Raw genomic sequence first — 115,343 nt, 5'->3', positions numbered from 1 at the left:
CATCAAGCTCTGCCCCCGAACCACCAGGCGATCAATGATCTGCATTCCGGTTTTCAGGACTTGTTCGCGTGCATGGGCTTCACGCTTCATGTTGTGAAGTACGCCATTGATGTCGTTGGCGATCTTTTCGAGCTCATCGAGCGCATCGCCTTCGAAGATCAATATCGCGTCGTGGACCAGATCGGTTAGGGACCCCAACCGTTTCAACAGATCCCGAATCTTGTTCTGGGCGTCGTCCACCTCGTCCGCGAACTTGTCCAAGGTATCGGCCACCTTGTCGCATTGCTCGCCCAACTTGGCCATCGTGGCGGCGAGTAGGGCCAGATCGTGCTGGACCAACTCGCCTTCCGGTATCTGCTGCCCGGCGATTACCGACTTAGGGCCGTCGAGACCGGCTTGCACCCCGCTTAGCGTCGCGCCGAGTCCGCGCCAACAACCCGCGGCCGCGTGCATTCCCACCGCGTTGCCGTTCGGCCACACGTCGTCAAGCAGCGATTCAACGACGCCCCACAGCAGTGGTCGGGCCACGCCCAGACCCATCACGCCCGGCGCACTGGGAGGCGCGACTTTCGTGGGTGGCCCCGGCGATGGCAGGGCATGGCTGCCGCCACCTACTTTCGAGGCCGCCTCCGCCCGTGAGTAGTTTGACGCACAAAGTTGAATCTTGGCCCCAAGTTTCCGGCAAGCATTGATCCCGGCAGCTACCCCGGTCAACAATGACCGAGCCGCGTTCTGATAGTTCAGCGCAAATACCATTCCAGCGGAATCCTGGCCACTATTGATTCCGAATCCAGCCGACAATGGGCCCAGGGCAGTGGCAATGCCGTCGCTAGTGACGCTCACACCGGTGCCGGCGACAAACATCGCCTCCGGATCGACAGCCAAGGGAGCCACGTGCGGAATTTTCGCTCAGGTCCGCCCGTCGCCGCTATTCACCCAAAGATCGCTTCGCCAAGCTAGCCACGATCACCCAGCACGACAACTCATTCGCCAACATTCGCCGTCAACGTGATGCGATGCCGCCCAGGCGACACCGTGACGGTCGGCCCGGCCGGTTCCCCATCGAGCTGCACATCAACCGCCGCAGGCAAGCCACCGAGCGTGATCTGGGCGGCGACATCGGTGGACACCGTGATGGTCGACTTCGGCAACGAGGCCAGCCCGGCGCGCGCGATGTCGACCCTCAGACCGGCAACCCCCTTGAGGCGCAACGTCAGGTACGGCAGCGAGCCGACGGGGCGTCCCACTTGCCAGTCCAGCTCGCTGTACAGCCCGGGCGTTGGCTCAAACCCTGGTATGACGCCGCGATGGTGCCGAATGGTGTGCGCGGGATCCGGCCGCGCGTACGAGCGCGCGTCGACTTCGGCGACGGCCCCACGCCGCGCGGTCACCTCGGGATCGGCGCTCAGCTCCGACAACCACCACACCTGGTGGGGCCCGATACCCAGATCGGCGCGCACCAGTTGCGGATACCAAGCGAACGTGATGTGTCCCGGATCCGCTTGGCGCACAGCGGTTCCCATGTGCGAGATCGGATCCTCGAACTTGTCCTGGAACACCCAGGCGATGTGATCCTCCAGCGGGTAAACACTGAACCGGTGCCGGTAGCCCAGCCGGTCCAACTCGAGCACCTGCTCGGCGGCCGAGGCAAACGGCACCAGTTCGTCGAGCAGCCCGTGGGCGATGACGTACGGCAGCCATCGCGCGTTCCCCAGCAGCTTCCAGGTGTCGCCCTCCCGGGCACAGGGTGAGTCCAGATCAAGGTCGGCGGGAATGTCGACGTGGGGCAGCAGGCGCACGCCGCACGCCGGCGGCCCCGCCAGCACCACCGCCTGCGAGAACACCTGCGGGTAACTCAGCCCCAACTTGTAGGTCGCATACCCGCCCATCGAATAGCCGGAGATCACAGTGCGATTGGGATCGGTGCCCAGTTGTTCGGCAACCCGCGCCCATACTTCCCAGACGTCGAGTTCACCGGTGTCGAAGTACCAGGTGGACGGCCCCCGGGCCAACGGCGTGACCACCACCGAGTCGCGGCCCTCGCACACTTCGTGCAGCAGCCGCGGGTCGATCGCGGCGAACTGGCTCTGCCCGAGCGAAAGGGAGTGCAGCAGCAAGGTCAGCGGCAGCGAGCGACCCGGCGCATAGCTTGACGGCAGGCAGATCGAATACGGCTGCACCCGACCGAGGAATTGCGGTTTGGTGCTCAAGATGTCGTTGGCGGCCCAACCTTGTTCCAGGCCCTGGCCGAGTTCGACCGACGACACGTACCACCGGGTCGACGGGCCGGTGATCACCGGCTCGGGAGCGGTTTCGCGGGCCGCCAGCCGGGCCCACGGCACCGTCAGCGCGAACTCGGAGACGTCGCCATGTGTCAGGGCGCCGGCCTGGGCGGCATCCGACCAGAAGTTCAGGTGCGGCGGCTCCTGCTCATTGGTGCGAAAGGCCGCGTTGTAGACGTTGGGTTGCCCGGGTAGCGCACCGTGCAGGGCGGACACGTCGGCGAACCCGTCCCCCGCCGCGTTGGCCAACCCCGCGGCCAGGCGGACCGTCCAGCTCCCCGTCGGCTCCGCCAGCGACCGCGGGACCTGCGCCACGAACGACCGCGACTGCATGTCGACGCTGTGTTCGACCGGCGTCCTGACCTGAGTGGCCAGATCGATCAGCGAGGCACCGCTTCCCGTGACCAGCAAGGCCGTGTCGATGCCCTTCGAGCGCACGCCGGCTCCGGCGGGCCAGTCTTCGGGCGCGGTTCGGGTGGGGCCCGTGTCAAAGGTGAACAGCGCGACGGGAATTGCGGCATCCAGCAGGGTGTTCCAGTCGATCCGCCACCAGGTGTGGGTCTCAGTGAGCCCGATGGCGACGCGGAAGATGTCGGCGCCGTTGCCGGCCGCGGGCCCATCGGGATAGATGTAGGTTCCGCGCGGCGGCGCCTGAATTTTCAGGTCGCCGATCGGGATGCCGGTCGCGCCGTGGTCGTCGTAGAGGAAGTCGGTCCAAAACAGGGCACCGCCGGCCAAGCGTCCGGCGCCGCACGTGCGCGGGAACTCCTCACCGAACGGCCATCCCGCGGGCGCGGGAAGCTGCGGCTCGGGGCGCCGAGCGGCCGGCGGCACACCCTCGGGCATCCCGTCGACCACGATGAGCTCAGCCGGCGGCGCGGGCGTGGGTGCCGGAGCCGGTGCGGTGGGGTGCAAGACCGCGTGGGCGACGTGACGTGCAATGCGAATCGGGAGCAGCGAGAGATTCAGGATTGACACCATCCCCAACCTACGCGGAAGGAGGCTCGTGTCGATCAAGCCACCGGAACCACGATCAGTTCGTGTGGCCGGTTATTGACGGCCAGGGCGCCATCGGGCGTGACGATGACGATGTCCTCGATGCGCGCACCCCACCGCCCCGGGAAATAGATGCCCGGCTCGATGGAGAAGGCCATGCCTTCGGCCAGGGGCAGATCGTTTCCGGCGACGATGTAGGGCTCTTCGTGCACCGACAAGCCGATGCCGTGCCCGGTCCGGTGCACGAAATATTCGGCGAGCCCTTCGGCGGCCAACACGTCACGGGCGGCGGCGTCGACCTGCTCGGCCGTCACTCCCGGGCGCACCGCGTCATACGCCGCGCGCTGGGCGCGTTGCAGCACCGAATACTGTTCAGCAACTTCCGGGTTCGGGTCACCGATGCTGTAAGTGCGCGTCGAGTCGGAGTTGTAGCCGGGATCATAGGAGCCGCCGATATCGACGACGACGATGTCACCGACCCGAAGTTCGCGATCCGAATACCCGTGGTGCGGGTCGGCGCCGTGCGGCCCGGACCCGACGATGATGAAGGCCACCTCCGAATGCCCTTCGGCCACAATGGCATCCGCGATGTCGGCGGCCACGTCGGCCTCGGTGCGGCCCGGGACCAGAAACTCCGGCACCCGGGCGTGCACCCGATCGATGGCCGCCCCGGCTTTGCGGAGGGCGTCGACCTCGCATTCCTCCTTGACCATCCGCAGCGTGCGCAACACATCGGTGGCCAGAACCGGCAGCACGCCGAGCACTGCGGCCAGCGGCAGCAGGTGCAACGCCGGCATGGCATCGGTGACGGCGGTCGCGGCGCGGCCACCGCCCAGAGCGGCGCCCACCAGACCGTAGGGGCTGTCGCCGTCGACCCAATCCCGCACCGCCAGGCCGAGTTCGGCGATGGCAGACTCCTTGAGCGAGGCCAACTCCAGCCGCGGCACCACCACCGTCGGATCACCGGAAGCCGGCAGCACCAGCGCGGTGAGCCGTTCCAGGGTCTGGGCGCGCGACCCGACGAGGTAGCGCAGGTCGTACCCCGGTGTGATCACCAGCCCGGCCAGGCCTGCGTCGGCGGCCGCCGCGGCGGCCGCGGTCAGGCGGCGCTCATACACTGCTGCGTCGAAGCGGTGAGACTCCATGGCAGCCAGGCTAATGCTCGATCGCGCGTCGCCTCCCGGCGACGTGAGACCATAACCGGCATGCCAGCACCCCGATCACCGCTCGTGCTGCTCGATGGCGCCAGCATGTGGTTCCGCTCCTACTTCGGGGTGCCGTCCTCGATCACCGCACCCGACGGCCGGCCCGTCAACGCCGTCCGGGGATTCATCGACTCCGTGGCCGTAGTGATCAACCAGCAGCGGCCCCGTCGGCTGGCCGTCTGCCTGGACCTCGATTGGCGTCCCCAGTTCCGGGTGGATCTCGTCCCGTCGTACAAGGCCCATCGGGTGGCCGAGGAAGAGCCGCGGAACGAGCCGGACATCGAGGAAGTCCCGGACGACCTGACGCCCCAGATCGACATGATCGCCGAACTCCTTGACGCGTTCGGGATTCCGACGGCCGGGGCGGAGGGTTTCGAGGCCGACGACGTGCTCGGCACCCTGGCGGCGCAAGAACGCAAGGATCCGGTGGTGGTGGTCAGCGGTGACCGCGACCTGCTGCAGGTGGTGTCGGACGATCCCGTCCCGGTCCGGGTGCTCTACCTCGGCCGGGGGCTGAGCAAGGCCACACTGTTCGGGCCCGAGGAGGTCGCCGAACACTATGGCGTGCCGGTGGATAGGGCCGGCCCCGCCTATGCCGAGCTCGCCCTGCTGCGCGGCGATCCGTCCGACGGACTTCCCGGGGTCCCGGGCGTCGGCGAGAAGACCGCGGCCACCCTGCTGGCCCAGCACGGCTCGCTGGAACAGATCCTGGCCGTCGCTCACGACCCGAAGTCGAAGATGGCCAAGGGTATACGTGCGAAACTGCTGGGCGCGCTGGATTACATCGAGGCGGCCGGGAAAGTGGTGCGGGTGGCCACCGACGCGCCGGTCGCCTTCTCGACGCCCGACGACGAACTACCGCTGGTAGCCGCCGATCCACGACGCACCGCCGAACTGGCCACGGAGCTGGGTGTCGGCTCGTCGATCGGCCGCCTGCAGAAGGCCCTGGACGCGCTGCCGAACTGACGTGACCGACGGCTACTGCGGCCGGCCGACCTCGTAGGTGCCCTTGTTGTCCTGAAAGGTCACCGTGACGTGCTTGGGCGCGCCGTCGATGCTGACGTCGCAGTCGAACGTCCCGCCCTTTTTGACGGTGGGGTTCTGGCCGTGGTTGCACTTGACGTTCTGGACGTTCTTCGCGCCGTAGCCGTTGGTTTCGTCGCTGAGAACCTGCTGGACCCCCGCCTGCGCCTTGTTGACGTCCAGCTTGGTGGTGACGAAGAACCCGGGCTGCCAGAAGCCGAGCACCAGCACGACCGCGATGAGCAGAAAGGCGATCGCGCCGCCCACGCCGGCGATCAATCCGACCGGTCGCTTCTTGCCGGGCTGCTCGTAGCCGGGGTACTGCTGCGGATACTGGCCCGGCTGGCCGTACTGACCGGGCTGCGGGTACTGGCCCGGCTGGCCATACTGACCCGGCTGCGGGTACTGGCCCGGCTGGCCATACTGACCCGGCTGAGCGTATTGGCCCGGCTGGCCATATTGGCCGGGCTGACCGTACTGCCCGGGCTGCACGTAGCCCGGCTGCTGCTGGGGGTACTGCTGCGGGTACGCCTGTTCGGCTGGCTGCTGGTACTGCGGGTAGTCGGCGGGCGGCGTGTAGGCCGGAGCCTGCCACGACGTCTCCTGATTCGACTGCTCGTTCCAGGTCGGTGCGGCCTGGGTCGGGTCTGACGAGTGATCGCTACCTTGACCCTGACCAGGCGGTTTCCACTGCTGGTCCGATCCCTGCGGTCCGCTCATCTTTCTCCCTCAGCCCTTGTGTATCAACTATCGGCGCTTAACGGTAGCTCCGGCCTAGCCTACCCGGCGTCAACTGCGACGACGCCGCGCCGAATGTCATTGATGGCCCGCTTGGCGGTGGCCCGTAACTCCGCGTCCGGAGCGGCGTTGCGGACCTGGTCCAGCAGGTCGAGCACCTGACGGCACCACCGCACGAAATCCCCCGCGAGCAGCGGCGATCCGGTGCCGGCCGGGTCGGCGGCCGCCAGCGCCGAGGCCAGATCTCCGGTCCTGGCCCAGCGGTAGATGACGTTGACGAAGCCGTCGTCGGGTTCGCGGCTCGGGGCGATGTGGTGCGTTTGCTCATCGGCGCGCAGCGCCATCGACAGCCGCGACGTCTGCTGCAGCGCCTGCCGCACTTGCTGGGTCGGCGCGTCGGCCGCGAAACCCGCCCCAGGCCCCTCCCCACCCCGGGTTTCGTAGAGCACCGTCGAGACCACCGCCGCCAGCTCGGCCGGCTTCAACCCCGACCACGTGCCGGTGCGCAGGCATTCGGCGATTAACAGGTCGCTTTCGCTGTAGATGCGCGCGAGCAGCCGGCCGTCGTCGGTGACGCGAGGATCGCCGTCGCGCCCTTCGATGAAGCCGCGCTCGGTGAGCAACCCGACGATCCGGTCGAAGGTCCGGGCCAGTGAATTAGTGGCCGCCGCAACCTTTTTCTCCAATTGCGCGTTGTCCCGTTCGATCCGCAGATAGCGCTCGGCCTGCCGCACTTGTGCCTCCAGGCCGGGCGTGTTGTGCGACGGGTGCCGGCGCAGTTGTTCACGTAACGACGCCAGCTCGGGATCGTGGAATTCGCCGTCGGAGTCCCCGCTGCCGCCGCGGCGCCGGGCCGGGATGGTCAATCCGGCGGCGGCCGATCGCAGCGCCGACGCCAGATCGCGCCGGACCCGGGGTTGACGATGTTCGATCCGCTTGGGCAGTGACATCGAACCGACCGGTGCGGACGCGCCCGAGTAATCAGCCGTCGAAATCCTTCCCGCCCAACGGTTTTCGGTGAGCACCAACGGTCGCGGGTCGGAGCTGTCGCGGGCTGATTCCAGCACCACGGCCAAGCCGCCGCGGCGGCCGTGGGTGATGTTGATGATGTCGCCGCGGCGCAGTGCGGCCAGCGCGTCGCTCGCGGCCTGCCGTCGCTGCAGCCGGGACGCGCGCGACTGTGCGCGCTCCATCTCGCTGATGCGTGCCCGCATCCGCGCGTATTCGAGGATCGGCGCCCTGGGCCCGCCGAGCTCGGCGGCGATCTCGTCGAGCATCGCGGTGCCGCGCTCGATGCCGCGCACCAGCCCGACCACGGAGCGGTCGGCCTGATACTGCGCGAATGACTGCTCCAGCAACCGATGCGCCTGCTCGGGATCCATCTGCTGGACCAGGTTGATCGTCATGTTGTACGACGGGGCGAACGAGCTGCGCAGCGGGAAGGTGCGGGTGGAGGCCAGCCCGGCCACCGCCGACGGCTCGGTGGTTTCCTCGGTGGGATTCCACAGCACCACCGCGTGGCCCTCGACGTCGATGCCCCGCCGCCCGGCGCGGCCAGTGAGCTGCGTGTACTCCCCCGGTGTCAGCGGCACGTGCTGCTCGCCGTTGAACTTCACCAACCGCTCGAGCACCACCGTGCGGGCGGGCATGTTGATCCCGAGCGCCAACGTCTCGGTGGCGAACACGGCCCTGACCAGTCCGGCGGTGAACAGTTCCTCGACCGTGTGGCGGAAGACGGGCAGCATCCCGGCGTGGTGGGCCGCCAGACCGCGCAGCAGCCCCTCGCGCCACTCGTAGTAGCCCAACACGCCCAGGTCGGCGTCGGCCAGATCGCCGCATCGGTGCTCGATCACCTCGGCGATCTGTGCGCGCTCCTCCTGGGTGGTCAGCTGCAGGGGCGAGCGAAGGCACTGCTGGACGGCGGCGTCGCAACCGGCACGGGAGAACACGAACGTGATCGCCGGCAGCAGTCCCTCGGAGTCGAGGCCGGCGATCACGTCCGGCCGCGACGGCGTCCGGTAGAAGCGGGGACGTGACGGCCGCCCGGTGCCACGGCGCCGGGGTTGCCAGTCGGCCATGCGGTCCGCCTCGCGGCGGTGCGAAATATAGCGCAGCAGTTCGGGATTGACGCGCGGCTGACGATCCGCGGCCGGTTTTTCGTTGTCGTAATCGAACAGATCCAGCAGACGCTTGCCCACCAACACGTGTTGCCAAAGCGGCACCGGCCGGTGCTCGTCGACCACGACCGTCGTGTCGCCGCGTACGGTCTGGATCCAGCCGCCGAATTCCTCGGCGTTGCTGACCGTCGCCGAGAGGCTGACCACCCGCACCTCGTCGGGCAGGTGCAGGATCACCTCCTCCCACACCGGGCCGCGCATCCGGTCGGCGAGGAAATGCACCTCGTCCATCACCACATACGAAAGCCCGTGGAGCGCAGGCGAATCGGCGTAGAGCATGTTGCGCAGCACTTCGGTGGTCATGATCACCACGGGCGCATCGGCGTTCACCGACATGTCGCCGGTGAGCAGGCCGATGCGGTCGCGGCCGTAGCGCGCCGTGAGGTCGGTGTGCTTCTGGTTGCTCAGCGCTTTCAGCGGCGTGGTGTAGAAGCACTTGCCCCCGGACGCCAGCGCCAGGTGCACGGCGAATTCCCCCACCACCGTCTTGCCGGCACCGGTGGGCGCGCAGACCAGCACGCCGTGGCCTCGCTCGAGCGCCGCGCACGCCCGCCGCTGAAAGTTGTCGAGCGCGAAGGGTAATTCGGCGGTGAACCGGGCGAGCTCCACCAGCTCCGTCACGTCAGGGGGCGGCGAGGGATCAGGTGACATCGTCGTGTTGCCCGGCGGTGAACGACGGCTCCGGTATCGCGGTGGGCGGTTCGATGACCGAGGCTTCGTCGTCGGGAATCACGGCCTGGGCTTCACGTTTGGCCTTCCGTCTGTCATGCAGCCGGGAGATCTGGATGGCCAACTCCAGGAGGACGGACAGCGCCAAACCGAGCGCGGTCATCGAAAACGGGTCGGATCCGGGGGTGAAGATCGCCGCGAACGCGAACATCGCGAAGATCAGGCCGCGCCGCCACGCCTTGAGCCGCTCGTAGGGCAGCACGCCGATGGTGTTGAGCATGACGATCAGCAGCGGGAATTCGAAGCTGACGCCGAAGACCACCAGCAGGTTGATCAGAAAGCCGAAATACCGGTCGCCGGACAGCGCGGTCACCTGGACGTCGCTGCCGACGGTCAGGAGGAAGCCCAGCGCCTTGGCCAGTACGAAGTAGGCCAGCACCGCGCCGACGACGAACAGGACCACGGCGGGGATGACGAACGCGACCGCGAAGCGGCGTTCCTTCTGGTACAGGCCGGGCGTGATGAACGCCCACAGCTGGTAGAACCACACCGGGCAGGCCAGCACCACCCCGGCCGTCAGCCCCACCTTGAGCCGCAGCATGAACTGGTCGAACGGCGCGGTGGCCAGCAGCCGGCATTGCCCACCGGGGCTGATCTCCGCGCGCGCCGACCGCGGCAGCGAACAGTAGGGGTGCCGCAGCCACTCGCCCAGGCTTTCCAGCCCGAAGATCGAATGCGAGTACCAGACGAACCCGAAGATCGTGGTCACCAGGATCGCGGCCAGCGAGATCAGCAGCCGGGTGCGCAGCTCGGTCAGATGGTCGACCAGCGACATGGTCGCATCCGGGTTGGTTCGGCTGCGCCGGTTACGAGGGTTGAGGCGCCTCAGCAGGCCGGAAGTGCGCGCTGAAACCTTGAAGACTCTCACGATGCTCGGTCAGTGGCGCTCGGGCAGCGCGACGATGATGGCGGCTATGCCGGACGTGCTTCGCTGTGCCCCTGCTCGCTGGGCGTCGGCGCGTCGACCCGTTGCGACTGCACGGGAGTGGGGTTCGCCGAGGAGGCCTCGCCCTGGGTCCCCAAGGCCGACGTTTCCGCCTTGTTCTCCGTCTGCATTTCGCGGAGCTCGGACTTGAAGATCCGCATCGACTTACCCAACGAACGCGCCGCATCGGGGAGCTTCTTGGCACCGAACAGCAAGATCACCACAACCGCGAGGATCGCCCAGTGCCACGGACTAAGACTGCCCACTTTGATTACCTCCAGACATTCACCCGAATGCTACCGCAGTAGCGGCATGTGGCGGCGGGCCCGCGCCGCGCCGCGGTGGACCATGTCGCCTCGGCTTTTATCAGCTCAGGGCTTCGTAGGACGTCACGGCGGCCGCGGCGGCGTCCCGCACCCGCTGCGCCAGGGACGCGGGCTGCAGCACCTGCACGTCGGCCCCGAAGCCCAGCACCAGCCGCGTCATCCAGTCCTCGGAGGCGTAGGTCATCACCGCTTCGCACGATCCGTCCGGCAATTCGCGCACGTCACGCATGGGGTAGTACTCGAGCATCCAGGACGCCGCCGGTGCCACCCGCAGCTTGGCCGACGGCAGCGCGGGATCGCCGTCGAAGAGCGAGGTGTCCGGCGGGGCGTGCAGCGCCGGCTCGGGCGGCGCGGCGGGCTCGTCGAGCTCGCTGGCGTCGACGATCCGGTCGAAACGGAACAACCGAACGCCTTCCGCCTCGCGCGACCAGCCCTCTAGATAGCTTTGGCCGCCGATCAGCAGCACCCGGATGGGGTCGACGACCCGGCTGGTCAGGGTGTCGTGCGAGGCGGAGTAGTAGTCGATGGTCAGCGCGTGCCTGGACTGGACGGCCGCGCGCACCGCGGCAGTGGCGCGGTTCTCCACCGGCGCGGGCTCGTCGACGGCCGACGCCGCATGGGTGGCGTCGTGTCCGAGGGCTCCCGCAGCACCCTCGATCTTGGCGATGGCGCTGCGCGCAGCTTCCGGGTCGACGACGCCGGGGATGTCGGCCAGCGCACGCAACGCCACCAGCAGTCCGGTGGCCTCCGGCGAGGTGAGCCTTAGCGGGCGGTCGATGCCCGCGGAGAACGTCACCTCGATGGTGTCCCCGGAGAACTGGAAATCGATGAGGTCGCCGGGGAAATAGCCGGGCAGACCGCACATCCACAGCTGGTTGAGGTCTTCTTCCAGCTGCTTGGCCGAGACGCCGAGATCGGCGGCGGCCTTGGCCCGGGTGACCCGCGGATTGGCCTGGAAATACGGCACCATGTTGAGCAGCCGGATCAGGCGGGTGGAGATGGGGGTCATGCGGACACTCCCCCGCGGCCAGGCGGTTGCCCCGCACCGACGGCGTCCGCGCCCGCATGCGCGCGCAGCCGGGCGAGCACGTCGTCGCGCAGCGACTGCGGTTCGAGCACCAGGGCGTCGGCTCCGTAGCCGGCGATGTCACGGGCCAGCTGATCGGCGGACCTGATGTCGAGCTCGATCACCTCGCCGCCGCGACCGCCGAATTGGCGCGCTTCGACGGGCCTGCCGGCACGCCGTAGCGCGGTGGCCCGCCCGTCGGCCACCCATACCCGGGCCTGTCCGACGGTCGGCGCCGACACGTCGGTGACGGTCTGGGCCACGATCTTGCGCAGGTCAACGTCTTTCGGCACGGTGACGGTGCCCGGCGGGCCGATCGGTGTGACGTCCGGGCCGATCCGGGAGAGACGGAAGGTGCGGGTCGCGTCGCGGTCGCGGTCGTGGCCCACCAGGTACCAACGGCCCTTCTCGGTTACCACGCCCCAGGGCTCGACGGTGCGGGTGGCGTACGGCTCGGCCCGGGACGGCCGGTGCGGAAACTGCACGGCCTGGCGGGAATCGATGGCCGACAACAGGATTCCGAGGACCTCCTCCGACCCCCGCAGGCCCGGCACCCCGGCCGGCGACGCGATGGCGACCGGCGCGTCCGGATCGACGTCGACGCCGGCCGCGCGCAGTTTGAGCAGCGCGCCCTGGGTCGCGGTGATGAGTTCCGGTGACTCCCACAACTGGGTCGCCACGGCCACCGCCGCCGCCTCGTCGGGGGTCAGGTCGACCGGCGCGAGCGAGTAGGCGTCACGGTTGATCCGGTAGCCCTCGGTGGGGTCCCAGGCCGACGCCCGGCCGACCTCGAGCGGGATGCCGAGGTCGCGCAGCTCGTTCTTGTCCCGCTCGAACATGCGCGAGAACGCCTCGGCGCTGACGCTGTCCGAGTAACCCGCCACGCTCGACCTGATCTTCTCCGCCGATATGTAGCCGCGGGTGGATAGCAGGGCGATGACCAGATTGACCAACCGCTCGACTTTTGACGTCGCCATTGGCTCCAGATTATTCGATGGACCTCGTCCGGCGCTTCCGCGGCCGTTCGCGTCGCGGTATTCAATGCGGCCAGGTCCGTGCCGGCGGGCCGATGTGACGGTTGCCGAGCCGACGTGCGGCTACATGCTCGCGATCAGGCGCTTGACCCGCTCGTCGACCGCCCGGAAGGGGTCCTTGCACAGCACGGTGCGCTGGGCCTGGTCGTTGAGCTTGAGGTGCACCCAGTCGACGGTGAAGTCCCGGCCGGCGGCCTGGGCCGCGCTGATGAACTCGCCGCGCAGCCGCGCCCTGGTGGTCTGCGGCGGGTTGTCGACGGCTTCGGCAATCTCCTCGTCGGTGGTGACGCGCGTGGCCAGCCCCTTGCGCTGTAGCAGATCGAAGACGCCACGTCCGCGCTTGATGTCGTGGTAGGCGAGGTCCAGCTGCGCGATCTTCGGGTCGGACAGCTCCATGTTGTAGCGGTCCTGGTAGCGCTGGAAGAGCTTGCGCTTGATCACCCAATCGATCTCGGTGTCGACCTTGGCGAAGTCCTGGCTCTCGACCGCGTCGAGCTGGCGGCCCCACAGGTCGACGATCTGCTCGATCTGCGCGTTGGGCTCCCGGGTCTGCAGGTGCTCGACGGCCCGGCTGTAGTACTCGCGCTGGATGTCCAGCGCGCTGGCCTGCCGCCCGCCCGCCAGCCGCACGGGACGACGGCCGGTGACGTCGTGGCTGACCTCGCGGATGGCGCGGATGGGGTTGTCCAGCGAGAAGTCTCGGAACGGGACGCCGGCTTCAATCATCTCCAGCACCAACGCGGCCGTGCCCACCTTGAGCATGGTGGTGGTCTCACACATGTTGGAGTCCCCGACGATCACGTGCAGGCGCCGGTACTTCTCGGCGTCGGCGTGCGGCTCGTCGCGGGTGTTGATGATCGGCCTGCTGCGGGTGGTGGCCGAGGAGACGCCCTCCCAAATGTGCTCGGCGCGTTGGGAGAGGCAGAACGTCGCGGCCTTGGGGGTCTGCAATACCTTGCCGGCCCCGCAGATCAGTTGGCGGGTGACCAGAAACGGCAGCAGCACGTCGGAGATCCGGGAGAACTCGCCGGCCCGCACGATCAGGTAGTTCTCGTGGCACCCGTACGAGTTGCCCGCTGAATCGGTGTTGTTCTTGAATAGGTAGATGTCACCGCCGATGCCCTCGTCGGCGAGCCGCTGCTCGGCGTCGACCAGCAGGTCCTCCAGCACCCACTCGCCGGCGCGGTCGTGGGTGACCAGCTGTACCAGGCTGTCGCACTCGGCGGTGGCGTACTCGGGGTGGCTACCCACGTCGAGATACAGGCGGGCGCCGTTACGCAGGAAGACGTTGGAGCTGCGGCCCCAGGACACGACGCGACGGAACAGGTAGCGGGCGACCTCATCCGGGCTGAGCCGGCGGTGGCCGTGGAACGTGCACGTCACGCCGAACTCGGTCTCGATGCCCATGATTCGTCGCTGCACGTAATCGAGGGTACTTGCTGTCCGACCGGGACGGTGAGCAAGCCGCGCGTATCGGTTCGACGAAGTTTCCCGTCGAACGGTGAGCGGCCGCGCGGGGCGCGGTGAACCACCCGGCCGCCCGCACCGACGCCCTGGCCGCGAACTAGCTCACCCGCACCTTTCGCACCACCTGAGCCATCAGCACCGGTCGAATGTGGGCGGCGGTTGGGGTCTATGCGGAGGAGTCGCCGTCAGACTCGGACGGTTCGCCGCCGCCTTCCGAGCCGTTGGAATCCAGCTCGCGCAGCAAATTCTCCAGGGTCGCGCGATTGATCCGCCGGAAGGCCCGTCGCGGCCGGTTGACATCCAAGATGGCGACTTCCAGGCTGCCCACGTCGAGGGTGGACTGGTCGCCGTTGGACGCCTCGCTGCCGGCCCGCAGCGCCTTCACGGCGATGTGGGTCGCCTCCCGCAGATCGGCGTTCTCCGCATACGAATCCTTCAGCGCGGTGACGATCGGCTCGGTGGTACCACCCATCACGACGAAATGCGGCTCGTCCGCGATCGATCCGTCGTAGGTAATCCGGTACAGCTCAGGTGGTTTGCTCTCGCCGTAGTGCGCGACCTCGGCGACACACAATTCCACCTCGTAGGGCTTGGCCTGCTCGGTGAAAATGCTGCCCAGGGTCTGCGCGTAGACATAGGCCAGCTGGCGGCCCGTGACGTCGCGGCGGTCGTAGGCGTAGCCGCGGGTGTCGGCGAATTGGATTCCGCCACGGCGCAAGTTGTCGAATTCGTTGAACTTGCCGGCGGCCGCGAAGCCGACGCGGTCGTAGAGTTCGCTGATCTTCTGCAACGACCGTGACGGGTTCTCCGCGACGAAGAGCACACCACCGGCGTAGACCAGGGCAACCACGCTCTTGCCCCGGGCGATGCCTTTACGCGCGAGCTCGCTGCGCTCGCGCATCGCCTGCTCAGGTGAGATGAAATACGGGAAGCTCACTTCTCACCACCATCGGGGCCGAAAGTGTCAGCGCGCGAACGGCTTTGGATCACTTCGCGGGCCAATTCGGCGATGCGTGCCTCCGGTACTTCCAGCGCGCCTTCGGCGCCGATGGTGACCGCGGTGGGATAGATCCCGCGCACCAGATCCGGTCCGCCGGTGGCGGAATCGTCATCGGCCGCGTCGTAGAGCGCCTCGATCGCGACCCGCACCGCGGAGTCGGCGTCGGTGACCTGCGAGTACAACTTCTTCATCGACGACTTGGCGAAGATCGAGCCCGACCCCACCGACTGGTAGCCCTCCTCTTCCAGGTTCCAGCCGCCGGCGGCGTCGAAAGACACGATGCGGCCGGCGCCTTCGGGATCGGGCGCGTCGATGTCGTAGCCCGCCAGCAACGGCAACGCGATCAGGCCCTGCATTGCGGCCGCCAGGTTTCCGCGCACCATGATCGCCAGCCGGTTCACCTTGCCGGCGAACGTGAGCGGCACGCCTTCGAGCTTTTCGTAATGCTCGAGTTCCACCGCATAAAGGCGGGCGAACTCGACCGCGATGGCGGCGGTGCCGGCGATGCCGGTGGCGGTGTAGTCGTCGGTGATGTACACCTTCTTGACGTCACGCCCGGCGATCATGTTGCCCTGCGTCGAACGCCGGTCGCCGGCGAGCACGACGCCGCCGGGGTATTTCAGCGCGACGATGGTGGTGCCGTGCGGCAACTGCCCGGTGGCGGCATCCGATTGCGTGCCGGACAAGCTCGCCGGCAGCAATTCCGGCGCCTGGCGTCGCAGCAGCTCAGCAAATGACGAGAGGTCGATAGCGGGGTCTCTTGAGAGTGCGGAATTGGTGGACAGGCGATTAGAGAAAGGCCAGGTCACTGTCCGCCCTTTTGGACATACGCGCGAACGAAGTCCTCAGCGTTCTCCTCGAGCACGTCGTCGATCTCGTCGAGCAGATCGTCGGTGTCCTCGGCTAGCTTCTCCCGGCGCTCTTGGCCCGCGGCGGTGCTGCCGGCGACGTCGTCTTCGTCGTCGCCACCACCGCCACGCTTGGTCTGCTCCTGAGCCATCGCCGCCTCCTGCGTTGTGTGGGCCCTTTGAATGGCTTATTCACCGATCAAGCCACACTGCCCGTTGGTCTTTCCTAGCCTACCGGTCAACCCCGACGTTCCCGCGGTGAACCGGCACCTAGCTGGTGAGTTGCTCCACCAGCTCGGCGGCGCTGTTCACCGAGTCCAGCAGTGCCCCGACGTGCGCCTTGCTGCCGCGCAGCGGCTCCAGCGTCGGAATGCGGACTAGGGAGTCACCACCGAGATCGAAAATCACCGAGTCCCAGCTGGCCGCGGCGATGTCGGCGCCGAACCTGCGCAGGCATTCACCGCGGAAGTACGCGCGGGTGTCCGTCGGCGGTTTGTCCACCGCTTCGAGCACCTGGTGTTCGGTCACCAGGCGCTTCATCGAGCCGCGCGCGACCAGCCGGTTGTACAGGCCCTTGTCCAGCCGGACGTCGGAATATTGCAGGTCCACGAGGTGCAGTCGCGGCGCCGACCAGCTCAGGTTTTCGCGCTGCCGGAACCCTTCGAGCAGGCGCAGCTTGGCGGGCCAGTCCAGGATTTCCGCGCATTCCATCGGGTCGCGCTCGAGCTGGTCGAGCACGTGCGCCCAGGTTTCGACGATGTCGCACGCGCGCGGATCGGGGTCTCGGCTGTCGACCAGTTTGGCCACCCGATCGAGGTAAACCCGTTGCAGCGCAAGCCCGGTCAGCTCGCGACCGTCGGCCAGCGCCACGGCGGTGCGCAGCGAGGGATCGCGGCTGATCGCGTGGACCGCATGCACCGGCCGCGCCAGCGCCAGGTCGCTCAGGTCGATGCTGTGCGCCGGGCCCTCTTCGATCAGGTCAAGCACCAGCGCGGTGGTGCCCAGCTTCAGATACGTCGACGTCTCGGCGAGGTTGGCGTCGCCGATGATGACGTGCAGGCGCCGATAACGGTCGGCGTCGGCGTGCGGTTCGTCGCGGGTGTTGATGATGCCGCGCTTGAGCGTGGTCTCGAGGCCGACCTCGACCTCGATGTAGTCCGACCGCTGGGACAGCTGAAACCCGGGCTCGTCACCGGAGGGCCCGATGCCGACTCGTCCGGAACCGGTGACCACCTGCCGGGAGACCAGAAAGGGGGTCAGCCCGGCGATGATTGCCGAAAACGGCGTCTGCCGCGACATCAGATAGTTCTCGTGCGACCCGTAGGAGGCGCCCTTGCCGTCGACGTTGTTCTTGTAGAGCTGCAATTTCGCGGCCCCGGGCACGCTGGCGACGTGGCGTGCCGCGGCCTCCATCACGCGCTCGCCGGCCTTGTCCCAGATCACCGCGTCGAGCGGGTCGGTGCACTCGGGCGCGGAGTATTCGGGGTGTGCGTGGTCGACGTAGAGCCGCGCGCCGTTCGTGAGGATCATGTTGGCCGCGCCGACCTCGTCGGCGTCCACCACCGGGGGCGGGCCGGCCGACCGGCTCAGGTCGAAGCCGCGGGCATCCCGCAACGGCGATTCCACCTCGTAATCCCAGCGGGTGCGCTTGGCGCGCTGAATCCCCGCAGCGGCCGCATAAGCCAAAACGGCCTGCGTCGAGGTGAGGATCGGGTTGGCCGTCGGGTCCGATGGCGATGAAATGCCGTATTCGACCTCCGTCCCGATGATTCGTTGCATGACCTAAGCGTAGGCCGGACGACGAAGCGGCCCGTGCGGCGGGGCGCGCAGGAGCCGGCCAATCAGGTCCAGCCGGGCGACGAAGCGGCCCGTGCGGCGGGCGCACGCGAGCCGGCCGCGACTTTGGCGGCGCGTAACCGCTACCACGGCGCCGCCGGGTCACCGTCCGTCGTGTTGACGGCGCCGACACCAGTGACTAATTTCACCCTGTGTCCGCCCCTGGATCCGACCACGCCGTCGGTAAGCACGCACTCGACCTGTCCGGCAAGCGCTACGGCGAGGTACTCCTGGTAACACGGGGCGAGGCGGGTCCGCAGGCAACGGTGTACAACAGCTTCCCGCTCAACGACTGCCCCCAGGAGCTGTGGTCGGCGCTGGACACGCACGCCATCGCCACCGAACACGGGGCGGCCGCAGCCCTGCTCAACGGTCCCCGGTATTGGCTGATGAACGCCATCGAAAAACAAGCCCGGGGGCCGCAGATCACGAAATCCTTTGGCGGGATCGAAATGATCCAGCAAGCCACCGTCCTGCTGTCGTCGATGAACCCGGCGCCGTACATCCCCAACACGGTCAACCGCCACACGGTGTTCGTCTTCAACGCCGGCCAAGAGGTGTACGAACTCATCGATCCCCAAAGCCAGCGCTGGATCATGCAGACCTGGAGTCAGGTCGCCGACGCCACGCTGTCGCGCGCGGACCTACCGGGCCTTGCCGATCGTCTCGACCTGCCGGCGGGGTGGGCCTACCAACCGCGCGTGCTCAGCGACGAATTGCGCGTGGACACAACGCAGCGGCCGGCCCAGGTGCTGCAGGACAATCTGACGAACAGCTACTCGCTGGTGACCGACTGACCGCCGAGCCCTACAGGTACTGACCCAGGTTGGATTCGGTGTCGATTGCCCGCGACGCGCTCGAGCTCTTGCCGGTGACCAGGGTGCGGATGTAGACGATCCGCTCGCCCTTCTTGCCCGAAATCCGCGCCCAGTCATCGGGGTTGGTGGTGTTGGGCAGGTCCTCGTTCTCGGCGAACTCGTCGACGATCGAGTCCAGCAGATGCTGGATGCGCAGACCGGGCTGACCGGTCTCCAGCACTGACTTGATCGCGTTCTTCTTCGCGCGGTCGACGACGTTCTGGATCATCGCCCCGGAGTTGAAGTCCTTGAAGTACATGACTTCCTTGTCACCGTTCGCGTAGGTGACCTCCAGGAACCGGTTGTCGTCGATCTCGGAGTACATCCGGTCTACGACCTTTTCGATCATCGTCTTGATGCACAGCGCGCGGTCGCCGCCGAACTCGGCCAGGTCGTCGGCGTGCACCGGCAGCGTCTCGACCAAGTACTTCGAGAAGATGTCTTGCGCCGCTTCGGCATCCGGCCGCTCGATCTTGATCTTCACGTCGAGGCGCCCGGGCCGCAGGATCGCCGGGTCGATCATGTCCTCACGGTTGGAGGCGCCGATCACGATGACGTTCTCCAGCCCCTCCACGCCGTCGATCTCGGACAGCAGCTGCGGGACCACCGTGGTCTCGACGTCCGAGGAAACCCCGGTGCCACGGGTACGGAAGATCGAGTCCATCTCGTCGAAGAACACGATCACTGGTGTGCCTTCCGACGCCTTCTCGCGTGCCCTCTGGAAGATCAGTCGGATGTGCCGCTCGGTCTCGCCGACGAACTTGTTGAGAAGTTCGGGCCCCTTGATGTTCAAGAAGTAGGACTTGGCCTCGCGGGCGTCGTCGCCGCGCACCTCGGCCATCTTCTTGGCCAACGAGTTGGCCACGGCCTTAGCAATCAGCGTCTTACCGCAACCGGGCGGGCCGTAGAGCAGCACACCTTTGGGCGGACGCAGCGCGTACTCGCGGTACAGCTCCTTGTGCAGGAACGGCAGCTCCACGGCGTCGCGGATCTGCTCGATCTGGCGAGTGAGGCCACCGATGTCCAGGTAGCTGACGTCGGGCACCTCTTCCAGCACCAGGTCCTCGACCTCGGCCTTGGGGATGCGCTCGAAGGCGTAACCGGCCTTGGTGTCGACCAACAACGAGTCGCCGGGCCGCAGCTTGCGCGGCCGAGTGTCGTCGTTGAGCGCGTCGGGATGACCTTCCGGCAGGTTCTCGGCGACCAGCGGCTCGGCCAGCCAGACGATGCGCTCCTCGTCGGCGTGCCCGACGACGAGGGCGCGGTGCCCGTCGGCCAGCAGTTCACGCAACGTGGAAATCTCGCCGACCGATTCGTACGTACCGGCCTCGACGACGGTGAGGGCCTCGTTGAGGCGGACCGTCTGACCCTTGCGCAACAACGGGATTTCGATGTTCGGCGAGCAGGTCAGCCGCATCTTGCGACCGGAGGTGAACACGTCGACGGTGTCGTCCTCGTGGGTGGCGAGCAGGACGCCGTAACCGCTCGGCGGCTGCCCCAACCGATCGACTTCCTCACGCAGCGCCAGCAGTTGCTGGCGGGCCTCTTTGAGGGTCTCCATCAACTTGGAGTTCCGCGACGCAAGGGAGTCGATGCGCGCTTCCAGCTGATGCACATCGCGCGCGGAGCGGGCGCCGCCATGCGAGCCGGCCGCGTGGTCGAGCTGCTCACGCAACATCGCTGCCTCGCGGCGTAGTTGCTCCAACTCGGCCTCGTCGCCGCTGGACATGTCTGATTCGTGGGGGGTTCCGAATGCGTCAGAACGCTCTGAGCTATTCATCTTGCGCTCCTTTCCCACACCGAATTGGCGCGGCGGATACTTCAAAGCTACCGGCGATTGCCGATTGATGTGCGTAGTCAAATACCCACGAAAAGTTAAGATTTTCGTCACGCTGGTAATCTCGGCCACTAATCGTGATGATCGAAAGGGCCGCCGTGACCGCAAAAAGCCTCGCCACAGGCTCGACCCGCGTCGCCGTCGCAGCCCCCGCCGCCGGTGTGACTTCAGTTGCACCCATCGGCCCGACCTTAGCGACAGCCTTCCTTCGCGAAGCGGCCAGAGCCGCCTAGCCGGCCGACCGACTGGATGCACCGGCCACTGTTAGTAGCGCTGAGCGCCGCCACCGCGGCGGCGGCAGTTGGGCTCGCGGCGTGTTCGTCGCCGCACCTGAAGAGTGATTCATCGGCCGCCTCTTCGCTGCCGCCGGCCTCCTCGAGCGAGGTTGCTGCGCCGGTCACGGCTCCCCTGCCGCCACCCGAAGCGCTCACCGACGTGCTCGCCCGACTCACCGACCCGAACGTTCCGGGCGCCAGCAAGGTGAATCTGGTGGAAGGCGCGACGCCGGAGAGCGCGGCCACCCTGGATAAGTTCACCAACGCCTTGCGCGACAACGGCTACCTGCCCATGACGTTCAACGCGAACGACATCGCATGGTCGGACAAGAACCCGTCGAACGTGAAGACCACCATCGCTGTGCATACCGCCCAGGTCAACAACGCCAACTTCTCCTTCCCGATGGAGTTCACCCCCTTCCAGGGTGGTTGGCAGCTGTCCCGGCACACCGCCGAAATGCTGCTGGCCCTGGGGAAGTCGCCGGCGGCTCCGACTTCGGGGGCTCCCGCGCCTCCCCCGCCGCCGCCACCCGCGCCGCCCCCGGCGCCGCCACCCGCCGAACCCAGCCCCCGCACCAGCGCCCCCCGCCCGCGGCGCCACCGCCGCCACCGCCCGCGCCGCCACCGCCCGCGCCTCCGCCGCCCGCACCCGCGCCGGCCCCGGAACCTGCTCCTGCCCCCGCTCCGGAGCCCGCCCCCGAGCAGCAAAACCCGCCGGGTTGACCCGCGGCATGTGGATCGGCTGGCTCGAGTTCGACGTGTTGCTCGGCGACGTGCGGTCACTCAAACAGAAGCGGTCGGTCATTCGTCCCGTCGTCGCGGAGTTGCAGCGCAAGTTCAGCGTGTCGGCGGCTGAGACGGGTTCACATGAGCTTTATCGGCGGGCCAGCATCGGCGTCGCCACGGTGTCCGGCGACCGCGGTCATGCCGTCGACGTCCTGGACGCCGCCGAGCGACTGGTGGCCGCGCATCCCGAGTTCGAGCTGCTGTCGGTGCGACGCTCCCTGGTGCGCAGCGAGGACCTCGGGTAGCCGATGCGACCACCCGCTAGCCGTCCCGGCCTTCCCGCTTGCGGCCCAACGGCACGGGCGCGACGACGCCGGGTGCGAGCCGTCGCGTGAAGATCAGGAAGGCGGTGTGCCCACGCATCGAATGCTGCGGCCGTACCGCGAGACCGACGACGTTCCATCCGCGCTGCAATGTCTCCCAGGACCGCGGCTCGGTCCAGCACTGCTGCGCCCGCAGGGCCTCGACCGCGCGCGACAGCTGCGTGACGGTGGCCACGTAGATGATCAGCACGCCACCGGGGATCAGCAGTCGCGCGACCGATTCCAGCACCTCCCACGGCGCGAGCATGTCGAGCACGGCGCGGTCGAAGGATCCGTCCGGCAGCTCGGAGCCGGCGACGTCGCCGATGATCAGTTGCCAGTTGTCAGGTGCCTGGCCCCCGTGAAACACCGACACGTTGCGTTCGGCGTGCTCGGCGTGGTCGGCGCGCTGTTCGTAGGAGATCACCCGGCCTTCTGGCCCGACCGCCCGCAGCAGCGAGCAGGTCAGCGCGCCGGAGCCCGCGCCGGCCTCCAGCACACGCGCGCCCGGGAAGATGTCGCCCTCGTGCACGATCTGGGCGGCGTCCTTCGGGTAGATCACCTGGGGCCCGCGCGGCATCGACATGACGTAGTCGATCAACAGGGGCCGCATCGCCAGGTACACGGCGTTGTTGCTGGACTTGATCACGCTGCCCTGCTCGAGCCCGATCAGCGCGTCGTGCGAAATCGCCCCGCGATGCGTGTGAAACTCGGCGCCCGCGGTGAGCACAACCGTGTAGTGCCGGCCCTTGGCATCGGTGAGCTGGACGCGCTCGCCCTCAGTGAACGGGCCGGTTACGGACACGCGGTCTAGCGTGCCAGCCGACTCGCCGCCGCAGGTGTTTGGGGGTTGTCGGTGCCCAGTCCTAGGCTGCCGACATGATCGTCCAGCCGGAGGCGCCCCAGTCGGCGGAGCGCCCGGCAGGGCAGGTGTACCGCCCGGCCCTGTCGCCGTCGCGTGCCGCGGACTTCAAGCAATGCCCGCTGCTGTACCGGTTCCGCGCCATCGACCGGTTGCCCGAGGCGCCGTCGGCCGCGCAGCTGCGCGGATCGCTGGTCCATGCCGCCCTGCAACAGCTTTACGGCCTGCCCGCCGAGCAGCGCGGCCCCGACACCGCCATGTCGCTGGTGGAGCCCGCGTGGGACCAGATCATCGCCGCGACGCCGGAGATGACCGCCGACATGGATCCGGCGCAGCGCACGCAACTGCTGGCCGAGGCGCAGGCGTTGCTCGCCGGGTATTACCGGCTCGAGGACCCCACCCGGTTCGACCCGGAATGTTGCGAGCAGCGGGTGGAGGTCGAGCTTGCCGACGGCACCCTGCTGCGTGGCTTCATCGACCGGATCGACGTCGCGGCCACCGGCGAGCTTCGGGTGGTCGACTACAAGACCGGCAAGGCCCCGCCGGCCGCGCGAGCCCTGGCCGAGTTCAAGGCCATGTTCCAGATGAAGTTCTACGCGGTGGCACTGTTGCGTTCGCGCGGCGTGCAGCCCACCCGGCTGCGGCTCATCTATCTGGCCGACGGCCAGGTGCTGGACTACACACCCGATCGCGACGAGCTGCTGCGGTTCGAGAAGACGCTGATGGCGATCTGGCGGGCCATCCAATCCGCCGGGCAGACCGGCGATTTCCGTCCCACCCAGTCGCGGCTGTGCGACTGGTGTCCCCACCAGCAGCACTGCCCGCTGTTCGGGGGAACGCCGCCGGCCTACCCGGGATGGCCGGAATCCCTTGGCGCACAGGATGCTTCGCTTCCGACCCAACCGGCAGCCTAGTCGAGCGGCGAAAGCTCCTGCAGCATCGTAGGAATCAGCTCGCTGACCGTGGGATGGATGTGCATGGTCCGCGACAGCCTGGTGTAGGGCGCTTTCGCCGACATGACGTCCAGAATGCCGTGGATGGCCTCGTCGCCGCCGACCCCGAAGACGGCGGCCCCCAGGATCTGCTGGGTTTCGGCGTCCACCACGACTTTCATGAAACCCTGCGTCTCACCCTTTTCCACCGCCCGGCCGACTCGGGTCATCGGCCGCTTGCCGACCAACGCCTTGCGGCCCGACGCGCGGACCTGATCGACGGTCATGCCGGCACGCCCGAGCGGCGGATCGATGTAGAGCGCGTAGGTGGTGATCCGGTCGCTCACCCGGCGCGGGTCGTCGTCCAGCAGATTGGCGGCGACGATCTCGAAGTCGTTGTAGGAGGTGTGGGTGAACGCGCCCTTGCCGTTGCAGTCGCCCATCGCCCAGATGTGATCGACGCTGGTCTTGAGCTGGTCGTCGACCACGATGTAGCCGCGCGCGTCGGTCTGCACCCCGGCCGCTTGCAGACCGAGGTCGTCGGTGTTGGGGCGTCGACCCACCGCCAGCAACAGGTGGCTCCCCTCAACGGGGGCGGCGCCCGCACGAGGGGTTAGCTCGAATCCATTGCCGGTCTTGGCTATTCGCACATCGTCGGCACCGACGATGACGTCGATGCCTTCGGCTCGCAGGATTGCTTCGACGGCTGCCGAGACGTCCTCGTCTTCGCGCGACGCCAGTCGCGGTTCCCGTTCGACGATGGTCACCCGGGCCCCGAACCGCCGGTACATCTGCGCGAACTCCAGCGCGATGTAGCCGCCCCCGACGATGATGAGATGCGTTGGCACCGTGTGAAGTTCGAGAATCGACACGTTGGTGAGGAACTCGACGTCGGACAGGCCCGGGATGTCGGGCACCACCGCACGCCCACCGACGTTGAGAAAGATGCGGTCGGCGTGCAGCACATCGTCGCCGACGCGCAGCGTGTGCGGATCCTGAAAGACCGCGTGACCGCGAAACACGGTGCAGCCGTTCATTCCCTCGAGCCAATCCTCGACGCCCTTGCGGTTGCCGAGCATGATCTCGTCCTTGCGGGACTTGACCTTCGCCATGTCGACGCTGACCGGCCCGGTCCCGACGCCGTAGTCCGCGCCGCGGCGCGCCAGATGGGCTGCATGCGCGGAGGCCACCATCGTTTTGGTCGGGATGCATCCGGTGTTGACGCAGGTGCCACCGATCAGCTTGCGCTCGATCACCGCGACGCGCTGCCCGGCTGCGGTCAGCCGGCCTGCCAGCGGCGGGCCGGCCTGCCCCGCGCCGACGATGATCGCATCGAAATGCTCTGTCACTTAACCGCCGTCAGCAGGTATTCGGTCAGCACGTGACCCGTCGCCGCAAGGATGGCGAACCCGCCCACGATCGCGACGGCGTCCTCGAGCAAGGCGATCGGCAGGTCCTTGCCGCCCGTCGCGGCGACCAGCCGTTTGCGCGCGTGGTAGCCGCCGAGGGTGCCCAGCACCGCCCCGATGACGCCGGCGCCCAGCGCGGTGAACGTCCAGTGCGGCCACGCGCCAAGGGCCGCGCCCGCGAGCCCGCCCATGATGATCCGGGCCGCGAAGATCGGCGGCGCGGTGCGTGCCGGCGTCTTGGGCAGCTTGTCGTTGATCAGTTCGCCCACAGCGAGAACGGTGAAGATGATCACCGTGATAATGCTGGCCATCCAGCCCGCCCACGTGCCGTGCAGGTCGATCCAGCCAAGGACTGCGGGGTAAGCGGCCCAGGCGACGACGGCGGGCGCCGTCAGCGAGCGCAGCCCGGCCACGACACCAATCAATAAAGCCAGCAAGACAAGAAGTGCGTGTGTCACGGAAGACCCTCCTGGGAGACGAACGCCGGCGACCAATGCGGGGACGGCCCACACGCCAACCAGGGCAGTCCCCCGAGGCGGACGCTAACACAGCCGCGGGTTTTGCACCGCGTGCGCAATCAGAACCGGCAAAACCTGATGTCGGACGCCAGGATCGCCTTGGCGCCGATGGCGGCCAACTCGTCCATGATCTCGTTGACGCCCCGACGCGGCACCAGCGCGCGGATGGCCACCCAGTCCGGGTCGGCCAAGGGCGCGATGGTGGGCGACTCCAGCCCCGGCGTGATCGCCGTGGCCTTATCCTGCACCGAACGGGGGCAGTCGTAGTCGAGCATCAGATACTGCTGGCCGAAGACCACACCCTGGATCCGCGCCACTAGTTGATCGCGCGCCGTCTGCGTGCCGGACTTACTGCTGTGGTCGCTCTCGATCAGCACCGCTTCCGAATCGCACAGCGGTTCGCCGAAGGCCACGAGGTTGTGCAGGCTCAGGGTGCGCCCGGAACCCACCACGTCGGCGATGGCGTCGGCGACGCCGAGCTGGATCGAGATCTCCACCGCACCGTCGAGCCTGATGACTGTGGCCTCAATACCGCGCCCGGACAAGTCTTTTCGGACCAGATTGGGGTAGGCGGTCGCGATCCGTTTGCCGGCCAGATCGGCGATCTTCCAGTCGCGCCCGGCCGGGCCGGCGTAGCGAAAGCTCGACGAGCCGAATCCCAGCGCCAGCCGTTCGCGCACCGGTGCGTCGGAATCGCCCACCAGGTCCCGGCCGGTGATGCCGAAGTCCAGTTCTCCCGAACCCACATAGATGGCAATGTCTTTGGGCCGCAAGAAGAAGAACTCGACCTGGTTGGCCGGGTCGATGACGGTCAGGTCCTTGGAATCGGTGCGGCGCCGGTAGCCCGCCTCGGCGAGGATTTCGCTGGCCGGCTCGCTCAGCGTGCCCTTGTTGGGAACCGCAACCCGCAGCATGGTCATAGCTTCCGATAAACGTCGTCGAGGGTCAGCCCGCGCGCCACCATCAACACCTGCGTCCAGTAGAGCAACTGGCTGATCTCCCCGGCCAGCGCGTCATCGGATTCGTGTTCGGCGGCCAGCCACACTTCGCCGGCTTCCTCGAGGATCTTCTTGCCCAGCCCGTGGACGCCGCCGTCCAGCGCGGCGACCGTCGCGCTGCCGGCCGGCCGGGTACGGGCACGCTCGCCCAGTTCGGCGAACAGATCCTCGAAGGTCTTCACGGCCAGCGATTGTGTCACGCGGCGGCGAGCAAAGTCACGGCGGTTTAGCCCCGGCCCGGTTCTGAACCGCTTCGTCCTTCGAATCCGGCGAGCGTGATGCGCAGCGCTTCCTCCAACTGCACATGAAACGGTGGGCGCTCGTCGATGTTCGAGGTCAGCCATCCATCGAGCACGAATTGCACCGTGGCCAAACTGGTGTGGACCAACAGCGCGGGCCGAATATCAACCGCCGCATCGACATTCATCCGGTGGGCGACCTGCTCGATCAGCGTGCCGTGATCGGTTTCGCTGACCAATACGGATTTGCTCAACAAGTGGGGCGCGGTCGCGACCGCTTGACGCCAGGTGTCGAGGTTGTCAACGTCGCTGGCATCGCTGGCGCGCGTGACGAACAGCTGGATCAGCGCCTCGACCGGCGACTCGTGTGGCGGCCTGGCGCTGTACGAACCGACGATCTCGGCGGCGGCCTCCCGGACGGGATCGACCAGCAGGCCCTCCTTGGTGGGCGCATACCGGAAATACGTGCTGATGGAGATCCCGGCGGCCGCTGCGATGTCCTCAGTCGTCACCGCCTCGAAGCCCCGTTCGGCGAAGAGCTGATGGGCGGTCCGTTGGATCAGGGAAAGCAGCTCAGCACGGCGTCGGTCCCGCAACGATATGTTTGCTGAGGGCATGCCATCACCTTCGTCAATCCGACATTAGAACCCCACGGCGCCGTCCAGCGACGAACTCAGATGAGTGACTCTACACTATTGAAAGTCCCTATCAAGTAAGCTATTGTGATGCAGCACACACCGATGAGCTGCGGAGCCTTGGTGCTTGTTGACACTATTTTAATAAGGATAGGGTCCAACGGCTGCCCAAGGCCCTTCGCTCGGCACTCAGGATTTAGGGGTGGGATGAGGGCCGATGAAAGCGGTAGCTGGTACGCGATGACCTGTTCCACCGGTTTGCTAGATGGACCGCAGGTCATGCCGCTATGACGACGGCGGAGCTTGATGGCGTCACCGCCATCCGGAACTGGTCCGTCGGGTACGTCAAACGTCACCCGGTCGCCTCGCTGACGACGGTAGGTGAACAGTTCGTGCTGGTTGTGCGAACCGTTCAATACTTCTTCTACGACCTGGTGACCGGGCGATTCCAGTGGCAGGAGTTCGTCCGGCAGGGCGCATTCATGGCCGGCACCGCCGTGCTGCCGACGATCCTGGTGTCGCTGCCGATCAGCGTCACCCTGTCCATCCAGTTCGCGTTGCTGGCCGGCCAGGTCGGCGCCACGTCGCTGGCCGGGGCGGCCAGCGGGCTCGCGGTCATCCGGCAGGGGGCCTCGCTGGTGGCCGCGGTCCTCATGGCCTCGGCGGTCGGGTCGGCCATCACCGCCGACCTGGGTTCGCGGACGATGCGCGAAGAGACTGACGCGATGGAGGTGATGGGCGTCTCGGTGATCCGCCGCCTGGTCGTCCCCCGCTTCGCCGCCGCGGTGATGATCGGCGTGGCACTCACCGGCGTCGTGTGCTTCGCCGGGTTCTTCGCGAGCTACATGTTCAACGTGTACTTCCAGAACGGGGCGCCGGGCAGCTTCGTGTCGACGTTCGCGTCGTTCGCGACCACCGGTGACATGATCTTGGCGCTGATCAAGGCGATCGTGTTCGGCGCCATTGTGGCGATCGTGTCGAGCCAGAAAGGCTTGTCCACCAAGGGCGGACCGACCGGCGTCGCGAACTCGGTGAATGCCGCTGTGGTCGAGGCGATCCTGCTGTTGATGATCGTCAACGTCGCCATCAGCCAGCTCTACATCATGTTGTCGCCCAGGACGGGGCTCTGACGTGACGGCCTCGGCTTATCAGCCTTTCGCACCGATTTCGGTGCCGCTCGTCCGTCTCTACCGCCGCGGCACAGCGCCGATCGTCCGGCTCGGCCACCTGCTCGTCTTCTTCGTCCGGGCGCTGGTCGCCGTGCCACTCGCCTTGCGCCAGTACAGCGCCGAGTTCCTGCGGCTGCTGTCGAACATCACCTGGGGCAACGGTTCGATCGTGGTGGGTGGGGGCACCGCCGGCGTGGCCGTCGTGCTCGGCATGACCGTCGGCGCCCTCGTCGGCATCGAGGGTTACAACTTCCTGGACCTGCTCGGCCTGGGGCCCGCCACCGGGTTCGTGTCGTCGTTGGTCAATACCCGCGAGCTGGCTCCCCTGATGGCGTCCCTCGCATTCGCCATGCAGGGCGGCTGCCGCTTCACCGCCCAGCTGGGATCCATGCGCATCGCCGAGGAGATCGACGCGATGGAATCGATTGCCATCCGCCCGATTCCGTACCTGGTGACCACCCGGCTGATCGCGTCGGTGGTCGCGATCGTCCCGCTGTATGCCGCCTGCCTGGCGATCGGGTATCTGAGCACGCAGGTCGTGGTCGGCATCGGTAGCGGCGGCTCGACCGGCTCCTACCTGCACTACTTCACGCTGATGTTGGCCGGCCAGGACATCGTCTATTCGTTGATCAAGGCGGTCATCTTCGTGTGGATCGCGTCCACGATCCAGTGCTACTACGGGTATTACGCCAGCGGCGGCCCGGAGGGCGTCGGCGTTGCCGCGGGGCACGGCATGCGGGCCAGCATCACCGTCGTGATCATCGTGAACATGCTGCTCACCATGGCGCTGTGGGGCGTCGACTCCGGCGCGAGGTTCGGCGGGTAGGTCGGTGGAAGATGCCCAATTCCTTTGAGCTGGACGGCCGCGGCCCGTCGGACCGGCAGCTGTTCGGCATCGGCATTGCGGTTGTGGTGGTCAGCGCCCTGGTCACCACCGCGATGTTGGTCAAATCGACTGGGAGACTGGACGCTTACGTGCGGGTAGTGGCCGACCTGGTCAACGTGGGCGATGGCCTTCCGCAGAAGTCCGATGTCAAATATCACGGCGTGCTCGTCGGCCTGGTCAACGGTGTCGTGCCCGCGGCCCACGGCAAGCCCAACTATGTCCATATCGATCTCAAAGAGGACTACGCCAAGTCGATTCCGGCCAATGTGACCGCACGCGTGGTGCCCAGTAACGTCTTCGCCGTCTCGTCGGTGCAACTGGTGGGCAACGGCCCCGGTGCGAAAATCCGCAACGGTGCCCACATCCTGGAGGACAACCAGCTGCCGACCGTCCTGTTCCAGACGACCGTCAGTAAGCTGCGTGACCTGCTCGCCGCGGCGGGACGTGGCCGCGACGACAGGTCGGTGGGAATCCTGGCCGCCCTGGGTGCAGCCACCGACCACCGCCGCGTGAGCCTGCTGAACGCCGGCGCGCAACTGAATCACCTTCTCGATCAACTCAATTCGATCGTCAGCACCGATGCCGGCCCCTCGACGGTGTCGGCACTGCTGGACGCGACGACCGGGCTCGCCCAGACGGCGCCCGACCTTCTCGATGCGTTGCATCAGGCCGTCGAGCCGATGCGGACCTTCGCCGAGACCCGCGGGCAGTTGGCCTCGCTGCTGTCGGGCGCCGACTACACCGTCGGCACGACGCGCCAATCCTTCGACAACCACATCGACCAACTGATCCGGATCACCACTGATTTCACCCCGGTGTTCGGCATCCTGGCGCAGAAGTCGAACAACTTCGTGCCCGCCGTCGCCAAGCTGGACAACCTGGCCAACCAGTTCATGGAACAGGTGTGGAACCCCCGGACCAACCTCGGCAACATGCGCGCGATGCTCACCTTCACGCCGAGTTCCACTTACACACGCGCCGACTGCCCGCACTACGGCGAGCTCAAAGGGCCCAGTTGCTTTACCGCACCGCTGATTCCGGTGCGCCCCGATCTGCCCGAGGTGCTGCTGCCGCAGAACTATCAGCCACCCAAGGATCTGGCACCGCCGCCCGGCACGGTGATCGGCCCGGATGGAAACCTCGTCGCGGTGGGCCCCCCGCTGATCAACCCCACTCCCAATCTGACCGATCCCAATCCCCCGCTGGCCCCGGGGATTACGCCGTCGCCGCCGGTGCCCGGCAGCGCGAATCCCGACAACCCGTCGCCCGGGGCGCCGGCGACACCACAAGAGCACGAGCCGTGGGTCGCGCCGGTGGCACCCAAGGCGCCGTGGATTCCGCAGGCCGCTTTCGGGGGCAACGTGGGACCCGTTGGCAGCCAGTTTGAACGAAACATGCTGGGCGTCATCACCGGTGCGCCCGCCACCGACGCCACCGATCTGCTGCTGGGCCCGGTGGCCCGCGGCACCACGGTGTCACTGGCTCATCCACCCGGGGCGGCCAAATGAAATTTCGCGGCCCGCTCATCGCGCTGACCCTGTTCATGATCGTCTCGTTGACGCTGACCTGGCTGGTGTATGTGAGCCTGCGGCGGGACGTGGCCGGCGACACCGCCAGGTATTCGGCGGTGTTCACCGACGTGTACGGGCTTCGCGAGGGCGACGACGTTCGGATGGCCGGGGTGCGCGTGGGCCGGGTCGAAAAGGTGGAACTCGACGGGAACCTGGCGAAGGTCTCGTTCGTGGTGCAATCCGAACAGCGGCTGTTCGGGAACACCCTCGCGTCGGTGACCTACCAGAACATCGTCGGGCAGCGTTACCTCGGGCTGTCCCTGGGCAGGGAAGGCAGTCCGCAGCTGCTCCCCCCGGGCAGCACCATCCCGCTGGAACGCACCGAGCCCTCGTTCGACGTGACCACGCTGCTCAACGGCTACGAACCGCTGTTCAGCCTGCTGAACCCGCATGACGCCGACAACCTCACCAAGGGCATCATCCAGTCGCTGCAGGGTGACACGTCGTCGCTCACCACGCTCGTCGGCCAAACCTCCACGCTCACGGAGACATTCGCGGGCCGCGATCAGGCCCTCGGCACCGTGATCACCAACCTCAACAAGGTGGTCGGCAACCTCGCCCAGCAGAACGACAATCTCGACGAAGTCATCACGCAGACCCGCAGCGTCGTCGGTGAGCTCGATCGGCGCCGCCCGGACCTGGTGGCCTCGGTGGGTTCGCTGGCCCGGGTTACCAACCGGCTGTCGGCCTCTGCGATCGACGTCTACCCGGCGCTGCGCGAATTCATCGATCGTCAGCCCGGTGTCACCAAACACATCATGGATGTGGAACCGCAGGTGGCCTTCTTCGGCGACAACATTCCGCTGCTGCTGAAAGGCCTTGCCCGGGTGGGTAATCAGGGCGCCTACGGCAACGCCTACGTCTGCGACGTGAACTTCATGGGGTTCTTCCCCGGGCTCAACGATGTGGTGCCGATCATCATCAACGCCGCCACCCCGGGCAACCGGGCGTGGCACACCCCGCGCTGCAGGAGCACGGCCGATGGGTGACGCGTGGGTACGGCAGCGGCTTTCGCGAATCACGAAGCGTCCGCTCGAAAGCTACAACAAGACCTGGCTCGGCTTCATCGCCGTCGCGGTGGTCGCGGTGGTGATCGGCGTCATGCTGCTGGTGCACGCGATCGGCGCCGGTTATCGGCATTACACCGCCGAGTTTTTGCAGGCGGCCTCGCTGCGGGCCGGCAATCCGATCGTGGTCGCGGGCATCCCGGTGGGCAACGTCACCAGCATGAAACTCGTCGGCGACCACGTCGAGGCGGGCTTGAAGGTCCGCGACGACATCAAGCTGGGCAAGGACTCCCGGGCGCAGATCAGGGTCACCACCATCCTGGGTTCGCGCTACCTCGCGCTGGAACCCAACGGGCCGGCGCGTCTGCCCAACAACACCTTTGACCTCGCGCACACCGCGGTGCCCTACGACCTGCAGGCCGCGCTGCAGGACGCCACCACCACTTTCGAGCAGGTCGACTCCGACAGGTTCGCGCAGTCGCTGGCGGTGCTGGGCAAGCAGCTCGAGGGCCTGCCCGCGGTTGTGCCGCAGGCGATCACGAACATCAACACGTTGTCTTCGATCATCGCGGTACGGCGCGACCAGCTGGGACAGCTGCTCCGCAGCACCGAGCAGGTCACGAACACGCTGCGGCGCCAGCAGGCCGGCGTCGGTGCTCTGGTTGACCAAGGGCAAGACCTGCTGGGCCAATTCGTTGCGCGGCGCGCCGTTTTCCACGCGATGATGCAATCCCTGTCCAGCCTCGTCGACACCATGAGCCAGGTGGTGGTCAACGACCGCTCGGGCCTGGACGCGCTGATCAAAGACATGCGCGACTTCACCAGCCTGATGTCCCAACACGACGACCTGCTGCACAGCATGCTGCAGACCAGCCCGATCTTCTTCCGCGAGGCCGCCAACCTCACCGGTGACGGCAACGCGATCAACTTCAACGCCCCCAACGTCCCGGCTATCGACTCGTGGATGTGTGCAATCAGCGGCCGCGCCAAGCAGTTCGGCATGATCCAGTACTTCAAGGACTGCAAGTGACGGGGCGCGGCGCCAGGACGCTGGCCATCGTCGCCGCGATCGCGGTCATCGCCGCCGTGATCGGAATCGGGTGGTGGTCCTTGAGTTCCGATGAGGACACGATCACGGTGACCGCCCAATTCGACAGCGCCTCAGGCCTCTACGAGGGCAACGAGGTGGCGGTGCTGGGCATGCCGGTGGGCAAGATCACCAAGATCAACGCCAAGGGCGGCTACGTCGAGGTCGAGTTCACCATCGACCGTCACGTCAAAGTGCCCGCCACCGCGCAGGCCGTCACGGTGTCGACCTCCATCCTCACCGACCGGCAGATCGAGCTCACGCCGCCTTATCACGGCGGACCAATCCTGGAAAACCACGACACCATCGGCTTGCCCCGGACCAAGACACCCGTCGAATTCAGCAGCGTGCTCAACGTTTTGGACAAGGTCACCAAGTCGCTGGAGGGTGACGGCCACGGCGGAGGACCGATCGCCGACGTGCTCAACGGCGGGACCGAGGTGGTCAATGGGAACGGCGAAAATATCAAGGCCGCCCTCGGCGAGCTGTCCAAGGCGCTGCGGCTGTCCAGCGACGGCGGCGCGGCCACCCGCGAGCAGATCACCACGATCGTCAGAAACATCAGTACGCTGTTCGACGCGGTGGCCGCCAATGACACGAAACTGCGCGAATTCGCCTCCACCATCCACCAAGTCAGCCAGGTCATGGCCGACGAGGACCTCGGCAGCGGCAGCACCGGACACAAACTCGACCAGCTGATCCAACGGGCCGGCGACCTGCTGGACGAAAACCGGGACAACGTCAAACAGGCCGTCCTGCACGGCAATGACACGCTGAAGACGGTGACCGACCAGCGGCGCGACCTGGCCGAGCTGCTGGACCTGGCTCCCCTGGTGGCCGATAACGCCTACAACATGATCGACCGGGCGAACGGCAGCGTGCGGGCCCGCTTCCTCACGGATCGGTTGCTGTTCGACAGTCAGTACACCAAAGAGATCTGCAATCTCATGGGCCTTCGGCAGCTGGGCTGCAGCACGGGAACCATCCAGGACTTCGGTCCCGATTTCGGTTTGACGTATGTGCTCGACGGGTTGGCCGCCATGGGGCAGAAATGATGACGACGGGCGCGCGCAGCATGCTGGCGGCGGTGGCCGCGGCAATGGTCACCGCGGGATGCGCCACGAACGGCCTTGCCAGCCTGCCCCTTCCGGCCCCGGGGCTGGGCTCGGGCGGGTATTCGCTCAACGCTGTGTTCTCCAACGCGCTGAACCTGCCGATGAACGCCAAGGTCAAGCTCGCCGGCGCCGACGTCGGGCAGCTTGAATCGATGGTCGCGCACAACTACACCGCGGTCACCCGGCTGCGCATCCGGGACGGCGTGCAACTGCCGCGGGGCAGCACCGCCGAATTGCGGACCGCGACACCGTTGGGCGACGTGTTCGTCGCGCTGAAGCCACCCGCCGACGATCCCGCGGACACGCCGCTGCTGCGCAACGGCGACACCATCGGCCTGGATTCGACCGCGGCCGCCGCGACCGTCGAGTCGGTGCTGAGCTCGGCGGCGATTTTGATGAACGGCGGGGCGGTTCGCAATTTCACCAACATCATCAACGGTTTCGGTAAGGCGACCGGCGACCAGGGCCAGGCGTTCGGAGATATGATCCGCAAGTCCAACGAGCTGCTCGGGACTCTGGATGCCCGGTCCGATCAGATCTCGCGCGCGTTGACCCAATTGTCGCGCCTGGCCGATCAACTCGACGCCAAGAACCAGACCATCGGCGACCTCATGGCGGCCGCCAGCCCCGCCACTTCGACCCTGGCCGACAACACCAGTCAACTGTCCAACCTGGCCGTACAGGTGGGTGATATCTCCCGGTTGCTCGCCAGGTTCCCGTCGATCGGCGGGACCGACACCAGCGGCCGTAGCATGGTCCGCGACCTGAACACGATCGCCGGCGCCGCCAACGACGTTGCCATGAGCCCCGATACCAGCTGGCTGTCGATCAACCGGCTGATCCCCGCCCTGGTCAAATCCACTGCCGGGAACTCGATTTCGGTGAACGTGGGCGTGGACAAGATCATGCTGGGGTCGCTCCCCGATATCGGGTTCGCCGGTGACATCGGCCTGCACGGACCGCACCACTACAACGTGAACCTGCTCGTCGGCACCCTGAAGTACACGCTGTGGCGGCTGCAGGAACGCATCGTCGGCCGGGGGCCGAACTCGCCACAGGTTCCCGTCATCCCGGACCCCAACATTCCGGGCCAGATCGACGTCGCTCCCGGGCCCCCGCCGGCACCGGCACCCGGGGCGTCGCCACCGCCAGGACCGCAGCCATGATGCGCGCCGTCGCCAACTTCGCCGATGTCGTTGTCCGCGCGGTGCGCACGGGCCATCGGCAACAGGTCTGGCTGTCGGTGGCCGGCCTGGTGCTCATCCTGGTCGTGGCGACCGCCTATCTGCTCGCCGGCGCGTTGCGGGTGAAACCCTTCGCCTCGTCCTACCGGGTTACCGTGCAATTGGCGGAATCCGGTGGCCTGCTGCCCAATCAGGACGTCGCGCTGCGCGGAGTGCGCATCGGCCGAGTCGAGTCGCTACAGATCACCGACACCGGGGTGAACGCCGTCGCCAGCATCACGTCGAAAGTGCGGATCCCGGCCAACAGCGTCGTGCACGTGTCGGCGCTGTCGCCGGCCGGTGAGCAATACATCAACTTCGAAGCCGCGTCCGACACCGGCCCGTATCTGCATGACGGCAGCCTGATCGCCCTGGACCACACCACCGTCCCGGTCAGCCTGGCACAGTTGCTCGGCGACGCCGACGGGATGCTGGCCCAGGTGGACCCGCAGAAGATCGAGTTGATCAAGAAGGAGTTGAGCCTGAGCAAGGAGGGTCCGGCGAAGCTGACAGCCATCGTCGACGGCGGCACATTCCTACTTTCGACGCTCGATTCGGTGCTGCCCCAGACCACCAGCATCATCAAGACCAGCCGCGTCGTTCTCACCCTGGCCAGCGACAAGAACAGCGGATTAGCCGCTACCGCAACCGAACTCAACCAGACGCTGACCGGCGTGGCCAGGATGCAGGCCGGCTACCGCCGGTTGACTCAGCAGACGCCGCGCACCCTTTCGGCCATCGACAATCTATTCGCGGACAACTCCGACACCATGGTGCAGCTGCTGGGCAGCATGGCCACCATGTCGCAGCTGTTCTATCTGCGGGTCCCGGCGCTCAACGCGCTGTTCCCCGACTACCGCGGGTCGGTGCTGGACGCGGTGACGAGCGCATTCCACGACGGCGGAGTCTGGGCGACGGCCGACCTCTACCCCCGCTACGTGTGCGACTACGGGACACCGGCGCACGCGTCGTCCGCGGCCGACTACTACGAGCCGTTCATGTACACCTACTGTCGCGACGACGACCCTGCGGTCTCGATCCGCGGCGCCAAGAACGCGCCGCGGCCGGGCGGCGACGACACCGCAGGCCCACCGCCGGGCGCGAACCTCGGTCAGCGAACCGATCCGACCCCGCGGGGCCGCTACACCATTCCCACCCCCTACGGCGGTCCCCAGCTGCCGATCGAACCACCGCACTGAGCGCTGAATCCATCGACCTTTAGGAGATGATCGTGGTCGTGACTACCAAGAAGAACCCGAAAGCCGTCACGGAATCCGATGCCGAGACCGACGTGGAATCGGGTGCCGAAACACCGGACGTCGCAGGCGAAGACGCCGAGGAGAAACGCGCCGACGAATCCGCCGACGCGCTCGAGGATTCGGCCGACGTCGCGGCCGCTGATGAGGGTGACGAGCCGGGCGACGACGAAGACGGCGGTGCGTTGCTCAAACGCAAGCGTCCGGAGACCGAGCGCGCAAAGCGGCCCTGGCGAGACTACCTGCGGCGCAGCGTGCTGCCGGCGTTACTCATTGCCGCGCTTGCCGTTTCGGGGTTCCTCGGCTGGCGACAGTGGCAGGACCATCAGTTGAAGGTGGCGGGTGAACAGGCGCAACAGGCGGCCATCGGCTACGCGCAGGTGCTCACGAGCATCGACTCGAACAAGGTCGACGACAATTTCAAACAGGTGCTCGACGGCGCAACCGGCGAATTCAAGGACATGTACACCCAGTCCAGCGTCAAGCTCCGGCAGCTGCTGATCGACAACAAGGCGACCGCGCACGGCGTGGTGGTCGATTCGGCCATTCAGTCCGAATCCACCGACCGGGTCGTCGTGCTGCTCTTCATCGACCAGACCGTCACCAACACGGCAGCACCCGACCCGCGCGTCGACCGAAGCAGGATCAAGATGACCATGGAGAAGGTCGACGGTCGCTGGCGGGCGAGCAAAGTCCAACTCCTCTGACCCGAGCGGAATCTTTCATGCTCAAAAGACTGTCGGCGGCGCTCGTAATGGCCGCGGCCGCAACGATTCCCAGCACCGCCACCACGCACGCGTCGGCGCCGTCGTTCTGCGGCGAGCTCGGCGGCGACTGGGACGGCCAGTACTGCCACACCTCGGTGACGTCGGAACGCAACGCTGTGCGCGACATCAAGGTCGCCGTGCCCGACGACCTCGTCGACAATCCGACCACCGGCCCGGTGATCCGGGACTACCTGCACACCCTGGTCAACAACTGGCGAAGCGCCAACGGCAGCATGGCCGCCGACAGCTTCGGCGAAGAGAATTTCGAGGTTTTTCGGCGCGGCAATCTGCTCAGCGCGGTGTTCCACGAGGACTATCACGCCGACGGACCCAAACCCAACAACGCCTACCGGACGTTCACCTTCGACATGGCGGCCGGCAGGCGGGTACAGCTGGCGGACCTGACGACGTCGAATCCGCTGATCGCCATTCCCCCACTGGCCCAGCCGTTTATCGAAACCGCACTGAACCAGGCGCCGCCGCCGCACGACCCGGGCACCTACCCATTTATCGTCGACCGGTGGACTCCGGACAAGGTCTACTCGGGCGCGTACAAGGCGTGGGCGGTGACGCCGGACGAGTTGATCATCTACATGCCTGACTATCCGGTGGGCCACGACGAGCCGATCAACTTCTCCCCGGGCCTGCCGCAGTGGTTCATGGACGGCGGCACGGTGCAGGCGCGCATCCCGCTGTCCGCGCTGAGCCCGGTGCTGCGCATCTGAGTAGGGCTTGCCATCGTGCAGCGCTTGCGGCCCAGTACCGTTGGCGACGGCCCCGGCGCTCACGGCGATTCCGTGTAAGCCGACGCCGGCTGGGTACCTTCCAGAAGTGCGCCGACCTCTTCGCTGTGTAAGCACTTCCCGTGCTTGCGACGCCAACCTTTCACAGATTCGCCCCGCCGTGCCGCCATCGCTGACACTCTGATGGCGACGCCAAAGGCGGTGCCCGAAGACTTGCGCCAGCTGGCCGACGCCCACGGGGTGGCTACCTTCTACCGGAACGAACGACGCGAACCGGTCCAGGTGGACGCCGACGTGGTGGTCCGGGTGCTCGGGTTGCTCGAGGTCGAAGCCGGCAGCGATGCCGACCGGCGTCGCGAATTGGCCAGGTTGGCCGAGCACAAGCGTGCAGGAGCGCTGGCACCGACAGTCGCTGTGCGGGTGGATGGCCGGCCGCGGTCATTTCCCGGAGCTGTGGCGTTGGTTGGGGAAGACGGCAATCGCACCGATGTGCGCGACGAGCTACCCGGCGATTTGCCGTCGGGCTGGTACCGGTTGCACACCAGGGACGGCCAAGAAGTCACCCTGGTGGCCGCCCCGCCGCGCGTGCCTCAAACGCCGGTGACCTGGGGATGGATGCTGCAGCTGTATGCCCTGCGATCGAGGCGCTCATGGGGGATCGGTGATCTGGGCGACCTGCGAGACTTCATCGACTGGACCTCGGCGGCGCACGGCGCGGGCGCGGTGTTGCTCAACCCGCTGAATGCGCCCGGCCCGACGCATCCGGTTCAACCCTCCCCTTACACCCCGTCCAGTCGACGATTCGCCAACCCGCTGGCGCTGCGCATCGAGGACCTCGACGCCTACCGTCGGGCCGACCCACAAACCCGAACGGAAGTTGACGCACTGCGTGTCTCGCCCGGGACCGAGCGGATTGACCACGACCTTGTCTGGGCCGCCAAACGAGCGGCGCTCGAGTTGCTTTGGCGCGCGGAGAACCGGCCTTGGGTAATCGACGAGTCCCCCTCATCCAGGGCGCTGCGCGACTGGGCCACCTACTGCGCGCTGGCCGAGCGATACGGTGGCCGCTGGCCACAATGGCCCGAATCTTTGCGGGATGTCGACGGGCCGGGGGTCACCGCGGCTCGCAAAGAGCTGGCACCCAGGATCGCGTTTCACGCCTGGGTGCAGCAACGCTGCGCCGAACAGCTCGCCGAAGTACGCAGCGCCGCACGAAGAGCCGGTATGGCGCTGGGCGTCTTGCATGACCTCCCGGTCGGGGTCGACTCGGACGGCGCTGACGCGTGGGCCCTGGCCGACATGCTGGCCGCCGGAGTTCACGTCGGTGCTCCCCCGGACAATTTCACCCCGCGCGGCCAAGACTGGGGACTACCGCCCTGGCGCCCGGACCGACTCGCCGCCACCGGCTACACTGCGCTGCGAGAAATGTTGCGCGCCATTATCGTTCACGCCGACGGCCTACGGATCGACCACGTCGCCGGCTTATGGCGGCTGTGGTGGATACCTCCGGGCGACTCCCCCGATCGGGGCACCTACGTCCATTACGATGCCGACACCATGCTCGCCGTGCTCGCGCTCGAAGCCCAGCGCGCCGGCGCGATCGTGGTCGGGGAGGACCTGGGCACTGTCGAGCCGGAAGTCACGGAAGCATTGCGCGACAACGGAATGCTGGGCTGCGCGGTGTCGTGGTTCACCCGCGACGAGTCCGCGCCCGAACAACCCTTGCTCGCGTCGTCAAGCTGGCCGTCGCGCGCGGCTGCCAGCCTGTCCACCCACGACTTGCCCACTGCCGCAGGATTTTTGCGAGGCGAACACGTGCGGGTGCGCGCGGGGCTCGGCCTGCTCGACGACGTGCCCGCCGAACAGTCCTCAGCCGACCAGGAGAAAGCCGAGTGGCTGACGTTGCTGCGTTCCGAAGGGCTGCTGCCTACCGACCCGGACGAGAACGACATCATCGTCGCGATGCACCGCTTCTTGGCGGCGACCCCGAGCAGGTTGAAGTTGATCTCGCCCTACGACATCGTCGCCGAGCCGCGGCAGCCCAATTTGCCTGGGACCATTGACGAATACCCGAATTGGCGCCTGCCACTCCCGGAGACGCTCGAGCAGCTGCGCGAGGATCCACGAGTCGCCGAGATCACCGCCGTATTCCACGCCGCCGCCGAGGGCTGACTCACGATGCGGGCCGGCGAACCGAACCGACGTGAGGCTCAGTCCTCCGGGTTGTAACCGAGGTTGGGGGCGAGCCAGCGCTCGGCTTCGGCCAGGGTCCAGCCCTTGCGCTTGGCGTAGTCGGCGACCTGGTCCTGGGCCATCCGGCCGACCACGAAGTACTGCGACTGCGGGTGCGAGAAATACCAGCCGCTGACGGCGGCACCGGGCCACATCGCCATCGACTCGGTCAGCTCGATCCCGGTCCGCTTCTGGACGTCCATCAACTTCCAGAGCGTCGCCTTCTCGGTGTGCTCCGGGCAAGCCGGGTAGCCGGGGGCGGGGCGGATTCCGCGGTACTTCTCATCGATGAGTGCCTCATTGTCCAGCTGCTCGTCCGGCTGGAATCCCCAGAACTCCTTGCGAACCCGTTGGTGCATCCGTTCGGCGAAAGCCTCTGCCAGCCGGTCGGCGATCGACTCCAGCAGGATCGCGCTGTAGTCGTCGAGGGCCGCCTTGAACTCCGCGATCTTCTCCTGGCTGCCGAGCCCCGCGGTGACGGCGAAGGCGCCGATGTAGTCGGCCAGACCGGTGTCCTTGGGTGCGATGTAGTCGCCCAGCGACCGGTTCGGGATGCCGTCGCGGTGCTCGCCCTGCTGACGCAGGTGGTGCAACGTGGTCAGCGCCTCGCTGCGGGTGTCGTCGGTGTACACCTCGATATCGTCGCCGACCGCATTCGCCGGGAAGAAGCCGATCACGCCGTTGGCGGTCAGCCACTTCTCCTTGATCGCGGTGTCGAGCATCTCCTGGGCGTCGTCGTACAACTTGCGGGCGGCCTCGCCCGAGGCCGGGTTGTTGAGGATGTCGGGGAACCTGCCCTTCATCTCCCAGGCGTTGAAAAACGGCTGCCAGTCGATGAACTCGCGCAGTTCCGCGAGGTCGTAGTCGTGGAACTCCCGCACGCCCAGGCCCTGGGCGGGCACCGGCGGCGTGTAGCCGTCCCACTCGATCGGAGTCCGGTTGGCGCGGGCCTTCTCCAGCGTCACCATCGGCCGCTCGTTCTTCTGAGCGTGCCGTTCGCGCAGAGACGCGTAATCCTTCTCGGTGGCCTCCAGCAGCGCTGGACGCTGCCTGTCGTCGAGGAGCGCCGCAGCGACCGGCACCGAGCGGGAAGCGTCCTTGACCCAGACCACCGGACCGCTACGCCGCGGCGCCACCTTCACGGCGGTGTGGGCGCGGGAGGTGGTCGCGCCACCGATCAGCAGCGGAATCTCCAGCCCCTGGCGTTCCATCTCGGCGGCGAAGTTGACCATCTCGTCCAGGGACGGGGTGATCAGGCCGGACAGCCCGATGATGTCGGCGTCGTGCTCCTTCGCCGCGGCCAGGATCTTATCGGCGGGCACCATCACACCGAGGTCGATCACTTCAAAGTTGTTGCACTGCAGGACAACCCCGACGATGTTCTTGCCGATGTCGTGGACGTCGCCCTTCACGGTCGCCATGATGATCGTGCCGTTGGTGTCCTTACCGGCTGCGGCGCCGGACTCTTCCTTCTCCGCCTCGATGAACGGCAGCAGGTACGCGACGGCCTTTTTCATCACCCGGGCCGACTTCACGACCTGGGGCAGGAACATCTTGCCCGAGCCGAAGAGGTCACCGACAACGTTCATGCCGTCCATCAGCGGGCCCTCGATCACCTCGATCGGGCGACCACCCGCGTCGGCGATCTCGGCCCGCAACTCCTCGGTGTCGTCGTCGACGTGGGCGTCGATGCCCTTGACCAGGGCGTGCGTGATCCGCTCGCGGACCGGAAGACCGCGCCACTCGGCGGTCGCCGGGCCGTCGCTCTGCTCCGACTTGTTGAACCGTTCGGCGATCTCCAGCAACCGCTCGGCCGCGTCCTCGCGACGATTCAGGACGACGTCCTCGATCCGGTCCCGCAGCTCGGGGTCGATCGAGTCGTACGGCACCAGCGCGCCGGCGTTGACGATGCCCATGTCCAGGCCGGCCTTGATGGCGTGGTACAGGAACACCGCGTGGATCGCCTCGCGGACGGGGTTGTTGCCCCTAAACGAGAACGACACGTTCGAGATACCACCGGAGATGTGCACTTCCGGAAGGTTTTCCTTGATCCAGGCGCAGGCCTCGATGAAGTCGATCCCGTAGGTCGCGTGCTCCTCGATGCCGGTCGCCAGCGCGAAGCAGTTCGGGTCGAAGATGATGTCCTCGGGTGGGAAGCCGACCTCTTCGGTGAGGATCCGGTAGGCGCGTCCGCAGATCTGTTTGCGGCGTTCCAGGTTGTCGGCCTGGCCCTGTTCGTCGAAGGCCATCACGACGACGGCGGCGCCGTACTTGCGGCACAACCGAGCCTCGCGGATGAACTTCTCCTCGCCCTCCTTCATGGAGATCGAGTTGACGATCGGCTTGCCCTGCACGTTCTTCAGGCCCGCCTCGATGACCTCCCACTTGGAGGAGTCGATCATCACCGGGACGCGGCTGATATCCGGTTCGGCCGCGATGAGCTTGGTGAACCGGTCCATCGCGGCGACGCCGTCGATCATGCCTTCGTCCATGTTGATGTCGATGACCTGCGCACCGACCTCGACCTGCTGTAAGGCGACCGACAGCGCGGAGTCGTAGTCCTCGGCCTTGATCAGGTTGCGGAACCGGGCGGAGCCGGTGATGTTGGTGCGCTCACCGATGTTCACGAACAGGGAGTCGTCGGTGATGTTGAGCGGCTCCAGGCCCGAGAGTCGGGTGGCCACCTCGATCTTCGGCACCTCGCGCGGCGCTTTGCCCTCGACGACCTTCGCGATCTCGGCGATGTGCGGCGGCGCGGTTCCGCAGCAACCACCCACGAGGTTGACCAGGCCGGCCTCGGCGAAGTCGGCGATGTAGCCGGCCTGACGCTCCGGGGTCTCGTCGTACTCGCCAAAGGCGTTGGGCAGGCCCGCGTTCGGGTAGCAGGAAACGAAGGTGTCCGCGATCCGCGAGACCTCGGCGATGTAGGGCCGCATCTCCGGCGCGCCCAGCGCGCAGTTGAGGCCGACCGCGATCGGCTTCGCGTGCCGAATCGAGTTCCAGAACGCCTCGGTGACCTGACCGGACAACGTCCGCCCGGAAGCGTCGGTGATGGTGCCCGAGATGATGACCGGCCAGCGGCGGCCGCGCTCCTCGAACAGCGTCTCGACGGCGAACACCGCTGCCTTGGCATTCAGCGAATCGAAGATCGTCTCGATGATGAGCAGGTCGGCGCCACCGTCGACCAGGCCATTGGCGGCTTCAAGGTAGGCGGCGACCAGCTGGTCGTAGGAGACGTTGCGCGCCCCCGGGTCGTTGACGTCGGGCGAGATCGACGCGGTGCGCGTCGTCGGCCCGATGGCGCCGGCGACGTAACGGGGCTTGTCCGGGGTGCTGAATTCGTCGGCGGCCGCCCGCGCCAGGGCGGCGCCGGCATAGTTCAGCTCGTAGGCCAGCTCCGCCATGTCGTAGTCGGAGAGCGAGATCGCGTTCGCGTTGAACGTGTTGGTCTCCAGGATGTCGGCACCCGCCTCGAGGTACTCGCGGTGGATCCCCTCGATGATCTGCGGCTGCGTCAGGGTGAGCAGGTCGTTGTTGCCCTGCAGAGCGGTGGGCCACTCGGTGAACCGGTCGCCGCGGTAGCCGGCCTCGTCCGGCCGGTCCCGCTGAATCGCCGTGCCCATCGCGCCGTCGATCACCATGATTCGCTGGCGCAGGGCTGCCGTCAGTTCGTCGGTGCAGTCGGGGCGAAGATTAGGCTCAAAGGCGTTCACGTACGTTCCTTCCGTAGCGGAAGGCGTCCTTGACTCTGCCGAGCGTGGCGGATACCGGCGCAAGCCCGTATCCGTTGCAACGCCTCTCGACCGGGAAAGTCTACGTCGTCACCCGATCGACGTCTGGACGCCCAACTCATCGCCGCTATCGACAGCTCGTCGAGTCTGCCGGCGACGTGATAGTTACCAAGGTTAACGAAATCGCAGCCGAGCCTATTTCGTCTCGACCGCGTCGACGCCGGTTGTGGGGCTCGTCCGGGGTCACATCGCCAGCCTGCGACTGCGTAACCATCGCGTTGTCGCCGACGACGACCCGCTGCGCGAGAGTGTCGAGGACGTCGGTGTCGCAGCGGTGTTCGTTAGCGACAGTCACGCCATAAGAATAGTCGTCCTATGCAAAGCGCCCGGTTGAGCGTCAATCACCCGACAATCCTTGGCCACTGCGCCCCGAACATCGGGCCGTGAGGCCGTACGCTAATTCTGTGACCCCGCCCGACGGCCCTCCCTTTGGCAAAGCCGCATTGCCCGAACTGCACCACACCGTCGTCGTGGCTGCGTTCGAGGGCTGGAACGACGCCGGCGACGCCGCCAGCGACGCGCTCGAACACCTCGAGGCCATCTGGGAAGCCGACCCGATCTTGGAGATCGACGACGAGGCGTATTACGACTACCAGGTGAATCGCCCGGTGATCCGGCAGGTGGACGGGGTGACCCGGGAACTGGTGTGGCCGGCGATGCGGATCTCGCACTGCCGGCCTCCGGGCAGCGACCGCGATGTCGTGCTGATGCATGGGGTGGAACCCAACATGCGCTGGCGCACCTTCTGCGCCGAGCTGGTGGCCATCGCCGACAAGCTCAACGTGGACACCGTGGTGATCCTGGGCGCGCTGCTGGCCGACACCCCGCATACCCGGCCGGTCCCGGTGTCGGGCGCGGCCTACTCCCCCGAGTCGGCGAAACGCTTCGGCCTCGAGGAAAGCCGCTACGAGGGCCCGACCGGCATCGCCGGGGTGTTTCAGGACTCGTGCGTGGCCGCCGGGATCCCGGCGGTGACGTTCTGGGCGGCGGTGCCGCACTACGTCTCGCAGCCGCCGAACCCGAAGGCGACGGTGGCCCTGCTGCGCCGCGTCGAGGACGTCCTCGACATCGAGGTGCCGCTGGCCGACCTGCCGACGGACGCCGAGGACTGGGAGCAGGCGGTCACCGAGATGACCGCTGAGGACGAGGACCTCGCCGAGTACGTGCTGTCGCTCGAGCAACGCGGCGACGCCGAGGTCGACATGAACGACGCGCTGGGCAAGATCGACGGCGACGCGTTGGCCGCCGAGTTCGAGCGCTATCTGCGCCGCCGTCGTCCCGGCTTCGGGCGCTAGTGGTGGATCGCCGCGGTCGAAGCTGACGCTCACGGTCGGTGACGGCCGTCGCGGAATTTGCCGTCGACCGACCAAGTACGGAAGCATCGCTTCGCGACCTACCGATTGGACGTTTCATGGCCGCGTTGCCTGGTGATGGCAACCCAAATCCCGTAGCCGGCCCGACTCCTGTTGCCGGCGCGGTCGGCGAAGACGCCGGCTATCGCAAGGGACTCAAGCCTCGACAGGTGCAGATGATCGGCATCGGCGGCGCGATCGGCTCCGGGCTCTTCCTGGGCGCGGGCGGCCGGCTCGCCAAGGCGGGACCCGGGATGTTCCTGGTCTACGCCGTGTGCGGCGTCTTCGTGTTCCTGATTCTGCGTGCGCTGGGCGAGTTGGTCTTGCATCGCCCGTCGTCGGGCTCGTTCGTGTCTTATTCGCGGGAGTTCTTCGGCGAGAAGGCCGCCTACGCGATCGGCTGGATGTACTTCCTGGGCTGGTCGATGACGGCCATCGTCGACACCACCGCGATCGCCACCTACCTGCGACGGTGGACGGCCTTCGAATCGATCCCGCAGTGGATGTTGGCGCTGCTCGCCCTGATCGTCGTGCTGTCGATGAACCTGATCTCGGTGGAGTGGTTCGGTGAGCTGGAATTCTGGGCGGCATTGGTGAAGGTTCTGGCGCTGGTCGCCTTCCTGGTGGTCGGGATCGTCTTCCTGGCAGGTCGGTACCGCATCGACGGCCACAGCACCGGGCTAAGTCTGTGGACCGACCACGGCGGACTGTTTCCCTCCGGCGTGCTGGCGGTTCTGCTGACCACCTCGGGCGTGGTATTCGCCTACGCCGCCATCGAATTGGTGGGCACGGCCGCCGGCGAGACCGCCGAGCCGGAGAGGGTCATGCCCCGCGCGATCAATTCGGTGATCGCGCGCATCGCGATCTTTTACGTCGGGTCGGTCGCGCTGCTGGCGTTGCTGCTGCCCTACACGTCCTACAAGGCCACCGAAAGTCCTTTCGTCACTTTCTTTTCCAAGATCGGCTTCCACGGCGCCGGTGACCTGATGAACATCGTGGTGCTCACCGCCGCCCTGTCGAGCCTCAACGCGGGGCTGTATTCAACCGGCCGGATCATGCACTCGATGGCGTCCAGCGGCAGCGCACCCCGGTTCGCGACCCGGATGTCCAAGAACGGAGTGCCCTTCGTCGGCATCGCCATGGCGGCCGCGATCTGCCTGCTCGGCATCGCCCTGAATGCCGTCAACCCCGGCGAAGCCTTCGAGATCGTGCTCAACATCGTGGCGCCGGGCATCATCGCGTGTTGGGCGACCATCGTGCTGTGCCAGCTGCGCTTCTACCGGCTGGCCAAGGCCGGCCTCATCGAACGGCCGCGGTTCCGGATGCCGTGGGCCCCGTATTCGGGGTACCTCACCCTGGCGTTCCTGGCCGGCGTCCTGGTCATGATGGCGTTCGACAAGGAGACCGGCACCTGGACCATCGCGACGGTGGTATTCGTTGTCCCGGCGCTGAGCGCCGGATGGTTCCTGGTGCGCAACCGGGTGGCTGCCGTCGCGTCGCAGCGCGCGGCCAAGACCGGCTAGGACGTACCCAGGTCGCGGTTGTAGGCGCTGGTGGAGCGTCCCAGCGCGGCGACCTGGGCGTCCAGCTGGGGCAGCAGCTCGGCGGTGGATTTGTGCAGCGGCATCTCGCCCACCGGGCTGGACAGCACCGGCTTAACCCAACGGAACAGGGCCACCCAACGCGGGCAGTACACGCGGGTGCGCCGGCGCTCGATGCCCTTGACGAATGCGGTCGCGCACTTGTCGACGGTCGTCGTCTTGCTCAGTGGCCACGGGAAGCTGGCCAGCAACTGGTTGAACGCCGGCAGGTCGGACTGGGTGTCGCGGACCAGGGCGGTGTTGACCCACGACATATGCGCCGAGCCGACGGTGACGCCGTGGTGGGCCACCTCCAGCCGGAGCGCGTTGGCCAGCAGTTCGACGCCCGCCTTGGAGGCGTTGTACGGCGCCAGCCCGGGGCAGGCGGTGTAGGCGGCCAACGACGAGACGATGAGGACGTAGCCGCGGCGTTCGATCAGCGTGGGCAGCGTGGCGCGCACGGTGTGGAAGACGCCGAGCACGTTGATGTCGAGCACCCGCTTGAAGGCGTCGGGCTCCACCTGCAGCACCGAGCCGTAACTGGCGATGCCGGCGTTGGCCACCACCACGTCGATGCCGCCGAATCGCTCGACGGCGCGGGCGGCGGCGGCCTCCATAGCGTTCAGATCTCGCACATCGGCGACGGCCGTCAACACCCGTTCCTCGCCGAGTTCGGCGGCGAGGGCCTTGAGGTCCGTCTCATTGAGGTCGGTCAGCACGAGCCTGGCGCCCCTGGCGCTCAGCCGGCGAGCGGTCTCGGCCCCGATCCCCCGGGCACCTCCGGTGATGAAGACGACTTTGTCCTGCAGCGATGTCATGGCCGACAAGGTACTCCACACGTGCTCGGTGAGATACAGCAAATAGTCTGACTACCCATGCAGGATCCTGAAATTCCGACTTTGCCGGAGCATTCGGACATCGCCGACGGGTAATCGCGCGAGACCAGGAGGTCCTCAAGGGCACAGCAGTGCATCACCACGACGCCGGGCCGATTGCCGCGGGATAGGGACCGCGGGATGAACAGCCATCCGCAGAACACAAGACGCTTCGGGTGAATTCCTGGTTACCTGGTTCCCACTACCCCAAGCGGACGTACGCACTACTCTACTTGGCCCCTACCGCGCTCAAGAGCGGTCTACGCAACCATAAGCTCCCGCCATGACATGTAGTCGAGCATGTCGCTGGAGGGCCAGTCGATGACAAACGACAATTCGGCCCCATCGCCAGTCGAGGATTCCAGTGGCGCAGAGCAACGTAGCCAGCTCAGCTTTCAAGAGCTGGACACCACGGCGCGCGCGATCGCGTCCAAGATGCAACGGCAGCGCGCCGGGGGCGCACGGATCGCGGCCAGAGCCATCGGCATCCGCCGGAGCTCGACCGAGGGTCAGCCGGCTTCGGCCGCCGATTCCACTTCCCAAAGTGGAGGAGCGCCGCTGCACAAGAAACCAACTCCACCGGACCGTGCCGTGTGGAACTTTGTGACGCGCACCAGCTTGGGCGTTGTCGAGACCTACCTCTGGCACCGCCAGGGCAGCAATGAGTTCTGCTGGCGCCCAGTTGGAACGCATTGGGGCACAAAGGAAATGCCGACAGACGAACCCCAATAATGGGGGTTAATCGACATTTGACCGTCAAGCAAGGACGCGATCAACGGAAGACGAAGCCGTTTCAGGAGTTCCCGTAGGTCGCGCTGCGAGCGTCTCAACTTCGTCCAAGGCCGATGCCCCATCCACAAGACGCATGGTTCATGATGCACCCTGTGGTCACGGAGATCTTCGACATCGACAGCATTCCGCGCGGGTCGGCGGCTGCAGAACGCTCGTCCGAAATTCCTTGACCGCGACGACCTCGATCACCTGAAACGTAGGGTGGTGCGCTCTCTGGACCCGCGGTAACGCCTAACCGTGCAAGCGGGCGAATTGACCTTGCCGATACTGCTCGACGCACGTCGATCGCCGAACCTTGCCACTTGTGGTGATCGGGATCGAACCGGGTGCCACCACAACCAGATCCGCGACGCCGACACCGTGCGAGTTGGAGACCGCCGAGGTCACTTCGCGCTCGACGACGGCGAGCTTGTCCGCCCCGTCTTCGTGGGACGCTCCCCGGTTCTTGACTTCGATGATGACGACAAGCTTCTCCGTGCCGCCATGCGGAACCGCTATCGCTGCGCACCTACCCCGGGTGATCTCCTGGACCGTCGCTTCGATGTCGTCCGGTGAGTGGTTACGCCCGTAGACGATCAACAGATCCTTGATGCGGCCGATGATGAACAGCTCGTGTTCGAAGAAGAATCCCGAGTCCCCGGTGCGCAACCACGACGCTTCGGGTGTGCCGGCTGACGGAGCGACAAGCCGACCGCCGAAGGTGCGTTCGGTCTCTTCTGGCTTTTGCCAGTAGCCCATGGCGACGTTGCCACCGTGCACCCAGATTTCACCGACGGTCCCTTCCGGACACTCAATCCTGGTGTCGGGATCAACGACACGAATTATCGGTGACCGCGGTGCCCCGTAGCTGACCAACGTTGTAGCGGTTGGGCTTTCGCATCGCTCCGCGGTGCCAGTGGCTAGCTTCTCGGATTCGAAATGGACGATTTTGGGTGGTTGCGCCGGCGTGCGGGTCAACCCGTACACGGTTGCCTCTGCGAGCCCATAGCCTGGCCGCATCGCCTTGCCGGGCAAATTGAAGCGCGCGAACCGGTCGGTGAAGCGCCGCAACGTCGCGGGATGCACCCGTTCACTACCGCTGAGAATGACCAGCACATCCCCCAGATCCAGTCCGGCCATGTCCTCGTCTGATGTTTTGCGCGCCGCCAGTTCGAAAGCGAAGTTCGGTGCCGCGGAAATTGTGTGACTTCCCTTGGCCAGCAACTGCATCCACCGGGCCGGTCGCTGTAGGAACGACACCGGACTCGTCAGCACGGTGCGAAATCCGCCCAGGATGGGTATGCAGACTCCCAGTATCAAACCCATGTCGTGGTAGAACGGCAGCCACGACACAAGAGTCGTGTCTGGTGGAGCGACGCCTCCGTACTCCACACAAAAGTCTGATATGAGCTGCCCGAAATTGACCAGCAGGTTTTGATGCGAGACCATGACCCCGGCAGGCTGGCGTGTCGACCCGGACGTGTACTGCAAATACGCCAAATCTGAATGGTTCTCGTTCCCGGCGCCGGATCCGGTCCGGGCGTCCAGGTCCAGCAGGTCAACCTCCACGACCGATGGAACGGGTCCGCCGGACTCCGACTTGACGTACTCGGCAACGGTTCCCGCAGAGGGGGACGTGGTGAGAACGACAGTCGGCGACGCGTCGCGCAGCACGGAACTGACGCGCTCATCGCTGACGCCGCCCAGCGGAAGCGAAAGCGGAACCGCGACCTGTCCCGCCTGCAATGCGCCGAGAAACGCCACGATGTAATCGAGCCCCTGCGGTGCCATTACGACGGCGCGGTCGCCCGTCGACCCGCAATGCTGGAGTTCCCGCGCAACGTTCACCGTTCGCCGGTACAGCTGCGACCACGTCAGGCTTTCGGCAACGCCGTCCCAATCCTGCTCGTAATCAATAAAGGTGAACGCCGTGTCGTTGGGCTGCAAGCTGGCGCGCTCGCACAGCAGATCCGAGATGGACGTCTGAACCATAATCACTCCATTCCGGTTCGGCCGGGGGTCCAAAAGGGTTTGGTGCGTATCTGGCGTCGGTCCCAGCCACGTTCGGTGATCAATATTTTGCGTAGGGTTTGTATGGTGCGGGCCTCGCCGGCGAGATAGGCGATGCCGGGATGGTCCGGCAGCGCGAGGCCGCTCAGGGCGTCGGCGAGCACGGCAGAGTCCGCGGCTGAGGCGTCACCGCGCTCGACCCGGGTCAGGGGTCGAGCCAGGGGAAGGTGGTCGGGCTCGGTCGCGGCCTCGATCACTCCGTAAACGTCGGCGGTTGGGGGCATCGATCGAAGCATCGCGGCGAACGCGACCGACGCGGTTTCTTCGCCGGCGAACACGTGGTAGGGCGCGTCGTGGCGTACGACGAAATCGCCTTGGGGTCGGGTGAAATCGGCGTGATCCCCGATGGAGGTGGCCGTAGCCCAGCGTCTGGCGGATGTCGCCCCCTTCGGGTCACCGTCGTGGTCGAACATCACGATGTCGAGTGTGCCGAGATAGGGGTCGGCGTCGTAGATGGAATAGGTGCGTAGCACGGGGTATGGGTGCCGCCTTGACCACGATTCACGCAGGCTCTCGACCTTCAGCCGCACCTGCTGACCTGGCGTCCAGGTCAGTCCCTGCAGTCGCGGGCCGCTGAACCGGATGCGGCGCATTCTTGGTGTCAGCGTTTGGATCTCGCTGACAGTTGCAGAGAGGAACACCGCGTCGCGCAGCGTGCTGATGAGCGGTAAAGCGCCGGTGAGTGTGGCCACGAAGAACTCCGGAAGGTTAGAGGTGGTCGAAGGTGGGTGCTGATCTGCTCAGTAGTTGTTGCAGGTGCTGAAGACCCGCAAGACAAGTCCGAACTGCTGGTCGGCCCCTGGCTGGCTCGCCAGCATCTGGGCCATCCGCTGGCGTTGACTCGGCGGCGAGGCGAGGAACTGACGCAAAAATGAGACGCTCTCCGGCGAAGAGTTGAATTGTGCGGCGGCTTGGGGATCCGCGGCCTGCAGCGCCGATTGGACCTGGTCGTAGTTACAGGTCGTATTGACAAACGGGCTTAGATCCCGATCGGCGGACGCGAGCCCGGCGCCTGCGGTCAATAACAATGCCAGGCCGCAAGCCCCGACAGCCAATCTAGTCAACGATCGTGTGGTCATTTTTGGATACCTCCTGAATGGGAGTGAACTCGAGGTGTAATTCCTTGAGGCGCCTGAACAGTAGGGTGCTGTCCCATTTGAGCCGACGAGCGCCCGCCGGGCCGTGCTTGGCCTCGGAAAGCCGAATGTCAGCCATCCGGTTGAGGATTCGTTCCAAGCTCACCCGCACTTCGGCGCGTGCAATCGGGGCGCCCGGGCAGGTGTGAATACCGCGGCCGAATGCCATGTGATGCAATATGTTCGGGCGGTCGAGCCGAAATTCGTTCGGCTCGTCGAACCGTCGTGGATCGCGGTTCGCCGCACCATTCATCACCAGTATGCTGGTACCGGCTGGCACATCGAGGTCGCCGATCCTGGTGGTGCGACGCGCCATGCGGAAATTCGACTTGATCGGGCTTTCGATACGCAGCATCTCCTCGATGAAGGCGGGGATCCTTGAATTGTCCTGGCGCAGCTGCTGTTGTAAGTCCGGTCGCTCCGCGAGCGTCAGCATCGAGAGACTCAGCAGGTCGATGGTCGTGCCGTGGCCGGCGGCGTACATGAAGGTGGCAACGCGGGCAACGTCGATCGCGTCGGGTGTCGTGCCATCGGGAAACTTTGCCAGCGCAAGCTCGGTGAGGACATCGTCGCGCGGATCGCGCCGCCGTTCTTCGATGTACTCTACGAACCACTCCTCTTTCACGCCAACAAAACCGCTGCGGTCGCCTTCGAGCCTACTGGCATACGCAGCGCGGCGGAATCGCTCCCGGTCGGCCTCGGGTACGTCCAGCAGGTCGGTAATCGCGTCGAGCGTGAACGGGAAATTATAGTCGATAAAGATCTCGCACTTGCCCTTTGCGATGAAGCGGTCGATTTGCTCGTCGGCGAGACGCCACAGGAAGTCCTCGTTGTTCTTGAGCTGCTTCGGCGTGAACAACCGGCTCAACAGCGCGCGGTGCGCGGTGTGCTTCGGAGGATCGAACGTGATGAAGTAGTCGCCGAACGTAACTTTCTTGCGGTAGCGCTCAATCACATCCGAGATGTCATCGCTGTCGGTCTTGGTCGGGATCCCCGACCATGGTCCGCTGACTATGTTGCATACCGAGAATGTCTTGTCGTGGTCCCGTTGCACGGCGACGGCCTCCTCGTACCCCGAAACCATCACCACGCCGTGTTTCGGCTCGCGCCACACTGGGCAACGACGGATCGCGTCGTAGTAGTCGTAGGGGTCATCGACGAGCGACTTCTCGGTGAAGAAGTCGAGGTTCTCGAGCCCGGTCATTTCGCCTCCCCTGTGCTGCAACACAATTCAGATCCCATAATTCAAATCCTCTCAGCCTCAGGCGGCGTCGGCGGGAGCCAGCTTTCCGAACAGCAGTTCCGCCAAACCGCGAATGGTGCCAATGGTGGCGATGTCGGCGGGCGTCACGCGTATGCCCGTTTCGGTCTGGATGCGGGTAAGTAGTTCGAGGCCACCCAGCGAGTCCAGGCCGTACTCGGAGAGCGGACGATCGGGATCGATGTTGCGGCGCAGGATCAGGCTGACCTGGTCGGAGATCAGCCGCCGCAGCCGGGTAGGCCACTCCTCCAGCGCCAGCTCATCGAGCTCGGCACGCAGTTTGCTTGTGCCCGTTGAGCTTTGCCCGTTAGAGCGGAACGCTTCGGCGAAGGGACTGCGCTGGGCGAAAGCGGTCAACCACGGTGCGCCCGTTATCGGGGCGTAGCCGGTGCAGGGGCGGTCGTGGCGCAGCAGCGCTTCGAATGCGTAAGCGCCTTCGTCGGGAGCTATGGCAACGTTGGCACCTTCGGCCAGGGCGGTGCCGCGTCCTATCTGCGCCCAGGCACCCCATGCGATGGCGGTGGCCGGCAGACCCCGAGCCCGGCGCCAGCGGGTGAAGGCGTCCAGCCAACTGTTGGCCGCGGCATAGGCACCCTGCCCGGGCGAGCCCACCAGCGCGGCGGCCGAGGAGAACGAGCAGAACCAGTCCAACGGTTGATCAGCCGTGGCGGTGTGCAAATTCCACGCACCGTAAACCTTTGGCGCCCAGTCATGCTCGATGAGCTCGTCGGTGATATTGGTCAGCGTCGCATCCTCGATCACCGCCGCCAGATGCAGCACACCGCGCACCGGAAGTCCCGTGGCCGTCGCTGTGGCCACCAACCGCTGGGCCGTACCGGCCTCGCTGATGTCGCCGCAGTCCACCACGACGTCGGCACCGATCGCGCGGATGCGCTCGATCGCCTCCAGCGCCTCGGGAGTTGGTTGCGAGCGCGAGGACAACACAATACGGCCGCAACCGGACCCCGAACCAGGAGAAGCCATCCTCTCGGCCAAGAACAGCCCCAGGCCCCCCAGCCCGCCAGTGATGATGTAAGCGCCGTCGCTGCGGAAGACCCCGACCTGCGCCGGCGGCACCACCACGCGGCTGCGGCCGGTGTGCGGGACATCGAGCACCAGTTTGCCGGTGTGCTGGGCGCCGCTCATCACGCGAATCGCGGTGGCGGCGTCGGCAAGCGGGTAGTGCGTGCTTTCCGGCATTGGCAACGAGCCGTCCGCCGTGAGCTGGTACACCGTGTTCAGCAAGTCTCGCAGCGTGTCCGGGTGGCTGAATGACATCAACGCCAGGTCGAGGGCGTAGAACGTCAGATTGCGCCGGAACGGGAAGAGCCCCAATCGGGTGTCGCCGTAGATGTCGCGTTTGCCGATCTCGACGAATCGTCCACCGAACGCCAGCAATTCGACCCCCGCGCGCTGGGCGGCGCCGATGACCGAGTTGAGCACGATGTCCACGCCATAGCCGTCGGTGTCGCGGCGTATCAGGTCGGCGAACTCCACGCTTCGCGAGTCGTAAACGTGCCCAATGCCCATGTCGCGCAATAATTGCCGGCGCTGCTCGCTGCCGGCGGTGGCGAAGATCTCGGCTCCCGCGGCCCGCGCGATGGCGATTGCCGCCTGTCCGACCCCACCGGTCGCGGAGTGGATCAGCACCCGGTCGCCGGCGCTGATTCGGGCCAGCTCATGCAGGCCGTAATAGGCGGTGGCATGCGCGGTCGTGACCGCCGCCGCCTGGTCGTCGGCCAGGCCGGCCGGCAGCGTGACAGCCAGGCGCGCATCGCAGGTGAGGAAGGTACCCCAACAACCGTTGGCGCTCAGGCCCCCGACATGATCACCCACCTTGTGGTCGGTCACCTCTGGTCCGACTGCGGTCACGACGCCGGCGAAGTCGGTGCCCAGCTGTGGGAGGCGCCCCTCGAAGGCGGGGTAACGGCCGAACGCGACGAGCACGTCGGCGAAGTTGATGCTGGACGCGCTGACCGCGACCTCGATCTGTCCCGGTCCGGGTGGAACGCGGTCGCAGGCAACGAGTTCGAGTGACTCCAGATCACCGGGCGTACGGATCCGCAGGCGCATCCCGTCGCACTCGTGGTCGGCGACGGCGGTTTGCCGCTCCTCGGGGAGCAGTGGAGCAGGGCACAGCCGCGCGTTGTACCAGGCGCCATTTCGCCAGGCGGTCTCGTCCTCGTCCGACCCGGCGAGCAGTTGCCGTGCCAGCTGTTCGGCGTCGGTGGATTCGTCCACGTCGATCTGGCTGGCGTCCAGATGCGGGTGTTCCATGCCGATTACCCGGACCAGGCCCCGAAGCCCGGCCTGCTCGAGGTTGGGCACGTCGTTGGACACCACGCTTTGGGCGTTGCGGGTCACAACATACAAGCGCGGCGATTCGCCGGGCAGGTCCGCCAACTCGCGGGCAATGCGCACCAGATGTTGCACATAGTCGCGGCCCAGAAGCGCACAGTGCTCGTCGGCGTCGCCGTTTTTCGGTCCGTTGAGGACCACCACACCGTTTAATCCACCGCCGCGCAAATGATGTCCAAGCTGTTCCACGATTGTGATGTGGTCGGTTTGCTGCGGCCAGGACATCGTGGTGCACTGCGCCCCAAGATTTTTCAGGGCGTCGGCCAGTGCGCTGGCCATCACATTCGCCGTGGTGGTAGTGCCGATCAGCAGCCAGCCTCCGGCGTCGGTGTGGTTCGGCTCGGGCAATTCCCGTTGCCGCCATTCGATGGTCAATAGCCGCTCGGCCATCACACGATCTTTGTTGCCGCTCTCGGATGCGCTGGTGCCCACTCGCAGCCCCTGCACGGTGAGCAGGACTGCCCCGTGCTCGTCGAGCACGTCGATGTCGGCCTCGACCCCGGAGGTATCGGCTTTCGTCACCCGCGTGTAGCAGTAGTGGGCGTTGCGGGCAGCGCTGTAGGAGCGGAGTCGACGGATGCCCAACACCAGCCCCAGCGCACCTTCGCCCAGGGCCTGAACTTCCGGATGAGCTTCAACGGACTGGAAACAGGCATCCAGCAGTGCGGGGTGCACGCCGTAAGCGGCTTGTTGCGAGCGGATTTGGCGCGGTAGCGCCACCTCGGCCAGGACGGTGGCGTCCTCACCGGTGTGCACATCGCCCAGACCGGCGAACGCGGGACCGTACTGAACGCCACGTTGGTCCATGCGCTCGCGCACCTCGTCGCCGTCCTCGCAACGCGCATGCGCGGCGAGTAGCGCGGACACGTCGTACGCGGGTGGCTGCTCATCTTCTGCGGCGCGGAGCACTGCGGCAGCATGCCGCATGTGTTCGCCACCCTGATTTGACTCCACGGCGAAGTCGACGACGCCGGGCGATGACAGCGACGCCGAGGCGTCGATCGTGGTCTGCTCATCCAGCAGGAGCGCCTGCTCGAAGCGGATGTCGCGAACCTCAGCCGTCTCACCCAGCACGGTACGCGAGGCCGCCAACGCCATCTCGCAGTAGGCGGCACCCGGAAGCACGACCACATTGCGGATCTGGTGGTCGCCGAGCCAGGGCTGGGCGGCGGTGCCGACCTCCGCCTGCCACAAGTGGCGCTCAGGTTCCTCCTGCAAGTGCACGTGCGAGCCCAGCAGCGGATGCACCGAAACGGTGCAACCGCCATGTGTTGGGGATTCCTGACCGCTGCCACTCAACCACAGCCGACGGTGCGTCCAGGTCGGCAGCGGCGCGTCCACCAGGCGTCCACTCGGGTAGAGCATGGAGAAATCGACCGCGGCGCCCGCACTGTGTAGATCCGCCACGAACCCACGCAACCCGTGGGGAAGAGCTTGTTCACGGCGCATACCGGCCAGAGCGGCCATCGGTATCTCGCGGCTGCGTGCGGTCTGCTCGAGAGCGCGAATGAGTAGCGGGTGTGGTGCCAGCTCGGCAAAGACCCGGTAGCCGTCCTCCAAAGCGGCCTGCACGGCCGTGGCGAACCGCACCATGCGGCGCATGTTGTTGGCCCAATAGCGGGCGTCGCACACTGGCTGCTCGCGCGGGTCGAACAGGGTCGCCGAGTAGAAGGGAACTTCCGGCGTCATCGGGCTGATCTCTGCGAGTGTCGCGGTCAGCTCGTCCATGATCGGATCGACTTGAGGCGAATGGAAGGCGACATCGGTGGGGACCTCGCGGGCCATCACATCACGCCGCTCCCAGGCCGCGACGAGGTGGCGAACCGTTTGCGCGGCGCCGGCAATCACCGTGGACTGCGGTGAGGCCACCACCGCCACCACGACGTCGTTGATACCGCGTGCCGTCAGCTCTGAAAGCACTTGCTGTGCAGGCAATTCCACCGATGCGGTGGCCCCGGCACCGGCGACGCGGAACATCAGCCGCGAGCGGCGGCAGATAACCCGTAGCCCGTCTTCCAGCGACAGTGCACCCGCGACGACGGCTGCGGCGGCCTCGCCGAGGGAGTGCCCGATGACCGCGCCCGGGCGGACTCCGTAGGACCTCATGGTGGCCGCCAGCGCGACCTGCATGGTGAACAGTGTCGGCTGGATCCGGTCTTGACCGGTCACGATCTGCGGCGCCGATATCGCCTCGGTCACTGAGAACCCGGACTCGTGGGCGATCACCGGCTCGGCCTGCGCGACGGTGGCGGCAAACACCGGTTCGGTCGCCAACAGGTCTGCGCCCATCGCGGCCCATTGCGAACCCTGCCCGGAAAACACCCAAACCGGTCCACGGTCGTCCTGTCCGACGGCGGCCGGATACGGAGTATCGCCGTCGGCAACCTCGCGCAGAGCCTCTTCGAGATCGGTCCGGTTTCCGGCGATGACGGCGGTGCGTACCGGGCGGTGCGCGCGCCGACGCGCCAGGGTGTAGGCCAGGTCAGGCAACGTCAGATCGTGATGCGCCCGCACCCAGTCGGCCAGCCGCCCGGCGGTGCGGCGCAGTTCCTCGGCCGAGGTGGACGACAGCGGGAACAGTAGTGGCGTCGTCGTCGACGATTCGGCTGAGATGCCCTCGGCCACAACGGCTCCGGAAGCCTGTTCGGGTGCTTGTTCCACGATGGCGTGCACGTTGGTTCCCGACAGCCCGTACGACGAGACCGCCGCCCGGCGTGGGTGGTGCCCGTTGGTGACCCACGGTGTAGTCTCTTGCGGCACAAAGAGTTTCGTATCGATCTTGGCAAGGTCATCGGGTAGCCGGGTGAAATGCAGGTTCCGGGGAACCACACCGTGCTGCAGCGCGAGGATCGCCTTCATCATCCCGAGCGCACCGGAGGCCGCCTGCGCATGGCCGAAGTTGGTCTTCACCGACGCCAGCGCGCACGGGCCGCCGATGCCGTAGACGTTGGCCAGGCTGGCGTATTCGATCGGGTCACCCACCGGGGTGCCGGGCCCGTGGGCCTCGACCATGCCGACCGTGCCGGCGTCCACACTCGCGGCGGCCAACGCCGCCCGATAGACCGCGGTCTGCGCGGTCTTCGACGGCGTGGCGATATTCACGGTGTGACCGTCCTGGTTGGCGGCCGTCCCGCGCACCACGGCCAGAATCCGATCACCATCTCGCAGCGCGTCGGACAGCCGCTTGAGTAGCAGCATCACGCTGCCCTCGCCGCCCACGAACCCGTCGGCCGCGGCGTCAAAGGCGTGGCAGCGTCCGGTCGGCGACAGCATGCCCTCGGCTGACCCCGCGGAGAACTTCCGCGGGTCCAGCGCCAGCGTGGCGCCGCCTGCCAGCGCAAGGTCACTCTCGCCCTCGTGCAGGCTGCGGCACGCGAGGTGTATCGCGGTCAGGCCGGAAGAACATGCGGTGTCCACCGTCAACGCGGGACCGTGGACCCCCAGCGCGTATGCGATGCGCCCGGAAGCCAGGCTGAAGTTGCTGCCGGAAAAGCCGTACGCCCCCTCCACGGAGTGCGCATCGGCGGCCAGCAACTGGTAGTCGCCATGCGTCAATCCCATGAACACGCCGGTGAGCGAGTCGGCGATTCGCTCCCGAGTGAGACCGGCGTGTTCCATGGCCTCCCATGAGGTCTCCAACAGCAGCCGATGTTGCGGATCCATCGCGGTGGCTTCCCGCTCGTTGATCCCGAAGAACTCGGGGTCGAAGCCGGCGACGTCGTCGATGAATGCGCCCCACCGCGATACCGACCGGCCCGGCACACCCGGCTCGGGATCGTAGTATTCGTCGGCGTCCCAGCGGTCGGGCGGAATCTCGGTAACCATGTCGTCGCCGCGTAACAACGCCTCCCACAACTGCTCCGGGGAGTCGATGCCTCCGGGTAACCGGCAAGCCATGCCGATCACGGCGACGGGAGTGACGGGTTTGGTACCGATCGGGAGCGGAGAATCGGTCGATCGCGGGTGCTGCATGACGTCGTCGATCTGGTGTGTGGTCATTTCGCCTCCTCGCAGCAACGACCAAGCAGCTTGTCCGTTGCGAGCGCGCATTCGGTTTCTAATAGGACTTTGAGTTGGTGGCCATACAAGATGAGCGAGTCGGCGCTCATCATTTCTTGATGCGTACAGTCGATCGGGTAGCTATTAATGCCGCCGGTGACATAAGGGCGCCAACACTGCGAGAGAGGCGAACTGCGATCGCTCGCATCCCGCACGGCAGTGAAAATGCTTATATTCCCAAAAAAGACACCGGGTTCGTGTGCTCGATACAACGCCCCGTTACTGGTGATGTTGCGAACACCCGAATCCAGAAGCTGTTTGTATTGAGGAAATTCGACGATTCCTCGTTTGCGAAGTAGTTCTTCTACCCGCTCATAGGTAAGCGGCTCATCCTGATCGGGAACATCGATACGACAGAACCGCAAGACGTCTTCTAGCACTTCGGCTTCGCCTACGTCTGGTAGAGCGACGCTACCGGCGGCACTTGGTTGAGCGTCGAGGAGGATAAGTTGTGTGACTACGTATCCGCGTCGCTGAAGCTCGATGGCAACTTCATGGGCGACGGCACCTCCGAAAGACCAGCCGAGAAGGTTGTAGGGCCCAATGGGATGAACCCTTTGGATCCTGTCGGCATAGTTCTTCGCCATATCGCGGATTGACGCAGGTTCAGCCTCGCCATTTTGCGGGGCTTGTTGAATTCCAATGATCGGGCAGTCCAAGTGATTACCCAGAGCCTGATACGGCCAACTCACCCCACCCGCAGGATGAATGCAGAACAGCGGAACACCCGTGCCCTCCTTGAGGAACTCAACGGGGACTACTTCCACCTCGCCGGCATCTTGGCCCAACTGCTGGCTCAAGCTACTAACGGACGGCGCGTGGAACAATGTGCGCACCGCAAGGTTTGCGTCCAGGCCTGTGTTGATCGCGGCGATCACGCGCATCGCCGACAGCGAATCACCACCCAAATCGAAGAATGAGTCGTCGACTCCGACCCGCTCGAGCCCCAGCACCTGGGCGTAGATGGCGGCCAGGGTCTCCTCGGTGGGCGTACTCGGGGCGCGGTAACGATCGACATCGGTGTATTCGGGAGCCGGCAGGGCGCGGGTGTCCAGTTTGCCGAGGGCCGTCAACGGCAGCGCCGCCATCACCACCACCGCGGCCGGCACCATGTAGGCCGGCAGCCGCTCAGCCAACGCCGCACGCATCTCGGCCGGATCGGCTGTCCCGGTCACATACCCCACCAGGCGCTTGTCGCCTGGGCGGTCCTCACGGGCAACCACGACCGCCTGCTCCACCCCATCCAGCGCCGTCAGTGCGGCCTGAATCTCACCGAGTTCGATGCGATACCCGCGGATCTTGACCTGCTCATCGCCGCGCCCCACATACCGCAGCTGCCCATCAGCACCCCACTGCACCAGATCCCCGGTGCGATACATCCGTGTGCCGGGCGCTCCCGCACCGGCGTACGGACAGGCCACAAACCGCGACCCGGTCAAAGCAGCCCGGCCCGCATACCCACACGCCACCCCGGCACCGGCCACATACAATTCACCGACCACCCCCACGGGCACCGGCCGCAACCAGCCGTCCAGCACAAAAAACGCCGCCCCCGGGACCGGCCTACCGATCGACACCACCCCCGACCCCGGTGTCAGCGGCGCGCTGAACGTCACAACAATCGTGGTCTCGGTCGGGCCGTAGGCGTTGACCATTACGCGCCCGGGCGCCCACCGATCCACCACCTCGGCCGGGCAGGCCTCGCCACCCACGACCAACGCCATCAACTCCAACCCCTCAGGGGAGAGCATCGCCGCCGCCGAGGGGGTCTGGGCAAGCACGCTGACGCGTTCACTGACCAGCAAGGCGTGGAAGTCCTCCGCCGAGCGTGTCACTGAGTCGGGCACCACCACCAACCGCCCACCGTGCAGCAGGGCCCCGCAGATCTCCCAGACCGACGTGTCGAATCCATAGGAATGACACAGCGCCCACACCCCCGGCACCGGCAGATGTGCCTGCAGCGCATTCAGTGAGGTCAGCAGCTGGGTGACGTTGTGGTGGGTGACCGCGACCCCCTTTGGGGTGCCAGTGGTGCCCGAGGTGTAGATGATGTAAGCAATGTCCTCGGGGGCCGCCGCCGCCAAGCCCGTGCACGGGTAGCTGGAGATCCGAGGGTCGTCGATGTCGATGACCAGCAGCGTGCCCCCGTCCAGCCGATCGGCTAACCCCGTGCTCGTGATCGCAGCCATGGGGGCTGCATCGGCAACGATTAACTCCATCCGGGCCGCCGGCAACGCCGGGTCGATCGGCAGATAGGCCGCCCCGGTCTTGAGCACCGCCAGGATCGCCACGATCGCCTCGGTGGAACGGTTGAACAGCAACGCCACACACTGTCCCGGGCCCGCCCCCTGGCCGGCCAGCAGATGCGCCAACCGATTGGACGCCTCATCGAGCTCTCTATAGGTCGTAGAGCGACCGTCGCAGCTGATCGCCACCGCCTGCGGCACGCGGGTGACCTGCGCGGCGAACAGCGCCGGAATCGACACCGGGGTGCCCACCGGCGCGCTCAACACCGCCCGGTTGCCAATCTCATCCAGCCGGGCATACTCCTCCGCTTCAAGCACATCCATCGACGAGAGCCGCCGGGACGGGTCGTCGGTGAACGCCATCAATACCCGCTGCAACCGTGCGATCAACGCCTCGATGCTGGCCGCGTCGAACACGTCGGTGCGGAACTCCACCGAGCCGCCGATCCCGGCGGGCTCCCCGGCCTGGTTCCAGCGTTCGCCCAACGAAAATGTCAGGTCCGTGCGGGCGACCTGGGTGTCCGCGGACAGCGGGGTGACCTGCAGATCACCCAGGGCCAACTCGGCGGGGGCGCCGTCTTCTTGAACGAAGTTCTGCCAGGTCAACGCCACCTGCACAAGCGGCTGATGGGCCAGGCTTCGGGTGGGGTTGAGCCGCTCCACCAGTACCTCGAAGGGCACGTCCTGGTGCTCGTAGGCGGCCAGGCTGCGCTGACGCACCTGAGCCAGCAGCTCAGCGACCGTCGGATCGCCGGCCACCTCCACCCGCAACACCAGGGTGTTGACGAAGACCCCCACCAACTCATCCAGCGCCGGGTCGCGCCGTCCGGCGATCGCGAACCCCACCGCCACGTCGGAGCTGGCGCTGAGCTTGGCCAACAACACCGCCAGGGCGGCCTGGATCACCATGAAGCTGGTCGCGTTGTGCGCGCGGGCCACCCGAGCCACCTGCTGCTGCAGCTCGGCCGGCCAGTCCACGACCACACTGGCGCCGCGGTAATCGGCCACCGGCGGGTAGGGCCGATCGGTGGGCAGCATCAGCCGCTCGGGCAGCCCGGCCAGCGCTTGCTCCCAGTAGGCCAGCTGGTCGGCGATGCGGCTCTCGGCATCGGCCACCTCACCGAGCTGCGCGCGTTGCCACAGCGTGTAATCGGCATATTGCACCGCCAACGGCGCCCAACGCGGGGCTTGCCCCGCACACCGGCTGGCATAGGCCACCCCCAGATCAGCAACCAGCGGGGCCATCGACAAGCCGTCGGCAGCGATATGGTGCACCACGGCCACCAGCACGTGCTCGTCGTCGCCGACGCGGAAAAGTGTTGCCCGCAACGGGATCTCGGTCGCAAGGTCAAACGGGTGACGCACCGTGGCGCCGATGGCCTCCTGCAGCCGGCTTTCCGGCCAGCCGGTGGCATCGATGACCTGCCAACCGAAGTCGGCCCGCTCGGCTGGGATCACCACCTGCTGCGGGATGCCCTCTACTGCCGGGAACAGGGTGCGCAGGCTCTCCTGGCGTGCCACCACATCGGCCAGCGCCGCCCCCAACGCCTCGGCATCCAGGCGCCCACCCAGCCGCAACGCCGCCGGCATGTTGTAGATAGGTGAGGGCCCCTGCAACTGGTCGATAAACCACAACCGCTGCTGGGCAAACGACAACGGCACCACCGCGGGCCGCTCAACCGCCACCAACGGCTCCAGCCCGGCCCCATCTTCGCCGATGCGGGGCGCCAATTGAGCCGCCGTTGGCGCGTCGAACAAGGTGCGCACCGCAAGGCCGGCATCCAAGGACTTGTTGATCGCGGCGATGACCCGCATCGCCGACAGCGAATCTCCGCCCAGGTCGAAGAATGAGTCGTCGACTCCGACAAGCTCGAGCCCGAGTACCTGGGCGTAGATGCCGGCCAGGATCTCCTCGACCGCGTTGGCCGGGGCCCGATACTGATCGGTGTCCTGATATTCGGGTGCCGGCAGGGCACGGGTGTCCAGTTTGCCGTTGACCGTCAGCGGCAGCGCGTCGATCACCACCACTGCGGCCGGGACCATGTAGGCCGGCAGGCGCTCGGCCAGTGCTGCACGGATCTCGGCCGGGTCCGCGGTGCCGGTGACATAGCCGACCAGGCGCTTTTCCTGGGGGCGGTCCTCGCGGGCGACGACCGCCGCCTGCTCCACCCCATCGAGTGTGGCCATCGCCGCGCGGATTTCCCCGAGCTCGATGCGATACCCGCGGATCTTGACCTGCTCATCGGCACGCCCCAGATACCGCAGCTGCCCATCGGGGCCCCAACTCACCAGGTCCCCGGTGCGATACATCCGCGCCCCGAACTCCCCAAACGGGCAGGCCACAAACCGCGACCCGGTCAACGCGGCCCGGCGCACATACCCACACGCCAGCTGACGACCGGCCACATACAACTCGCCGACCACGCCGGCGGGTACCGGTCGCAGCCACTGATCCAGCACGAAGAAGGCCGCACCCGCTACCGGCGAGCCGATCGGCACCACATCCGACCCCGCCGCCAGCGGCGCACTCAAGGCCACCCACATCGTCGTCTCGGTCGGACCGTATTCATTGATCATCACCCGCCCGGGTGCCCACCGCTCCACCAGCTCGGCCGGACACGGCTCACCACCGACCAGCAGGGTCAGCGACTCCAACCCCTGCGGCGACAACGTCCCCACCGCCGACGGGGTTTGGCATAAGACGCTGACCTGTTCGCCAACCAGCAACGCGTGGAAGTCGTCCGGGGAGGCCGCCACCGACTCGGGCACCACCACCAGGCGCCCACCGTGCAGCAGAGCGCCATAGATCTCCCAGCCCGAGATATCGAAACTGTAAGAGTGCCACTGCGACCACACCTGCCCGGGCGCGGCCAAACCCGGATCCAGAGACCCCATCAACTCGGTCACGTTGTGGTGGGTGATGGCCACACCCTTGGGCACCCCGGTGGTGCCCGAGGTGTAAATCAGGTAGGCGATGTCGTCGGGGGCCGGCGCCGGCAAACCCGTGCACGGATAGGTGTCAATCCGGGGGTCGTCGACGTCGATGACCGCCACGTCATGCCCGTCGAGCCGGTCGGCGAGCTCGGTGGTGGTGAGCGCGGCGACCGGCGCGGCATCGGCGAGCACGAACCCGATCCGGGTCGCTGGATGCGCGGGATCGATCGGCAGATAGGCCGCCCCGGTCTTGAGCACCGCCAGGATCGACGCTATGGCCTCGGCCGACCGCGAAAACAGCAGTGCCACAGTCTGTCCCGGACCCGCGCCCGCAGCCGCGAGACAATGCGCCAACCGATTCGAGGTTTCATCGAGCTCGCGGTAAGTCACCGACAGGCCCTCGCACACGAGCGCCAACGCGTCCGGGGTGCGGCTCACGTGGGTGGCGAACAATTCCGGAATCGACACCCGAGCGCTCGACGGGCTGGACAAAACCGCTTTATTACCAAGCTCTTCCAGCCGGACCTGCTCGGTTTCATCGAGCACATTGATCGACGACAACAACCGGGACGGCTCGGCGGTGATCGCCACCAACACCCGCTGCAACCGCGCGATCAATGCCTCGATGCTGGCCGCGTCGAAGACATCGGTGCGAAACTCCACCGACCCGCCGATCCCGACGGGCTCACCGGCCTGGCTGAAGCGTTCGCCCAGGGTAAACGTCACGTCCATGCGGGCGACCTGGGTGTCCGCCGATAACGGCGTGACCTGCAGATCACCCAAACCCAACCCGGCGGGGGCGCCGTCGTCGACGGCGAAGTTCTGCCAGGCGAACAACACCTGCACCAGCGGGTGATGATTCAGGGCTCGGGTGGGATTGAGCCGCTCCACCAGTACCTCGAAGGGCACGTCCTGGTGCTCGTAGGCGGCCAGGCTGCGCTGACGCACCTGAGCCAGCAGCTCAGCGACCGTGGAATCACCGGCCAGGTCGACCCGCAACACCAAGGTGTTCACGAAAAAACCCACCAGCCCATCGAGCGCGGGATCATCACGCCCGGCGATCGGGAACCCCACCGCCACATCCGAGCTCGCGCTGAGCTTGGCCAGCAGCACCGCTAAGGCGGCCTGGATCACCATGAAGCTGGTCGCATTGTGCTCGCGGGCCACCCGACGAATTTGCTGCTGCAGCTCGGCGGGCCAGTCCACCATCACACTGGCCCCGCGGTAATCGGCCACCGGCGGGTAGGGCCGGTCGGTGGGCAACGCCAGCCGCTCGGGCATCCCGGCCAGCTCCTGCTCCCAGTAAGCCAGCTGCGCAGCGATGCGGCTGTCGGCATCGGCCACCTCACCGAGCTGCGCGCGCTGCCACAGCGTGTAATCGGCATATTGCACCGCCAACGGCGCCCAACCCGGGGCATGGCCTGCACACCGACTGGCATAGGCGACCCCCAGATCAGCAACCAACGGGGCCATCGACAAGCCGTCGCCCGCGATATGGTGCATCACGGCCACCAGCACATGCTCGTGGTCGGCGACGCGGAAAAGCCGCGCCCGCAACGGGATCTCGGTGGCCAGATCAAACGCATGACGCACCGTGGCGCCGATGGCCTCCTGCAGCCGGCTTTCCGGCCAGCCGGTGGCATCGATGACCTGCCACCCGAAGTCGGCCCGCTCAGCCGGGATCACCACCTGCTGCGGGATGCCCTCGACTGCCGGGAACAGGGTGCGCAGGCTCTCCTGGCGTGCCACCACATCGGCCAGCGCCGCACCCAACGCCTCGGCATCCAGACGCCCACCCAGCCGCAACGCGGCCGCCATGTTGTAGATCGGTGAAGGCCCCAGCAACTGGTCGATAAACCACAACCGCTGCTGGGCAAACGACAACGGCACCACCGCGGGCCGCTCAACCGCCACCAACGGCTCGCGCCCACCCCCATCGGCACCGACACGCAGCGCCAACTGGGTAACCGTGGGCGCCTCGAACACGGTGCGCACCGACAGATCGGCATCCAGACCCATCTCGATCGCGGCGACCAGGCGCATCGCCAACAGCGAGTCCCCGCCCAAATCGAAGAACGAGTCGTCAACACCGACTTGGTCGATCCCCAGCACTTCGGCGAACACGCCGGCCAGGATCTCCTCGACCGGGCTAGCCGGAGCGCGATAACCGGCATTCTGGTACCCCGGTTCCGGCAGGGCGCGAGTATCGAGTTTGCCGTTGGGCGTCAGCGGCAGCGCATCGATCACCACCACCGCGGCCGGCACCATATATTCCGGGAGCCGCTCGGCCAGCGCACTTCGCACCCCGGCGGGGTCCGCGGTCCCGGTGACATAGCCCACCAGGCGCTTATCGCCCGGGCGGTCCTCACGGGCGATCACCACCGCCTGCTCCACCCCGTTCAGCCCGGCCAGCGCGGCCTGAATCTCCCCGAGTTCGATGCGATACCCACGGATCTTGACCTGCTCATCAGCACGCCCCACATACCGCAGCTGCCCATCAGCACCCCAACACACCAGATCCCCGGTGCGATACATCCGCGCCCCGAACTCCCCAAACGGGCAGGCCACAAACCGCGACCCGGTCAGCGAAGGCCGACCCACATACCCACACGCCAGCCCTCCACCGGCCACATACAACTCCCCGACCACCCCGGCGGGCACCGGGCGCAACCAGTCATCGAGCACAAACAACGCCGCGCCGGCCACCGGCGCACCGATCGGCACAGCACCGGACCCCGCCGCCAGCGGCGCGCTCATCGCCGCATATATCGTGACCTCGGTCGGGCCGTAGGCGTTGATCATCACCCGCCCCGGCGCCCACCGGTCCACCACCTCGGCCGAACACGCCTCACCACCCACCAGGAGTGCCACCGACTCCAACCCCTCGACCGGCAACGCCGCCACCGCCGACGGGGTCTGGGTCAACACGCTGACCTGCTCAGCAACCATCAAGGCGTGAAAGTCTTGCGGTGAGCCAGTCACCGACTCGCTCACCACCACCAGACGCCCGCCGTGCAACAACGCGCCCCAGATCTCCCACACCGAGAAGTCAAAGACATAGGGATGGCACTGCGTCCACACCCGTCCCGGCGGCAGTCCGGCATTCAATGATTCCAATTGCTGGGTGAGGTTGTGATGGGTGATCGCCACTCCCTTGGGCACCCCGGTGGTGCCCGAGGTGTAGATCAGGTAGGCGATATCGTCAGGGGCCGGCCCCGGCAAGCCCGTGCACGGCTGGGTGTCCATGCGGGGGTCATCGACATCGATGACCAGCAGCTCGCGCCCGTCCAGCCGCGCCCGAAGGTCCGCCGTGGTGATCGCGGCGATCGGCCCAGCATCGTCGAGCAGGAATCCGATCCGCTCCGCCGGCGCCGCCGGGTCGATCGGCAGATACGCCGCCCCGGCCTTGAGCACCGCCAACATCGCCACGATCGCCTCGATGGAACGGGAAAACAGCAGCGCCACACACGCTCCCGGGCCCACCCCCTGGTCGGCCAGCAGGTGCGCCAACCGATTCGACGCCTCATCGAGCTCGCGATACGTGATGGAGCGGCCTTCGCAGGTCACCGCCAACGCCTTCGGGGCGCGGGCCGTCTGCGCGGCGAACAGCACCGGAATCGACACCGGCGTGATCACCGACTCGGTCAACGCCGCCCGGTTGCCGATCTCATCGAGCCGGGCATGCTCACCCTCGTCGAGCAGGTCCACCGACGAGAGCCGCCGGGTTGGGTCGGTGGTCATCGCCACCAATACCCGCTCCAACCGCTCAACCAACGCCTGGATGGTGTCGGTGTCGAACACGTCGGTGCGGAATTCCACCGTCCCGCCGATCCCGGCGGGCGCACCGGCCTCCGTCCAGCATTCCTTGAGGAAAAAGACCACATCCATTTTCGCGGTCTGGGTATCCCCGCCCAGCGGGGTGATCTGCAGATCACCCAAGCTCAGCCCGGTCTCGGAGTCATCGACTTGCCCGGGGAAGTTGTTCCAGGCGAACACCACCTGGATCAGGGGGTGATGGGCCAACGATCGGGTGGGGTTGAGCCGCTCCACCAGCGCCTCGAAGGGAACATCTTGGTGTTCGTAGGCGGCCAGGCCGCGTGCTCGTACCTGGGCCAGCAGTTCGGCCACGGTGGGATCGCCGGTCAGATCGACGCGCAGCACCAAGGTGTTGACGAAGAACCCGACCAGCTCATCGAGTGCGGGATCGCGGCGCCCGGCGATCGGGAACCCCACCGCCACATCGGTGCTGGCGCTGAGCTTGGACAGCAACACCGCCAGCGCGGCCTGGGTCACCATGAAACCGGTCGCGTTGTGCTCGCGGCCCACCCGAGCAATCTGCTGTTGCAGGTGCGCCGGCCAGTCCACCGCCACCCGAGCGCCGCGGTGATCCGCCACCGGCGGGTAGGGCCGATCGGTGGGCAGCTGCGTCCGTTCGGGCATCCCGGCCAGCGTCTGCTCCCAGTAGGCCAGCTGCGCGGCGATGCGGCTGTCACTGTCGTCGAGATCACCAAACTGCGTGCGCTGCCACAGCGTGTAATCGACATACTGCACCGGCAATGGCGCCCAGCCCGGGGCCTGCCCCGCGCACCGGCTGGCATAGGCCACACCCAGGTCACGCACCAGCCGGGTCGTCGACCAGCCATCGGCGGCAATTTCGTGCACCACGGCCACCAGCACGTGTTCGTCGTCGGCGACGCGGAAAAGCCGTGCCCGCAACGGGATCTCGGTGGCTAGGTCAAAGCCGTGGTGCACCGCGGCGCCGACGGCTTCACCCAGCCGGTCTGCCGGCCACCCGGTGGCATCCACAACCTGCCAACCGAAGTCGGCTTGTTCGGCGCCCACCACCAGCTGGTGGGGCACGCCATCGATCGCAGGGAACAGGGTGCGCAGGCTCTCATGGCGGTCCACCACATCGGCCAGCGCCGCACCCAGCGCCTCGGCATCAAGACGTCCGTTGAGCCGCAACGGCACCACCACGTTGTAAAGCGGTGAAGGTCCCTGCAATTGGTGGATAAACCACATCCGGCTCTGGGCAAACGACAGCGGAATCACCGCCGGCCGCTCCACCGGCTTCAGCGGCTCCAGGCCCCCACCCTGACCGATACGAAGCGCCAACTGGGCAACCGTAGGCGCCTCGAACAGTGCACGCACCGAAAGATCGGCATCCAGACCGGTGTTGATCGCGGCGATTACCCGCATCGCCGACAGCGAATCCCCGCCCAGGTCGAAAAACGAGTCGTCGACGCCGACCTTGTCGATCCCCAGCACCTGGGCGTAGATGCCGGTCAGTGCCTCCTCGGTGGGGGTACACGGGGCGCGGTAACGATCCGCACCCTGGTACACGGGTGCCGGCAAGGCTTTACGGTCGATCTTGCCCGAGGACGTCATCGGGAACTCGTCGAGCACCACAATGTGGGTTGGCACCATGTATTCGGGCAACCACGCGCTCAACTGCTGACGCACCGCGGTGATTTTGGTGTTGGTCTGGGGGTCATTGGCGTGGGTGCTGCGTTGGTGGACCCCATCGGGTGGCATATATAGACCGGTCAGCGGTGGGGTGTGCTCAGCGTCAGCTGCCGAGATGAAGACGGCATCCAGGGTGCCGGGTTGAGCGCCCCAGGTGACCGCGACGTGATATCCGGCGGTCTCACCAAGGCCGTGCAGTTGTTCGGGGACAACGGCATCGGCGCCGTCGGCGTGGGCCAGCGCGTCGGCTAGGGGCAGCCCGGCGGCCAGGGCGTGTTCGATGTGGACGTCGCTGATCACTCCGGCGCGGGGAACGCCAGTGACACGAATGGCGCCCGGACGCTCAGACATCAACCGGGTATGCAACCCGTCCAGGCCTGCGCAGTGGGTCCACGCCCAGCTGTCTGCGCCGGCCAATGAGCGCACAGGTGCGGGGGATTTATAGACGACGACGTCGTAGCGGTACCGGTTGAGTTCGTTGTCGGCCATCCCGCGCTTGACTTCGATTTCCAGTCCGGCCGACGACGGGTGGTCGCCGGCCCAGGTGGTGAAAAACTCTGGGGCCAGCAGCAATTCGGGCTCGCCGAGCACGGCACGCTGAACTCGTTGGCGAATTTCGGCGGCGTCGGCGGTGTCGGTGCGGGCCAGGGCCACCCCGGTTTGAAACGCGCCCTGCAGGCTGTGGTTTCGGACGTCGCCGATGAACAATGCCCCACCCGGCGTCAGTAACCGCATCGCCACGGCCATCACGTCGCGCAGGTACCCCGCACTCGGGAAGTACTGGACCACCGAGTTGAGCACCACCACATCGAAATGGCCCTCGGGCAACCCGTCGGCCACGTCCGCCGGCTGCACCCGGAGCTGCACCCAGTTACCCCACAACTGCTCAGCCACCGCTGCCTGCAGCGTCTGGATCGTCGGCGCGGAAAAGTCTGTGCCCCAATACTCGACACAGTCCGGGGCGATCTGCGACAACAGCAGCCCCGAACCCACGCCGATCTCCAAAACCCGTTGCGGCCGCAGGGCGTTGATCCGGTTCACGGTGGCCGAACGCCACTCCACCATGTCCTCGAGCGGAATCGGCTCGTCGGTGTAGCTGCTGTTCCAGCCGCGGAAGTCCATCCCGAATCCCGGCACCTCGACCTCTGCGTCGTACAGGTCGTCGTACAGTTGTTGCCACTCTTCGACGATTTCGGCGTCGTCGTCGGCGGTACTGGTCTGCCCCAACGTGACGTAGCCGATCAAATGCGGACCGGTGTCGCTCTCGTGCACGCTGGCCGCGGCCTGGGTGACCTGCGGGCAGGCCAGCAGGGTGTTTTCGATCTCGCCCAACTCGATGCGCTGCCCGCGCAGTTTGATTTGACTATCAGCGCGACCTAAGTAATCCAGGGTGCCCTCAGCCGTCCAGCGGACCAGATCCCCGCTGCGATACATCCGCGCCCCGGGCTGCCCAAAACGATTCGCCACGAACCGTTCCGCGGTCAACCCGGCCCGGCCCACGTAACCGTGTGCCACCACCGGCCCGGCCAGGTACAACTCGCCTACCACGCCAGCCGGGGCCGGGTTCAGCTGCGCATCGAGCACCAGCGCACACACCCCGGCCAGCGGGGCACCGATGCGCACCGGCTGACCCGCGACCAGCTGCGCGCAGGTAACCCAGATGGTGGTCTCGCTGGGGCCGTAGCCGTTGTACATCCGCCGACCCGGCGCCCAGGCCGCCACCACCTCGTCGAGGCAGGCCTCCCCCACAGCGATCACCGTGTCCAGCCCATCCAGCCGGGCCCGATCCAGTGACGACAGCACCGTCGGAGTCAAAATCGCCGCACTGACCCGCTGGTCCTGCAGCAACGCCGTCAACGCATCCCCGGCGTACACCCCCGCCGGAGCCACCACCAACGCCGCCCCGGACTCGACGGCCCACAAGAACTCACCGACCGAGGCATCAAAGGTGGGCGCGGCCACCATCAACACCCGTGCATCCCCACCCAACCCGAACATCTCGCCTTGCGCCGCAGCCCAACCCAGCAGACCGGCGTGGCTGACCGCCACCCCCTTGGGCACACCGGTGGACCCCGACGTGAAGATCACATACGCGCCGTTATCCGCCCCCAACGGCGCCAGCCGGTCGGCGTCGGTAATCGGATCCGCGCGGTACCCGGACACATCCAGATCATCGATGCGCAGCACCGGCCGCGCCCCGGCCCCATCAACGGTGTCGGCGCCGCAGCTCAACACGCACACCGCGCCGACCGCGTCAAGCACCGCCGCGATGCGCTCCACCGGATGGGCACGGTTGATCGGCGCATACACTCCGCCGGCCTTGACCACTGCCCACCAGGCCACGACCAACTCCACACACCGATCCATGGCCACGCCCACCGCGCGCTCGGGACCCACGCCGGCCTCGATCAGCACCCGCGCCAACCGCGTCGACCACGCATCGAGCTCGCCATACGACACCGCTCGACCACCGTCGATGACGGCCACCGCGTCCGGGTTGGCCGCCACCGCGGCCGTCAGCAACGCCGGTGCCACCCCCACTGGCGCGGTCACTCCAGCACCCGACCAGCCCGACAGCACCAGATCACGCTCACCGCGATCCAGCAGCGACACTTCGCCCACCGCCACCGAGGCATCGGCCACGACCGCCTCGATCACCCGGCCGAACCACCCGACCAACCGCTCGACGGTGGACCGGTCATACAAATCCGTGGCATACATCATCAGCCCGGTGGCCATCGGCGCACCCGCGTCCGCGCTGGGCACCTCGCTCAGCTCGATGTCCAGGTCGAACTTGGCGGTGCGGGTAAACACCGCCAACTGCTCGACGCTGACCCCCTCCAGCGTCATCTCGGGGCGCGCATTGTTCTGGAAGACCAACAGCACCTGAAACAGCGGATGATGCGACGCCGAGCGCACCGGGTTGAGCTGCTCGACCAGCAGCTCGAACGGCACATCCTGGTTGCTGTAGGCATCCAGCGCCTGCTGGCGCACTTGCTCGAGCACCTCGTTGAACCGCTGCGCCGAACTCACCCCTACCCGCAACACCCAGGTGTTGACGAAAAACCCGACCAGCTCATCCAGCGCGGCATCCATCCGCCCGGCGATGGGCGCGCCCATCGCCACGTCCTCGCCGGCTCCCACCCGGTGCAACACCACCACCATGGCCGCCTGCAACACCATCGAGACCGTCGCGTTATGGGCCGCCGCCAACGCCTTGACCCCGGCCCAGTTCTGCGGGTCGATGCTGAGCTCCACCTCATCGCCGCGATAACTGGGCACCTGCGGGCGCGCCCGATCCGTCGGCAGCGACACCACCTCGGGCAGATCGGCCAACTGCTGCCGCCAATAGGCCAGCTGCCCGGCGATCACGCTGTCGGGGTCGGACTCGGCGCCCAACCAATCCTGTTGCCACAGTGTGTAATCGGCATACTGCACCGGCAACGGCGCCCACTGCGGGGCCCGACCCTGCCGCCGCGCCCGATACGCCTCGCCGATATCCCTGGCCATCGGGGCCAGTGACCAGCCATCAAAAGCAATGTGGTGCACCACAATTCCCACCACATACTGCTCGGGGCCCACCGCATAGATCTGGGCCCGAATCGGGATCTCGGTTGCCAAATCAAACCGGTACCCGGCCAGCGCCGCCAGCTCGCCGACCAGATCCTGCTCGGTCAACGACACCACCGCCGCGTCCCCGCGCCGCCACATCCCCGCCTCGGCCGGCAACACCTGCTGCACCGGCACACCATCGATGTCGGGAAATATGGTGCGCAGCGATTCGTGGCGCACGATCACATCATCGATAGCCGCGCCCAGCGCCTCGACATCGAGCGCCCCGCTGATCCGAAACGCGGTGGGAATGTTGTAGGTCGCCACCCCGCCCTCGAACCGGTCGAGGAACCACAACCGCTGCTGGGCAAACGACAACGGCACTACGGGCGGCCGCTCCACGGCCACTAACGGCTTACGCCCGCCCCCATCGACGCCGATACGTTCCGCCAACTGGGCAACGGTGGGCGCCTCGAACACGGTGCGCACCGCAAGGTGAGCATCCAGGGCGCTGTTGACCGCGGCGATCACCCGCATGGCCGAAAGGGAATCCCCGCCCAGGTCGAAGAAGGAGTCATCGACACCGACCCGCTCGAGCCCGAGTACCTGGGCGTAGATGGCGGCCAAGGTCTCTTCGGTAGGGGTGACCGGGGCGCGGTACCGGTCACCCTCGGTGTATTCGGGGGCCGGGAGCGCGCGGATGTCCAGTTTGCCGTTGACCGTCAATGGCAGCGCGTCGATCACCACCACCGCCGCGGGCACCATGTAGGTGGGGAGCCGCTGACCCAACCAGGCCCGAATGTCGGCCGGGTCAGCGGCTCCAGTGATGTAGCCGATCAGGCGCTTGTCGCCGGGGCGGTCCTCGCGGGCGACCACCACCGCCTGCTCCACCCCATCCAGGGCGGCCAGTGCCGCGCGAATCTCGCCGAGCTCGATGCGATAGCCGCGGATCTTGACCTGCTCATCGGCGCGACCCAGATAATCCAGCTGCCCATCGGCACCCCAGCACACCAGGTCCCCGGTGCGATACATCCGCGCCCCGGAATCCCCGAACGGGCAGGCCACGAACCGCGTCCCGGTCAAAGCAGCCCGGCCCACGTATCCGTAGGCCAGCCCGCCGCCGGCGACATACAACTCCCCGACCACCCCGGCCGGCACCGGATGCAACGACGCATCCAGCACAAAAAAGCCAAGATGCACCAACGGCACCCCGATCGGGCTGACATTGCGGTCGACGTCGGCCACGCCGATCTCACGGAACGAGGCATGCACCGTCGTCTCGGTGATCCCGTACATGTTGATCAGCCGCGCCGACCCCGGGTGCTTGCGCAGCCACGTCCCAAGACGCTGGGGTTCGAGCGCCTCGCCGCCGAACACCACCGTCTGCAGCTTCAGCTGAGATCCCAACTCGTCTGCCCGCGCATCGGCGGCTTGCAGCGCATAAAACGCCGACGGCGTCTGACTCAATACGGCGACCTGTTCGGCAATCAGCAACGCGCGCAGGTCTTCCGGCGAGCGCACCACCGCATCGGGCACCACCACCAGCCGGCCGCCATGCAGCAGCGCACCGAAGATCTCCCACACCGAAAAGTCAAAGGCCAACGAGTGACACTGCGACCACACTTGCCCCGGAGACAGTTCCAGGTCGGCGTTTAGCGCCATCAGCAGCCGGGTCACGTTGTGGTGCGGGATGGCCACACCTTTGGGGACACCGGTGGTGCCCGAGGTGTAAATCAGATAAGCGATCGCCTCGGGGGCCGGCGCCGGCAAGCCCGTGCACGGGTAGCCGGCGATGCGAGGGTCATCGACATCAATGACCGGCAGGCCACGGCCGTCGATCCGGTTGGCCAGCCCAGTGGTGGTGATCGCGGCGATCGGTGCGGCATCGGCAACCATGAACTCGATCCGGGCCATCGGCACAGCCGGGTCGATCGCCAGATACGCCGCCCCGGTTTTGAGCACCGCCATTATCGCCACGACAGCCTCGGCCGACCGCGGCAACAGCAGTGCCACACACTGCCCTGGGCCGGCGCCCAGGCCGGCCAACAGGTGCGCCATCCGGTTCGACGCCTCGTCGAGCTCCCGGTAGCTCATCGAGTGGTCTTCGAAGGTCACCGCCAGCGCTTCGGGCGCACGCGTGACTTCAGCGGCAAACACCGCGGGAATTGACGCCGCGGTTGACGCCGTCCGGGCCAACACCGCCCGGTTACCGATCTCGTCCAGGTGGGCGTGCTCATCGGTATCGAGCACATCCACCGACGACAACCGCCGGCTGGGATCGGCGGTCAAGGCCGCTAGCACCCGCTGGAACCGCTCGATCAGCGTTTCGATGCTTTGGGTGTCGAACACGTCGGTGCGGAACTCCACCGTCCCGCCGATCCCGGCGAGCTCACCGGCCTCGCTCCAGCGTTCGCCCAACGAGAACGTCAGGTCCACGCGGGCGGTGCGGGTGTCCATCGGTACCGGGCTGACCTGCACATCGCCCAACGCCAGCCCGGTGGGGTCCCCGGCGAAGTTCTGCCAGGCCAACATCACCTGGACCAGCGGATGGTGATTCAGCGACCGAGTCGGGTTGAGCCGCTCCACCAGCACCTCGAAGGGCACGTCCTGGTGTTCGTAGGCGGCCAGGCTGCGCCCGCGCACCTGGGCCAGTACGTCGGCGATGCTGGGATCCCCGGCCACATCGACGCGCAGCACCAAGGTGTTGACGAAAAAGCCCACCAGCTCATCGAGTGCGGGATCACCGCGCCCGGCGATCGGGAACCCCACCGCCACATCGCTGCTGGCGCTGAGCTTGGCCAGCAACACCGCCAGCGCGGCCTGGATCACCATGAAGCTGGTCGCGTTGTGCTCGCGGGCCACCCGACGAATTTGCTGCTGCAGCCCGGCCGGCCAGTCCACGGCCACACTGGCCCCGCGGTAATCGGCCACCGACGGGTAGGGCCGATCGGTGGGCAACGCCAGCCGCTCAGGCATCCCGGCCAGGGCCTGCTCCCAATAGGCCAGCTGGGCGGCGATCGGGCTCTCGGTGTCGGCCAGATCACCGAACTGCGCGCGCTGCCACAGCGTGTAGTCGACATACTGCACCGGCAACGGCGCCCAGTCGGGGGCTTGCCCCGCACACCGGCTGCCATAGGCCATCCCCAGATCAGCCACCAGCGGCGCCATCGACAAGCCGTCGGCGGCGATATGGTGCACCGCGGCCACCAGCACGTGGTCGTCGTCGGCGAGGCGGAAAAGCATTGCCCGCATTGGGATTTCGGTGGTCAGATCAAACGCGTGGGAAGCCATCGCCTCGATGGCCTCATCCAGCTGTGTTGCCGGCCAGCCGGTGGCATCGATGACGTCCCAGCCGAAGTCGGCCCGCTCCATGGGAATAACCACCTGCTGGGGTATGCCCTCGGGTGCCGCGAACAGGGTGCGCAGGCTCTCGTGGCGGCCCACCACGTCGGCCAATGCCGCACTCAACACGTCGGCATCGAGCCGCCCGCTGAGCCGCAACGCCGTCGCCATGTTGTAGATCGGTGAAGGCCCCTGCAACTGGTCGATGAACCACAACCGCTGCTGGGCAAACGACAACGGCACCACCGCGGGCCGCTCAACCGCCACCAACGGCTCCAGCCCGGCCCCATCGGCACCGATGCGGGGCGCCAACTGCGCAACGGTAGGCGCCTCGAATACGGTGCGCACCGCCAGGTGAGCATCCAGGCCGGCGTTGACCGCGGCGACCAGGCGCATCGCGGACAGCGAATCCCCGCCCAGGTCGAAGAAGGAGTCGTCAACCCCGACCCGTTCGAGCCCGAGTACCTGGGCGTAGATGCCCGCCAGGATCTCCTCGGTCGCGGTACTCGGGGCGCGATAGCCATCGCCCGAGGCGTACTCGGGTGCCGGCAACGCGCGGGTATCGAGTTTGCCGTTGACCGTCAACGGCAGCGCGTCGATCACCACCACCGCGGCCGGGACCATATATTCCGGGAGCCGCTCGGCCAGCCGGAGACGCAGCTCGGCCGGATCGGCGGTCCCGATGACATAGCCCACCAGCCGCTTATCGCCCGGGCGGTCCTCACGGGCAACCACCACCGCCTGCTCCACCCCATCCAGCCCGGCCAAAGCCGCACGGATCTCACCGAGCTCGATGCGATACCCGCGGACCTTGACCTGCTCATCGGCGCGGCCCAGATACTGCAGCTGCCCATCAACGCCCCACCGCACCAGATCCCCGGTGCGATACATCCGCGCCCCGGGCTTCCCGAACGGACATGCCACAAACCGCGACCCGGTCAACGAAGCCCGGCCCACATACCCACACGCCACGCCGCGACCGGCCACGTACAACTCGCCGACGACCCCCGGCTGCGCCACACGCAACCACTCGTCGAGGACGAACAGCGCCGCGGTCGACACCGGCGCACCGATCGGCACCACACCGGCCCCGACCGACAGCGGCGCGCTCAACGACGCGTACACCGTGGCCTCGGTGGGGCCGTAGGCGTTAATCACCACCCGGCCTGGCGCCCACGCATCAACCACCTCGGCCGGGCAGGCCTCACCGCCGAGCAGCAAGGCCACCGACTCCAACCCCTGCGGGCACAGTGCGGCCGCCGCCGACGGGGTTTGGGTGAGCACATTGACGTGTTCACTGACCAGCAACGCGTGGAAGTCATCCGGGGAGCCGACCACCTCGTCGGGTACGACCACCAGCCGGCCGCCACCGAGCAGTGCGGCCCAGATCTCCCACACCGAGAAGTCAAAGGCATAGGAGTGGCATTGCGTCCACACCTGCGCCGGCGGCAGGTCTGAGGGCTGCGAGTCCGCCAGATGGGTCAGGTTGCGGTGGGTGACCGCCACACCCTTGGGGACACCTGTCGTTCCCGAGGTGTAAATGAGGTAAGCGATGCCCTCCGGGTCCGGCGCCGGTGGCGCCGCGCTGGATTGGGTGTCCACCGCGGGATCGTTCATATCGATGACCGCCAGATCGCACCCGTCCAACCGAAGGCGGAGGTCCGCGGTGGTGATGACGGCGATCGGGGCGGCGTCGCTGAGCATGAACCCGATCCGGGCCGCCGGCAGCGCCGGGTCGATCGCAAGGTAAGCCGCCCCGGTCTTCAGCACCGCGAGCATCGCCACGACGGCCTGGGCCGAGCGTTCCAACAGCAACGCCACACACTGCCCCGGCCCGATACCCCGGTCGATCAGCAGGTGCGCCAACCGGTTCGCGGCCTCCTCGAGTTCCCGATACGTCAGGCCGCCGCCCTCGAAGCTGATCGCCACCGCCTCGGGAGCGCGGGCCACCTGGTGGCCAAACACCACCGGAATCGACACCGGCTGCGGTGCGGGCTGGGTCAACAGCGCTCGGTTGCCCCACTCATCCAGGCGGGCGTACTCACCGGGGTTCAGCACATCCACCGACGAGAGCCGTCGCCCCGGATCGGCGGTCATCGCAACCAACAGCTGCTGCAACCGTCCCGCTAAATCGGAGAGGTCAGAATTCGAATTCAGCTGCCCGGCGCCGACCGTGCCGAGAGAGAGCTGGTCTCCGTCGCCGGAGAAGACCAAGCCAAAGCCGCCCCGGTGGCCAAGGTTGGTATATGACGCCGATGCCGTCATACCACCGAAGGACAGCGTGAAACTTGACGGGAGGAAATTGACGCTCACCCTATCTGCTGACTGCCCCGAGCCGCGGGTATGGATTTTGCGCTCAAGAGCCTGCACCGGAAATCTCTGATGCCGCAGCGCTTCCCTTATTCGGGTGTCAACCTGGGCACCAAATTCGGCAACCGTCGATTCGGGCGAAACCCGCAACACCAACGGCACCACCCCGGCCACCATCCCGGGAAGCGTCTTCAACTCCGGACCTACTCGCCTGCTGACCGGGAAGTCGAGCACCACCTCTGAGTCCTCGGCGCACCACCCACGCACCAAAAGTGCGCACGCCGCTGTGATGACCGATGATCGCGGCACGTTCCATGCTCGGGACAAGTCATCAACCCGGCGAAGGACCGCTGCATCCAGCTTGACCGGCGCGGACGGACGATACGGATCATGTTCGCCCGCGGCTTGGGGCAACCGATAATGCGATTGATTTTCCGTTGGAAGGTTTTCAGCCCAATAGGCCTGGTCGTCGAGGAAATCGTCGGACGCTTCGTATTCTGACTCGCAGTCAACCAGGTCCTGTAACGAGCCGAAAACGGAGGGAGGGATCGGCGCGCCAGAAACAATTGCCGAGTAGACGGATGCAACCCGTTGGCCTACCAGCGCAATGCCGGATCCGTCCGCGACTATGTGATGACTGCACGCGAACAAATAGAATTCATCGAGCCGCGCCCGAAATAGCGCGAATTTGAACAGCGGGCCGCTGAACGGCATCGGCGTGCGTTGGATCGAGGACGCTATCTCATGGGCTTCCTGCACGGCATGGTCCGAGCCGGTCAGGTCATAGAAGGCCAGCTCGACATCCGGATAATCCATCACCCGTTGGAAAACCCGGCCATCCACCTCGAAGATGGCGGCCCTACCCGGTTCGGCCTCCTGCACCGCCCGGCGGATCGCCCACTCGAGGGCATCACGGTCTACCGCGCCCTCGATCTTCACGAATAGGCCGAGCTGCCATTGCGTACCAGACTGACCCGATTCCTGCGCAAGCCAAATGTCGAGCTGCCCGCGCGTCAGCGGATATTCCTGGGCGTCGGGATCTGTCGGTCGCCCGCACGGTTCAACGATCAAAACCACGGCTTACCAGCCTCTCGCGCAAACTCTTCGGACGGATGTCAGCCCAGTTCTGTTCGATGTACTCCAGGCACGCGGCGCGATCGGCTTCCCCGTAAACCATCTGCCAGCCGGCTGGAATATCGGCGAACGCCGGCCACAGGCTGTGCTGCTCCTCGTCATTGATCAAGACGAAAAAGCTGCCATTGTCATCGTCGAACGGATTGGTACTCACCAGTCCTCCAAATTTCGCTTTGGCATGAGCCGAACAGTTGAGTGCACTAGCTGTTGCTGACCGCGCGCGCTGAAGCGGTCTTGATGAAGTGCATGATCCCGAGCGTCGTGGGTTTCAATCCTGTTGTCAGGCTTATCAAGTCGGTAGCGTAGTCTGGACCCCCACATAGAGTGGTACGCGCGCGCCGACAGAGTGGTGGCTCCGCAGCGACAGGAAATTGCACAACCGAAAATTAACCTAGTAATACGAATTAGCTTGCACACCAGTGATTTTCGCTGTCAACGCCGACGTTGTTCCTTATGTGGCGACACTGCCCAGCCCGAAGACGGACATCGAGCTTCGCGAAGATCTGGATGCTTGTATCGATGGGCGTGGGTCAATTGCGGAACGTCCGTCATGACGTGCCGATGTCGTCGTCTTGTGCCCTGGACGAATCCGGGCTCAGTAGTTGGACGCGCTGGTCGCGTGGTAGGACCCCACCTGCTATTCCTTTGCGCAGGAGGGATTTTCGGTTTTCAGTTGGTTGCTGCTATCTCCAGGCGTAGGCGGACCACGGGCCGGTGGCGCAGCCCCTACCGGCAACCCCGCCCAATGCCCTGACAACGCGTTGCCTCATGACGCATCTCGGTTGATCAGATGAATGAGTTGGTCACGATTGTTGATGCCGAGTTTGGTGAATAGGCGGTACAGGTGTCCCTCCACCGTGCGTACCGAGATGACCAGCCGGTCGGCGATCTCGCGGTTAGACAGCCCTGCCGCGACCAAATTGACGATCTGACGCTCGCGTCCGCTGAAGGGAAGCGGGTGCGCCGCGGCTTCGAGGGCCGGTGTGCGTGACCCGCATTGGTTGGCCAACGCGTGCGCCCACGTCGACGACTCGACCTCCTTACGACGCTCGCCCCGGTGAGCATGTTCGCCGGCCGCCTGAGCCGCCGCATCGGCGGCGAAAGCCAATGCGCCGAGATCGGCGAATCGATGGGCCGCGGCATCGAGTAGGTCGCCGTCGTGTTGTGCCAGACCGCGGGCGTGGTCGGCGACCGCTTGCGCCGATGCGGAGTTCAAGGTTCGGGCGAGCTCATCCACTCGCGTGGCCTGCGAACGATCGCCGAAGCGAATGGCTGCATGGCAGGCCCGCATCTCGGCAACGTACATCCCGGCTGTCCGCGCGATCTGCGCCGCTTGCGCTGCATGTGTCTGGGCGGCCGCCGTGTCGCCGACAGCTGCTCGCTCCCAGGCCCGGGCGAGTTCCAGTTCGGGCAAGAACACCGCGACATGTGGTCCATATGCTTCCTCCGCATGCCGCAAAGCCGCTGCCGCCGCCGCACCGTCCCCCCGCGTCCCCTCGGCCTGGGCCAGCAGGGCGGCCACCACCAGCAACCAAGGTGACGGAAAGCCCTGGGACAGTTGGGAAATGGACCGTGCGAGAGTGGAGCACGCTCTCGAGAGCTCACCGCGGGTGACCTGCACGAGCCCGAGCATCGCGTCGACCATGGCCTCCGCTGCAGGAAGGCCCGTAGCCATTGCGGCGTAACGCCTATGGATTCGGTCGGCCGCCGGATAGTCACCGGCGGCGGTCGCAACCATAACCTCGGCCAGTCCGATCGCGAACCGCTGCGTTCCCGCCCTGCAGAGCGCCGTCGCACGCACGCCGGCAGCGGCTATGCCGCTGACTTCGGAAAAACGTCCGGCCGCCATCAAGGCACCGCATGTCGCGACAGCCGCCCACACGGTCGCCATCGGGACTACACCGGGCTCACACAGCCCGGGCCCAAGCTCGATCGTCGTCTCGATATCTCCGCGAAAGAACCCGATCGAAAGCTCGCACGCATTGACCAGCTCGAGACCGCCCTCGGTCACGAGACGCTGTTTCACGTCGGTGAGTACGCGCATCGCGGCTTCGGCGTCACCGCATCCCCATGCCAAGTTCGCAGCGCGCAGACAACCCCACCGCGCGATCGACCATTCGTCGGCTTCCTCGACGTCGGCGTCCATGAGGATGGACTCGGCCTCGTCGCCGCGGCCCTGCCAACTCACCGCCTCGGCAAGCACCAACGCGGCCGGCAGCCCTCCACCACGATCGACTGCAAACCTCGCCAGCTCCTCACCCAGGGCCACATTCGACATCGCCAACGCATCCGCCGCCGCCTTGACAGCCACATCGAGGTCGGCTTCCAAGTCGCTGCGCATCATGAACTGCGCCAAGTGGATACGGCCGCGGGGATCCGAGATCTGCGAGCGCCGCCCCACCGCCCGCAAATGCCGTTTAAGGGCCTTCGCCAATATGCCGTTGAGCTGCCGCGAGCGCACCACCCCGGCATGGCGGACCGCGGCTTCACCGAGCATGGGGTGATTCAACTGCGCCACGGTGTGGGAACCGTCGGCAACCAACTGGATCAGACCACGGCGCTCCAGGTTTGCCATTGCGTCCGCATCGCAGATGTCACGCAGGATTTCCAACTCCAGCAATTCGGCGGTGGCCAAGAGCTCCACCACCTCCAACTCCTCTGGACTCAGCGCTTGCAGCCGAAACTCCAGAGCATCGTTGAGTTCGCGATCCGGGCGCAGCGGGCCCTGAAGATGCCAGCCCCGATCGGTGTGTACCAAAGCCCCGCTTTCCCGGCCCGCCGTGAGAAAACCACGCAGCAGCAACAGATTTCCCGCACTGCGTTCAAACAACTCGTCAACCAGCCCAGACTCGACCGGACCCCCCAGGACCGCGTCGGCCAATAGAGCGGTCTGCTCGCGGGTGAAGGGATCGATGTGAACGGTCAGCAACATGCGCTCTTTCAACAACGCAGTCACCGCGTCCAAGACCGGATCGCCGGACCGGATCGTCACGATCAACCGCGCACTGCGGCCGGCCGCAAGTTGATTGATCAAGGTGGCCGACAAGGGATCGAGCAACTGCGCCTCGTCGACCACCACCACCAGGTTCTTGTCCTGACCCAGAGTGTTGTGCGCGGCCGCCAGCATGATCGCCGGTTCGTGTCCCACTCCGAGGCTGACCACACGAGAAAATGCACCCAGCGGCACAGCGCAACCCGTTTGAGTGCCCAGCGCGAATCGCACCGTGCGCCCCGCCGACTCGACCGTCTTTGCCAGCATGCGAGCCAGGGTGGACTTGCCCACCCCACTGTCCCCGACCAGCGCCACCCCGTTGAAGTCCCCGTTGTTGAGCGCCGCGAGTGACCGCCGGAACTCCACATCGCGCCCCACGATGGGCCACGCCGACCCATTAACCCGTTGCGTCAAATGATGTATCTCCCACTCCCACCGAGGTGCCGACATGGCCACCAGACTGTTGCTGGACCGCTTACCGCATGCCGCGAGCCACTGCGGTTCGCAGCCGCCGGACGACCCGTCGAGTTCGCGGCGCTACATAAAGCCGGAACGCGCCGCTGCCAGATAAAGCCTGAAGAAGTCACGCGAAGCGGAGGCCATGCCCGAGCAGGCCGACGGGATTACGTCCTCGACTACCTGAAATTCGCTCGGCGGGACCGCATCTGCGGGTCCGGGCGGGTCGACATCGCGAACAGGGGTCCGGATCGTGTGCTTCCGACTACCTATCATGCGCCGGAGCGTATGGCCGCTCGAGCGGCCATCGATGGAATCTATAGAGAAGTCGAGTGGTGTGCGCGCCGAGATAGAGTAGCGGCCACTAGGATTCCATAGGTCGGCTATACAAACTTAGCCCGCATAGGGGTGAACATCGTCCCCGTGACCAAGCAACCGACTGCCGGGGCCGAAGAACTCTTTCCCTGCAAACGGCTCTCGGGTCGTCAGCAAGGCGAGCTGTTCGCGACTGTTGACGCCGAACTTGGTGAAAAGGCGATAGAGGTGTCCCTCCACCGTGCGTACCGAAATGACCAACCGCTCGGCGATGTCACGGTTCGACAAACCGGCCGCGACCAAACTCACTATCTCGCGCTCACGGTCGCTGAAGGGAAGCGGGCATATCGCAGCCTCGAGCGCCAGCGTGCGCAACTCGCAACGCCTGGCCAAAGCTTGTGCGCAGGCCGATGACTCGAATCTCTTGGCGCGGTCGCCCCGGCGGGCATGTTCGCCGGCCGCATGCGCCGCTGCGTCGGCGGCACAAGCCAAGGCGCCGAGATCGGCGAATGAACGCGCCGTGGCATCGAGCCGATCGCCGTCGCGTTCCGCCAAACCGCGGGCATGGTCAGCGACTGCCCCGGCCAGCGCCGTGTCCAAAATGCGGGCAAGCTTCTCCAGCCTGGCGGCCTGAGAATGATCGCCGAAGCGAACCGCTGCGTGGCGTGCTCGCATCTCCATCACGTGCGTCCCCGCGGCGCGCGCGATCTCCGCCGCTTGCATGGCATGCGTCTGGGCGGCCTTCGCGTCGCCGGCGGCTGCCCGCTCCCAGGCGCGCGCAAGCTCGAGTTCTGGCACAAACACCGCAACGTGCGGTCCATAGGCTTTGTCCGCGCGTCGCAATGCCGCGGTGGCCGCCGCGCTGTCACCGCGCGCCCCCTCGGCCTGGGCTTGCCAGGCCGCCACCACCACCAACCACGGTGACGCATAACCCTTTGCGAACACAGCGATTGCACTGGTGAACAAAGCGCACGCCGAGGTCAGCTCTCCGCGGCTCAGCCGGACGAGTCCCAGCATCGCGTCAACCATGGCTTGCGCTGAGGGAAGACCGCCAGCCATCGCGGCGTAACGCTTGTAGATTCGCTCGGCCGCGCAATCATCCCCCGCCGCCGTCGCGGCCATGATTTCGGTCATCCCGATGTTGAATCGATGCGGCCCCAATCCGCACACTTCAGCCGCACGCACCCCGATGTCCGCTATGCGGCTGACTTCGGAAAAGCGCCCGGTCGCCGCCAATGCGCCGCAGGTCGGGAAAACTGCCCAAACGGTTGCCACCGGCACCAAACCGGACTCGCACAGGCCCGGCCCAACCTCGATCGTCGTTTCGACTTCCCCATGGAAGTAGCCAACGGACAGCTCCAACGCATTGATGAGGCCCACGCCGGCCTCGGACGAGACACGCTTCTTCACGTCATCGAGTTCCCGAGTGGCGGCTTCGACGTCCCCGCAGCCCCAGAAGAAGTTGGCGGCGCGCAGGCAGCCCCATCGCGCGATCATAAAGTCGTCGCCGCCGTCGGGTTCGGCATCAGCCAGCACCGAGTCCGCCTCGTCGCCGCGGCCCTGCCAACTCACCGCCTCGGCAAGCACCAACGCGGCCGGCAACCCCCCACCGCGATCGACCGCAAACCTCGCCAGTTCCTCACCCAGCACCACATTCGACATCGACAGCGCGTGCTGCGCCGCGTCGATGACCACATCGAGGTCGGGTTCCAGGTCGCTGTGAATCATAAACTGCGCCAACCGGATCCGGCCGCGGAGGCCGGGCCGCCTCGGCCGGGCCCCGGCCCGCTCATGCTTCTGTAGGGCTCGCGCCAATTTGCCGTTGAGTTGCCGGGCGCGCACCATTCCAGCGTGCCGGGTCGCGGCTTCACCGAGCATGGGGTGATTCAACTGCGCCACGGTGTTGGATCCGTCGGCAACCAACTGGATCAGGCCACGGCGCTCCAGACTTGCGATGGTCTCTGCATCGCAGATGTCGCGCAGGATCTCCCACTTCAGCCCGTCGGCGGTGGCCAAGATCTCCACCACCTCGAGCTCCTCCGGACTCAGCGATTGCAGCCGAAATCCCAGGACATCGTGAAGTTCGCGATCCGCGCGCAGCGGGCCCCGCAGTTGCCAGCCCCCCTCCGTGTGAACCAATGCTCCACTTTCCCGGCCCGCGGTAAGAAAACCACGCAGCAGCAACGGGTTTCCCACACTGCGCTCAAACAACTCATCAACCAGACCGGACTCGACCGGACCACCCAGAACAGCGCCGGCCAAAAGTCCCGTCTGCTCGCGGCTGAACGGTTCCACATGGACGGTCAGCAACAGGCGCTCTTTCAACAAGGCAGTGACTGCATCGAGCACCGGCTCACGCGACCGGATCGTCACGATCAACCGCGCACTACGGCTTGCCGCGAGCTGATTGATCAACGTGGCCGATAGCGGATCGAGCAACTGCGCGTCGTCGACCACGACCACCAGGTTCTTGTCTTGGCCCAAGGTGTTATGCGCGGCGGCCAGCATGACCGCCGGTTCGTGCGCCGCTTGAAGGCTCACCGCGCGGGAAAACGCGCCCAGCGGCACCGCGCAACCCGTTTGAGTGCCCAGCGCGAATCGCACCGTGCGCCCTGCCGATTCGACCGTCTTGGCCAGCATGCGGGCCAGTGTGGACTTGCCCACCCCACTGTCCCCGACCAATGCCACCCCGTGGATTTCCGAGTTGTTCAGCGCCGCAAGCGACCGCCGTAGCTCTACATCGCGGCCCACGATGGGCCACGACGACGCGATTTCCCTGGGCATTTTCAACCCTACATTTGCTGAGGGGGCCTTGGCGCCATGGCGTTCCTCAAAGCCAGGCATGCGCCCAGCAAGCGGCGCCTCGACTCCCGAATGGGCCCACGACCAGCCCCTGCGACGACAGCCAAGCGTTGTGGCCGATTGTTGTCGCGTCCCCGCGGCCGACGCAGCAGCCTGCCCACCGGCGGCCGCGTCAACTCGCTCTTCATATGCACCGGACTCAACTCCCTCTCCAGCCCAGTATTTGCCAAAAATATACCCCTAAATTGGCTTGACAGCAAAGTGTCTTCCCCCACCGAGATTCGACACTCGTGTAAATTGTTGCATGGGTTATACAGGTGTTTCATAGATTCACACCAGCCTTAAGTAGCAGTGTCCAGCAAACAACAAAACCAGCGCGCGACTTCGGATGAGACCGCCGATCGAAGCGACGCCTACGAAAGTTCAGGTCTTGGATTGCAAACTGGCTAACAACGCCGGCGGTGCTGGCCAGCACGGGGAATGCGGCTTTTAGTGGCGCCTCGATATCCGAGTCGGGCGCCATGTAGACAACGCCAGGACTGGTCTGTGGCGGGCATCAGGCGCCAGTTCGACTTTGCTGCGCGATGCCACAACCTCGCGTCCTGCTGGTCCAATTCGCCGTACGTTGCTTCGCCTGCGCGATCCAGGCGGCTGCGCGGGATGTGAAACGCCAATTGCATCGGCGCCCCATGATCGAAGGTCGATCCAGCGCGATCGCACTGGCCCCACGCCGCTCGCCAGCAAAGCCGGGACCCCGCACTGGGTAATGAGCGCGGCGATCGCCGACTCACGGTGCGAAAACCTCGTGGCGAACTGTACACCGCAGTACACGCCACGCATTCAACCGTACGTTGATGAAAATGTAAAACCGAGCGGGGACGCCTGTGGATAAACGCGGTGAAGCGCTTCACCGGCTACAGACCCCGAGGTCACGGTCGTGCAGCTGGAAAGGCACAGCATGGCCAATCGGGGGTGGGTCGCCATGGGCGCGCCTGTAACATGAGTACACACAGGTGACGTTCGGATGAAATGAGAGTGCATTGGAAGTCGATGGCACCAAGGACAAAGGGCCGGATGACAGCGGGTTGGCAGCGCGCCTGAACAAGCTCTTCGAGCTGATGCGCAAGGCGGGCACGCCCCCGCTCTCCAACGCCGCGGCCGCGGCGGCAATCACCGATAAAACCGGCGTCCCGATCAGCCCGGCTTACCTTTGGCAACTCAGAAGCGGCCTCAAGACAAACCCCACCGTCGCCCATTTACGGGCGATCGCCGACTATTTCGGCGTGCCGCCGTCCTATCTGGTGGATCGTGGCACCGACCCGGCGATCGACGCGCAATTGAATCTCTTGCAGGCGTTGCGTGACAACGGCGTACGCGATCTGGCGGCCCGTGCATCCGGCTTGACTCCCCAGGCTCTCAACAGCCTCGCAGCGATCGTCGATCACCTCCGCGAACTCGAACGACTACCCCCTATCTCCTCCCGGCGGGATGGCCAGCTCGATGCCGGCATCAAACGCTGACATCCTTGCGCTGACGCGCACGCTCCCGATCCCTGTCCCCTGGGACCGAAACGTTTTCATCGAGAACCTGGGCCAAATGCGCGGCCGGCCCATCCGGCTCGTCCCGGCGGATACGGCCTCGCTGGCGGACAGCCCGTGCGGGCTCTGGCTGGCCTGCGACGACGAAGACGTGATCCTGCACGAGACCGGAACCACCGACTACCACATCGACCAGATCGTGGGCCACGAGATCGGGCATATCCTGCTGGACCACGGTCGCAGCGCCAGCCGCCCCTGCGATGCGGCAGTGTGCCAGGCCTTGCCCGACCTCGATCCCGACACGGTGCGCGCGGTGTTGGGACGTGGCGACTACGCGAGTGACCAGGAGCGCGATGCCGAGATGTTCGCGTCTTTATTGTTGATCGCCGCCGCTGAGGCGGCCGAACGTCACTCCATGATGCGTAGCGCCTTCTTCCGCCGCCAGTGACCTCCACCATCCCGGGCATCATCGCGTGGCCCGTGATCACGATCATGGCGATCGTTCTCGCGGCGCGTTTCCGATGGTGCAGGGCCAACCTGTACCAGACCTACCTCAACAATGTGATGGCTTGGCTGCTGCTGGCCCAGCTGTTGCGTGAGCGCAAGGTCGAAGCGGTGTTGTCCCAAAGCGCTCTCATGACTGCGACCACCGCTCAGCAATTATCCTGCGTCGCAATGATTTTAGCGAGCGGTGAATTCGTCGGGTTCACCATGCTGTGGAACAAGATCTCACCGGAGGAAACACGCCGCAGTCACCGCTATTACCGCCTGGCCGCCGTCGCGTTGTCGGTGGCATTCCTGGGTGCGGGTACCCGTGCGCGCGTTGCGGGGCAGACGTTTGCGGTGTCCGGCGGCTGGGACGCGGTCCTGGCGCTGAGCCTGTACCTGACCATGAGCGTCATCCTGTTGATGCGGCTGCTGTGGATGTTCGGCTCCGAGCTGATCAGAGCCACCGAGCGTCGCGAATCGCTGCTCGCCACCGCCGCGATCCTTGCGGTTGTCGTGACGGCGGCAGCGTGCATGGAGGCGCTGGTGCTGGCGGTGAGCGACCAGCTCGGCTGGACCCACACCGTTGGATTCCGGGTCCGGGTTCACGGTTCGGAGTTCCTATGGAGGGCCGTCATCGTCTATCTCTTCGGTGCGGTGCCGCTCGTCGTCAGGCTGCATTCGTTTTTCGGGTTGGACCGCATCAGCCGCACCTGGAACCGTTTACAGCCACTGCGGCTCAGCATGACAGCCGTGGTGCCGGAAAGCAGTTTCAGTATCGAGCATGACCAGCGGCGATTCCAGAAGACCACTCTCCAGCTGCACCAAACCGTCATCGAAATCCGCGACGCGATCCTGCAGCTGCGCCACTACGTGCGTAGTACGGCTCCGGACCAGCTGGCCCATTTCCTCCATGAGCACTCGGTGCCGGCCGACGAACGAGACTCCGCGACAACCGCTTTCGAACTGGCGCGCGCCGCCGAGGCCAAGGCCGCCGGACATCGACCCGAGGCACCCGATAAGGCTTTTGCGGTGCGCTCCCGTTCAACAAACCTCTACGAAGAAGCCGTCGATCTGTTGGCGCTGGCGAAATGGTGGACGCCCGCGCTGACGGCCACCGCACGGGTCAACCCGGATGAACCCGGCGCGGGAACGGCTCTGCCGGCGTGACCGACGGCATGCCGCCGCGTCGGCTAGAGGGCCACGCCCAGTAGCGCATCGACGGCGGTCGCCACCAACTTGGGCGCCTCGGCGTCGTGGCCACCGTATTCCAGCGCATCGGTGGCCCAGCCATCAAGCGCGGCAAGGGCTTTGGGAGTATTCAGGTCATCGGCCAGGTATTGACGCAGTCGCGCGATCACGTCGGCGGCGTCCGGACCGGCCGGCAGCGCGGCCGCGCTGCGCCAACGCTGCAGCCGTGCGATGGCCTCGTCGAGCACCTGATCGCTCCAGTACCGGTCACCGCGGTAGTGCCCGGCCAGCAGCCCCAGCCGGATCGCCGCCGGCTCGACGCCCCGGGCGCGCAGCTGCGACACCAGCACCAGGTTGCCGCGGCTCTTGGACATCTTGTGCCCGTCCCAGCCGATCATCCCGGCGTGCACGTAGTGGCGCGCGAATCTCCGCTCGCCGCGCACACATTCGGCATGCGCGGCGGTGAATTCGTGGTGCGGGAAGATCAGATCGCTGCCGCCGCCCTGGATGTCCAGGCCGCTGCCGATGCGGCTGAGCGCGATCGCCGCGCACTCGACGTGCCAGCCCGGGCGGCCGGCGCCGAACGCTGAGGGCCAGCTGGGCTCCCCCGGCCGCGCGGCCCGCCAGAGCAGGGCATCGAGTTGGTCGGTCTTGCCCGGCCGTTCCGGGTCGCCGCCGCGCTCCGCGAACAGACGCAGCATGGTGTCGCGGTCATAGCCGGACTCGTAGCCGAACTGCGGAGTCGCGTCGGCGCGGTAGTAGATGTCGGGGTGCTCGCCCTCGACGACGTAGGCCGCGCCGGAGGCCAGCATCTTCTCGACGAGTTCGACGACCTCGGCGACCGCCTCGGTCGCCCCGACGTATTCGCGGGGCGCCAAAATGCGCAGCGCCGCCATGTCTTCGCGGTACAGCGACACCTCTCGCTCGGCCAGGTCGCGCCAGTCGATGCCGTCCCGCTCGGCGCGCTCCAGCAGCGGATCATCGACGTCGGTGACGTTCTGTACGTAGTGGACGTCGTGGCCGAGATCCAGCCACTGCCGGTAGATCAGATCGAATGCCAGATATGTCGCCGCGTGGCCCAGATGGGTGGCGTCGTACGGGGTGATGCCGCAGACATACATCGTGGCGGTCGAGCCGGCCGCCACGGGACGCACCTGCCGGTCAGACGTGTCATACAACCGAAGCTCCGGACCGCGTCCCGACAACACCGGGACCTGTGGGGAAGACCACGACTGCATGGCAATCAGCCTAGGCGCGCCGGCGAAGCAAGTCTGAATCGCCCGCCCTCACAGGCGAAAGACTGGCGGCGCCGGTTGGGGCGGTAGCGGCCGTTCGGCATTACCCGCCGCGGATGGCACCCAGCAGGATCGGCGCCAGCTCGGCGCGGCACATCACGAAGTCGGGCAGATACGGGTCGAGTTGGTTGTAGCGCATCGGCGATCCGTCGAGCCGCGACGCATGCATCCCCGCGGCCATCACCACCCCGGCCGGGGCCGCCGAATCCCACTCCCACTGGCCGCCCGCGTGCACGTAGGCGTCGACGTGCCCGTCGATGATGGCCATCGCCTTCGCGCCCGCCGAGCCGATCGCGACGGGCTGGATGGGCAGCGTCTGGCGCATCCGGTGCAGCACCGCGGGAGGACGGGTCGCGCTGACGGCGATGCGGATGGTGTCGGTGACGCCGACGCGCGCGGCGGCGGCGGTCACGGTGTCGCTGCGGTACACGATGTTCCCGCGGGCCGGCAACGACACCGCCGCGTCGGTGATTTCGCGCTGGCCGTTGCTGGAGCCGCCGGTGGGGCGCTGCCACAGCGCGATGTGCACCGCCCAGTCGTCGCGGCCGGGCGTGGAGAACTCGCGCGTGCCGTCCAGCGGGTCGATGATCCACACCCGGTCGTGTTTGAGGCGGGACAGGTCGTCGTACGCCTCCTCGCTGAGCACCGCGTCGTCGGGCCGTTGCTCGTGCAGGCGCCGCAGTATCAGCGCGTTCGCCAGGCTGTCGCCCGCGTCGCCCAGCGCCCACGGATATCCGAAGCCGACTTCGTCGCGGACCTTCAGCAGCAACTCCCCCGCATCGGCGGCGAGATCGGCGGCCAGGGCGGCATCGGTTATCTCGTCGGCGGCGGGGCTCACCGCTTCAGTATCGCCGACGGCATACCGCGGCCTTCACCGAAGGCGGCGCCGCCCTTGCGATCACCGCTAAAAAGCCGGCCACGGGATGGGGCGATGCCGGTTGGGTCCGGGCATCACCGGGTTGTCCAGCAGCGTGTGCGCGCGCAGGCGCAGCGCGGCGATCTCGGCCCGGGTGATGTGCTCGGCCAGCTCGTCGCCGAACTGATCGTCCAGCGCGTCTACCAAGCCGGCCACGGCCTTGCACGTGTGATCGTCGATCGGCTTGCCGGCCCATCCCCACAGCACCGTGCGCAGTTTGTCCTCGACGTGCAGGCACACGCCGTGGTCGACCCCGAAGATGTGGCCGTCGAGGTCGCGCAGCACGTGCCCGCCCTTGCGGTCGGCGTTGTTGACCAGCACGTCGAACACCGCCATCCGCCACAGGCGAATGTCGTCGGCGTGCATCAGGACGACCTCGTCGCCGGCGTAGTCGAGGGCGCGCAGCACCGGCAGGTAGCCCGGCTGCCTGGTGCCGGCGGGAAACAGGTCGACCAGATCCGGCCCCGGCCGCGGCTCGCTGTCGACCGCGTCGCCGGGTTGCTGCACCCACCGCTGCAGCATGCCCGGGCCCGCCGGCCCGTGCCGAATGATCGTGTAGGGCACGATGTTCCAGCCCAACTTCGCGGAGACCAGATACGCGGCCCGTTCGCGGCCGGCCAGCGTCCCGTCCGGAAAATCCCACAGCGGGGCCTCCCCGGCGACCGGCTTGTAGACGCAGTGCACGCTGGTCTCGCCGAGCGTGGATTCGCAGAGGAAGGTGCCGTTGCTGGCTGAGCGGATCCGTCCGATGACCGTCAGCTCGCCGTCGCGCAACACCTCACGGTCGTCAGACCTCGGGGTCATCGTCAGGCCCGAGCAGCGCACTGCGCCGATATCCGTTGGCGCGTGCACAGATATGGCCCTCTGGGTCCAGCGGTTCGTCGCACAACGGACACGGTGGACGTCCCGCGGAGATGACGCGATTGGAGCGGGTGGCGAATTGGCGGGCCGACTCCGGCGTCAGGAACACCCGCACCGCGTCGGGACCCTCTTCGGTGTCGTCGAGCACCACCGACGCGTCGAACTCGGCGTCGGTGACCGCCAGCAACTCGACCACCACCGTCTGGGCCTCCGAATCCCAACCCAGGCCCATGGTTCCGACCCGGAACTCGGCGTCCACGGGAGTGACCAACGGATCGAGATCCTCGATCTCGGCGGGCTCCGGTGGGACGGGCGTGCCGAACCTGCGGTTCACCTCGAGCAGCAGCGCACCGATGCGTTCGGAGAGCACCGCCACCTGCTGTTTTTCCAAAATCACCGACACCACTCGGGCGTCGTGCACAGCCTGGATGTAGAACGTGCGGTTTCCGGGCTGACCGACGGTCCCGGCCACGAAGCGGTCGGGTGTGCGGAAGACGTGAATTGCGCGGGCCATGGCACTTCCCAAAATACCGGCTGTTGCCACCGCCGTGCGATCCGATGGAGGTAGCCGCCGAATTAATCCGTGGAACCGCCGACCACCGCGTCGCTGGACGGTACCGCGGCGGCCGATTCCTGGGGCTCTCCGTTGGACTTGGGGTCGGTTTCGGGCTTCGCGTCTTCCTTTGCCGGGGGCCCGGCCCGCAGGGCGGCGGACAGCCGCGCGCCGGTGTGGTTGACATGCAACACAAACGGGCGCAGCTCGGTGTAGCGGATCACGCTCACCGAAGCCGGATCGGCGGTGACCCGCTGGAACCCGTCCAGGTGGATGCCGTACGCGTCGGCGATGACCGCCTTGATGACATCACCGTGAGTGCAAGCGACCCACAGCACATCGCCGCCGTGGTCGGCGGCCAGCCGGCGGTCGTGCTCGCGCACGGCGAACACGGCCCGCGCCTGCACCTGAGCGAGGCCCTCGCCGCCGGGGAACACCGCCGCGCTGGGATGCGCCTGAACGACCTTCCACAGCGGCTCGCTGACCAAATCGCCGAGCTTACGGCCCGTCCACTCGCCGTAGTCGACTTCGGCGAGTCGATCGTCGACGAGCGGCGTCAGGCATAGCGCGTCGGCCAACGGGTCGAGGGTGCGACGGCAGCGCAGCAGCGGCGAACTGACCAGCTCCCGGATCGGCAGATCACCAATCCGATCGATCAGGCCGTCCGCCTGTTCACGGCCCTTGTCATCGAGGTCGACGCCCTCGGAGCGACCGGCGAGTACGCCCGCCGTGTTCGAACTCGAGCGGCCGTGCCGTAACAGGATGACGGTCATATCGACCACGACGGTACCCGGTGGACGGGTCCGGGCAGGACTAGCGCCAATGGTGGCGACCGCTTCGCCCGGCTTGGCCTGTAGTGGCGACCCGCTTCGCCCGGCTACGCCGCGCTTGCGATCGCCACGGCCGCGCTTGCGATCGCCACTACCGCGAAACCGGCTCCGCGTGCGCCACGGAGTCGCGCACCGCAGCGCTCAGGCTGCGCTCGTCGGTGAGGTCGAGGTCGACCAGGCTGCGGACCGCCCTGGCGACCACCTCATCGGCCTGCGGAACGGGCCCCGCCAGGCGCGGCCGGTAAACCTCGACGACAAGGGATCGGTTCTCGATGTGGAACGAAAAACTTCGCCCATCACCGACTTGTCCGTACCCGCTAGCGGAAATGCCTGTCGACATGTCCTCGACAGCAAACTCATTCTGCGCCAAATGACGGTCAGCGGTGACGGCCATGAGCCGACCATACCTCGCCGATGGACAGGGACGCAGGCAGCATGGCCCTGTTGGATGCGAAAGCGTTCCTTAGAATTTGTGTTCCACCGCCGAACCACGAGGGAAAAGAATTGCTGTCACGGCATCTCCGCCACAAGCTGGCAGTTCAAGGCCGTGCATTGGGGCTCGCGGTTTTGCTGAGCGCGGTAGCCGGATGTTCGTCGAATCCGCTCGACACGGCGCCTCGCACCATCGAACCGGCGCGCGCCGCCGTGTCACCGCCGGCGTCGCAGCAGCCGGCCGGGGCGGTGCGGCCGCTGGCCGCTCGCGCCGCGGCGGCGGTCTTCGACGGCGGCACCCATCAGCTGGCGGTCCTGACGCCGGGCGACGACCCGGCCGCGCCCGCCAGCATCACCGTGTTCGGCGATCCGCAGGCCCCGCCGCGGGTCGTGGAGCTGCCGGGACCGGCGACCGCGTTGGTAGACGACGGCCACGGAACCGCCTACTTGGCCGCCCGCGGCGGATACCTCACGGTCGAGCTGTCCACCGGTCGAGTGACCCAAGTAGCCGTCGCCGACGCCATCCAGACCGAATTCACTGCGGTGGCACAGCGTGCCGACGGCAGGCTGGTGCTGGGCAGCGCCGACGGCGCCGTCTACACCTTTGCTTCTCCAACACCGGCCTCCCAGGCGCCGGGCACCGGCACCACTGCGACCGCCACCAGCCGGAACAAGATATTCGCCCGCGTCGATTCGCTTGCCACACAAGGCAATACGACAGTGGTGCTGGACCGTGGGCAGACGTCGGTGACGACGATCGACGCGGACGGCCATGCCCAGCAGGCGCTGCGCGCGGGCCGGGGCGCCACCACGATGGCCGCCGATCCGGCGGGCCGGGTGTTGGTGGCCGATACCCGCGGCGGCCAGCTGCTGGTGTACGGCGTGGACCCGCTGATCCTGCGTCAGGCCTACCCGGTTCCGCAGGCGCCGTACGGCCTGGCCGCCTCCCGCGCGTTAGCCTGGGTTTCGCAGACCGTTTCCAATATCGTCATTGGTTACGATCTATCAACCGGAATTCCCGTCGAAAAGGTGCGTTACCCGACCGTGCAGCAACCGAATTCACTGGCCTTCGACGAAGCGTCAGACACCTTGTATGTGGTGTCGGGTTCCGGTGCGGGAGTTCAGGTCATCGAGCACGCGGCGGGTACGCGTTGACCGCCGCGCGGCGCAGCCGCCTACCCGCGGGCTGGGACACCGAGATGTCCGACGAATACGAATGGGCGCCGTTGCGCCTGCCACCGGAAGTGACCAGGATCAGCGCGTCCACCCGGTTGTCGATCGAGGCCGAATACCGCGGCTGGGAGTTGACCAGGGTGCGGCTCTACACCGACGGCAGCAGACGAGTGCTGTTGCGCCGCAAGAAATCTCGTTCGGACAGTGCCGGATCCGAGGGGCGACGGCCCGACCAGCCGGAACTGTGACGCCCGCCCAGCCACGCCAAGGCGGACACCGGATGTACGGCCTGCTGCGCCAACTGTTTTTCGTAATCCCGCCGGAGCGGATCCACACGCTGGTGTTCGCCTTGCTGCGTGGTGTCACCGCGATCGGGTGGACGCGGCGGATGCTGCACCGGCTCCTGGCTCCGACGGATCCGGCGCTGGCCAGCACGGTGTTCGGGGTGCGCTTCCCCGGCCCGCTGGGGCTGGCTGCCGGCTTCGACAAGGACGGCCTCGGCCTGCTCACCTGGGGCGCGCTGGGCTTCGGGCACGCCGAGGTTGGGACGGTCACCGCCAACCCGCAACCCGGCAATCCCACCCCGCGCATGTTCCGGCTGCCGGCCGACCGGGCGTTGCTGAATCGGATGGGCTTCAACAATCTCGGTGCCGGCGCGCTCGCGATGCGGCTCTCGCGGCAGCGGCCCGACGTGCCGATCGGGGTCAACATCGGCAAAACGAAGGTGACGCCGGCCGAGGAGGCCGTCGACGACTACCGGGCGAGCGCGCGGCTGGTCGGCCCGCTGGCGTCCTACCTGGTGGTCAATGTCAGCTCGCCGAACACGCCCGGGCTGCGTGATCTGCAGGCGGTCGAGTCGCTGCGGCCCATCCTGTCGGCCGTGCTCGCCGAGACGTCCACACCGGTGCTGGTGAAGATCGCACCGGACCTTTCCGATCCCGACGTGGACGAGATCGCGGACCTTGCAGTCGAACTGGGGCTGGCCGGCATCGTCGCCACCAACACCACCGTGTCGCGACAGGGCCTGCACACACCGGGGGTCGACGAGCTGGGGCCGGGTGGCATCTCCGGTCCGCCGGTGGCGCGCCGCGCCGTCGAGGTGCTGCGCAGACTGTACGGCCGTGTCGGCGACCGCCTGGTGCTGATCAGCGTCGGGGGCATCGAGACCGCGGACGACGCGTGGGAGCGGATCACCGCGGGCGCATCGCTGCTGCAGGGCTATACGGGCTTCATCTACGGAGGAGGCCTGTGGGCCAAGCAGATTCACCAGGGCATCGCGCAGCGGCTGCATGACGGCGGCTTTGCTTCGCTCGGTGACGCTGTCGGCTCGGCGGCCCGCACACCGGAGTAGCTCAGGCCGCGCCGTCTTCTTCCTCACGCAGCAGATCCTCGGGGTGGTGGAAGGTGTTGGTGCGGGGTTGCCCGCGATCGAGGTGCGGCGGCGGTATCCATTCGGTATCGCCGTTGGCGCGTTTTCGGGTGGTCCAGCCCTTCTCGAGAAGCCGGTGGTGGGGTCCGCAGGCCATCGCGAGTTGGTCGATGTCGGTGCGGTACGTCCTGGCCCAATCTTCGACGTGATGGATCTCGCAGTAATAGCCGGACACGTCGCAACCAGGATGCGTACACCCACGGTCCTTGGCGTACAAGACAATTCGTTGACCGAGCGAGGCGAGGCGCTTGGTGTGGTACAGCGCCAACGCCTTGCCCTTGTCGAAGATCGCCAGGTAATGGTGGGCATGCCGGGCCAGGCGGATGACGTCCGACATCGGCAGGATGGTGCCGCCGCCGGTCAATCCCTTCCCGGCAGCGGCTTCAAGCTCTGTGAGCGTGGTGGTTACGACGATGCTGGCCGGTAATCCCTTGTGCTGACCTAAGTCTCCGCTGGCCAGCATCGCTCGCAGCGCGGCGTTGAGCCCGTCGTGGTTGCGCTGACCCGGGGTGCGGGTGTCGCGCTGCACCGCCTCTTCCGAAGGGGCGCCGTCCACGACCGGCGTGTCATCGTCGGGGTTGCACATGCCGGGGGCGGCGAGCTTGGCCAGCACCGCCTCCCAGCTGGCTCTGGCTTCGGGTGTCAGCCATCCACTCAGGCGCGACATGCCGTCGGCCTGCTGACTGCCGAGCACCAGCCCACGCCGCCGAGCCCGGTCCTCGTCGCTGTAGCTGCCGTCGGGATTGAGGCATTCCATCAGGCGGCGGGCCAGCTTCGCGAGCTGATCGGGGCGAAACTGAGTAGCCTTGGCCGCCAGGTGCTTTTCGGCGTGCACACAGGTCTCCAGGTCGACGGACTCGGGCAGCTGGCGGAAAAGCCGCCGGATCACCGCGACGTGGTCGGCGCCGATGGTGCCGTCGCGCTGGGCCGACGCCGTGGCGGGTAGCACCGGCGCCAATGACTCACCGGTAAGCGCCCGGCGCGGGCCCAGATCGGCGGCCTCGGCGATCCGGCGGCCGGCCTCGGCCCGGCTGATGTGCAGCCGGTCCGCCAACACCCAGGACAGCTTGCCGCCCAACTCCGCGGAATCCCCTTGCTCGCCAAGCTGATTGATGAGCTGATGGCTTGGCGTTTGAAGCCGGCGCCCCTCGCATTCGAGTATCTCCAGCATCTGCAACCGCTCCGGGTTGGTCAGCGCATCATACGAGTGTCCACGGAAGCGAGAGACGACGGCGCGCAATGCGTCAACGTCGTGCTGAAGCTCCTCGCGAGTAACCGAACGCATGTTCGAATGCTACTGCCGTCCACCGACAAAACTCGCCATGATGAGAGCACCGGGACCAAAGTGGCGCAAGTGATTTCGGGGCCCGGGGCGGGACTTATTTTCAGGCCGCCTAGGCCCCCGCCCTACTTCTGCTCGTAGGTGGCGTGGATGACCGCCCGCGCGATGGCGTGCTGGAACAGGTTGAATCCAAGGAAGGCCGGGCTGGCGTCCTCGGGAAGATCCAGCTTCTCGGTGTCCACGGCGTGCACGGCGATGTAGTACCGGTGTGGGCCGTGACCCGCCGGCGGCGCAGCCCCGATGTAGCGACGCTGCCCCGCGTCGTTCACGAGCGTCAGCGCATCCCCGGGCAGATTGCTGCCATCGCCGGCGCCCGCGGGCAGCTCGGTGACGTCGGCCGGCAGGTTGGCCACAGCCCAGTGCCAGAACCCGGAGGCCGTCGGGGCGTCGGGGTCGTAGACGGTGACGGCGAAGCTGCGCGTCTCGTCCGGGAATCCCGACCAGCTCAGCTGAGGGCTGACGTCTTCACCGCCCGCACCCATGATTCCGCTGACTTGTGGCTTGGCCAGCGGCTGGCCATCGGTAACCGATTGCGAGGTCAGCGTGAAGGTCGGCAGCTTCGGCAACGATGCGTACGGGTCAGGAGCAGTGCTCATGGCGGTCCTCTCGTGTGATCGGCTTGCGTTTGTCGTCTAGCAGTGGGTCAGGAAGTGGGCCAGCACGTCGGTGCCGAACCGTAGCGCATCGATGGGTACCCGCTCATCGACACCGTGGAACAGCGCGGTGAAATCCAGGTCCGGCGGCAACCGCAGCGGACTGAATCCGAAACAGCGAATACCCAAGCGCGCGAACGACTTCGCGTCGGTACCACCGGAAAGCATATACGGCACGGTGCGCGCGCCCGGGTCGTGCGCCAGCACCGCCTCGTTCATGGCATCGACCAGGTCGCCGTCGAAACTCGTCTCATACGACGAGAAGTCCTTGATCCACTCGCGCGTCACGTCCGGCCCGAGCAGCTGGTCGATCTCGGCCTCGAACGCCTCCTTGCGCCCCGGCAGGATCCGGCAGTCCACCACCGCCTCGGCGATGGCCGGCACGACGTTGGCCTTATAACCGGCCTTGAGCATGGTGGGGTTCGCGGTGTCGTGCAGCACCGCCTTGAGCATGCGGGCCATCGGGCCCAGCTTTTCGATAACCCCACGCAGGTCCCCCGATTCGGTGTCGAAGGTGAGCCCGGTCTCCTCGCTGACGGCGGCCAGGAACTGCGCGACGGTGTCGGTCAGCACGAGCGGAAACTCGTGGCGGCCCAGGCGGGCGACGGCCTCGGCGACGGCGGTGACGGCGTTCCGGTCGTGCACCATCGACCCGTGTCCGGCCGGGCCGCGGGCGGTGAGCTTCATCCAGGACAGCCCCTTCTCCGCCGTCTCGATCAGGTAGAGCCGACGTTCTCCCCCGTCCTTGCACGGCACCGTCAGTGAAAATCCGCCCACCTCACCGATCGCCTCGGTGACCCCGGTGAAAAGCTCCGGCCGGTGATCGACGAGCCACCGGGCTCCGTAGGTCCCGCCGTGTTCTTCGTCGGCGATGAACGCGAAAACCAGGTCGCGCGGCGGCACGATGCCCGCGCGCTTCAACTGGCGGGCCACCACGATCATCATGCCGACCATGTCCTTCATGTCGATCGCGCCGCGGCCCCAGACGAAGCCGTCTTTGATCGCGCCGGAGAACGGGTGCACGCTCCACTCCGTCGGCTCGGCCGGCACCACGTCGAGATGCCCGTGCATCAGCAACGCGCCGCGCGACCTGTCGGCGCCCGGCAGGCGGACGAACACATTGCCGCGACCCGGGGCGCCGGATTCGACATACTGCGGCGCGTAGCCGACCTCGGCGAGCTGCTCGGCGATCCACTGCGCGCAGTCGGCCTCGCCCTTGGTGGTCTCCGGTTCGCCGGTGTTGGTGGTGTCGAACCGGATCAACTTGCTGACTACCTCGACCACGTCGTCGCTCCAGTTGGCCGGCACCTCGGTCGCCCCGCTCTGAATGGTCACAACCACCTTTCCTACCACTGCCCGGACCGGACGGCTCGATGCCGATCATCGAGACGTCGCGAGGAGCTGGATTGGGTTCGCGACGCGCGATCCGATAGCCTTAGCTGCCAACCCATGCTGGTTTGGCCTTGTCCGAGTGGCGGAATGGCAGACGCGCTAGCTTGAGGTGCTAGTGCCCTACTAATGGGCGTGGGGGTTCAAGTCCCCCCTCGGACACAATTTCTTAGCTACACAGATATCAAACCTGCTCTGACATCAGGTGTAACGGATTTTCTTTCTTTTGCTGATTGCCCTCCGCCGCCGCAGTGGACCTTGGCCGGATTGGGCGAGAGCCAGGTGGGACGTGTGGCGGTCGATGCCGGCACGCGTGTGACTGCCGTGAGCCCGACCGGCAGTATGCACTGAATACAGTCGGGCTCGTGGTGCCAGCATTTGAAGAGGGTGCGAAAGTCGGTCTGTTCGCCTAACTGAGGTTGCGCCAAAAGCAGATGGGCACGATCTGGAGCGCCCGGCAGGATATGCGCCTCCGCTCCATTGAAACCGCACCTCAGTCTACCGAATCTGCCCCGATGACCTGCCTACAGCAGTACCGCGACCCTCTAGAGGACGGTAGTGGCATTTCAATGCGCGTCAAGCCGGGGATAGTCCCAGACCTCCCAGCCGGTCGCGTCGAATCGGAGTACGACGCTAGCGACGATGATCCAGAGAACGTCTAACTCCCGAGGTAACCGTATTGGACGCGTCGGTTTGAATCGGTGTCCCAACTCTTTCGCGACGCTGGACTCGGATACAGCAAAATCATCGGCTACTAGAACCCCGTGACGCTCGCCGTCTTCGCTGGTGAACGATCTTCGGAGCTTCGCGCTGTATTCACTGCTTAGCCAGTCTTGGACCTCGGAAGCAAAGATATCGGGATTGCCAATCGCCGAACGTTCCGAAGACACGCCCAGCAAGATCACGCCGGGCCCCCATGCGCCGGAGTTGTCGACACTGGCCCACCCCCGACCAATCAGGCCAGAGAGCCGAGCCCGCAGATTCTCGTTGGCCGGGGACCAAAGTGCACCGTAGTTAGTGTCGTAGATTTCCTGGCTCTCTAGCTCCTTGAGCACCTTCCCCAAGCGCTTCAACAACCTCGCGCCGCCGGGCGGATTGAAGCTGGGAACTCCGGCTGCCTTCGCCGCCAGGTCCTCGGAGAGGTTCATCGCGCTGAACAAGACCATCCACGTCCTCGTTAGTCCATCGATGGGGTGGCATGTCTTGTTGTCCGATTCGACACGGCTATTCAAGCGCCGCATCTCTTCCGTCGTCAGCTCCTTTACTTCGAAGACGCGTTCTGGGCTAGCGCTCCGATAGTCAGGTGTCGCGCCGCTGCTTGGCGGTACACGTTCTAACGGTTGGCCAAGAATTCGCTCTAGCGCATGACGAGCCCGCCACTCACTTGGCCGCTCGGGCTCTACCTGAGGCGAGGGCACTTCGAAAGACTATCCGGCACGGGCTGACCACGGCTGCGTCTTAATACAACAGGAGAGCACGTCCGTGTCGGTCCGCTTCTGTGAGAGCCAACCTCGTTACAGTTGGGGCTTCGCGGGAATGACCTAGAGGAGACGTCCTCCAACCAATGAGCGGTGTCGACGCTGCTGGCGGGTTTGCGTACCAGCATGCACAGGCTATTCAACTCGCACTTGGGCTGGCGCAAGACCTGAGTTTGGACAGAATTCGAGTTGAGGCTGAGAACGACGTCATCGATGCAGAAGTCTGGTCTGTCTCAGACGAATTGATCGAAGGCTTTCAATTTAAGCGGCGCAACGACAAAGACACTTGGGGCCAACAGGAGCTCATCGACGAACTCGCGGACTGGTCAGATCTCGCGCAGCAGCATCCCGCCGCGAGGTACCACTTCGTCACGGATGGCAGATTGGGGCCAACTGGACGAAACGTCCGTGATGCCCTGCAAAAGGCGGCTAGCGGCGACATGCACGCCATAACCAGCCTGATATCAGAAAAGGCTAAGCGGGCAGTCGATACGGAGCCGATGCGTCGTGCGTCTATCGCCGTCGACGATGCGCCATACCCTGTGTTGATCGCCAGGGCTGAACAGCAGGCCAAGTCACTGCTAACTAACGTCACTGGCGAAGCTGAAGCCGAGGAGCGCGGCCGCTGGGTAGTGCTTGAGTTGTTGAACGCCGTAACTGACCGGAGCGGACGAGGCGACCCGGACGAACGCGTCATCAAACGAGAAGAGGTCTTACAGCTTCTTTCCACGCCTCAGGAACACATACCGTCGAAGTCCTGGGGTGATGATCTCAAGGCGGAGTTCCACGCGTCCGTGTTGGTTCAAATGGCCGAGCAGTCCGTTGTCCTCCGGTGCAGAATCGACCCCCTTTCTACAGGCGGTGCCCCGACGCAGGGCGCGGATCCCAAGTTTCTTGAGGATTGGATTGACTCACGCGGTGTATGCCTCTTGGGCGGCGAGTCGGGCAGCGGAAAGTCGACGGTGCTCCTCGCTGCCCAGCGTCGTGCTGCGCAGGTCGGAAGGACTGTGATTGTTGCTCACGCTGAGGATTACATACCTGGCCGTCTGTCAGCATTGATTGCCGGCGGTATAAATCTCCATGGGTACATCGGGGCTCACCCAGCGGTAGGGACCTCAGCGCTCGCCGATCCCGAGGTGATCATTGCCATCGACGGCGTATCCGAGGTACCGCATGCCGAGAGGGAAGAACTCGAAAAGGAACTCCGTCAATTTCTAGGCGCAAACCCCAGAGCAACACTGGTTTTGGCAGGGCGTGAGACAACAACGATGCGCTCTGTTCTGAACCGCAACACACCTTCGACTGATCTTGTCGTCATGCCCCTCTCCGAGGACGAGCGTCAGCGACTTGTGGAGATCTATTACAAGTGCGAATCGGAAGTCGCACTCGGACTTGCGCGAGAGGCGTATCACAAGTTGCAAGGCGTCGCCAAGAATCCCCTGATGTTGCTCTTGGGTGTGCGAGCGATCCTTCTGCAAGGGGATGCAGCCAATCCCGCCCGAGTCTTCGAAACGGTGATTCGATCAATCGCAGACGATTGCGGTTACGCCGACGCCAGTGTCTACGAGATAGGCCTTGGAATGGCTTATAACAAGCTCCTCGATGAAGAGCGGCGCTACTGCAACACCTTCGCGTGGGGCAAGCTGCTGAAAGATGTGGCCAAAGAGCTTGAAGATGAAGGCTATTCAGTCTCTGGCCCCGCGCTCCGAGAGTTTGGCTCCGAGACGGGGCTCGTGAAAGTAGCTCAGAATGACAGTGTCAGATCCGTTCACGATTCATTTGCCGACTATCTAGCCGCTGCGGCAGTGAGCAATTCGATGGCGAGCCTTCCCGACCACCTCGGCGAGCAGGATCGCTCTCGATGTAGATTCCTGGCCCAGCTTTCGGGCGTTGATTCGTCACTGGCAGAGTTGCTTTCGCGCGACCTTCCAATGACAGCGGTCAACGTTGCACCCATTGAGGGGCGGGTACCTGAGGAACGTTGGCACGAAGAGACGCAACGCTACGTCGACGAGTTCCTTCCCGCCTCGGAGCCGAGACCGAGGGTCGCCTACTGGGTGGACAGTGCGGGACGCCGGGTGGTCACTGTCGATGGGTCCTTTGAGGGCTGGTGGGAAGACTCTGGTCCGGACGGCGGAAACAGCATGTCGGGCTGGTCCTTTCCCCTTACCGACGGCCAGGGACCGCTTTTTGTAGCCGTGCAGATCTGGCGTCGGTACCTTGACAGGCTTCTGACCCCACCGGCGCTCTCGGGGGTTGCAGCCCCGCAAAGCTTCGAGGAATCCAGAGAAATCCTGGTGAACCACGCGGATCTGCTTCACGACCGCATGAATGAGCTTGTGTCACTCGTAGGCATATCCGGCCCCGAAGCAGATTCTTTCAACGAGCTCACCGACACGAAACTGCAGTTCATATTGTCCGATAGCGAGAGCGTTACTGACGAGCGTGAACGGAGCGTGTGGTTCCGCGATTCTCCGATTCCAACCGATGGAGACCGGGTCCTGGTGGGTAGCAAGCCGACGGACGAGGTATGGACAAGCTGGGGACGAGTGGACTCATTCGTGTCTACAGGACCGCTTCAAAGTGCAGCCCGAAAGGTCCGGACAGCGATCAACCGGGCCGTCGGACGGACTTGGCTGTAAGACGGGTCTTACCCGGGGGGCAGCGAAGGTCGAGACGTGTAGATCGCCGAATCGAGAGGTGTAGAGGTGACAACCGAAGACATCTGGCCAGCAGTGGAACATCTTGCGGAAGTATGGGGAACCAGCGAGCTCGTACAAAAGTTTTTGCAGCAGCATCCGGACCGCACAGACGACACCGGTAGCGTTACCGAAGGGCTGCGGAACATCCAGGCCGGTTCGACGCTCCTTACGAAGATGCCACTGGTCACAGCCATGTGGGAGCCACTGGCAGTGCAGCTACCGATGGTGCAACTAACCCCCGAACTGCGCGCATATCTGCGCTTCATAGCTCCCTTAGGCCATGCGGTTGAGTCTACTGTGGGATGGGTCCGAAGCCGGCTCCCGCTGTACCCGCGAATCCCGGTTCCACAGTTTGCATCAAGAGGCTTCCGGCGGAGTGAAGAACTGGGACAACGGCTTTCGTGGCGACAGCAGGTTCTAAACTCTGGGCTGAATCACGAATCCGCCCCTCCCGGTGTTGCCCTAATACTCGGGATTGACCAGACCACGATTCAATCGTCCTCTGACGACGTTCTCCGTGCAATATCGAGTTCGGCAGAATGGCAACGATATTCGAGTGTTGTAGATGCTCTCACGGACGAGGACATTGCGATTCTGAACGCTGCGCGGAACCGTGTCGGTGTCCTTCTGAATCCCAAGAAGGTCGACGAGTACGAACCAGAGCAAATGGAACGACGGCACTCGTTTCGAAGGGAGCAAGTAGCCGCAGTTCTAAGCGAACTGCAAAATCGCCCAAAGGAATTAGCGGATGCCTTCGATGAAATCGACACCCTTATTGATCAGGCTTTGGTTAACGTGCATGGCCAGCTAGTCGTAGTGGGGCGTCCACGCACAGTTGTGCCGACCGATCTTGAAGTCGACGGTAAGGAAGTGAGTTTCAAATACGAAGGGGATGATGCGCCCGGAGTAGGTGGCCTGCTGCGCCTGGACGATCCCCTCGTTCCGGAGGTGGTGCTCACGGACGGAATGGGGTTCGGCTTCAACCAAACTGAGGGAAGCTGGCTCAGGTTCACCGGATTGCGGCTACCGGGAACGCAAAACGCTTTCTTAACCTAGGTGAACTTAGGGTCCCGGGGCGCCCGACAACTGGAACCCGAATGATCTGTCAGCGTGCAACACTGCCTCCTGTTATGCGCGCTTACAGCGGATTCAAGAAGGGTTTGCCTACGCCTAAAGCGCTTCTGCACGTGCCGCTCAAACCTGAAGGCTCCCTTGCCGTTGGCGACGGCGATGTAACGATAGCTCAGGTGATCGCGGAAGTAGTTCCGAGTCAGGTATCCGGTGAGAGAACACCATCTCCGATCTCCTTCTGCTGCGCTTCAGAAAGGCGAGGTATCACGAATCGGTCACAGATATACGTGCAAAATTGATAGCCGCTGCTTCGGCCAAATGCATGCGAATTCAGGGGCTTTCAAAGGCCTTTGGCCTTCGGCGGCCGGTCGGATGACTCGGCGTCGGAGGTCATCGCACGTCCCGATATGCCGACATAGATGAAACAATTCTGCTCCCAGATTGTATACACTCCTGCGGCCACCCTCGCCACCAACGGCTCGGGCCAATGCGAAAAACAATGTGCGGGATCAGATTCAAGCGCTGACAGCAGTTGATCTTCGGGCATCAGAACGCTTGCTCCAGCTTGTCGGGCGCAACCCATTGGGCCCGCGTCCCGCTCATAGACACCTGGTCGAAGGCACGCTTAAGCGTCGCTGCTCGAGATCCGGGCGAATCATTGATCTGCTCCATCAGCATTGGTCGCGACGGGTGATGGCTGCTGATCAGATATTCATTGCGGACATTGAGTCGCTCGACGCAACAACGGTGCGGTGGCCGGTCGGACTTCTCATGCCAGCCGTTACAACGAGTACAAGATAGGACCAGGTTGCAGACGCCAACCACTGCCGCACCGCCCACGAAGGATCCCACCGACCAGGGAAAGACAGGCCTGGATCGTTCGAGGATCATGACTTTCTAAGGGATCAGATGCGCCGTGACGCTGAGGGTGCCAGACGAAGAGTCACTTCTCCCTCCGATCCATTCGGCGTAGCGAGGTCGGTGGGTCGGCCGGGTCCCTCGCCAACCAGCCGAACTGGCTGAGTTGTTGCTCTGCGGCGGTGTCGCCGAGCCTTGCGTCGCGCAGCAGGCGAGACGTCAACTTCGCGTCATGCCCCGGTAGAAAGTGCCGCGATACCGGGACCCCGCATCCGCACCCACACAGGCGTGAGGGCGAGCCGGGTGTCCCGTTGACGGAGCCGGTTCTCGTCCTACTCCTACCACTCATCACCGGGGCGCCACCGATTGGCTCAAATGGAAGGTTCGACATAACGCCCGTCAGCGGACGCGTCAAGGGCGCCGCCGGCAGCGGCGCCACCGGCACGACGATGACGCCTTCGGCGGGGTCGCCGATGGCCGTGAACTGTCCTTCGAGTGCGCGCAGACCCGTGAGCGCCGCCAGCGCAGCGTCGACAGCGTCGATGCTGGGTAGCAACATGTCGTCATGTCATGGGCGCGCAACACCGCCCGGCGGAACGGAATCTTCTGGCCCTTCGGGCACAACGTTCCTGTGAGCAAAGTGGCACTCGCTTCCGGGAACACTTCGAGCGCCCTGCTCCGGATAGGTCCATTGCGGTAGGACGGGTAGCGGTCAGCGATGGCGTCGAAAACGGCAAAACCGGCGCGCATCCAGCGGTAGAAAGCGTGAGCACCCGGATCGGTCGGCGTGCAGAACGCCGTAATGCCCAGTGGTCGCAACGCGCGTTCTGCAGTCCGGCATTTGCCGCTCCGCGCCCACGCCGGTGGCGAGTCGATGCCCACCACGTCCGGCGCGATCCGCACGATGGCTGCGACAACATCTGTCACCGATGCGCGAGCGATTCTCTCGACGATCGCCCGCCGATCATCGAGAGCGACGAGATCAAGCCCCTTGCGCGGTTCCGCAATATCGACCCCAACCGACACGGTCACGACACGAGCCTACGTACCAGCCCCCGTCGACATGCTTGTCGCGGCAAGCGACACCGCGCACAGGGTCAATCCGAGTCGCGCGTTGATCGCACGCTGATACGACCTTGCTGTACTCCCGACGCGCCTGTTCGCGTTCACGCCGGTCACATGCGAAAGCATGTGGCGGCGAGGAGGCGGCGAACGGTATCCGGCGCCAGCGTCCAATGCGTTCATTGCCTCAATTGCAAGATCACAACCCGTGTCGCAGATGGCCAAGTCCCCCCTCGGACACACCACTGAGGCGAGCGAAATGGGCGCTTGCGTTCATTTCCGAGCCGACGGAGTGTGTTGAGCGGCGAAGCCGCGATCACACACCCGTATCTATTGCCGGATATGGCGCTTCGGTGGCGGGTAGACGCCCCTGGCGATGGTCGCCGACAGCCACCCGATCGCCCACCCGCCGCACACCAGCAGGAACGTATGCCGGGACGCGGCGTCGCCCGCCGTGGAAACCACCGCCAAAATGACCGCCCAGACGATCGCGCAGGCGATGCTGTAGGCCGTGTAGGTGCCGTAACGCCCTCTCATCTCGCGGATCCTCTCGATCGTGCTGACTACTGCAGCCAACCCGAACTTTGCCACCGCGGTCGGCCTGACGCACGTAGCCTGAAGAGAAGTCCATCAGCCGGGAGCGGTAACGAATGAACCCATTGAGTGGCTTTGTCCGGCGGACCTCACCGAAGACGTTCGTCGACCGCCGCGAGGCCGGGCGTGCACTGGCGCAGCAACTGGCGGCCTATAGCGGCCGCGACGATGTGCTGGTGTTCGGGCTGGCACGCGGCGGTGTGCCGGTGGCCTGGGAGATCGCCGCCGCCCTGAGGGCGCCGCTCGACGTCTTCCTGGTCCGCAAGCTCGGGGTACCGCAGTGGTCGGAGTTGGCGATGGGCGCGCTGGCCAGCGGCGGTGGCGTGGTGATGAATGAGGACGTGGTGGCCGGCCTTCGCGTCACCGACGAGCAGGTGCGCGAGGTGATCGACAGCGAGACGGCCGAGCTGCTCCGGCGCGAGCACGCCTACCGGGGCGGTCGCCCGATCGCCGACCTGCGCGACCGGATCGTCATCCTGGCCGACGACGGAATCGCAACGGGCGCAAGCATGCTCGCCGCCGTGCGGGCCATCCAGGCCGCCGGGCCGAAATCGATCGTGGTCGCCGTTCCGGTGGGGCCGGAGTCGACCTGCCGGGAGCTGGCGCAGGAGGCCGACGACGTGGTGTGCGCGACCATGCCGCCCGGCTTCGAGGCGGTCGGGCAGGTCTACGACGACTTCCATCAGATCAGTGACGACGAGGTCCGCGAGCTGCTCACCACGCCGACAGTCTGAAGGCGGAACGGGCGCGAAGGACGTTACTTCGCGGGCTCGTCGCCGCGGCCCTCGGCCACGACCTTGGACTCCTCGGTCGGCGCGGTCTCTCCCGTCGTCGCGGGTTCGTCCTCACCTGGGACTTCCTCGGGGTAGTCGACGTAGTCGCCCTCGTCGGCCTGGGCCTCGTCGGCATCCTGGGCTTCGTCACCACCCAGGTCACGCCGCTGGCGTTCGCGCAGCGCGTCCAGGATCAACAGCACCACGCCAACCACGCTGGCGGCGATGCAGACCCAGGCCACCAGCTCGTTGCTCGTGACGACCGCGAACACCAACGCGACGAGCCCGATCAGGGCCAATACCAGCGCAATGATGAGCATCAGTCGTCCTCCAAGCGACGAGCGGGACCGCGGTTTCAAGTCCTAGTGTGCCAACCCCGAAGCCCGGCGAGTGACCGGCACGCCCGGAAGGCTAGTTGTTGCCCCGGTTGAACTGGTCGAAGCTGCCTGCGTCCGCGCTGGAGTCCACCGGTGCCGCGGATCCGCGCTGCCCGAGTTCCTCCAGCTGAGACTCCAGGTAGGTCTTGAGCCGGGTGCGGTATTCGCGCTCGAACGTGCGGAGCTGCTCGAGCCGGCCTTCCAGAACGGTGCGCTGCTGGTTGATGGTGCCCATGATCTCGGAGTGCTTGCGTTCGGCGTCGGCCTGCAGGGCGTCGGCCTTCTCTTGGGCCTGGCGCAGCTGGGTCTCGGAGCGGGTCTGCGCATCCGCGAGCATGGCGTCGGCGCGCTGCCGGGCCTCGGTGACCGTGGTCTCGGCGGTGCTGCGGGCCTCGCTGAGGATCTGGTCGGCGTTGGCGCGGGCGTCGGCCAGCATCTTTTCCGACTCGGTCTTGGCGGTGGAGGTCAGGCGGTCGGCGGTGTCCTGCGCCAGCGTCAGCACCCGAGCGGCCTTCATGGCCTGTTCCTCGTTGTTGGCCGCCGCGGCCGGGGCTGCGGCCGGCGCCGGCTTGACCGGTTCAGGTTCTTGGACGGGAATCGCCTGGGTGGGCGCGGCGGCGGCGGCCGGAGCGGCAGCGCCACCACCGGAGGCCAGTTCGTGGTCCAGCTCTTCGATCCGCTGGCGCAGATCGCTGTTCTCTTCGATGAGCCGGGTCAGCTCGGCTTCCACCAGATCGAGGAAGGCATCCACCTCGTCTTCGTTGTAGCCCCGCTTGCCGATCGGTGGCTTACTGAACGCCACATTGTGGACGTCGGCTGGTGTAAGCGGCATTGTTTCGTCCCCTCAAGTTCCTTCTCGAACGTTCTGGAAAGTGTAGAACGCAGTGGTAGCCGTAGTGCAACTGCCGTCCATCCTGTCACACCAGGCGCGACCGTTGCTGATAAGCCCAATAAATAAGGGCCAATTTCAAACAGTGAGGCCAATAAAATCCGAAACCTTAGAAATTTTAAATCGGCGGAACCAAACCGACGCTAAAACGTGGCCGAACCGTCTCTGGGCCGGAATGGGTTCCACGCCGCCGGGCCGCGCACGGGACAGCGGGCGCGGGATCGGGAAGCTAAGCCGCGGCGCCGAACGCCAGCTGCATGCCGATGAACGCGACGAGCAACAGCACCATGATCGAGAGGTCGAAGCGGACCGCCCCGATGGTGAGTTGCGGGATCAGCCTGCGGAGCAGTTTCACCGGCGGATCGGTGATCGACAGGATGATCTCCAGCACCACCACAGTGATGCCGGTGGGATGCCAGTCCCGGCTGAACGAGCGGATGAACTCGACGACGACCCGAGCGATGAGCAGCAGCCAGAAAATGAATAGCGCAAACCCAAGGATCTGAAAGAACAACACCAACTGAAGTGCCCCGACCTTACCGATGAGATGCCAAGCGCCACGGACCAGCGCGGCGCCTGCCAGCGTACCGACTCCGGGTAAGAGGCCTTATCTCACGTCGCCCCCGGGACCCGCCGACGATCCGGGCCGCCACCGGGAAGCGTGCGGCGGATGCGCCTATTGGTAAGCGTAGAAACCGGTTTCGGCGATCCGGCGGCGTTCCTCCGGGGACACGTCCACGTCGGCGGGCGACAGCAGGAACACCTTGGTCGCGACCTTGTCGAAGGAGCCGCGCAGCGCGAACGCCAGGCCGGCCGCGAAGTCGACGAGCCGCTTGGCGTCGGCATTGTCCATCGACACCAGGTCCATGATGACCGGGGTGCCGTCGCGGAAACGCTCGCCGATGGTGCGAGCCTCGCTGTAGTCCTTCGGGCGCAGCGTGGTGATCTTCGACAGCGGGTGGCCCTCTTCGAACATCATCGCCATCCGGCGCGGGTCCATCGCCAGAGCTCCGCGGGTGGAGTTGCGCAACCACGAGCCGAAGCGCGGGCCGCCGCGTTCACCGCGGTCGAACTCGCGGGGGTGGACGGCGCCGTAGCGGGGCTCGTCGCCGTAGCCGCCGCGGTAGCCGGCGGGCGGCGGCGGGTAGTCGACGGGCTCGCGGCGCGGGTCGTCGTAGTCATCTTGCTCGTAGCGACCGTATCCGTCGTCAAATCGCGGGCGCGGAATACCACGGGACGGCGCGTGGTCGTCGTAATACTCGTCCTCGTAGTCGTCCATTGGGGCCATACCGAAATAGGCCTTGACTTTGTGCAGTGTGCTCATTGCGTTGACCCTTCTAGCCCCTGGGAGTACTGGTGTTAGTGATAAAGCTGTTACTGCAGTGACTACTTACGGTGACGGTAACCGCCGTGGACCCATTAACGCGGTACCGACACGCACACATGTCGAACCGTGTTTGACCGCGATTTCGAAGTCGTTGGACATGCCGGCGGAGAGCCCGACGGCGTTGCGATGCGATTCGAGAACCCGGCGGTGCTCGGATCGGAGCCGGTCAAAGGCCTCATCGGGGTCCGAGTCCAGCGGCGGGATCCCCATCAGCCCGATCAGGTCCAGGTTTTTCGAGTCCTCGACCTGGTCGCACACCTGATCGACGGCCCCCGCCCGGGATATGTCGACGCCGCCGCGCGACTCGTCGCCGTCGAGGCTGACCTGAACGTAGATCCGCATCGGGGCGGTGCGGCGGCCGTCGTTCAGCGCCGCCGCCACGCCCTTGTCGAGCGCGGACACCAGGTGCGCGCTGTCGACGGAGTGCGCGGTATGCGCCCAGCGCGCCACCGACCGCGCCTTGTTCCGCTGGATATGACCCACCATGTGCCAGCGTGGTGTTGCCACATCCGCGCGCCCGGACGCCGCCAGCAATCGGGTGACTTCGGCCACTTTCGCCGTCGCTTCCTGATCCCGTGATTCGCCGATGACGCGACAACCCAATCGGGACAAAGTCACGACATCGGTTGCTGGGAAGTATTTGGTAATCGGCAGAACTTCGATTTCGCCGACATTGCGGCCCGCCGCTTCCGCCGCCGCCGCAAGGCGAGAGCGCACCGACGCCAATGCGTGTGTCAATTCCGATTCGCGGTCTCCCCCGGCAGGTATCTCTACCGCCATCGCGGTCACTCCATCCAGATCAGTGAGGCCAGCCGGCCGGTCGGCGCATCCCGGCGATGACTGAACAGCGCCGCGTCGTCCACCGTGCATCGCGGATCGATATCGATTGCCGTCACGCCCAAATCCGTTAGCTGACAGGCGATTCCGGCGCGCAGGTCGAGTCCGGGGGTTCCCGCGGCGGTGGTGGTCCGGCTGCCCGGCAGGGCCGCCTCGACCTCGTCGGCCATGGCCGCGGGCACTTCGTAATTGCGGCCACTGACCGCCGGGCCCAACAACACCGAAATGTCTTCAGGCCGCGCGCCGAGCTCCAGCATCTTCTCCACCGTGCGGGCCACCACCCCGCGCTGGGCGCCGACCCGGCCGGCGTGCACCGCGGCGGCCACGCCGGCGCGCGCGTCGGCCATCAGCACCGGGACGCAGTCGGCGGTCACCACCGCCAGGGCGAGGCGCGCGGTACGGGTGACCAGCGCGTCGGTGTCGTCGACCGCGGTGTCGCGCGCCCCGTCGACCACCTCCACCCGAACACCGTGGACCTGGTTCATCCACACCACGCGGCCGGCGCGCAACCCGATGGTGGCGGCCAGCCGGGCCCGGTTCTCGGCGACCGCCGCCGGATCGTCCCCGACGTGGTCGCCCAGGTTGAAGGTGTCGAACGGCGGCTTCGATACACCGCCTGCGCGGGTGGTGGTCACCCGCCGGATGCGAACGCTCACGTGACCAGTATCCGGATTCCCCTGTCGGCCAGGCGGCCCCGACGGTCGCGGTCGGGGGTCCAGGGTCACGGGCATGTTCTCAGCGGCGCATGAACGGCGGCACGTCGACGTCATCGTCATCGCCGCCAATATTCAAGGTCGAGCCGTTGGTGTGCACCGGCACGCTCACCGCGTCGACCGGTTCGAACAACGTCGAGGTGAGCTTGCCCGCCTTCGCCGACTCGATCCGGTGCGCCCCGCCCTTTTCCTCTTTATCGGCGGCACTGCCACCGATCACGGGTTTGCGGCCGGCGCCCGCGGCGTCGAAGCCCGCGGCGATGACGGTGACGCGCACCTCGTCACCCAGCGAGTCGTCGATCACGGTGCCGAAGATGATATTGGCGTCCTGGTGGGCGGCGTCCTGCACCAGCGAGGCCGCCTCGTTGATCTCGAACAGGCCCAGGTCGCTGCCTCCGGCGATCGACATCAGCACGCCGTGGGCGCCCTCCATCGAGGCTTCCAGCAGCGGCGAGTTGATGGCGATCTCGGCGGCCTTGAGCGAGCGGCCCTCGCCGCGGGCCGAACCGATACCCATCAGGGCCGTGCCCGCCCCGGACATGATGCCCTTGACGTCGGCGAAGTCCACGTTGATCAGGCCCGGGGTGGTGATCAGGTCGGTGATGCCCTGCACACCGTTGAGCAGCACCTCGTCGGCGCTGCGGAAGGCGTCCATCAGCGATACCGCGGCGTCGCCCATCTGCAGCAGCCGGTCGTTGGGGATCACGATCAGGGTGTCGCAGCTCTCGCGCAGCGACGAGATGCCGGTCTCGGCCTGGTTGCCGCGCCGCTTGCCCTCGAACGAGAACGGCCGGGTGACCACGCCGACGGTCAGCGCTCCGAGCTTGCGCGCGATGCTGGCGACGACGGGCGCCCCGCCGGTGCCGGTACCGCCGCCCTCGCCGGCGGTGACGAACACCATGTCTGCGCCGCGGAGCAGCTCTTCGATCTCGTCCTTGGCGTCCTCGGCGGCCTTGCGGCCGACCTCCGGGTCCGCCCCGGCCCCCAGGCCACGCGTGGACTCGCGCCCCACGTCGAGTTTGACGTCGGCATCGCTCATCAACAGCGCCTGCGCGTCGGTGTTGATCGCGATGAACTCCACGCCTTTGAGGCCTTGTTCGATCATCCGGTTGACGGCGTTGACGCCGCCGCCACCGATACCCACGACCTTGATCACGGCCAGGTAGTTATGCGGGGGGGTCATCATTCGTCTTCCTCCCTGATGGGCTTGGCTCAGCTCTCCCGGCGGTGGGCTCCTCCGGACGTTCGCGGGCCTCCCTGGCAAACCCTCAACCTCAACCATAGAGTTAGAGTTATGTCAAGTAGTTCCGCGCAACCAGAACGGTATGGGTATGGCGCGCCCTAACCCCGCAGG

Annotated in this window: 78 protein-coding genes, 1 tRNA gene and 2 pseudogenes (1 of these 81 cut by a window edge); 29 read left to right on the top strand and 52 right to left on the bottom strand. The window is 66.2% G+C overall.

Features of this window, described 5'->3' with window-relative positions; genetic code table 11:
* The 3 genes from MTY59_RS19870 to MTY59_RS19860 form a co-directional block, all read right to left on the bottom strand.
* Positions 1 to 894, bottom strand: the beginning of a protein-coding gene (locus MTY59_RS19870) for an ADP-ribosyltransferase (protein WP_221042663.1). It extends 1,992 nt beyond the left edge of the window; the window shows 894 of its 2,886 coding nt (coding positions 1–894); it begins with the start codon at positions 892 to 894; its stop codon lies beyond the left edge, outside the window.
* Between the two features lie 89 nt (positions 895 to 983).
* Positions 984 to 3,263 (bottom strand): alpha/beta hydrolase-fold protein, encoded by a 2,280-nt coding sequence (locus MTY59_RS19865; RefSeq protein WP_415822590.1) that lies wholly within the window; start codon positions 3,261 to 3,263, stop codon positions 984 to 986.
* Between the two features lie 32 nt (positions 3,264 to 3,295).
* The gene (locus tag MTY59_RS19860; protein ID WP_221042662.1) at positions 3,296 to 4,423 is read right to left on the bottom strand and encodes a M24 family metallopeptidase; all 1,128 of its coding nucleotides are present in this window, start codon (positions 4,421 to 4,423) and stop codon (positions 3,296 to 3,298) included.
* 60 nt (positions 4,424 to 4,483) lie between these two features.
* Between MTY59_RS19860 and MTY59_RS19855 the strand changes: the two genes are divergently transcribed.
* Positions 4,484 to 5,449: a 5'-3' exonuclease gene (locus MTY59_RS19855; protein ID WP_221042661.1), complete on the top strand. Its 966-nt coding sequence runs from the start codon at positions 4,484 to 4,486 to the stop codon at positions 5,447 to 5,449.
* A gap of 12 nt (positions 5,450 to 5,461) precedes the next feature.
* On the opposite strand, the gene MTY59_RS19850 is transcribed toward MTY59_RS19855, so the two are convergent.
* From MTY59_RS19850 to dop, 11 genes are all read right to left on the bottom strand, one after another.
* Entirely contained in the window at positions 5,462 to 6,226 is a 765-nt protein-coding gene (locus MTY59_RS19850) for a DUF4333 domain-containing protein (protein WP_221042660.1), read from the bottom strand.
* 59 nt (positions 6,227 to 6,285) lie between these two features.
* Positions 6,286 to 9,042 carry a DEAD/DEAH box helicase gene (locus tag MTY59_RS19845; RefSeq protein ID WP_221046541.1) on the bottom strand — a complete coding sequence of 919 codons (2,757 nt, stop codon included), beginning with the start codon at positions 9,040 to 9,042 and terminating at the stop codon, positions 6,286 to 6,288.
* Positions 9,043 to 9,061: 19 nt separating this feature from the next.
* Positions 9,062 to 10,018: a twin-arginine translocase subunit TatC gene (gene tatC / locus MTY59_RS19840; protein ID WP_221042659.1), complete on the bottom strand. Its 957-nt coding sequence runs from the start codon at positions 10,016 to 10,018 to the stop codon at positions 9,062 to 9,064.
* Between the two features lie 44 nt (positions 10,019 to 10,062).
* Positions 10,063 to 10,341, bottom strand: a complete 279-nt coding sequence (gene tatA / locus MTY59_RS19835) for a Sec-independent protein translocase subunit TatA (RefSeq protein WP_221042658.1) — start codon at positions 10,339 to 10,341, stop codon at positions 10,063 to 10,065.
* 100 nt (positions 10,342 to 10,441) lie between these two features.
* A complete protein-coding gene (locus tag MTY59_RS19830; protein ID WP_221042657.1) occupies positions 10,442 to 11,410 on the bottom strand; it encodes a helix-turn-helix transcriptional regulator in 969 nt (322 codons plus the stop codon).
* Positions 11,407 to 12,444 carry a helix-turn-helix transcriptional regulator gene (locus MTY59_RS19825; RefSeq protein WP_221042656.1) on the bottom strand — a complete coding sequence of 346 codons (1,038 nt, stop codon included), beginning with the start codon at positions 12,442 to 12,444 and terminating at the stop codon, positions 11,407 to 11,409. Before MTY59_RS19825 ends, MTY59_RS19830 begins: the two co-directional genes overlap by 4 nt.
* 120 nt (positions 12,445 to 12,564) lie before the next feature.
* Positions 12,565 to 13,923: a Pup--protein ligase gene (gene pafA, locus MTY59_RS19820; RefSeq protein WP_221042655.1), complete on the bottom strand. Its 1,359-nt coding sequence runs from the start codon at positions 13,921 to 13,923 to the stop codon at positions 12,565 to 12,567.
* A gap of 211 nt (positions 13,924 to 14,134) precedes the next feature.
* Positions 14,135 to 14,905 (bottom strand): proteasome subunit alpha, encoded by a 771-nt coding sequence (gene prcA / locus MTY59_RS19815; protein WP_221042654.1) that lies wholly within the window; start codon positions 14,903 to 14,905, stop codon positions 14,135 to 14,137.
* A complete protein-coding gene (gene prcB, locus MTY59_RS19810) occupies positions 14,902 to 15,777 on the bottom strand; it encodes a proteasome subunit beta (RefSeq protein ID WP_221042653.1) in 876 nt (291 codons plus the stop codon). The genes prcA and prcB overlap by 4 nt, the downstream gene beginning before the upstream one ends.
* Positions 15,774 to 15,968 carry a ubiquitin-like protein Pup gene (locus MTY59_RS19805; protein WP_066860430.1) on the bottom strand — a complete coding sequence of 65 codons (195 nt, stop codon included), beginning with the start codon at positions 15,966 to 15,968 and terminating at the stop codon, positions 15,774 to 15,776. The genes prcB and MTY59_RS19805 overlap by 4 nt, the downstream gene beginning before the upstream one ends.
* Before the next feature lie 118 nt (positions 15,969 to 16,086).
* Positions 16,087 to 17,595 (bottom strand): pup deamidase/depupylase, encoded by a 1,509-nt coding sequence (dop, locus tag MTY59_RS19800; protein WP_221042652.1) that lies wholly within the window; start codon positions 17,593 to 17,595, stop codon positions 16,087 to 16,089.
* Between the two features lie 209 nt (positions 17,596 to 17,804).
* Here dop and MTY59_RS19795 point away from each other — a divergent pair, with 209 nt between their 5' ends.
* Positions 17,805 to 18,449, top strand: coding sequence for a hypothetical protein (locus tag MTY59_RS19795; RefSeq protein ID WP_221042651.1), 645 nt, complete (start codon positions 17,805 to 17,807; stop codon positions 18,447 to 18,449).
* 10 nt (positions 18,450 to 18,459) lie between these two features.
* Here the strand turns inward: MTY59_RS19795 and arc are convergent, their stop codons facing one another.
* Together arc and MTY59_RS19785 are read right to left on the bottom strand one after the other, a co-directional pair.
* Positions 18,460 to 20,289, bottom strand: coding sequence for a proteasome ATPase (arc, locus tag MTY59_RS19790; protein ID WP_221042650.1), 1,830 nt, complete (start codon positions 20,287 to 20,289; stop codon positions 18,460 to 18,462).
* A complete protein-coding gene (locus tag MTY59_RS19785; RefSeq protein ID WP_221042649.1) occupies positions 20,282 to 20,527 on the bottom strand; it encodes a hypothetical protein in 246 nt (81 codons plus the stop codon). Before MTY59_RS19785 ends, arc begins: the two co-directional genes overlap by 8 nt.
* Positions 20,528 to 20,595: 68 nt before the next feature.
* Here MTY59_RS19785 and lppK point away from each other — a divergent pair.
* Positions 20,596 to 21,189, top strand: a pseudogene (gene lppK, locus MTY59_RS27445) (lipoprotein LppK); the annotation flags it as partial.
* A 163-nt stretch (positions 21,190 to 21,352) separates the two neighbouring features.
* Complete coding sequence (locus tag MTY59_RS19775; protein ID WP_221042647.1) at positions 21,353 to 21,652, top strand: DUF503 domain-containing protein; 300 nt, start codon at positions 21,353 to 21,355, stop codon at positions 21,650 to 21,652.
* A 16-nt stretch (positions 21,653 to 21,668) separates the two neighbouring features.
* Here the strand turns inward: MTY59_RS19775 and trmI are convergent, their stop codons facing one another.
* Positions 21,669 to 22,514: a tRNA (adenine(58)-N(1))-methyltransferase TrmI gene (gene trmI / locus MTY59_RS19770; protein ID WP_221042646.1), complete on the bottom strand. Its 846-nt coding sequence runs from the start codon at positions 22,512 to 22,514 to the stop codon at positions 21,669 to 21,671.
* Between the two features lie 74 nt (positions 22,515 to 22,588).
* Here trmI and MTY59_RS19765 point away from each other — a divergent pair, with 74 nt between their 5' ends.
* Positions 22,589 to 23,485, top strand: coding sequence for a RecB family exonuclease (locus tag MTY59_RS19765; RefSeq protein WP_221042645.1), 897 nt, complete (start codon positions 22,589 to 22,591; stop codon positions 23,483 to 23,485).
* Here MTY59_RS19765 and MTY59_RS19760 read toward each other — a convergent pair.
* The 5 genes from MTY59_RS19760 to MTY59_RS19740 all read right to left on the bottom strand — a co-directional run bounded on the left by MTY59_RS19760 (position 23,482) and on the right by MTY59_RS19740 (position 27,284).
* Positions 23,482 to 24,852, bottom strand: a complete 1,371-nt coding sequence (locus tag MTY59_RS19760; protein ID WP_221042644.1) for an FAD-containing oxidoreductase — start codon at positions 24,850 to 24,852, stop codon at positions 23,482 to 23,484. The two genes, MTY59_RS19765 and MTY59_RS19760, sit on opposite strands and share 4 nt — an antisense overlap.
* Positions 24,849 to 25,370, bottom strand: a complete 522-nt coding sequence (locus MTY59_RS19755; RefSeq protein ID WP_221042643.1) for a DUF4126 domain-containing protein — start codon at positions 25,368 to 25,370, stop codon at positions 24,849 to 24,851. The genes MTY59_RS19760 and MTY59_RS19755 overlap by 4 nt, the downstream gene beginning before the upstream one ends.
* Before the next feature lie 119 nt (positions 25,371 to 25,489).
* Positions 25,490 to 26,344 carry an ATP phosphoribosyltransferase gene (gene hisG, locus MTY59_RS19750; RefSeq protein WP_221042642.1) on the bottom strand — a complete coding sequence of 285 codons (855 nt, stop codon included), beginning with the start codon at positions 26,342 to 26,344 and terminating at the stop codon, positions 25,490 to 25,492.
* Positions 26,345 to 26,346: 2 nt separating this feature from the next.
* A complete protein-coding gene (locus MTY59_RS19745) occupies positions 26,347 to 26,628 on the bottom strand; it encodes a phosphoribosyl-ATP diphosphatase (RefSeq protein ID WP_221042641.1) in 282 nt (93 codons plus the stop codon).
* A gap of 26 nt (positions 26,629 to 26,654) precedes the next feature.
* Positions 26,655 to 27,284, bottom strand: coding sequence for a TetR family transcriptional regulator (locus MTY59_RS19740; RefSeq protein WP_221042640.1), 630 nt, complete (start codon positions 27,282 to 27,284; stop codon positions 26,655 to 26,657).
* A 305-nt stretch (positions 27,285 to 27,589) separates the two neighbouring features.
* Between MTY59_RS19740 and MTY59_RS19735 the strand changes: the two genes are divergently transcribed.
* From MTY59_RS19735 to malQ, 11 genes are all read left to right on the top strand, one after another.
* Complete coding sequence (locus MTY59_RS19735; protein ID WP_221042639.1) at positions 27,590 to 28,432, top strand: MlaE family ABC transporter permease; 843 nt, start codon at positions 27,590 to 27,592, stop codon at positions 28,430 to 28,432.
* 1 nt (position 28,433) lies between these two features.
* Positions 28,434 to 29,297 carry an ABC transporter permease gene (locus tag MTY59_RS19730; protein WP_221042638.1) on the top strand — a complete coding sequence of 288 codons (864 nt, stop codon included), beginning with the start codon at positions 28,434 to 28,436 and terminating at the stop codon, positions 29,295 to 29,297.
* Positions 29,298 to 29,308: 11 nt separating this feature from the next.
* On the top strand, positions 29,309 to 30,865 hold the full coding sequence (locus MTY59_RS19725; RefSeq protein WP_221042637.1) for an MlaD family protein: 1,557 nt from the start codon (positions 29,309 to 29,311) through the stop codon (positions 30,863 to 30,865).
* Positions 30,862 to 31,917, top strand: coding sequence for an MlaD family protein (locus tag MTY59_RS19720; protein WP_221042636.1), 1,056 nt, complete (start codon positions 30,862 to 30,864; stop codon positions 31,915 to 31,917). The genes MTY59_RS19725 and MTY59_RS19720 overlap by 4 nt, the downstream gene beginning before the upstream one ends.
* Positions 31,910 to 32,965: an MCE family protein gene (locus MTY59_RS19715; protein ID WP_221042635.1), complete on the top strand. Its 1,056-nt coding sequence runs from the start codon at positions 31,910 to 31,912 to the stop codon at positions 32,963 to 32,965. The genes MTY59_RS19720 and MTY59_RS19715 overlap by 8 nt, the downstream gene beginning before the upstream one ends.
* Positions 32,962 to 34,077, top strand: a complete 1,116-nt coding sequence (locus MTY59_RS19710) for an MCE family protein (protein WP_221042634.1) — start codon at positions 32,962 to 32,964, stop codon at positions 34,075 to 34,077. The genes MTY59_RS19715 and MTY59_RS19710 overlap by 4 nt, the downstream gene beginning before the upstream one ends.
* Positions 34,074 to 35,303, top strand: coding sequence for an MlaD family protein (locus MTY59_RS19705; protein ID WP_221042633.1), 1,230 nt, complete (start codon positions 34,074 to 34,076; stop codon positions 35,301 to 35,303). Before MTY59_RS19710 ends, MTY59_RS19705 begins: the two co-directional genes overlap by 4 nt.
* Positions 35,300 to 36,559 (top strand): MlaD family protein, encoded by a 1,260-nt coding sequence (locus MTY59_RS19700; RefSeq protein WP_221042632.1) that lies wholly within the window; start codon positions 35,300 to 35,302, stop codon positions 36,557 to 36,559. Before MTY59_RS19705 ends, MTY59_RS19700 begins: the two co-directional genes overlap by 4 nt.
* A 26-nt stretch (positions 36,560 to 36,585) precedes the next feature.
* Complete coding sequence (locus MTY59_RS19695; RefSeq protein WP_221042631.1) at positions 36,586 to 37,323, top strand: DUF3329 domain-containing protein; 738 nt, start codon at positions 36,586 to 36,588, stop codon at positions 37,321 to 37,323.
* A gap of 17 nt (positions 37,324 to 37,340) precedes the next feature.
* Positions 37,341 to 38,108, top strand: coding sequence for a mannan-binding family protein (locus MTY59_RS19690; RefSeq protein WP_221042630.1), 768 nt, complete (start codon positions 37,341 to 37,343; stop codon positions 38,106 to 38,108).
* Between the two features lie 201 nt (positions 38,109 to 38,309).
* Complete coding sequence (gene malQ / locus MTY59_RS19685; protein WP_221042629.1) at positions 38,310 to 40,298, top strand: 4-alpha-glucanotransferase; 1,989 nt, start codon at positions 38,310 to 38,312, stop codon at positions 40,296 to 40,298.
* Positions 40,299 to 40,336: 38 nt separating this feature from the next.
* Here malQ and metH read toward each other — a convergent pair whose 3' ends face one another.
* Entirely contained in the window at positions 40,337 to 44,071 is a 3,735-nt protein-coding gene (gene metH / locus MTY59_RS19680) for a methionine synthase (RefSeq protein ID WP_221042628.1), read from the bottom strand.
* Between the two features lie 482 nt (positions 44,072 to 44,553).
* Here metH and MTY59_RS19675 point away from each other — a divergent pair, with 482 nt between their 5' ends.
* Both MTY59_RS19675 and MTY59_RS19670 read left to right on the top strand, forming a co-directional pair.
* A complete protein-coding gene (locus MTY59_RS19675) occupies positions 44,554 to 45,444 on the top strand; it encodes a PAC2 family protein (protein ID WP_170879941.1) in 891 nt (296 codons plus the stop codon).
* A gap of 116 nt (positions 45,445 to 45,560) precedes the next feature.
* The gene (locus tag MTY59_RS19670) at positions 45,561 to 47,024 is read left to right on the top strand and encodes an amino acid permease (protein ID WP_221042627.1); all 1,464 of its coding nucleotides are present in this window, start codon (positions 45,561 to 45,563) and stop codon (positions 47,022 to 47,024) included.
* On the opposite strand, the gene MTY59_RS19665 is transcribed toward MTY59_RS19670, so the two are convergent.
* Positions 47,021 to 47,899, bottom strand: a complete 879-nt coding sequence (locus MTY59_RS19665) for an SDR family oxidoreductase (RefSeq protein WP_221042626.1) — start codon at positions 47,897 to 47,899, stop codon at positions 47,021 to 47,023. The genes MTY59_RS19670 and MTY59_RS19665 overlap by 4 nt on opposite strands.
* Positions 47,900 to 48,256: 357 nt before the next feature.
* Between MTY59_RS19665 and MTY59_RS19660 the strand changes: the two genes are divergently transcribed.
* Positions 48,257 to 48,688 carry a hypothetical protein gene (locus MTY59_RS19660; RefSeq protein WP_221046686.1) on the top strand — a complete coding sequence of 144 codons (432 nt, stop codon included), beginning with the start codon at positions 48,257 to 48,259 and terminating at the stop codon, positions 48,686 to 48,688.
* 291 nt (positions 48,689 to 48,979) lie between these two features.
* Here the strand turns inward: MTY59_RS19660 and MTY59_RS19655 are convergent, their stop codons facing one another.
* The 9 genes from MTY59_RS19655 to MTY59_RS19615 all read right to left on the bottom strand — a co-directional run bounded on the left by MTY59_RS19655 (position 48,980) and on the right by MTY59_RS19615 (position 87,142).
* Entirely contained in the window at positions 48,980 to 50,719 is a 1,740-nt protein-coding gene (locus tag MTY59_RS19655; RefSeq protein WP_221042625.1) for an AMP-binding protein, read from the bottom strand.
* A gap of 2 nt (positions 50,720 to 50,721) precedes the next feature.
* Complete coding sequence (locus MTY59_RS19650; protein ID WP_221042624.1) at positions 50,722 to 51,489, bottom strand: siderophore-interacting protein; 768 nt, start codon at positions 51,487 to 51,489, stop codon at positions 50,722 to 50,724.
* 48 nt (positions 51,490 to 51,537) lie between these two features.
* Positions 51,538 to 51,876 carry a hemophore-related protein gene (locus MTY59_RS19645; protein ID WP_221042623.1) on the bottom strand — a complete coding sequence of 113 codons (339 nt, stop codon included), beginning with the start codon at positions 51,874 to 51,876 and terminating at the stop codon, positions 51,538 to 51,540.
* Positions 51,854 to 53,137, bottom strand: coding sequence for a cytochrome P450 (locus MTY59_RS19640; RefSeq protein ID WP_221042622.1), 1,284 nt, complete (start codon positions 53,135 to 53,137; stop codon positions 51,854 to 51,856). The genes MTY59_RS19645 and MTY59_RS19640 overlap by 23 nt, the downstream gene beginning before the upstream one ends.
* Positions 53,138 to 53,194: 57 nt before the next feature.
* Entirely contained in the window at positions 53,195 to 59,551 is a 6,357-nt protein-coding gene (gene pks2, locus MTY59_RS19635; protein ID WP_284145225.1) for a sulfolipid-1 biosynthesis phthioceranic/hydroxyphthioceranic acid synthase, read from the bottom strand.
* Positions 59,548 to 80,538, bottom strand: a complete 20,991-nt coding sequence (locus MTY59_RS19630) for a non-ribosomal peptide synthetase (protein ID WP_221042621.1) — start codon at positions 80,536 to 80,538, stop codon at positions 59,548 to 59,550. Before MTY59_RS19630 ends, pks2 begins: the two co-directional genes overlap by 4 nt.
* Positions 80,522 to 80,749, bottom strand: a complete 228-nt coding sequence (locus tag MTY59_RS19625) for an MbtH family protein (RefSeq protein ID WP_221042620.1) — start codon at positions 80,747 to 80,749, stop codon at positions 80,522 to 80,524. The genes MTY59_RS19630 and MTY59_RS19625 overlap by 17 nt, the downstream gene beginning before the upstream one ends.
* A gap of 612 nt (positions 80,750 to 81,361) precedes the next feature.
* Entirely contained in the window at positions 81,362 to 83,953 is a 2,592-nt protein-coding gene (locus MTY59_RS19620) for a helix-turn-helix transcriptional regulator (RefSeq protein WP_250160884.1), read from the bottom strand.
* A 483-nt stretch (positions 83,954 to 84,436) separates the two neighbouring features.
* Positions 84,437 to 87,142, bottom strand: coding sequence for a LuxR C-terminal-related transcriptional regulator (locus tag MTY59_RS19615; RefSeq protein WP_221042618.1), 2,706 nt, complete (start codon positions 87,140 to 87,142; stop codon positions 84,437 to 84,439).
* Positions 87,143 to 88,278: 1,136 nt separating this feature from the next.
* On the opposite strand from MTY59_RS19615, the gene MTY59_RS19610 reads away from it, so the two are divergent.
* Genes MTY59_RS19610 through MTY59_RS19600 form a run of 3 tightly spaced genes read left to right on the top strand, consistent with a single transcriptional unit; the run spans position 88,279 to position 90,354 of the window.
* Positions 88,279 to 88,680 carry a helix-turn-helix domain-containing protein gene (locus MTY59_RS19610; RefSeq protein WP_250160883.1) on the top strand — a complete coding sequence of 134 codons (402 nt, stop codon included), beginning with the start codon at positions 88,279 to 88,281 and terminating at the stop codon, positions 88,678 to 88,680.
* The gene (locus tag MTY59_RS19605) at positions 88,649 to 89,146 is read left to right on the top strand and encodes a hypothetical protein (protein ID WP_250160604.1); all 498 of its coding nucleotides are present in this window, start codon (positions 88,649 to 88,651) and stop codon (positions 89,144 to 89,146) included. The genes MTY59_RS19610 and MTY59_RS19605 overlap by 32 nt, the downstream gene beginning before the upstream one ends.
* On the top strand, positions 89,143 to 90,354 hold the full coding sequence (locus MTY59_RS19600) for a DUF6545 domain-containing protein (RefSeq protein WP_221042616.1): 1,212 nt from the start codon (positions 89,143 to 89,145) through the stop codon (positions 90,352 to 90,354). The genes MTY59_RS19605 and MTY59_RS19600 overlap by 4 nt, the downstream gene beginning before the upstream one ends.
* A 23-nt stretch (positions 90,355 to 90,377) precedes the next feature.
* Here MTY59_RS19600 and mshC read toward each other — a convergent pair whose 3' ends face one another.
* The 6 genes from mshC to MTY59_RS19570 form a co-directional block, all read right to left on the bottom strand.
* Entirely contained in the window at positions 90,378 to 91,613 is a 1,236-nt protein-coding gene (mshC, locus tag MTY59_RS19595; protein WP_221042615.1) for a cysteine--1-D-myo-inosityl 2-amino-2-deoxy-alpha-D-glucopyranoside ligase, read from the bottom strand.
* A gap of 100 nt (positions 91,614 to 91,713) precedes the next feature.
* Entirely contained in the window at positions 91,714 to 92,508 is a 795-nt protein-coding gene (locus MTY59_RS19590; RefSeq protein WP_221042614.1) for a 3'(2'),5'-bisphosphate nucleotidase CysQ, read from the bottom strand.
* A gap of 66 nt (positions 92,509 to 92,574) precedes the next feature.
* Positions 92,575 to 93,390, bottom strand: coding sequence for an SCO1664 family protein (locus tag MTY59_RS19585; RefSeq protein WP_347881594.1), 816 nt, complete (start codon positions 93,388 to 93,390; stop codon positions 92,575 to 92,577).
* Positions 93,374 to 93,961 carry a DUF3090 domain-containing protein gene (locus MTY59_RS19580; RefSeq protein WP_007770786.1) on the bottom strand — a complete coding sequence of 196 codons (588 nt, stop codon included), beginning with the start codon at positions 93,959 to 93,961 and terminating at the stop codon, positions 93,374 to 93,376. Before MTY59_RS19580 ends, MTY59_RS19585 begins: the two co-directional genes overlap by 17 nt.
* A gap of 62 nt (positions 93,962 to 94,023) precedes the next feature.
* Complete coding sequence (locus MTY59_RS19575; protein WP_221042613.1) at positions 94,024 to 94,773, bottom strand: histidine phosphatase family protein; 750 nt, start codon at positions 94,771 to 94,773, stop codon at positions 94,024 to 94,026.
* Positions 94,774 to 94,921: 148 nt separating this feature from the next.
* A complete protein-coding gene (locus MTY59_RS19570) occupies positions 94,922 to 95,224 on the bottom strand; it encodes a PIN domain-containing protein (RefSeq protein WP_221042612.1) in 303 nt (100 codons plus the stop codon).
* 110 nt (positions 95,225 to 95,334) lie between these two features.
* On the opposite strand from MTY59_RS19570, the gene MTY59_RS19565 reads away from it, so the two are divergent.
* Genes MTY59_RS19565 through MTY59_RS19555 form a run of 3 tightly spaced genes read left to right on the top strand, consistent with a single transcriptional unit; the run spans position 95,335 to position 97,786 of the window.
* Positions 95,335 to 96,417 carry a YncE family protein gene (locus MTY59_RS19565; RefSeq protein WP_221046537.1) on the top strand — a complete coding sequence of 361 codons (1,083 nt, stop codon included), beginning with the start codon at positions 95,335 to 95,337 and terminating at the stop codon, positions 96,415 to 96,417.
* Positions 96,414 to 96,683, top strand: a complete 270-nt coding sequence (locus tag MTY59_RS19560; protein ID WP_221042611.1) for a DUF5703 family protein — start codon at positions 96,414 to 96,416, stop codon at positions 96,681 to 96,683. The genes MTY59_RS19565 and MTY59_RS19560 overlap by 4 nt, the downstream gene beginning before the upstream one ends.
* Positions 96,684 to 96,715: 32 nt before the next feature.
* Positions 96,716 to 97,786 carry a quinone-dependent dihydroorotate dehydrogenase gene (locus MTY59_RS19555; RefSeq protein ID WP_221042610.1) on the top strand — a complete coding sequence of 357 codons (1,071 nt, stop codon included), beginning with the start codon at positions 96,716 to 96,718 and terminating at the stop codon, positions 97,784 to 97,786.
* Position 97,787: 1 nt separating this feature from the next.
* On the opposite strand, the gene MTY59_RS19550 is transcribed toward MTY59_RS19555, so the two are convergent.
* The 3 genes from MTY59_RS19550 to MTY59_RS19540 form a co-directional block, all read right to left on the bottom strand.
* The gene (locus MTY59_RS19550; RefSeq protein ID WP_221042609.1) at positions 97,788 to 99,149 is read right to left on the bottom strand and encodes an HNH endonuclease signature motif containing protein; all 1,362 of its coding nucleotides are present in this window, start codon (positions 99,147 to 99,149) and stop codon (positions 97,788 to 97,790) included.
* Positions 99,150 to 99,271: 122 nt separating this feature from the next.
* Positions 99,272 to 99,802: a YbhB/YbcL family Raf kinase inhibitor-like protein gene (locus tag MTY59_RS19545; protein ID WP_066873491.1), complete on the bottom strand. Its 531-nt coding sequence runs from the start codon at positions 99,800 to 99,802 to the stop codon at positions 99,272 to 99,274.
* Between the two features lie 36 nt (positions 99,803 to 99,838).
* Entirely contained in the window at positions 99,839 to 101,194 is a 1,356-nt protein-coding gene (locus MTY59_RS19540; protein ID WP_221042608.1) for a M20/M25/M40 family metallo-hydrolase, read from the bottom strand.
* A gap of 130 nt (positions 101,195 to 101,324) precedes the next feature.
* Here MTY59_RS19540 and MTY59_RS19535 point away from each other — a divergent pair.
* Positions 101,325 to 101,410, top strand: a tRNA-Leu gene (locus tag MTY59_RS19535).
* 404 nt (positions 101,411 to 101,814) lie between these two features.
* On the opposite strand, the gene MTY59_RS19530 is transcribed toward MTY59_RS19535, so the two are convergent.
* Positions 101,815 to 102,414 carry a hypothetical protein gene (locus tag MTY59_RS19530; protein ID WP_221042607.1) on the bottom strand — a complete coding sequence of 200 codons (600 nt, stop codon included), beginning with the start codon at positions 102,412 to 102,414 and terminating at the stop codon, positions 101,815 to 101,817.
* A 398-nt stretch (positions 102,415 to 102,812) separates the two neighbouring features.
* Here MTY59_RS19530 and MTY59_RS19525 point away from each other — a divergent pair, with 398 nt between their 5' ends.
* Together MTY59_RS19525 and MTY59_RS19520 are read left to right on the top strand one after the other, a co-directional pair.
* The gene (locus tag MTY59_RS19525) at positions 102,813 to 105,368 is read left to right on the top strand and encodes an NACHT domain-containing protein (protein WP_221042606.1); all 2,556 of its coding nucleotides are present in this window, start codon (positions 102,813 to 102,815) and stop codon (positions 105,366 to 105,368) included.
* Positions 105,369 to 105,434: 66 nt separating this feature from the next.
* Positions 105,435 to 106,484: a hypothetical protein gene (locus MTY59_RS19520; protein WP_221042605.1), complete on the top strand. Its 1,050-nt coding sequence runs from the start codon at positions 105,435 to 105,437 to the stop codon at positions 106,482 to 106,484.
* A 1,284-nt stretch (positions 106,485 to 107,768) separates the two neighbouring features.
* Here the strand turns inward: MTY59_RS19520 and MTY59_RS19515 are convergent.
* A complete protein-coding gene (locus MTY59_RS19515) occupies positions 107,769 to 108,389 on the bottom strand; it encodes a DUF429 domain-containing protein (RefSeq protein WP_221042604.1) in 621 nt (206 codons plus the stop codon).
* A gap of 360 nt (positions 108,390 to 108,749) precedes the next feature.
* Entirely contained in the window at positions 108,750 to 108,956 is a 207-nt protein-coding gene (locus tag MTY59_RS19510) for a hypothetical protein (RefSeq protein WP_221042603.1), read from the bottom strand.
* A 113-nt stretch (positions 108,957 to 109,069) separates the two neighbouring features.
* On the opposite strand from MTY59_RS19510, the pseudogene MTY59_RS19505 reads away from it, so the two are divergent.
* Positions 109,070 to 109,747 (top strand): annotated as a pseudogene (locus tag MTY59_RS19505) (phosphoribosyltransferase); the annotation flags it as partial.
* A gap of 23 nt (positions 109,748 to 109,770) precedes the next feature.
* Here the strand turns inward: MTY59_RS19505 and MTY59_RS19500 are convergent.
* The 7 genes from MTY59_RS19500 to ftsZ form a co-directional block, all read right to left on the bottom strand.
* Entirely contained in the window at positions 109,771 to 110,106 is a 336-nt protein-coding gene (locus tag MTY59_RS19500) for a phage holin family protein (protein WP_221042601.1), read from the bottom strand.
* 91 nt (positions 110,107 to 110,197) lie between these two features.
* Positions 110,198 to 110,995, bottom strand: a complete 798-nt coding sequence (gene wag31, locus MTY59_RS19495) for a DivIVA-like cell division protein Wag31 (protein WP_221042600.1) — start codon at positions 110,993 to 110,995, stop codon at positions 110,198 to 110,200.
* A 286-nt stretch (positions 110,996 to 111,281) separates the two neighbouring features.
* Positions 111,282 to 111,572 (bottom strand): YggT family protein, encoded by a 291-nt coding sequence (locus MTY59_RS19490; RefSeq protein ID WP_007770770.1) that lies wholly within the window; start codon positions 111,570 to 111,572, stop codon positions 111,282 to 111,284.
* 156 nt (positions 111,573 to 111,728) lie between these two features.
* A complete protein-coding gene (locus MTY59_RS19485; RefSeq protein WP_221042599.1) occupies positions 111,729 to 112,376 on the bottom strand; it encodes a cell division protein SepF in 648 nt (215 codons plus the stop codon).
* 66 nt (positions 112,377 to 112,442) lie between these two features.
* Positions 112,443 to 113,219 carry a YggS family pyridoxal phosphate-dependent enzyme gene (locus MTY59_RS19480; protein WP_221042598.1) on the bottom strand — a complete coding sequence of 259 codons (777 nt, stop codon included), beginning with the start codon at positions 113,217 to 113,219 and terminating at the stop codon, positions 112,443 to 112,445.
* Between the two features lie 5 nt (positions 113,220 to 113,224).
* Positions 113,225 to 113,932, bottom strand: a complete 708-nt coding sequence (gene pgeF, locus MTY59_RS19475; protein WP_221042597.1) for a peptidoglycan editing factor PgeF — start codon at positions 113,930 to 113,932, stop codon at positions 113,225 to 113,227.
* A gap of 79 nt (positions 113,933 to 114,011) precedes the next feature.
* Positions 114,012 to 115,172, bottom strand: coding sequence for a cell division protein FtsZ (gene ftsZ / locus MTY59_RS19470; protein WP_221046536.1), 1,161 nt, complete (start codon positions 115,170 to 115,172; stop codon positions 114,012 to 114,014).
* Positions 115,173 to 115,343 lie beyond the last annotated feature (171 nt).

The organism is Mycobacterium senriense (assembly GCF_019668465.1).
GTDB lineage: Bacteria > Actinomycetota > Actinomycetes > Mycobacteriales > Mycobacteriaceae > Mycobacterium > Mycobacterium senriense.
This window is presented reverse-complemented; position numbering and strand designations above follow the sequence as displayed.

Bases quoted from the DNA above. Each gene is read 5' to 3' on its own strand.
- MTY59_RS19570 (WP_221042612.1), bottom strand. From the start codon at position 95,224: ATGGCCGTCACCGCTGACCGTCATTTGGCGCAGAATGAGTTTGCTGTC.
- MTY59_RS19690 (WP_221042630.1), top strand. From the start codon at position 37,341: ATGCTCAAAAGACTGTCGGCGGCGCTCGTAATGGCCGCGGCCGCAACG.
- MTY59_RS19765 (WP_221042645.1), top strand. From the start codon at position 22,589: ATGATCGTCCAGCCGGAGGCGCCCCAGTCGGCGGAGCGCCCGGCAGGG.
- MTY59_RS19700 (WP_221042632.1), top strand. From the start codon at position 35,300: ATGATGCGCGCCGTCGCCAACTTCGCCGATGTCGTTGTCCGCGCGGTG.
- MTY59_RS19670 (WP_221042627.1), top strand. From the start codon at position 45,561: ATGGCCGCGTTGCCTGGTGATGGCAACCCAAATCCCGTAGCCGGCCCG.
- MTY59_RS19740 (WP_221042640.1), bottom strand. From the start codon at position 27,284: ATGCCCTCAGCAAACATATCGTTGCGGGACCGACGCCGTGCTGAGCTG.
- MTY59_RS19640 (WP_221042622.1), bottom strand. From the start codon at position 53,137: ATGACCGGGCTCGAGAACCTCGACTTCTTCACCGAGAAGTCGCTCGTC.
- MTY59_RS19585 (WP_347881594.1), bottom strand. From the start codon at position 93,390: ATGACCCCGAGGTCTGACGACCGTGAGGTGTTGCGCGACGGCGAGCTG.
- MTY59_RS19775 (WP_221042647.1), top strand. From the start codon at position 21,353: ATGTGGATCGGCTGGCTCGAGTTCGACGTGTTGCTCGGCGACGTGCGG.
- MTY59_RS19480 (WP_221042598.1), bottom strand. From the start codon at position 113,219: ATGGCGGTAGAGATACCTGCCGGGGGAGACCGCGAATCGGAATTGACA.
- MTY59_RS19655 (WP_221042625.1), bottom strand. From the start codon at position 50,719: ATGGTTCAGACGTCCATCTCGGATCTGCTGTGCGAGCGCGCCAGCTTG.
- ftsZ (WP_221046536.1), bottom strand. From the start codon at position 115,172: ATGACCCCCCCGCATAACTACCTGGCCGTGATCAAGGTCGTGGGTATC.
- MTY59_RS19830 (WP_221042657.1), bottom strand. From the start codon at position 11,410: ATGACCCCCATCTCCACCCGCCTGATCCGGCTGCTCAACATGGTGCCG.
- wag31 (WP_221042600.1), bottom strand. From the start codon at position 110,995: ATGCCGCTTACACCAGCCGACGTCCACAATGTGGCGTTCAGTAAGCCA.
- MTY59_RS19665 (WP_221042626.1), bottom strand. From the start codon at position 47,899: ATGACATCGCTGCAGGACAAAGTCGTCTTCATCACCGGAGGTGCCCGG.
- MTY59_RS19610 (WP_250160883.1), top strand. From the start codon at position 88,279: ATGCGCAAGGCGGGCACGCCCCCGCTCTCCAACGCCGCGGCCGCGGCG.
- MTY59_RS19510 (WP_221042603.1), bottom strand. From the start codon at position 108,956: ATGAGAGGGCGTTACGGCACCTACACGGCCTACAGCATCGCCTGCGCG.
- MTY59_RS19695 (WP_221042631.1), top strand. From the start codon at position 36,586: ATGATCGTGGTCGTGACTACCAAGAAGAACCCGAAAGCCGTCACGGAA.
- MTY59_RS19785 (WP_221042649.1), bottom strand. From the start codon at position 20,527: ATGGGTGCAACTGAAGTCACACCGGCGGCGGGGGCTGCGACGGCGACG.
- MTY59_RS19615 (WP_221042618.1), bottom strand. From the start codon at position 87,142: ATGCCCAGGGAAATCGCGTCGTCGTGGCCCATCGTGGGCCGCGATGTA.
- malQ (WP_221042629.1), top strand. From the start codon at position 38,310: ATGGCGACGCCAAAGGCGGTGCCCGAAGACTTGCGCCAGCTGGCCGAC.
- MTY59_RS19550 (WP_221042609.1), bottom strand. From the start codon at position 99,149: ATGCGTTCGGTTACTCGCGAGGAGCTTCAGCACGACGTTGACGCATTG.
- MTY59_RS19605 (WP_250160604.1), top strand. From the start codon at position 88,649: ATGGCCAGCTCGATGCCGGCATCAAACGCTGACATCCTTGCGCTGACG.
- pks2 (WP_284145225.1), bottom strand. From the start codon at position 59,551: ATGACCACACACCAGATCGACGACGTCATGCAGCACCCGCGATCGACC.
- MTY59_RS19725 (WP_221042637.1), top strand. From the start codon at position 29,309: ATGCCCAATTCCTTTGAGCTGGACGGCCGCGGCCCGTCGGACCGGCAG.
- MTY59_RS19860 (WP_221042662.1), bottom strand. From the start codon at position 4,423: ATGGAGTCTCACCGCTTCGACGCAGCAGTGTATGAGCGCCGCCTGACC.
- MTY59_RS19850 (WP_221042660.1), bottom strand. From the start codon at position 6,226: ATGAGCGGACCGCAGGGATCGGACCAGCAGTGGAAACCGCCTGGTCAG.
- MTY59_RS19865 (WP_415822590.1), bottom strand. From the start codon at position 3,263: ATGGTGTCAATCCTGAATCTCTCGCTGCTCCCGATTCGCATTGCACGT.
- MTY59_RS19530 (WP_221042607.1), bottom strand. From the start codon at position 102,414: ATGGTCTTGTTCAGCGCGATGAACCTCTCCGAGGACCTGGCGGCGAAG.
- MTY59_RS19525 (WP_221042606.1), top strand. From the start codon at position 102,813: ATGAGCGGTGTCGACGCTGCTGGCGGGTTTGCGTACCAGCATGCACAG.
- MTY59_RS19485 (WP_221042599.1), bottom strand. From the start codon at position 112,376: ATGAGCACACTGCACAAAGTCAAGGCCTATTTCGGTATGGCCCCAATG.
- MTY59_RS19545 (WP_066873491.1), bottom strand. From the start codon at position 99,802: ATGAGCACTGCTCCTGACCCGTACGCATCGTTGCCGAAGCTGCCGACC.
- MTY59_RS19555 (WP_221042610.1), top strand. From the start codon at position 96,716: ATGTACGGCCTGCTGCGCCAACTGTTTTTCGTAATCCCGCCGGAGCGG.
- dop (WP_221042652.1), bottom strand. From the start codon at position 17,595: ATGCAACGAATCATCGGGACGGAGGTCGAATACGGCATTTCATCGCCA.
- MTY59_RS19645 (WP_221042623.1), bottom strand. From the start codon at position 51,876: ATGACCACACGATCGTTGACTAGATTGGCTGTCGGGGCTTGCGGCCTG.
- hisG (WP_221042642.1), bottom strand. From the start codon at position 26,344: ATGCTGCGGGTTGCGGTTCCCAACAAGGGCACGCTGAGCGAGCCGGCC.
- MTY59_RS19500 (WP_221042601.1), bottom strand. From the start codon at position 110,106: ATGCTCATCATTGCGCTGGTATTGGCCCTGATCGGGCTCGTCGCGTTG.
- MTY59_RS19805 (WP_066860430.1), bottom strand. From the start codon at position 15,968: ATGGCTCAGGAGCAGACCAAGCGTGGCGGTGGTGGCGACGACGAAGAC.
- arc (WP_221042650.1), bottom strand. From the start codon at position 20,289: ATGAATAGCTCAGAGCGTTCTGACGCATTCGGAACCCCCCACGAATCA.
- MTY59_RS19855 (WP_221042661.1), top strand. From the start codon at position 4,484: ATGCCAGCACCCCGATCACCGCTCGTGCTGCTCGATGGCGCCAGCATG.
- MTY59_RS19705 (WP_221042633.1), top strand. From the start codon at position 34,074: ATGATGACGACGGGCGCGCGCAGCATGCTGGCGGCGGTGGCCGCGGCA.
- MTY59_RS19735 (WP_221042639.1), top strand. From the start codon at position 27,590: ATGACGACGGCGGAGCTTGATGGCGTCACCGCCATCCGGAACTGGTCC.
- MTY59_RS19720 (WP_221042636.1), top strand. From the start codon at position 30,862: ATGAAATTTCGCGGCCCGCTCATCGCGCTGACCCTGTTCATGATCGTC.
- MTY59_RS19660 (WP_221046686.1), top strand. From the start codon at position 48,257: ATGTCGCTGGAGGGCCAGTCGATGACAAACGACAATTCGGCCCCATCG.
- MTY59_RS19825 (WP_221042656.1), bottom strand. From the start codon at position 12,444: ATGGCGACGTCAAAAGTCGAGCGGTTGGTCAATCTGGTCATCGCCCTG.
- MTY59_RS19580 (WP_007770786.1), bottom strand. From the start codon at position 93,961: ATGGCCCGCGCAATTCACGTCTTCCGCACACCCGACCGCTTCGTGGCC.
- MTY59_RS19715 (WP_221042635.1), top strand. From the start codon at position 31,910: ATGGGTGACGCGTGGGTACGGCAGCGGCTTTCGCGAATCACGAAGCGT.
- mshC (WP_221042615.1), bottom strand. From the start codon at position 91,613: ATGCAGTCGTGGTCTTCCCCACAGGTCCCGGTGTTGTCGGGACGCGGT.
- MTY59_RS19575 (WP_221042613.1), bottom strand. From the start codon at position 94,773: ATGACCGTCATCCTGTTACGGCACGGCCGCTCGAGTTCGAACACGGCG.